The sequence below is a fragment of the Streptomyces sp. NPDC005266 genome (assembly GCF_040607655.1).
Taxonomy (GTDB): domain Bacteria; phylum Actinomycetota; class Actinomycetes; order Streptomycetales; family Streptomycetaceae; genus Streptomyces.
Genome location: NZ_JBEXHC010000008.1, coordinates 69375 through 180959, shown reverse-complemented (window position 1 = coordinate 180959; position 111585 = coordinate 69375). Strand labels below are relative to the sequence as shown.

General features: G+C 72.4%; 93 protein-coding genes and 5 pseudogenes. 50 read left to right on the top strand and 48 right to left on the bottom strand.

Features of this window, described 5'->3' with window-relative positions; all coding sequences use genetic code 11:
* Positions 1-47 precede the first annotated feature (47 nt).
* Positions 48-491: a hydrolase gene (locus ABZU99_RS18025; protein WP_356044787.1), complete on the top strand. Its 444-nt coding sequence runs from the start codon at positions 48-50 to the stop codon at positions 489-491.
* Here ABZU99_RS18025 and ABZU99_RS18020 read toward each other — a convergent pair.
* Both ABZU99_RS18020 and ABZU99_RS18015 read right to left on the bottom strand, forming a co-directional pair.
* Positions 466-837, bottom strand: coding sequence for a helix-turn-helix domain-containing protein (locus ABZU99_RS18020; protein ID WP_355953126.1), 372 nt, complete (start codon positions 835-837; stop codon positions 466-468). The two genes, ABZU99_RS18025 and ABZU99_RS18020, sit on opposite strands and share 26 nt — an antisense overlap.
* Complete coding sequence (locus ABZU99_RS18015; protein WP_355953124.1) at positions 834-1085, bottom strand: hypothetical protein; 252 nt, start codon at positions 1083-1085, stop codon at positions 834-836. Before ABZU99_RS18015 ends, ABZU99_RS18020 begins: the two co-directional genes overlap by 4 nt.
* 233 nt (positions 1086-1318) lie before the next feature.
* Between ABZU99_RS18015 and ABZU99_RS18010 the strand changes: the two genes are divergently transcribed.
* Both ABZU99_RS18010 and ABZU99_RS18005 read left to right on the top strand, forming a co-directional pair.
* Positions 1319-2023: a hypothetical protein gene (locus ABZU99_RS18010; protein ID WP_355953122.1), complete on the top strand. Its 705-nt coding sequence runs from the start codon at positions 1319-1321 to the stop codon at positions 2021-2023.
* Between the two features lie 143 nt (positions 2024-2166).
* Entirely contained in the window at positions 2167-2961 is a 795-nt protein-coding gene (locus tag ABZU99_RS18005; RefSeq protein WP_356044791.1) for a hypothetical protein, read from the top strand.
* 93 nt (positions 2962-3054) lie between these two features.
* Here the strand turns inward: ABZU99_RS18005 and ABZU99_RS18000 are convergent, their stop codons facing one another.
* Positions 3055-4791, bottom strand: coding sequence for an AMP-binding protein (locus ABZU99_RS18000; RefSeq protein WP_356044794.1), 1737 nt, complete (start codon positions 4789-4791; stop codon positions 3055-3057).
* A 205-nt stretch (positions 4792-4996) separates the two neighbouring features.
* Positions 4997-6694, bottom strand: a complete 1698-nt coding sequence (locus ABZU99_RS17995) for an AMP-binding protein (protein WP_356044796.1) — start codon at positions 6692-6694, stop codon at positions 4997-4999.
* Between the two features lie 109 nt (positions 6695-6803).
* On the opposite strand from ABZU99_RS17995, the gene ABZU99_RS17990 reads away from it, so the two are divergent.
* The 4 genes from ABZU99_RS17990 to ABZU99_RS17975 all read left to right on the top strand — a co-directional run bounded on the left by ABZU99_RS17990 (position 6804) and on the right by ABZU99_RS17975 (position 11244).
* The gene (locus ABZU99_RS17990; RefSeq protein WP_356044798.1) at positions 6804-7658 is read left to right on the top strand and encodes a LuxR C-terminal-related transcriptional regulator; all 855 of its coding nucleotides are present in this window, start codon (positions 6804-6806) and stop codon (positions 7656-7658) included.
* Positions 7659-8709: 1051 nt separating this feature from the next.
* Positions 8710-8994 carry a hypothetical protein gene (locus tag ABZU99_RS17985; protein WP_356044801.1) on the top strand — a complete coding sequence of 95 codons (285 nt, stop codon included), beginning with the start codon at positions 8710-8712 and terminating at the stop codon, positions 8992-8994.
* A 10-nt stretch (positions 8995-9004) separates the two neighbouring features.
* Positions 9005-10198, top strand: coding sequence for a magnesium and cobalt transport protein CorA (locus tag ABZU99_RS17980; protein WP_356044804.1), 1194 nt, complete (start codon positions 9005-9007; stop codon positions 10196-10198).
* 155 nt (positions 10199-10353) lie between these two features.
* Entirely contained in the window at positions 10354-11244 is an 891-nt protein-coding gene (locus tag ABZU99_RS17975) for a phosphatidylinositol-specific phospholipase C (RefSeq protein ID WP_355953107.1), read from the top strand.
* Positions 11245-11275: 31 nt separating this feature from the next.
* Here ABZU99_RS17975 and ABZU99_RS17970 read toward each other — a convergent pair.
* The 6 genes and pseudogenes from ABZU99_RS17970 to ABZU99_RS17945 form a co-directional block, all read right to left on the bottom strand.
* Positions 11276-11944: pseudogene (locus tag ABZU99_RS17970) on the bottom strand (glycoside hydrolase family 6 protein); the annotation flags it as partial.
* Positions 11945-12379: 435 nt separating this feature from the next.
* A pseudogene (locus ABZU99_RS17965) lies at positions 12380-12721 on the bottom strand (glycoside hydrolase family 6 protein); the annotation flags it as partial.
* Positions 12722-13026: 305 nt separating this feature from the next.
* Positions 13027-14178: an XdhC/CoxI family protein gene (locus ABZU99_RS17960; protein ID WP_355953105.1), complete on the bottom strand. Its 1152-nt coding sequence runs from the start codon at positions 14176-14178 to the stop codon at positions 13027-13029.
* Between the two features lie 450 nt (positions 14179-14628).
* The gene (pucD, locus tag ABZU99_RS17955; RefSeq protein WP_356044894.1) at positions 14629-17010 is read right to left on the bottom strand and encodes a xanthine dehydrogenase subunit D; all 2382 of its coding nucleotides are present in this window, start codon (positions 17008-17010) and stop codon (positions 14629-14631) included.
* A gap of 2 nt (positions 17011-17012) precedes the next feature.
* On the bottom strand, positions 17013-17534 hold the full coding sequence (locus ABZU99_RS17950; protein ID WP_355953102.1) for a (2Fe-2S)-binding protein: 522 nt from the start codon (positions 17532-17534) through the stop codon (positions 17013-17015).
* On the bottom strand, positions 17525-18433 hold the full coding sequence (locus tag ABZU99_RS17945; RefSeq protein WP_356044809.1) for a xanthine dehydrogenase family protein subunit M: 909 nt from the start codon (positions 18431-18433) through the stop codon (positions 17525-17527). The genes ABZU99_RS17950 and ABZU99_RS17945 overlap by 10 nt, the downstream gene beginning before the upstream one ends.
* A gap of 238 nt (positions 18434-18671) precedes the next feature.
* On the opposite strand from ABZU99_RS17945, the gene ABZU99_RS17940 reads away from it, so the two are divergent.
* Entirely contained in the window at positions 18672-20402 is a 1731-nt protein-coding gene (locus ABZU99_RS17940; RefSeq protein WP_356044811.1) for a PucR family transcriptional regulator ligand-binding domain-containing protein, read from the top strand.
* Positions 20403-20721: 319 nt separating this feature from the next.
* Positions 20722-21558, top strand: a complete 837-nt coding sequence (locus ABZU99_RS17935; RefSeq protein ID WP_355953203.1) for a hypothetical protein — start codon at positions 20722-20724, stop codon at positions 21556-21558.
* 239 nt (positions 21559-21797) lie between these two features.
* Here ABZU99_RS17935 and ABZU99_RS17930 read toward each other — a convergent pair whose 3' ends face one another.
* Positions 21798-22427: a GntR family transcriptional regulator gene (locus ABZU99_RS17930; RefSeq protein ID WP_355953201.1), complete on the bottom strand. Its 630-nt coding sequence runs from the start codon at positions 22425-22427 to the stop codon at positions 21798-21800.
* Between the two features lie 387 nt (positions 22428-22814).
* On the opposite strand from ABZU99_RS17930, the gene ABZU99_RS17925 reads away from it, so the two are divergent.
* Positions 22815-23975 (top strand): DUF2637 domain-containing protein, encoded by a 1161-nt coding sequence (locus tag ABZU99_RS17925; RefSeq protein WP_355953094.1) that lies wholly within the window; start codon positions 22815-22817, stop codon positions 23973-23975.
* 113 nt (positions 23976-24088) lie between these two features.
* Here ABZU99_RS17925 and ABZU99_RS17920 read toward each other — a convergent pair whose 3' ends face one another.
* Positions 24089-24505 carry an ATP-binding protein gene (locus ABZU99_RS17920; protein WP_356044814.1) on the bottom strand — a complete coding sequence of 139 codons (417 nt, stop codon included), beginning with the start codon at positions 24503-24505 and terminating at the stop codon, positions 24089-24091.
* A gap of 244 nt (positions 24506-24749) precedes the next feature.
* On the opposite strand from ABZU99_RS17920, the gene ABZU99_RS17915 reads away from it, so the two are divergent.
* Positions 24750-27896 (top strand): glycoside hydrolase family 38 C-terminal domain-containing protein, encoded by a 3147-nt coding sequence (locus ABZU99_RS17915; RefSeq protein WP_356044817.1) that lies wholly within the window; start codon positions 24750-24752, stop codon positions 27894-27896.
* Between the two features lie 61 nt (positions 27897-27957).
* Here ABZU99_RS17915 and ABZU99_RS17910 read toward each other — a convergent pair whose 3' ends face one another.
* The 4 genes from ABZU99_RS17910 to ABZU99_RS17895 all read right to left on the bottom strand — a co-directional run bounded on the left by ABZU99_RS17910 (position 27958) and on the right by ABZU99_RS17895 (position 33070).
* Positions 27958-28161 (bottom strand): hypothetical protein, encoded by a 204-nt coding sequence (locus tag ABZU99_RS17910; RefSeq protein ID WP_356044820.1) that lies wholly within the window; start codon positions 28159-28161, stop codon positions 27958-27960.
* A gap of 164 nt (positions 28162-28325) precedes the next feature.
* Positions 28326-30068, bottom strand: a complete 1743-nt coding sequence (locus tag ABZU99_RS17905; protein WP_355953079.1) for a pyruvate dehydrogenase — start codon at positions 30066-30068, stop codon at positions 28326-28328.
* Between the two features lie 73 nt (positions 30069-30141).
* Positions 30142-31542, bottom strand: a complete 1401-nt coding sequence (locus ABZU99_RS17900; protein ID WP_356227878.1) for a protein phosphatase 2C domain-containing protein — start codon at positions 31540-31542, stop codon at positions 30142-30144.
* Between the two features lie 76 nt (positions 31543-31618).
* On the bottom strand, positions 31619-33070 hold the full coding sequence (locus tag ABZU99_RS17895; protein WP_356044826.1) for an NAD(P)/FAD-dependent oxidoreductase: 1452 nt from the start codon (positions 33068-33070) through the stop codon (positions 31619-31621).
* A gap of 170 nt (positions 33071-33240) precedes the next feature.
* Here ABZU99_RS17895 and ABZU99_RS17890 point away from each other — a divergent pair, with 170 nt between their 5' ends.
* Positions 33241-33639 carry a PPOX class F420-dependent oxidoreductase gene (locus ABZU99_RS17890; protein ID WP_355953069.1) on the top strand — a complete coding sequence of 133 codons (399 nt, stop codon included), beginning with the start codon at positions 33241-33243 and terminating at the stop codon, positions 33637-33639.
* Positions 33640-33703: 64 nt separating this feature from the next.
* On the opposite strand, the gene rsgA is transcribed toward ABZU99_RS17890, so the two are convergent.
* A complete protein-coding gene (gene rsgA, locus ABZU99_RS17885) occupies positions 33704-34873 on the bottom strand; it encodes a ribosome small subunit-dependent GTPase A (protein ID WP_356044829.1) in 1170 nt (389 codons plus the stop codon).
* Positions 34874-35121: 248 nt separating this feature from the next.
* Positions 35122-35549: pseudogene (locus tag ABZU99_RS17880) on the bottom strand (hypothetical protein); the annotation flags it as partial.
* A 232-nt stretch (positions 35550-35781) separates the two neighbouring features.
* Here ABZU99_RS17880 and ABZU99_RS17875 point away from each other — a divergent pair.
* On the top strand, positions 35782-36060 hold the full coding sequence (locus ABZU99_RS17875; RefSeq protein ID WP_356044832.1) for a hypothetical protein: 279 nt from the start codon (positions 35782-35784) through the stop codon (positions 36058-36060).
* Positions 36057-36449, top strand: coding sequence for a PIN domain-containing protein (locus ABZU99_RS17870; protein WP_356044835.1), 393 nt, complete (start codon positions 36057-36059; stop codon positions 36447-36449). The genes ABZU99_RS17875 and ABZU99_RS17870 overlap by 4 nt, the downstream gene beginning before the upstream one ends.
* Before the next feature lie 231 nt (positions 36450-36680).
* Here ABZU99_RS17870 and ABZU99_RS17865 read toward each other — a convergent pair whose 3' ends face one another.
* The 4 genes from ABZU99_RS17865 to ABZU99_RS17850 form a co-directional block, all read right to left on the bottom strand.
* A complete protein-coding gene (locus ABZU99_RS17865) occupies positions 36681-37004 on the bottom strand; it encodes a hypothetical protein (protein WP_356044838.1) in 324 nt (107 codons plus the stop codon).
* Positions 37005-37035: 31 nt separating this feature from the next.
* Entirely contained in the window at positions 37036-38355 is a 1320-nt protein-coding gene (locus ABZU99_RS17860; RefSeq protein WP_356044841.1) for a YihY/virulence factor BrkB family protein, read from the bottom strand.
* 214 nt (positions 38356-38569) lie between these two features.
* Positions 38570-39166, bottom strand: coding sequence for a hypothetical protein (locus tag ABZU99_RS17855; RefSeq protein WP_356044843.1), 597 nt, complete (start codon positions 39164-39166; stop codon positions 38570-38572).
* A 972-nt stretch (positions 39167-40138) separates the two neighbouring features.
* A complete protein-coding gene (locus ABZU99_RS17850; RefSeq protein ID WP_355953053.1) occupies positions 40139-40300 on the bottom strand; it encodes a helix-turn-helix transcriptional regulator in 162 nt (53 codons plus the stop codon).
* 74 nt (positions 40301-40374) lie between these two features.
* On the opposite strand from ABZU99_RS17850, the gene ABZU99_RS17845 reads away from it, so the two are divergent.
* From ABZU99_RS17845 to ABZU99_RS17790, 12 genes are all read left to right on the top strand, one after another.
* Positions 40375-40908: a GNAT family N-acetyltransferase gene (locus tag ABZU99_RS17845; protein ID WP_356044846.1), complete on the top strand. Its 534-nt coding sequence runs from the start codon at positions 40375-40377 to the stop codon at positions 40906-40908.
* 92 nt (positions 40909-41000) lie between these two features.
* Positions 41001-41084, top strand: coding sequence for a putative leader peptide (locus tag ABZU99_RS17840; protein WP_355954497.1), 84 nt, complete (start codon positions 41001-41003; stop codon positions 41082-41084).
* A gap of 221 nt (positions 41085-41305) precedes the next feature.
* The gene (locus ABZU99_RS17835; protein ID WP_355954480.1) at positions 41306-43000 is read left to right on the top strand and encodes a nitrite/sulfite reductase; all 1695 of its coding nucleotides are present in this window, start codon (positions 41306-41308) and stop codon (positions 42998-43000) included.
* 112 nt (positions 43001-43112) lie between these two features.
* Positions 43113-43313: a hypothetical protein gene (locus tag ABZU99_RS17830; protein ID WP_355954477.1), complete on the top strand. Its 201-nt coding sequence runs from the start codon at positions 43113-43115 to the stop codon at positions 43311-43313.
* The gene (locus tag ABZU99_RS17825) at positions 43310-44020 is read left to right on the top strand and encodes a phosphoadenylyl-sulfate reductase (RefSeq protein WP_355954474.1); all 711 of its coding nucleotides are present in this window, start codon (positions 43310-43312) and stop codon (positions 44018-44020) included. Before ABZU99_RS17830 ends, ABZU99_RS17825 begins: the two co-directional genes overlap by 4 nt.
* Positions 44020-44592: an adenylyl-sulfate kinase gene (cysC, locus tag ABZU99_RS17820; protein WP_356044898.1), complete on the top strand. Its 573-nt coding sequence runs from the start codon at positions 44020-44022 to the stop codon at positions 44590-44592. The genes ABZU99_RS17825 and cysC overlap by 1 nt, the downstream gene beginning before the upstream one ends.
* On the top strand, positions 44589-45548 hold the full coding sequence (gene cysD, locus ABZU99_RS17815; protein WP_355954471.1) for a sulfate adenylyltransferase subunit CysD: 960 nt from the start codon (positions 44589-44591) through the stop codon (positions 45546-45548). The genes cysC and cysD overlap by 4 nt, the downstream gene beginning before the upstream one ends.
* A gap of 2 nt (positions 45549-45550) precedes the next feature.
* Complete coding sequence (locus ABZU99_RS17810; RefSeq protein ID WP_356044851.1) at positions 45551-46918, top strand: GTP-binding protein; 1368 nt, start codon at positions 45551-45553, stop codon at positions 46916-46918.
* A 285-nt stretch (positions 46919-47203) separates the two neighbouring features.
* Complete coding sequence (locus tag ABZU99_RS17805; RefSeq protein WP_355954492.1) at positions 47204-48298, top strand: aliphatic sulfonate ABC transporter substrate-binding protein; 1095 nt, start codon at positions 47204-47206, stop codon at positions 48296-48298.
* Between the two features lie 81 nt (positions 48299-48379).
* The gene (locus tag ABZU99_RS17800) at positions 48380-49198 is read left to right on the top strand and encodes an ABC transporter ATP-binding protein (protein WP_355954465.1); all 819 of its coding nucleotides are present in this window, start codon (positions 48380-48382) and stop codon (positions 49196-49198) included.
* Positions 49185-50114, top strand: a complete 930-nt coding sequence (locus ABZU99_RS17795) for an ABC transporter permease (RefSeq protein WP_356044854.1) — start codon at positions 49185-49187, stop codon at positions 50112-50114. Before ABZU99_RS17800 ends, ABZU99_RS17795 begins: the two co-directional genes overlap by 14 nt.
* A gap of 12 nt (positions 50115-50126) precedes the next feature.
* Positions 50127-50888, top strand: coding sequence for a sirohydrochlorin chelatase (locus ABZU99_RS17790; protein WP_356044856.1), 762 nt, complete (start codon positions 50127-50129; stop codon positions 50886-50888).
* A 71-nt stretch (positions 50889-50959) separates the two neighbouring features.
* Here the strand turns inward: ABZU99_RS17790 and ABZU99_RS17785 are convergent, their stop codons facing one another.
* Positions 50960-51685 carry a hypothetical protein gene (locus ABZU99_RS17785; RefSeq protein ID WP_355954456.1) on the bottom strand — a complete coding sequence of 242 codons (726 nt, stop codon included), beginning with the start codon at positions 51683-51685 and terminating at the stop codon, positions 50960-50962.
* Between the two features lie 115 nt (positions 51686-51800).
* Between ABZU99_RS17785 and ABZU99_RS17780 the strand changes: the two genes are divergently transcribed.
* Positions 51801-53369 carry a phosphodiester glycosidase family protein gene (locus tag ABZU99_RS17780; protein WP_356044858.1) on the top strand — a complete coding sequence of 523 codons (1569 nt, stop codon included), beginning with the start codon at positions 51801-51803 and terminating at the stop codon, positions 53367-53369.
* Between the two features lie 42 nt (positions 53370-53411).
* On the opposite strand, the gene ABZU99_RS17775 is transcribed toward ABZU99_RS17780, so the two are convergent.
* Positions 53412-54038, bottom strand: coding sequence for a disulfide bond formation protein DsbA (locus tag ABZU99_RS17775; RefSeq protein WP_355954450.1), 627 nt, complete (start codon positions 54036-54038; stop codon positions 53412-53414).
* A gap of 619 nt (positions 54039-54657) precedes the next feature.
* Here ABZU99_RS17775 and ABZU99_RS17770 point away from each other — a divergent pair.
* The 3 genes from ABZU99_RS17770 to erm all read left to right on the top strand — a co-directional run bounded on the left by ABZU99_RS17770 (position 54658) and on the right by erm (position 58573).
* On the top strand, positions 54658-56937 hold the full coding sequence (locus tag ABZU99_RS17770) for an MMPL family transporter (protein ID WP_356044860.1): 2280 nt from the start codon (positions 54658-54660) through the stop codon (positions 56935-56937).
* Between the two features lie 415 nt (positions 56938-57352).
* Positions 57353-57514: a hypothetical protein gene (locus ABZU99_RS17765; RefSeq protein WP_355954448.1), complete on the top strand. Its 162-nt coding sequence runs from the start codon at positions 57353-57355 to the stop codon at positions 57512-57514.
* A 228-nt stretch (positions 57515-57742) separates the two neighbouring features.
* Positions 57743-58573, top strand: coding sequence for an ErmE/ErmH/ErmO/ErmR family 23S rRNA (adenine(2058)-N(6))-methyltransferase (gene erm / locus ABZU99_RS17760; RefSeq protein ID WP_356044900.1), 831 nt, complete (start codon positions 57743-57745; stop codon positions 58571-58573).
* Here the strand turns inward: erm and ABZU99_RS17755 are convergent.
* The 5 genes from ABZU99_RS17755 to ABZU99_RS17735 all read right to left on the bottom strand — a co-directional run bounded on the left by ABZU99_RS17755 (position 58486) and on the right by ABZU99_RS17735 (position 64134).
* On the bottom strand, positions 58486-59574 hold the full coding sequence (locus ABZU99_RS17755) for a CDP-alcohol phosphatidyltransferase family protein (protein ID WP_356044863.1): 1089 nt from the start codon (positions 59572-59574) through the stop codon (positions 58486-58488). The genes erm and ABZU99_RS17755 overlap by 88 nt on opposite strands.
* Positions 59575-59706: 132 nt before the next feature.
* A complete protein-coding gene (gene mgt, locus ABZU99_RS17750; protein WP_356044866.1) occupies positions 59707-60933 on the bottom strand; it encodes a macrolide-inactivating glycosyltransferase in 1227 nt (408 codons plus the stop codon).
* A 128-nt stretch (positions 60934-61061) separates the two neighbouring features.
* Positions 61062-62345, bottom strand: a complete 1284-nt coding sequence (locus tag ABZU99_RS17745) for an extracellular solute-binding protein (RefSeq protein WP_356044868.1) — start codon at positions 62343-62345, stop codon at positions 61062-61064.
* Entirely contained in the window at positions 62345-63202 is an 858-nt protein-coding gene (locus tag ABZU99_RS17740; RefSeq protein ID WP_356044871.1) for a carbohydrate ABC transporter permease, read from the bottom strand. Before ABZU99_RS17740 ends, ABZU99_RS17745 begins: the two co-directional genes overlap by 1 nt.
* Positions 63199-64134 carry a sugar ABC transporter permease gene (locus ABZU99_RS17735; RefSeq protein WP_356044874.1) on the bottom strand — a complete coding sequence of 312 codons (936 nt, stop codon included), beginning with the start codon at positions 64132-64134 and terminating at the stop codon, positions 63199-63201. Before ABZU99_RS17735 ends, ABZU99_RS17740 begins: the two co-directional genes overlap by 4 nt.
* A gap of 172 nt (positions 64135-64306) precedes the next feature.
* On the opposite strand from ABZU99_RS17735, the gene ABZU99_RS17730 reads away from it, so the two are divergent.
* Positions 64307-65221 carry an aminoglycoside phosphotransferase family protein gene (locus tag ABZU99_RS17730; RefSeq protein WP_355954431.1) on the top strand — a complete coding sequence of 305 codons (915 nt, stop codon included), beginning with the start codon at positions 64307-64309 and terminating at the stop codon, positions 65219-65221.
* Between the two features lie 383 nt (positions 65222-65604).
* Here the strand turns inward: ABZU99_RS17730 and ABZU99_RS17725 are convergent, their stop codons facing one another.
* On the bottom strand, positions 65605-66327 hold the full coding sequence (locus ABZU99_RS17725) for a 3'-5' exonuclease (RefSeq protein WP_355954425.1): 723 nt from the start codon (positions 66325-66327) through the stop codon (positions 65605-65607).
* A gap of 446 nt (positions 66328-66773) precedes the next feature.
* On the opposite strand from ABZU99_RS17725, the gene ABZU99_RS17720 reads away from it, so the two are divergent.
* A complete protein-coding gene (locus tag ABZU99_RS17720) occupies positions 66774-67484 on the top strand; it encodes an FCD domain-containing protein (RefSeq protein WP_356044877.1) in 711 nt (236 codons plus the stop codon).
* On the top strand, positions 67481-68323 hold the full coding sequence (locus ABZU99_RS17715; RefSeq protein WP_356044880.1) for an ATP-binding cassette domain-containing protein: 843 nt from the start codon (positions 67481-67483) through the stop codon (positions 68321-68323). The genes ABZU99_RS17720 and ABZU99_RS17715 overlap by 4 nt, the downstream gene beginning before the upstream one ends.
* 329 nt (positions 68324-68652) lie before the next feature.
* Here ABZU99_RS17715 and ABZU99_RS17710 read toward each other — a convergent pair whose 3' ends face one another.
* The 3 genes from ABZU99_RS17710 to ABZU99_RS17700 all read right to left on the bottom strand — a co-directional run bounded on the left by ABZU99_RS17710 (position 68653) and on the right by ABZU99_RS17700 (position 72180).
* Entirely contained in the window at positions 68653-69900 is a 1248-nt protein-coding gene (locus ABZU99_RS17710) for an SAV2148 family HEPN domain-containing protein (protein ID WP_356044882.1), read from the bottom strand.
* Positions 69901-69989: 89 nt separating this feature from the next.
* Positions 69990-71315, bottom strand: coding sequence for a copper amine oxidase (locus tag ABZU99_RS17705; RefSeq protein WP_355954410.1), 1326 nt, complete (start codon positions 71313-71315; stop codon positions 69990-69992).
* 70 nt (positions 71316-71385) lie between these two features.
* Positions 71386-72180, bottom strand: a complete 795-nt coding sequence (locus tag ABZU99_RS17700) for a Tat pathway signal sequence domain protein (RefSeq protein ID WP_355954407.1) — start codon at positions 72178-72180, stop codon at positions 71386-71388.
* 242 nt (positions 72181-72422) lie between these two features.
* On the opposite strand from ABZU99_RS17700, the gene glgX reads away from it, so the two are divergent.
* Positions 72423-74561: a glycogen debranching protein GlgX gene (gene glgX / locus ABZU99_RS17695; RefSeq protein WP_355954404.1), complete on the top strand. Its 2139-nt coding sequence runs from the start codon at positions 72423-72425 to the stop codon at positions 74559-74561.
* Between the two features lie 87 nt (positions 74562-74648).
* On the opposite strand, the gene ABZU99_RS17690 is transcribed toward glgX, so the two are convergent.
* On the bottom strand, positions 74649-75869 hold the full coding sequence (locus ABZU99_RS17690; protein WP_356227876.1) for an RNA-guided endonuclease TnpB family protein: 1221 nt from the start codon (positions 75867-75869) through the stop codon (positions 74649-74651).
* 161 nt (positions 75870-76030) lie between these two features.
* Between ABZU99_RS17690 and treY the strand changes: the two genes are divergently transcribed.
* On the top strand, positions 76031-78508 hold the full coding sequence (gene treY / locus ABZU99_RS17685; protein WP_355952044.1) for a malto-oligosyltrehalose synthase: 2478 nt from the start codon (positions 76031-76033) through the stop codon (positions 78506-78508).
* A gap of 135 nt (positions 78509-78643) precedes the next feature.
* On the opposite strand, the gene ABZU99_RS17680 is transcribed toward treY, so the two are convergent.
* On the bottom strand, positions 78644-79552 hold the full coding sequence (locus ABZU99_RS17680; protein WP_355952041.1) for a LysR family transcriptional regulator: 909 nt from the start codon (positions 79550-79552) through the stop codon (positions 78644-78646).
* A gap of 101 nt (positions 79553-79653) precedes the next feature.
* Between ABZU99_RS17680 and lpdA the strand changes: the two genes are divergently transcribed.
* The 3 genes from lpdA to treZ all read left to right on the top strand — a co-directional run bounded on the left by lpdA (position 79654) and on the right by treZ (position 84007).
* The gene (gene lpdA / locus ABZU99_RS17675) at positions 79654-81066 is read left to right on the top strand and encodes a dihydrolipoyl dehydrogenase (RefSeq protein ID WP_355952038.1); all 1413 of its coding nucleotides are present in this window, start codon (positions 79654-79656) and stop codon (positions 81064-81066) included.
* 183 nt (positions 81067-81249) lie between these two features.
* Positions 81250-82158, top strand: coding sequence for a GNAT family N-acetyltransferase (locus ABZU99_RS17670; protein ID WP_355952036.1), 909 nt, complete (start codon positions 81250-81252; stop codon positions 82156-82158).
* Positions 82159-82243: 85 nt separating this feature from the next.
* The gene (treZ, locus tag ABZU99_RS17665; protein WP_355952033.1) at positions 82244-84007 is read left to right on the top strand and encodes a malto-oligosyltrehalose trehalohydrolase; all 1764 of its coding nucleotides are present in this window, start codon (positions 82244-82246) and stop codon (positions 84005-84007) included.
* A gap of 19 nt (positions 84008-84026) precedes the next feature.
* On the opposite strand, the gene msrB is transcribed toward treZ, so the two are convergent.
* The 4 genes from msrB to ABZU99_RS17645 all read right to left on the bottom strand — a co-directional run bounded on the left by msrB (position 84027) and on the right by ABZU99_RS17645 (position 87348).
* Entirely contained in the window at positions 84027-84434 is a 408-nt protein-coding gene (gene msrB, locus ABZU99_RS17660; protein WP_355952030.1) for a peptide-methionine (R)-S-oxide reductase MsrB, read from the bottom strand.
* Between the two features lie 15 nt (positions 84435-84449).
* Entirely contained in the window at positions 84450-85871 is a 1422-nt protein-coding gene (gene murC, locus ABZU99_RS17655) for a UDP-N-acetylmuramate--L-alanine ligase (protein WP_355952027.1), read from the bottom strand.
* 151 nt (positions 85872-86022) lie between these two features.
* A complete protein-coding gene (locus ABZU99_RS17650; protein WP_355952024.1) occupies positions 86023-86517 on the bottom strand; it encodes an indole-3-glycerol phosphate synthase in 495 nt (164 codons plus the stop codon).
* A gap of 45 nt (positions 86518-86562) precedes the next feature.
* On the bottom strand, positions 86563-87348 hold the full coding sequence (locus ABZU99_RS17645) for a pyrimidine reductase family protein (RefSeq protein WP_355952022.1): 786 nt from the start codon (positions 87346-87348) through the stop codon (positions 86563-86565).
* Between the two features lie 40 nt (positions 87349-87388).
* Between ABZU99_RS17645 and zapE the strand changes: the two genes are divergently transcribed.
* Both zapE and ABZU99_RS17635 read left to right on the top strand, forming a co-directional pair.
* Positions 87389-88519, top strand: coding sequence for a cell division protein ZapE (zapE, locus tag ABZU99_RS17640; protein ID WP_355952019.1), 1131 nt, complete (start codon positions 87389-87391; stop codon positions 88517-88519).
* A 408-nt stretch (positions 88520-88927) separates the two neighbouring features.
* Positions 88928-90334 (top strand): PhoX family protein, encoded by a 1407-nt coding sequence (locus ABZU99_RS17635; RefSeq protein ID WP_355952017.1) that lies wholly within the window; start codon positions 88928-88930, stop codon positions 90332-90334.
* A 132-nt stretch (positions 90335-90466) separates the two neighbouring features.
* Here the strand turns inward: ABZU99_RS17635 and ABZU99_RS17630 are convergent, their stop codons facing one another.
* Both ABZU99_RS17630 and ABZU99_RS17625 read right to left on the bottom strand, forming a co-directional pair.
* On the bottom strand, positions 90467-90673 hold the full coding sequence (locus ABZU99_RS17630) for a hypothetical protein (protein WP_356048590.1): 207 nt from the start codon (positions 90671-90673) through the stop codon (positions 90467-90469).
* Between the two features lie 138 nt (positions 90674-90811).
* Positions 90812-91168 (bottom strand): annotated as a pseudogene (locus tag ABZU99_RS17625) (ATP-binding cassette domain-containing protein); the annotation flags it as partial.
* Positions 91169-91233: 65 nt separating this feature from the next.
* Here ABZU99_RS17625 and ABZU99_RS17620 point away from each other — a divergent pair.
* Positions 91234-92058 (top strand): peptidyl-tRNA hydrolase, encoded by an 825-nt coding sequence (locus ABZU99_RS17620; RefSeq protein ID WP_356048588.1) that lies wholly within the window; start codon positions 91234-91236, stop codon positions 92056-92058.
* Here the strand turns inward: ABZU99_RS17620 and ABZU99_RS17615 are convergent.
* Positions 92027-92941 carry a class I SAM-dependent methyltransferase gene (locus ABZU99_RS17615; RefSeq protein WP_356048586.1) on the bottom strand — a complete coding sequence of 305 codons (915 nt, stop codon included), beginning with the start codon at positions 92939-92941 and terminating at the stop codon, positions 92027-92029. The two genes, ABZU99_RS17620 and ABZU99_RS17615, sit on opposite strands and share 32 nt — an antisense overlap.
* A 289-nt stretch (positions 92942-93230) precedes the next feature.
* Here ABZU99_RS17615 and ABZU99_RS17610 point away from each other — a divergent pair, with 289 nt between their 5' ends.
* Positions 93231-94289 (top strand): NAD-dependent epimerase/dehydratase family protein, encoded by a 1059-nt coding sequence (locus tag ABZU99_RS17610; RefSeq protein WP_355952005.1) that lies wholly within the window; start codon positions 93231-93233, stop codon positions 94287-94289.
* 355 nt (positions 94290-94644) lie between these two features.
* Here the strand turns inward: ABZU99_RS17610 and ABZU99_RS17605 are convergent, their stop codons facing one another.
* Positions 94645-95769 (bottom strand): HAMP domain-containing sensor histidine kinase, encoded by a 1125-nt coding sequence (locus ABZU99_RS17605; RefSeq protein WP_355952002.1) that lies wholly within the window; start codon positions 95767-95769, stop codon positions 94645-94647.
* Entirely contained in the window at positions 95762-96532 is a 771-nt protein-coding gene (locus ABZU99_RS17600) for a response regulator transcription factor (RefSeq protein ID WP_356048583.1), read from the bottom strand. Before ABZU99_RS17600 ends, ABZU99_RS17605 begins: the two co-directional genes overlap by 8 nt.
* Before the next feature lie 115 nt (positions 96533-96647).
* On the opposite strand from ABZU99_RS17600, the gene ABZU99_RS17595 reads away from it, so the two are divergent.
* From ABZU99_RS17595 to ABZU99_RS17585, 3 genes are all read left to right on the top strand, one after another.
* Entirely contained in the window at positions 96648-97370 is a 723-nt protein-coding gene (locus ABZU99_RS17595; protein WP_356048581.1) for a glycosyltransferase family 2 protein, read from the top strand.
* A 230-nt stretch (positions 97371-97600) separates the two neighbouring features.
* Positions 97601-98215, top strand: a complete 615-nt coding sequence (locus ABZU99_RS17590; RefSeq protein WP_356048605.1) for a DUF2064 domain-containing protein — start codon at positions 97601-97603, stop codon at positions 98213-98215.
* Positions 98212-98928: a methyltransferase domain-containing protein gene (locus tag ABZU99_RS17585; RefSeq protein WP_356048579.1), complete on the top strand. Its 717-nt coding sequence runs from the start codon at positions 98212-98214 to the stop codon at positions 98926-98928. The genes ABZU99_RS17590 and ABZU99_RS17585 overlap by 4 nt, the downstream gene beginning before the upstream one ends.
* Positions 98929-99056: 128 nt before the next feature.
* Here ABZU99_RS17585 and ABZU99_RS17580 read toward each other — a convergent pair whose 3' ends face one another.
* Positions 99057-99662 carry a hypothetical protein gene (locus ABZU99_RS17580; protein WP_356048577.1) on the bottom strand — a complete coding sequence of 202 codons (606 nt, stop codon included), beginning with the start codon at positions 99660-99662 and terminating at the stop codon, positions 99057-99059.
* A gap of 41 nt (positions 99663-99703) precedes the next feature.
* Positions 99704-101011 (bottom strand): molybdopterin-dependent oxidoreductase, encoded by a 1308-nt coding sequence (locus ABZU99_RS17575; protein ID WP_356048575.1) that lies wholly within the window; start codon positions 101009-101011, stop codon positions 99704-99706.
* A 202-nt stretch (positions 101012-101213) separates the two neighbouring features.
* Here ABZU99_RS17575 and ABZU99_RS17570 point away from each other — a divergent pair, with 202 nt between their 5' ends.
* Positions 101214-102581 carry a hypothetical protein gene (locus ABZU99_RS17570; RefSeq protein ID WP_356048603.1) on the top strand — a complete coding sequence of 456 codons (1368 nt, stop codon included), beginning with the start codon at positions 101214-101216 and terminating at the stop codon, positions 102579-102581.
* A gap of 110 nt (positions 102582-102691) precedes the next feature.
* On the top strand, positions 102692-103975 hold the full coding sequence (locus ABZU99_RS17565) for a hypothetical protein (protein ID WP_356048573.1): 1284 nt from the start codon (positions 102692-102694) through the stop codon (positions 103973-103975).
* A gap of 48 nt (positions 103976-104023) precedes the next feature.
* On the opposite strand, the gene ABZU99_RS17560 is transcribed toward ABZU99_RS17565, so the two are convergent.
* A complete protein-coding gene (locus ABZU99_RS17560) occupies positions 104024-106006 on the bottom strand; it encodes a transglycosylase domain-containing protein (RefSeq protein ID WP_355952058.1) in 1983 nt (660 codons plus the stop codon).
* Between the two features lie 424 nt (positions 106007-106430).
* On the opposite strand from ABZU99_RS17560, the gene ABZU99_RS17555 reads away from it, so the two are divergent.
* The 3 genes from ABZU99_RS17555 (at position 106431) to ABZU99_RS17545 (ending at position 111313) form a co-directional block, all read left to right on the top strand.
* Positions 106431-107825 (top strand): DUF692 domain-containing protein, encoded by a 1395-nt coding sequence (locus ABZU99_RS17555; RefSeq protein WP_356048571.1) that lies wholly within the window; start codon positions 106431-106433, stop codon positions 107823-107825.
* A gap of 832 nt (positions 107826-108657) precedes the next feature.
* Positions 108658-109464: a TIGR04222 domain-containing membrane protein gene (locus tag ABZU99_RS17550; RefSeq protein WP_356048569.1), complete on the top strand. Its 807-nt coding sequence runs from the start codon at positions 108658-108660 to the stop codon at positions 109462-109464.
* Positions 109465-109549: 85 nt separating this feature from the next.
* Positions 109550-111313, top strand: a complete 1764-nt coding sequence (locus ABZU99_RS17545) for an alpha/beta hydrolase (RefSeq protein ID WP_356048567.1) — start codon at positions 109550-109552, stop codon at positions 111311-111313.
* A gap of 7 nt (positions 111314-111320) precedes the next feature.
* Here ABZU99_RS17545 and ABZU99_RS17540 read toward each other — a convergent pair.
* Positions 111321-111585, bottom strand: a pseudogene (locus tag ABZU99_RS17540) (hypothetical protein); the annotation flags it as partial.

Genomic DNA, 111585 nt, shown 5'->3' with positions numbered 1-111585 from the left:
AGCACCGCGGGCCACCACCCGGCCGGACGCCCCGGCACGCTGTACCCATGAACGACCCGAGCCCGCTGCTCACCCGGCTGCCTGGCCACTTCTGGTCCGTCCCCTACGCCGGTGCCCGCTTCCCCGGCTCGGCCGCCGTGGCGCACCGCCCGGGCCTCGCCGAGGGCGCCAACTGCCAGCTGTTCGCCTACGCGGTGCTGCGCCACTTCGGGCTCGAGCCGCCCGCACTGCGGTCGAGCGAGCTGTGGGACGACCGGGAGTCCACGGCACGCGTCAGCGCAGCCCGCCCGCTGGATCTGCTGCTCTTCAACGCAGACGACGCCGCCTTCGGCGCCCATGTCGGCGTCTGGGCGGGTCCCGATCAGGTGCTCCACCTCTGCGCCGAGGTGGGGCGCCCGGCCGTGTGGCCCATGGCGGCCTTCGCGGACCGGCCGCGCTATCGGAGGCTGGTCGGCGTCAAGCGGGTCACTGCCCGCCCTTCTCGCGGTTGAGGTAGTTGTAGACGGTGAAGCGGCTGACGCCGAGCGCGCTCGCGACCGTTTCCACGCCGTGGCGTACCGAGAAGGCGCCGCGCTGCTCCAGCTTGCGGACGATCGACTGCTTGGTCTTGCGGTCGAGGTCCGGGAGCGGGGCGCCATGGCGGCGCTGGAGGTCGGCGAGGATGCGGTCGAGCGAGTCGGAGAGATGGGGCAGCCGCACGGCGACCAGCGCGCGGCCCTCCCAGGAGAGCACCACATCGTCGCCCTGGGCCCGGTCGGGGGCGATCAGCTCGCCGCCCATGGCGTCGACGAGCGGCTTGACCGCCTCGACGAAGGGGTGGTCCCCCGGACCGCTCACGCCTCGGCCTCCCCGATGACGTTGACCTGGAGCGAGACCCGGGTGGCGCCCGCCTCCAGGGAGGTGCGCAGCAGCTGGTCCACGGCGGCGAGCACCGCGTCCGCCCGGCCCTCGGCGGTGTTGCCGAAAGGGCCGACGTCAACGGAGTCCAGCGGGGCGGCCTGAACGGTCTCCCGGGCCACCACGGCGTGGCGCGGCACCTCGTCAAGGTCGAACGGCTCGGTGGTGAACTCAACCCTCAATCTCACGCCGCCAACCTACTGCCCCCGCGGGCGCCCCGGGCAGCCCCTCTCGGCGCCGCCCCACGGCACCGAACGCTGTTGGGTGCGAGCGTGAGCGGAGACCGGGTCGTCAGGCCCTAACACGCCGCCCCCACTACGGGGGACGGAACCTCCAAGTCTCTCCCCCCGGTGGCCCGTTTCGGGGAGCATGGGCGGATACCGCGTCCGTCTCACCCACAGACCCGTTTCGGAGCGCCCCGATGACAGACAGCGTGCCGGTGCGCTGCCCCGCGTGCCGTCGCGAGCAGTCGTTCACGCCGCCCACCTTCCCGTGCTCGTGCGGCGCGCCGCTCACCCTCCCCGTCCTGCGCGACGGCTCCCCCGAGGAACTCGAGCACCGCACCTGGCAGGAGCTCTGGGTGGCGGTGAACTGCCCGTCCTGCGGCCGCCAGGACCACTGGCCACAGCCGGAGTTCGGCTGTGGATGCGGCGCCGTGGTGCGCGTCCCCGTCGCGCCTGTACCGGGCCCCCCGGACCGTGATGCGGCGGCCACGGGCGGTGGTCCGGCCGTGCTGCGCCCCGCCTTCCGGCCGGTGACGATCCGCACTGCCCGGGACGCGGTCACCGCCGCCGCCCAGTATCTGAAGTGGCTCGGCTTCCGCAGCCTGCGGCAGCGGGAGGACCGGGCGGCGTCCGGGGTGGACCTCTACGGATCGGGTGTCGTCGCCCAGGTCGATCCGACCACCCGCCCCACCGGGCCGCGGGACATCGAATGCCTGTGGCTGAACGGGCTCCATGAATCGGCCATGAGCGTCTTCTTCTCGCTCGCGGGCTATGCCCGGGAGGCGCGGGCGCGCGCCGACGCGCTGCACATTCCGCTCTTCATCATGGACCTGACGGGCACACCGCAGCCGGTCAACGATCCGGCCGATGTGCTGATCCGGAGGGGGCCGCCGGACGGCTGACCCCGTCCGCCCCCGTCCATCGTCCCCATCACGGTCCGCACGGTCACTTGCGCTCATGACGCGCGACCGTTTCCGTTGAGTCACCACCCCCACCGTTCAGCGGCTCACCCGACCCATCCGCTCAACCGGCCGGAGGCCGAACGATGGCTGTTCCGTGGTACCTGAGGTTGTCGGCGCCGCTCCTCACCACCCTGCTCCTGGTCGCCGGCTGCGGCGGCAGCGACCCACTGCCGCCACGCACAGCCGAGACATCCGCGACCGGTGCGACGCCCCCGCCCGGCACGCCGACCGGCGCCCCGCCCGGCACCCCGTCCGGGGCCGGCGGCACCACCGGCGGAGGGGGCAGCGCCGGCGGAGGGGGCAGCGCCGGCGACAGCGTGGAAGGGGACATCGACGCGGCGGTGTCCGTGACCAACGCCTACTGGCAGACCCACTGGTCGGAGCTCTTCACCGGCACCTACAACCCGCCGCAGGTCCTGGGCGCGTACGACGGCGCCGCCGCCGGCGCCCCCACGTGCGGCGGCACGCCGATACCCAACGACAACGCGGTCTACTGCCCCGACGGCGACTTCGTGGCCTGGGACATGGACCTGATGAGATGGGGCCATCAGCGGGGCGACGCGTGGGTCTATCTGGTGATCGCCCATGAATGGGGCCACGCCGTCCAGAGCCGTCTGGACGCGGGCCTGGTCGACCTCGCCCGGGAGCTGCAGGCCGACTGCCTCGCCGGGGCGGTCCTCTTCGGCGCCGCGAAGGACAACACCCTCACCTTCGAGGACGGCGACACCAACGAACTGGCCGACGCCCTGACCGCCCTCGCCGATCAGACGCCCTGGACCAACACCTCCGACCACGGCGACGCGTCCCAGCGCGTCTCGTCCTTCAGCAAGGGAGCGCAGAGCGGAGTGAAGGGCTGCCTTCCGAACGCGGGGCAGTGAGGCGTGGCTCGGCCATCAGGCCGAGCCGCGGCGGTACACGGCCCCGCTCGGGTCGGGCTCACCCCGAAGGGGTCAGGGGGCGTCAGGGGCGCGTCAGCTCGGCGCCGTCTCGGGCTCGGGTTGCCGTTCGGCGGGCTCGGTTCGCCGTTCGGCGGTGGGGGGCGACTCCGGGAGGGGCGTCAGGTCGCGGGCGCCCGCCTCACGCAGCTCGACCTTCCGGACCTTGCCGCTGACCGTCATCGGGAAGGCGTCCATGACGCGCAGATAGCGGGGCACCTTGTAGTGGGCGAGGCGGCCGCGGCAGAAGCGGGCGAGCTCGTCGCGGGTGAGGGTCCTGGCGCCCTCGCGCAGGATGACGCAGGCCAGGATCTCCTCCCCGTACTTCTCGTCCGGTACGCCGACGACCTGCACATCCGCGACCTTGGGGTGGGTGTGCAGAAACTCCTCGATCTCCCGCGGATAGACGTTCTCGCCACCGCGGACGATCATGTCCTTGATCCGGCCGACGATCTTGACATAGCCGTCCTCGCCCATCACCGCGAGATCGCCGGTGTGCATCCAGCGCGCCGGGTCGATCGCCTCGGCCGTCCGCTCCGGCTCCTCCCAGTAGCCGAGCATCACCGAATAGCCGCGGGTGCACAGCTCGCCGCGGGTGCCGCGGGGGACGGTCACACCGGTGACCGGGTCCACGACCTTGATCTCGACATGGGGCATCACCCGGCCGACCGTGGCGGTCCGGCGGGTGAGATCGTCATCGCGCCGGGTCTGGGTGGAGACCGGTGAGGTCTCGGTCATGCCGTAGCAGATGGACACCTCGGCCATGTGCATCTCGGCGACCACCCGCCGCATCACCTCCACCGGGCAGGGCGAACCGGCCATGATCCCGGTGCGCAGGGAGGAGAGCTCGAAGGTCGCGAAGTCGGGCAGCGCCAGCTCCGCGATGAACATGGTCGGGACGCCGTAGAGCGAGGTGCAGCGCTCCCGTTCGACGGCGGCGAGGGTGGCGGCCGGATCGAAGGTGGGGGCGGGGATGACGATGCAGGCGCCGTGGGTGGTGGCGCCCAGGTTGCCCATCACCATGCCGAAGCAGTGGTAGAAGGGCACCGGGAGACAGACCCGGTCCCGCTCGGTGTAGCCGACCATCTCGCCCACGAAGAAGCCGTTGTTGAGGACGTTGTGGTGGGAGAGCGTGGCGCCCTTGGGGAAGCCCGTGGTCCCCGAGGTGTACTGGATATTGACCGGGTCGTCGCAGGAGAGCCGGGCCTCGCGCTCGGCCAGCCGCTCGGGTGCCACCTCGGCGCCCGCGCGCACCAGTCCGTCCCAGGTGCGGTCGCCGATGTAGATGACATCGCGCAGGGCGGGGCAGTCGGAGCGCACCTGCTCGACCATCCGGCGGTAGTCGCTGGTCTTGTGCTCGATGGAGGAGACCAGGACGGAGATGCCGGCCTGCCGCAGCACATACCGCAGCTCATGTACGCGGTAGGCGGGGTTGATATTGACCATGATGGCGCCGATGCGGGCGGTCGCGTACTGCATCAGCACCCATTCGGGGCAGTTGACGGCCCAGATGCCGACCCGGTCGCCCTTGCCGACCCCCTTGGCCAGCAACCCGAGCGCGACCTCATCGACCGAACGGCCGAATTGGGTGTACGTCCAGCGGCGGCCTGAGGCGATGTCGACCAGCGCCTCGCGCTCGCCGAACCGCTCGACCACACGGGCCAGATTGGCGCCGATGGTGTCACCGAGCAGCGGCACATCACTGGCTCCGCTGGCGTAGGAAGGGACCGTTGGGGCCGCGGGGGCCGGTGGGTCGGACGGCAGGTCGGTCATGGCGTCTCCTGGTGATCACATGCGGAGTGAGAGTCGGTCATGAGGGTCGTGCGGTCATGAGGCCATACGGCTCATGGGGGCCATACGGCTCATGCGTTCCACGCGGTTCCTACGTCTCAAGCGGCTCTTGCACTTCATGCGCCCAATGCGCGTCATGTGCCCCCCTGCGGTATGCGGTTCACGGGATCACGGGCTCGGAGGCTCATCAGCTCTCCTCATGAAACTCGACACCGTCGCCGCGCGCGGTGCGTTCCCGAAGTTCGATCCGGCGGATCTTGCCGGAGACGGTCTTGGGCAGCTCCGCGAACTCCAGACGGCGGAGCCGCTTGTAGGGAGCCAGCACCGCACGTGAGTGGGCGAAGATCGCCTTCGCCGTGTCGGGGCCGGGCTCCCACCCCTCCGCCAGCACGATGTACGCCTTCGGCACGGACAGCCGCAGCGGGTCGGGCGCCGGGACGACGGCGGCCTCGGCGACGGCCTCGTGCTCCAGCAGGGCGCTCTCCAGCTCGAAGGGCGAGACCTTGTAATCGGAGCTCTTGAAGACGTCGTCACTGCGGCCGATGTACGTGATGTAGCCGTCGGCGTCGCGCGAACCGATGTCGCCGGTGCGGTAGTAGCCGTCGGCGGTGACCTCGGCGGTGCGCTCCTCGTCGCCCTCGTAGCCGGTCATCAGGCCGACGGGGCGGCCATCGGGGCCCGTCAGATCGAGGCAGATCTCGCCCTCCTCGCCGGGCCGGCCGGTGACCGGATCGAGCAGGGCGACCCTGAACCCGGGGGTCGGCCGGCCCATCGAACCGGTCTTGAGCGGCTGACCGGGGGTGTTGGCCACCTGGACGGCGGTCTCGGTCTGGCCGAAACCGTCCCGGATGGTCACGCCCCAGGCGCGCCGCACATGCTCGATGACCTCGGGGTTGAGCGGCTCGCCCGCGGCGACCGCCTCGCGGGGCGGGGTACGCAACTGGGTGAGATCGGCCTGGATCAGCATGCGCCACACGGTGGGCGGGGCGCAGAAGGTGGTGATCCCGCAGCGGTCCATCTCGGCCATCAGCCGGGCGGGGTCGAAGCGCGTGTAGTTGTGGACGAAGACGGTCGCCTCGGCGTTCCAGGGGGCGAAGAGGTTGGACCAGGCGTGCTTGGCCCAGCCGGGCGAGGAGATATTGAGATGCACATCGCCCGGTTTCAGCCCGACCCAGTACATCGTCGCCAGGTGGCCGATGGGGTACGAGATATGGGTGTGCCCGACCAGCTTGGGGCGGGCCGTCGTACCGGAGGTGAAGTACAGCATCAGGGGGTCGTCGGCGAGGGTGGGCCCATCGGCGACGAAGGGCTCGTCGCCCTCGGTGCCGCCCGGCGTGACCTCGGCCGTACGGGCGTCCTCGTAGGCCAGCCAGCCGGCCGGTGCGCCGCCGACGGCGATCCGCGTGTACGCTCCCGCCACCTCGGCGAACTTCCCGGTGTCCGCGGCCCGCGCGATCACATGCTTCGCCTTGCCGCGGTCGATGCGATCCGCGAGGTCGAGCGGGCCGAGCAGAGGGGTCGCGGGGATGACGACGGCACGCAGCTTCATCGCCGCCAGCGCCGTCTCCCACAGCTCGGTCTGGTTGCCCAGCATGACCACGATGCGATCCCCTGCCCGCACGCCCTGGGCGCGCAGCCAGTGGGCGGCCCGGTCGGAGCGGCGGCGCATCTCGTCGAAGCTCACTCGAATCTCGGTGCCGTCTTCCTCGACGATGTGCAGCGCGGTACGGTCCCCGCTCCTGCCGGCGATCGGGTCGAACCAGTCCAGGGCCCAGTTGAAGTGGGTGGGGCGTGGCCAGCGGAAACCCTCGTACGCCGCGGTGTAGTCGTCCCGGTGGCCGAGAAGGAAGTCGCGTGCCACGCGGAAATCGTGAGACGGACTCATTGCTGTCACTTGTCCTCCTGATTGCCGTACCGCTCGCTAGCATCGTGCGACGGGTGATCTGAGTCTCACCACCCCCGGACGGGGGTGGTGGCATTTCCGGGAGGTGACCGTGGTGGGAACGGACCGGGCCGTCGACGTACGGACCACGCTGCAGCGGATGCGCCGGCGCGGCGGACTGCCCGTCGCATTCGGCGGGCTATGTACCGGTTCGCGACAGTTCCGTATCTCCGAATTCGCCGGGACCACCACCAACTCCCTGCACGGCCTCGCCATCACGCCCGGCAATGGGCTGGGCGGCAAGGTGCTCACCATGTCCCGCCCCATCTCCGTGGCGGACTACCCCACCTCGCGGGCGATCAGCCATGAGTACGACGCGGCGGTGAGCGCCGAAGGACTGCGCTCGATGCTGGCCGTGCCGGTCGTCGTACGGGGTCGGGTGCGCGGCGTGCTGTACGGCGCGCTCCGGCAGCCGCTGCTGCTCGGCGACCGTGCCCTGAGCGCGGCGGTGGAGGCGGTGCGCGAACTGGAGCAGTCGCTGGCGGTGCAGGAGGAGGCACAGCGGCTGATGGCCGCGACACAGCAGCCGCCGCCTTCCGCCGCGCAGGCCGACCCGGCGGCCTGGGAGGAGGTACGCGAGGCCCATGGCGACCTCCGCGCGCTCGCCCACCGGGTCGCGGACCCGCAGCTACGAGCGGAGATCCTCACCGCCTGCGGCCGCCTGGCCCGGGCCTCATCGGGCACCGGCCGCGAGCCGTCCGCCCGGCAGGTGGTGGAGCTGTCACCGCGCGAGGTCGACGTCCTGGCCTGCGTGGCCTCGGGCGCCACGAACTCGGCGGCGGCGGACCGGCTGGGGCTGCGGCCGGAGACCGTGAAGAGCTATCTGCGCTCCTGCATGCGCAAGTTGGGGGCGCATACCCGCCTGCACGCGGTGGTGGAGGCCCGCCGGGCGGGGCTGCTGCCGTAGGCGGCGCCCCGCCCGGCGGGGCCCCGGGCGGACCCGGAGGCGCCGCCCCGCATGACGCCCCGGGCCCGAGCCCGGGGCACCGCGGGACGCCCCGGGCCCGGGACACCGCGCCCGCCCTCGTACGGGCCGCCACAGGGTGCCGCGCGTTACGGCGGTACGGACCCCGACACGCAGGGCCCCGCGCGCCAGAAACCGGGCCGCGCGGAGGCCGCGCCGGACCAGGACGCAAGGGGCCCGTTCACCCTCGACCCCCGGCGCTCGGAGTGCCGCAGGCCGGGGCACGGGGCGGACCCCCGAAGCGCCGCCCCGCATGACGCCCCGAGCCCGGGGCACCGCGGGACGCCCCGGGCCCGGGACACCGCGCCCGCGTTCGTACAGGCCGCCACGGGACGCCGCGCGTTACGGCGGCGCGGACCCCGACACGCACAGCCCCGCGCGCCAGAAACCGGCCCGCGCGCAGGCCGCGCCGCTCCACGACGCAAGGGGCCCGTCACCCCCGACCCCCGGCGCTCGGAGTGCCGCAGGCCGGGGTACGGGGCGGACCCGGAGGCGCCGCCCCGCATGACGCCCCGGGCCCGGGGCACCGCACCCGCGCCCGCCCTCGTACGGCGCGCCACGGGGTGCCGCGCGGTACAGCGGCACGGACCCCGACACGCACGGCCCCGCGCCCCGGCCCGTTACGGCAGCACGGACCCCGACACGCAAGGCCCCGCGCCCCGGCGCGCTACGGCGGCGCGGACCCCGACACGCAAGGCCCCGCGCCCCGGCGCGCTACGGCGGCGCGGACCCCGACACGCAAGGCCCCGCGCCGCGGGAACCGGGCCGCTCCACGCCGTGGCGGGCCCGGTCGCCGTCGTGCCGTCCCGCTACCACGACCATCGCAGCGGCCATCCGGGGCGTCGTGGTGTTGGCCGACTGGACGCATCCGGGGCCCGCCGGGGCCCCGAGCCGTCACGTGGTCATTTGCGGGGATATCCTGCATTGAGGCCAGTGCTCAGCACCCGCTGCGCCCACCGCGCCCGCGACAAGGAGGTGAGGTCCGCGATGAACAGTGAACCTCCCAGTCGCATGCCGCGAGGCGCCACCCCGGCCCGAGGAGTCCGAGTCTGAGCGCGGCGCTCAGCGCGAGGCCCAGCCCGGCCCCGGCCCCGCTCAGCGCGAGGCCCAGCTCGGCCCCGGCCCCGCTCAGCGCGAGGACCGGCTCGGCCCCGGCCCCGCTCAGCGCGAGGCCCAGCTCGGCCCCGGCCCCGCTCAGCGCGAGGCCCAGCTCGGCCCCGGCCCGGTGGCGGCTTTGTGGTGTGCCCCGATGCCCCGCCCCAGCGTCCGCGACCCGTAAAGGACCCCTCATGCCCGAGCGCCGCTCCCGCACCCCGCGCCCCACCAAGCGGTACCCCTGGCTGCGCGCCGCCGGGGCGGGCCGGGCCAATTCCACGCCGCGGCCCTCCCCCGCGCCCCCGGGGCCGCAGCGCGGCGAGTCCGGGCCCGATGCCTCCGCCGACTCCGCCACCGCGGCCGAGGAGCGCAGCGTGGTGGACGCGGCGGTGTACCGCGACGGCCGCAGAGTCGGCACGCCCGACACCCTCGCCGCGACGTACCGGCGGCTGCGGGAGGAGACCGGCGCCATGGCGTGGATCGGGCTCTACCGGCCGAGCGAGGCGGAGCTGCTTTCGCTCGCCGAGGAGTTCGATCTGCACAAGCTGGCCATCGAGGACGCGCTGGAGGCCCATCAGCGGCCCAAGCTGGAGCGTTACGGCGAGACGCTGTTCGTGGTGTTGCGCGCCGCCCGTTATCTCGACGCGCCCGAGGAGGTCGACTTCGGCGAGATGCATGTCTTCGTGGGCCCCGACTTCGTCATCACCGTCCGGCATGGTGCCGCCCCGGATCTGTCGGCGGTGCGCGGCCGGATGGAGTCGACGCCCGAGCTGCTGGCGCTGGGCCCCGAGGCCGTGCTGTACGCGATCCTGGACGCGGTGGTGGACGGCTATGCCCCTGTGGTCGCCGGGGTGCAGAACGACATCGACGAGATCGAGACCGAGGTCTTCCGCGGCGACCCCGAGGTGTCGCGCCGCATCTATGAACTCTCCCGGGAGATGGTCGAGTTCCAGCGGGCGACCCGGCCGCTCGTCGGAATGCTGCACGGCCTGATGGCGGGCTTCGACAAGTACGGCACCGACGAGGAGCTGCAGCGCTATCTGCGCGATGTCGCCGACCACGTCACCCACACCAGCGAGCGCGTGGACGGCTTCCGCTCGGCCCTCACCGACATTCTCGCGGTGAACGCCACCCTGGTGACCCAGCAGCAGAACGCGGAGATGAGGGCGCTGGCGGAGGCCGGGTTCGAGCAGAACGAAGAGGTCAAGAAGATCTCCGCCTGGGCGGCGATCCTCTTCGCCCCGACCCTCGTCGGCACCATCTACGGCATGAACTTCACCCATATGCCGGAGCTGGACTGGGTGTTGGGCTATCCCTTCGCGATTCTGCTGATGGCGGTGGTGTGCGTAAGCCTCTACCTCGTCTTCAAGCGCCGCGGCTGGCTCTGACAAGCCCCTTCCGCCTGCCTGAGAAGACCGACCGCTGACGATTCCGTCAGCGGTCGGATTCTGCCCCTCGCCACACAACTCACCACTCTGCGCCGCCTGTTGTGGTTCGATGCCCTGCGGCACGGTACGAACAGGCGAGCGACAGGAGTATGCGTATGGACCGGCGAGGGTTTCTCAGGGGCGCGGCCGCCCTCTCCACCGCGGGGCTGATCTCCGCCGCGGGCGGTGCGGCCACGGCCATCGCCGCGCCGCCCCGGACGCTGGGCGTCCAGGACTGGCTGTCCGCCATCGCCGACGCCACGCCGGTCCAGCGGCTGACGCTGCCGGGGACCCATGACTCGGGCGCGCGCCACGGCGGTCCGTGGACGGAGTGTCAGAACACCACCGTGGCCGACCAGCTGAACAGCGGCATCCGGTTCCTGGACATCCGCTGCCGTGCCTTCGACAACGCCTTCCCCATCCATCACGGCCCGTTCTACCAGCATCTGAACTTCGACGATGTGCTGAGCGCCTGCCGGTCGTTCCTCTCCGCGCATCCGTCGGAGACGGTGCTGATGCGGGTCAAGCAGGAGTACTCGGAGGAGAGCGCCGCCGAGTTCCGCCGGATCTTCGACACCTACCTCGACGGCAAGGGCTGGCGCTCGCTTTTCCGCCTCGACTCCACCCTGCCCACCCTGGGCCAGGCCCGCGGCAGGGTCGTGCTGCTCGCCGACTCCGACAACATGCCGGGAGTGCGGTACGCCGACGGGCAGCTCTTCGACATCCAGGACGACTACATGGCGGAGCCGTTCGCCAAGTACCCCAAGATCGAGGCCCAGTTCCGCAAGGCGGCGGCCCAGCCCGGCAAGCTCTTCATGAACTACGTCAGCACCGCCGCCCTCCTCCCGCCCCGCTCCAACGCGGACCGTCTCAACCCCCGGGTCAAGTCCTTCCTGGAGGGCTCCGAGGCCCAGGGCTGGACGGGGCTCGGCATCGTCCCGATGGACTTCCCGAACGCCACATCCGGCCTGGTCGACGCCCTGATCCGGCACAACCCGACGGCCTGACGAGGAGCGGGGAGGGAGAGGGGACGGAGGGTCAGCGGCGGACCCTGACCGTCGGGTGTGCGTAGCGTACGAGCTCCAGGGCCTGTTCCGGGAACCACCGCCCCGCGTCGGGGCTCACCGTTCCCCGCGCCGGATCCTGGGGCCCGTCCGTGCCGCGCAGACACCGTCCGTCCGATTCCCCGGGGTTCTTCACCCACAGCGCGGCGTCCTGCAGCGGATCGCCCGTACGGGTGGTGGGCCGGGCGCCCAGGCCGCGGCCGGGCGGGTTGCACCACGACTGGGGGTCCAGGTGCTCACCGTGCCGCGGCGTCCACGGGCCGCGGCCGTTGCGGCTGGTGTCGGTGACGAAGTGCTTCATACGGGAGGGATCTGCCGGTGCGTGGGCGCGCAGCCAGGCGCGGGCGTGCCGCCGCGACCAGGTCTGCTCGGCGCAGTCCTCGGGGTCCCCGCCGTCGTCCACGTAGGCGAGGCAGGCGGAGATGAGGTGCCCGTACCAGGCGTTGGCCTCGTCCGTCTGGTAGTGGGAGACGTTGAGGGCGAAGCCGGTGGCCTCGTCGATTCCGGCCTGGACGAGGCGGGGCACGATGCTGCTGACGGCGTGCCAGCCGGCATGGCCCGCGTCCAGGTAGACCATGGTGTTGCCGAGCGCGGAGAGGACGTCGACGGCGTAGTTGATCGCGTCGTAGCGGGCATTGGTCTGCGCATCGTCCTCGGCGGTGGAGTCGCCGGGCTCCTCGATGCCTCCGGCGGCGGACTGGTCCTCGAGCGGGGGAATCGCGGGGTCGGGGTCGGGGCTGGGCAAGCGGATCGGGGTCGGGTCGGCCGCGGGGGCCTGGGGCTCGGCGGCTTGGGCCGCGGGAGTCAAGGAGGGCGGGGACTGGGGGGTGGGAGCTTGAGCCGTGGGGGCGGTCTGCGCCGAAGCCGACGGGCCGTTCGGGTCGGGCAGCGGGGGCAGCTCGGTGAGGGTGGGCTCGGGCGTGGGGGCGTCCGCGGCGGTGCCATCGGTTCCGGCGGGCGCCATGGTCTGCTGTGCACCCTCCGCGGGGGCGGCCGCATCGGCCACGGCACCGCCGGGCCCCGCGTCCGACTGCGCATCCGTGCCGCCCTGCTCCTCGGCGGCGTCCGTGTTCTCCTCCGCCAGGCAGTCGGACGGCAGCAGCGCCAGCGAGTCGGGTTCGAGGATGATGAGCGCTTCACGGTCGCCGATGCCCTGGGCGACGGCGTCGATCCACGCCTGGTACTCGGCGATGCTCTGGGCTCCGCCGCTGGAGTAGCTGCCGCAGTCACGGCCGGGGACGTCATAGAGGGCGAGGACCGGCAGCGTCCCCTGCCAGTGGGCGCGGCGGGCGGTCGTGCGGACCCTCCGCTCGACCTGCTTGGGGCTCTCGTCCCCGTACCAGACCGCCTGCGGCGTGCGCACCATGGAAAGGAGCCCGGCGGAGTCGCGGTAGGCGCCCCGCCAGGCGAGCCGGGTCACCTGGCGGTAGGAGTCCCGTTCGGACGGCGGCACATAGAGGCGGGCCCCGCGCAAGGGCTCGGCGCCGCCCTTGTCCGCGGCCGCGTTCACGGCTGGGGTCAACAGCAGAGGCAGGGCGGTCACGGCCAGAACGGCCAGCGGCACGATGAAGGTTTTCCGTCTCTTTCGCACAGGCGTACTCCAGGGGGCGGCGGTCCACAGTCGGTTTTCTGACTGTCACTCAGAAACCGGCCCCCGGCAACGCACCTTCCGCCGGGTGGCGGACCGGACTTCCCTCCCAGGAGTGGCGTTAGATCAGATGATCGTCAAGCGACGGACCCGATCCGGCCCGCGGGCGCCTGGACGTCGTGGTGGATCGGGGTGCGCGCCCCCGTCAGCGGCGTCCCGCTGCCGCCCCGCCGACTTGCGACGATCTCGCTCGCGATGGACAGCGCCGTCTCCTCCGGGGTGCGGGCGCCGAGGTCGAGACCGATCGGCGAGCGCAGCCGCGCCAGCGCCGGCTCGCCCACGCCGACATCGCGCAGCCGCCGCAGCCGGTCCAGATGGGTACGGCGCGAGCCCATCGCCCCGACGTACGCGACGGGCAACCGCAGCGCCCGTTCCAGCAGCGGGATGTCGAACTTCGGGTCGTGAGTGAGCACGCACAGCACCGTCCGGGCGTCCACCGCGATCGTGTCGAGATAGCGGTGCGGCCAGTCGACGACCACCTCGTCGGCGTCGGGGAAACGGCGTGCGGTCGCGAAGACCGGGCGGGCGTCGCAGACCGTCACGTGGTAATTGAGGAACTTCCCGATCCGCACCAGCGCGCTCGCGAAGTCGATCGCCCCGAAGACGATCATGCGCGGCGCCGGCACGCTGGACTCCACCAGCAACGTCACCGCCTGCCCGCACCGGCTCCCCTCGGCCCCGACGACGACGGTCCCGGTGTGCCCCGCGTCCAGCAGCGCCCGGGTCTCCCCCGCCGCCGTACCGTCCAGCGCGGGGTGGCCGCCGAGGGAGCCGTCGTACGTTCCGTCCGGACGGACCAGGAGAGCGCGGCCCAGCAGGCCGCGCGGGCCGTCCACGACGCGCACCAGCGCCGTCGTCCGGCCGGCGGCGGCGGCGGACAGCGCGGCGGCGAGGACAGGGCGCAGCGGACGGTCGGCGGCCGGGACCGGCGTGACCAGGACATCGATGATCCCGCCGCAGGTCAGGCCCACCGCGAAGGCGTCCTCGTCGGAGTAGCCGAAGGTCTCGCGCTGCGTCTCGCCGGTCCGCAGCGCGTCCTGGCACAGCTCGTACACCGCGCCCTCGACACAGCCGCCGGACACGCTGCCGACCGCCGTCCCGTCGGCGTCGACCGCGAGGGCCGCGCCCGCCTGGCGGGGCGCGCTGCCGCCCACGGACACCACCGAGGCGACGGCGAAGTCACGCCCCTCCTCGCACCAGCGGTGCAGCTCGGCAGCGATGTCCAGCATGATGATCAGCTCCTTGTGCCACCGCCGGTTGCCTGTCTCTGGGAACGCTCCGGGCTCCCGAAATCTGCCCCGCCCCGCGACTGGCCGCCGCCTCCCGAAACCGAGCCCCAGCCGGGGGACCTCCCCGGGCTCCCCCGCCGCAGGCACCTCCCCCGGGCTCCCCCGCCGCAGGCACCTCCCCCGGCACCCGAGAGCCGGGTGCCCCCACCAGACCGTCCCCACGCGCCTCCCAGGGCGGGGCCCAGGACACGCGCCTCCCAGGGCGGGGCCCAGAGGGCCCAAGGGGCGGATCCCCAGCAAGGGGGTAGGGGCCTCCCCGCCGCAGGCGCCTCCCCGGGCAGCCGAGAGCCGGGCCCGCCCCACCGGGTCGCCGCCGCCGGGGCGAAGCCCGGCCGGGGTCGAGAGGGCGGAGCCCCGCCGGGCCAGGGGCGGAGCCCCGGGGCCGGATCGTCACATGCCCGTCAGATGCTCGGGACGGACCGGGACCCGTTTCAGGGGGAGGCCCGTCGCCGCGCGGATGGCGGCGACCACGGCCGGGGTCGAGGACAGCGTGGGCGCCTCACCGACCCCGCGCAGCCCGTACGGCGCGTTGTCGTCGGCCAGTTCCAGCACGTCCACGGGCATTGTCGGGGTGTCCAGGATGGTGGGGATCAGATAGTCCGTGAAGGACGGGTTGCGGACCCGCGCCCCGTCCGCCGAGACGACGATCTCCTCCATCACCGCGAGCCCCAGCCCCTGCGTGGAACCGCCCTGGATCTGGCCCACCACCGACAGCGGATTGAGCGCCTTGCCGACGTCCTGGGCCGCCGCCAGCTCCACCACCTTGACCAGCCCCAGTTCCGTGTCGACCTCCACGACCGCGCGATGGGCGCAGAAGGAGTACTGGACATGGCCGAAGCCCTGCCCGGTGCGCAGATCGAACGGCTCGGTCGGGCGGTGCCGGAACTCCCTCTCGATGTCGATCGCCTCATCGCCGACGATCTCGGCGAGGTCGCCGATCACCTCGCCGTCGGCGGTGACCACCTTGCCGCCGTCCAGCAGGAGTTCGCCGGTCGCCCACGCGGGGTGGTGGGCGCCGAAGCGCTCCCGGCCGCGCCGCAGCACCTCCTCCCGTACGGCCTCGCAGGTGTGCTTGATCGCGCCGCCGGTCATGTACGTCTGGCGGGAGGCGGAAGTGGAGCCCGCCGAGCCGACCTGGGTGTCGGCGGGATGGATGGTGACCTGGCTGACGCCGAGCTCGGTACGGGCGATCTGGGCGTGGACGGTGACGCCGCCCTGGCCGACCTCGGCCATCGCGGTGTGCACCAGGGCGGCCGGCTCGCCGTTGATGACGTCGAGCCGGACGCGGGCCGTGGAGTAGTCGTCGAAGCCCTCGGAGAAGCCGACGTTCTTGATGCCGACCGCGTAGCCGATGCCGCGCACCACGCCCTCGCCGTGGGTGGTGTTGGACAGCCCGCCCGGCAGGGCACGTACGTCCGGCGAGCCGAGCGCCTCCCAGTTCCGCTCCGGCGGCATCGGCAGCGCCTTGACGCGGCGCAGCAGCTCGGCGACGGGGGCCGGGGAGTCGACGACCTGTCCCGTGGGCATGGTCGCGCCCTGCGCCATGGCGTTGCGCTGCCGGAACTCGACCGGGTCCAGGCCGAGTTCCGCTGCCACCGCGTCCATCTGCGCCTCGTACGCGAAGCACGCCTGGACCGCGCCGAAGCCGCGCATCGCGCCGCAGGGCGGGTTGTTGGAGTAGAGGGCGATGGCCTCGACGTCGACGTTCTCGACGACGTAGGGGCCGATGGCCAGGGAGGCGGCGTTGCCGACCACGGCCGGCGAGGAGGAGGCGTACGCACCGCCGTCCAGGACGATGCGGCACTGGACGTAGAGCAACTGTCCGTCGCGCGTGGCGCCGTGTTCATAGGTGAGCTTGGCGGGGTGCCGGTGGACATGGCCGAAGAACGACTCGTACCGGTTGTAGACGATCTTGACTGGCTTGCCGGTGCGCAGCGCCAGCAGACAGGCGTGCGCCTGCATGGACAGGTCCTCGCGCGCGCCGAACGCCCCGCCCACCCCCGACAGCGTCAACCGCACCTTGTCGGGCGGCAGCCCCAGCACCGGGGCGAGTTGATCGCGGTCGACGTGCAGCCACTGGGTGGCGATGTAGAGGTCGAGGCCACCGTCCTCGGTGGGCACCGCGAGCCCAGACTCGGGGCCGAGGAACGCCTGGTCCTGCATGCCGACCTCGTAGTCCCGGCGGACGACCACATCGGCGCGGGCCCTGGCGGCGGCGACATCGCCGCGCTTGACGGGCTGGCGGTGCACGATGTTGGGGTGCGGGACATGGGCGGCGTGGCGGTCGTCCCGGCCGGGGTGGAGCAGCGGCGCGTCCGGCGCGGTGGCCGTGGCCTCGTCGGTGACCAGCGGCAGCTCCGCGTACTCGACCTTGATCTTGGCGGCGGCGCGGCGGGCGGTCTCGGGGTGGTCGGCGGCGACGATCGCGACCGCCTCGCCGTGGTAGCGGACCCGGTCCCCGGCGAGCACGGGCTGGTCGCGGATCTCCAGGCCGTAGTGGGTCGCGGCCGGCAGATCGTCGTGGGTCATCACGGCGTACACCCCCGGCAGGGCAACGGCCTCGGCGATGTCGATGGACCTGATCTCGGCGTGCGCGTACGGGCTGCGGAGGGTGCAGCCCCACAGCATGTCCTCGTGCCACAGATCGGACGAGTACGCGAACTCGCCGGTCACCTTGAGCGTTCCGTCGGGGCGCGGCGTGGACTCGCCGATGGTGCCCTTGGTGGCGCTGCTGGACTGGGTGATCGTGGCGGGGGTGCGGCCGGCTGCCATGGTCACACCGCCTCCCCGGTGGTGCGGGCGGCCGCGAGCCGGACCGCGTCGAGGATCTTCTCGTAGCCGGTGCAGCGGCAGAGGTTGCCCGACAGTGCCTCGCGGATGTCGGCGTCGGAGGGGTCGGGGTCGCGCTCCAGCAGCTCATCGGCGGCGATGAGCAGCCCGGGGGTGCAGAAGCCGCACTGGACGGCGCCGGCGTCGATGAACGCCTGCTGGACGGGGGCGAGCGGGACGCCCCCGGTCTCCGTACCCGGGCGGCCCGCCGCGCGCTGCTCGGCGAAGTCCGCGAGCCCCTCGACGGTGACCACCTCGCGGCCCTCGGCCTGCCCCGCCGCCACCAGGCACGCGCACACCGGCACCCCGTCGAGCCGGACCGTGCACGACCCGCATTCGCCCTGTTCACAGGCGTTCTTCGAGCCCGGCAGCCCCAGCCGCTCACGCAGCACATAAAGCAGGGACTCGCCCTCCCAGACGTCGTCGGCCTGCCGCGGCCGGCCGTTGACCGTGAAGTTCACGCGCACTGTGCGGTCCTCTCGTTTCCCTCGGGTCCCTCGCGTCCCTCGCGGTACGCCTCCCAGGTCCAGCCGAGCGTCCGGCGGGCCATCACCGTCACCGCGTGGCGGCGGTACGCCGCGCTGCCGCGCACGTCGTCGATCGGATCGCAGGCGCCCGCGCACAGCTCGGCGAACCGCCGGCCCACGGACGGGGTGATGCGCTCGCCGCTCTCCCAGAAGCCGCCCTCCGCGAGCGCGGCGGTCAAAAACTCCTCGGCCTCGCGGGCCCGTACGGGCGTGGGCGCGGCCGAGCCGATGCCGGTGCGCACCGTGCGGGTCCGTGGATGGAGCGCCACGGCGAACGCGCACACCGCGATGACCATGGCGTTGCGGGTGCCGACCTTGGAGAACTGCTGCGGTCCGTCGGCCCTCTCGATGTGGACGGCCCTGATCAGCTCGTCGGGCTCCAGGGCGTTGCGCTTGACCCCCGTGAAGAACTCCTCGGCCGGGATGAGCCGGGTCCCGCGCACCGACGCCACCTCGACCTCGGCCCCGGCCGCCAGCAGCGCGGGGTGGGCGTCCCCCGCGGGCGAGGCGGCGCCGAGGTTGCCGCCCACGGTGCCGCGGTTGCGGATCTGCGGCGAGCCCACCGTGTGCGCGGCGAGCGCCAGCCCCGGCAGCTCGGCGCGCAACTCCTCGATGATCCGGGTGTACGGGACCCCCGCCCCCAGCCGGACCGTACGCTCCCCCACCTCCCACTCGGCCAGCTCGCCGACGCGGTTCAGATCCAGCAGGTACTCGGGCCGCCGATGGTCAAAGTTGATCTCGACCATCACATCGGTGCCGCCCGCGATGGGCACGGCGGTGGGGTGCTCGGCCTTGGCGGCGAGCGCATCCTCCCAGCCGGCGGGGCGCAGGAAGTCCATGGCTCTCTCTTCTCGAGTCGCGAGTCGGCGGGCGCGGTCCCCCAGGAACTGTGCACACGGCTTCCCGCCAGTAGACCAAGGTGTGGGCCACCCGGTGCAGTCACCGAAGCCATGAAGCAGTTGGCTGGCCAGCGGGCCGGTCTTGTAGATTCGAACGAACGACGAGACCCCAAAACCTCGCGCCCTTCCAGGACACCACAGACCACCGGCAACACAGAGAAGATCGGCTGGCATCACCATGCGGCTGCGCGCACTGTTGGACACCGACGCCCTGGGCCTGCGCCTGCTCAGCGGCGGGGACGAGCTGGACCGCACCGTGCGCGGCGTGATGACCACCGATCTGCGTGACCCCAGCCGCTATCTGTCGGGCGGTGAGCTCGTGCTGACGGGGCTCGCCTGGCGGCGTGAGCCGGAGGACTCCGAACGGTTCGTACGGATCCTCACGGCCGCCGGGGTGGCCGGGCTCGCGGCGGGCGAGGCGGAGCTCGGTGCCGTCCCCGAGGATCTGGTGCTGGCCTGCGGGCGGCACCGGCTGCCGCTGTTCTCCGTTGTCGAGGACGTCTCGTTCGCGTCGATCACCGAGCATGTGGTGCGCCAGGTCTCCGGGGAGCGGGCCGGCGATCTGGCGGCCGTGGTGGAGCGGCACCGGCGGCTGATGACCTCGGGGCCCGCGGGCGGCGGCCCGGAGGTGGTGCTGGATCTGCTCGGCTCTGACCTCGACCTGCCCGCCTGGGTGCTCTCCCCCACCGGCCGCAGGATCGCGGGCCCGACCGCCGAGGGGCCGGCCACGCAGCTGCCGCCCGCGGTCCGCGCGCAGCTCGCGGGCGAGCATCTGGCGGCGCGGCGCACCGGGCGCCGGGGCCCGCTCCGGCTCACCGCCGCGAACGGCGTGCCGTACTCCGTCTTCCCCATCCCCAGCGACGACTCCGCCGACGTACGCGAGACCGTGCTCTCCGACTGGCTGCTGGTCGTCGGGGCGGAAGCCGCCGACTGGCCGGAGGAACGGCTGGATCTGCTGCACGGCGTCACCCAGCTGATCGCGGTCGAGCGCGACCGGCGCGACGCGGCCCGCACCGTGCGGCGGCGGCTGGCCCAGGAGGTGCTGGAGCTGGTCCAGACGGGGGCGCCGCCCGCCGAGATCGCGGCCCGGCTGCGGGTGGCGGCCCCGGTGCTGCTGCCCGGGCTGGGCGCCGCGCCGCACTGGCAGGTGGTGGTGGCGCGCGTGGAGTGGGAGAACGGCGATGCTCAGGGTGGCGGTGCTCCCGGCGCCGGCATCCCCGGCGGCCCGGTCGCCCAGGCGCTGCTGGAGGAGGTCCTGGTCGACCCGGGGGCGTCCGGGCCCGAGCCCTCGGACCGGATCGCCGTCGCGCACACCGGCGAGGAGGCCGTTGCGCTCGTGCCGCTCCCGGCGCTCTCCGACGCCCCCGCGGGGGGCTCCCCCGACAGCGCGCCCGCCCATGACGAGGGGCTGCACGCGGACACGCTGCTCGCCGCCGTCCGCGAACCGCTCTCCCGCGGTCTGGAGGGCGACGGCCGGCTGACCCTCGGCGTCAGCGCCGCCGTGCACTCCGCCGACGGGCTGCGCGGCGCCCTGGAGGAGGCCCGGCACGCCCGCCGTGTCGCCGCCGCGCGGCCCGGCCTGGTCTGCGCGGCCGGCCACCAGGAGCTGGCCTCGCACGTCCTGCTGCTCCCCTTCGTCCCGGACGACGTACGGCGCGCCTTCACCGCCCGGCTGCTCGACCCGCTGCGCGCGTACGACCGCCGTCATCGCGCCGAACTGATCCCGACCCTGGAGGCATTCCTGGAGTGCGACGGCTCCTGGACGCGGTGTGCGGCGCGACTGCATCTGCACGTCAACACGTTGCGCTACCGGGTGGGCCGGATCGAGCAGCTGACCGGGCGTGAACTGTCCCGGCTGGAGGACAAGCTGGACTTCTTCCTCGCGCTGCGGATGAACCCGCAGAGCTGACGGGAGCCGACGCGGGAGCCGCCGGACGGGCCGACGCGGGATCCGACGCAGGAGCCGACGAGCGGGCCGACGCAGGATCCGACGCAGGAGCCGACGAGCGGGCCGACGCAGGATCCGACGCAGGAGCCAACGAGCTCCCACAAGCCCCGTACACGCCCCCGCGCCCCACGCGCGCCTCAAGGAGCCACCTCTTTCACGGCCGGTTTGTGAATTCATTCACACCAACCCCTTGGCCCCGCCCGCGCATTCATGCTGAGATTCGGCTCACGGCTTCCGGCTCGATGGTGCGCTTGGGGAGGGCAATGTGGCGGACACCGCCATGTCACCACCTGGATCGTCAAACTCCGGCTCCGAGGTACCAGAGGTACCAGCGGAGCGCGTGGACGACCCGCTCGACACGGCGGTCTGGCGGCTGCGCTCACGCGGCTGCTGGAAGGACGCCGCCGAGCTGCTCACCCCGTACGCCGCGGCCGACGCCACGGCGGCGCTCCGGCGCAGCGTCGTCCTGATCGAACGGTGCATGTACACCTCTCAGGGGTGGGACGCCGCCGAGGACGCGCTCCGGGCGGCCGAGGCGCTCGCGCTCACCGACTCCCAGCGGGGCGCCACGGCGTGCGAGCGGGGTTATCTGGCCTACGCGTCCACGCTGCTCGGCGTCCGCGACCGGGCCGACGAGGCACGGACCGCCCTCGGCCGCGCCGCCGCGCTGCTCTCGCCCGGCTCCCCGGTCCGCCCGGTGCTGGACTTCCGGCGCGGCCTGATCTCCCAGCATCTCGCCCACAACCCGACCGGAGCCCAGGCCGCCTTCCAGCGCGCCCACGCGGGCGCGGCCACCCACGGCGACGACCTTCTGCGCTCCTTCACCTGGCGGTATCTGGCCGCCATGGCGGAAGAGGAGGGCGACCTCGCCGCGGCCCGGCACGGCTTCGCCGAGTCGCTGCGCATCCGCGAAGAGCTGGGCTACCTGGTCGGCATCGCCCCGGCCCTGGCCGCCCTGGCCGATGTGGAACCGGAACCGGAGGAAGCCGGCCGCCTCCGTACGGAGGCACGCCGCCTGGTCCGCCTCCTGGGCGGCGTCCCGGTCTGGCTCGCGGACCAGTTAGGACACCGGGAACCCGCCGCCGCATCCGACACACCCGCTCCGGACGGCCCGTGACCGGCCCACACAGCGACGCCCGGACCCGATCGTGGCATGCGCGCGGCGACGCCGGGTGCGGGCTTGTTCCGGGCTGAGGTGCGGTGAGCAACGGGGCGGGCAGCGCCGTCGCCGATGCTCACCGCACACAAACCCGGACGAGGCCGCACCCGACAGACGCCCGAGGCGCCGCGGCGCGAACCGGTCATCCCGGCCTGAGGCCGGCCCTTCACCTGACGGGCCGACCTCAGGCCGGCCCGTCAGGTGAAGTGGTCGCGGACCAGTGACTCGACGGTGCCGAGGTCGCCGGCGGAGAGGGCGTCGAGCAGGGCCATGTGCTCGGCCGCGTCGGCGACGAGGTCGGCGGTGCGGACCGCGCGGCCGCAGGCCAGGGGCCACTGGGCCCGGCGGTGCAGCTCGTCGGCGACGATGACGAGCTGCTGGTTCCCGGCGATGCCGAGCACAGTCTGGTGGAACGTACGGTCCGCTTCCAGATACGCGGCACGGTCGCCCTTCGCGGCGGCCGCCGCCGTCGCCTCGGCGAAGGGACGCAGGGCCGCCCAGCGCTCGGGGGCGATCACCCGCGCCAGGCTGAGCATCACGGGGACCTCCAGCAGGGCACGCACCTCGGCGAGCTCGGCCAGCTCGCGCGCGCTGCGCCGGGCCACCCGGAAGCCCCGGTTCGGCACCACCTCGACGGCTCCCTCACCCGCGAGCTGCTGCATGGCCTCCCGTACCGGGGTGGGCGAGACGCCGAAGCGCTCGGCGAGGACCGGAGCGGAGTACACCTCGCCCGGGGCGAGCTCGCCACCGGCCAGGGCGTCCCGCAGGGCGTCCAGGATCTGCCCGCGCACGGAGTGGCGGCGGGGGGACCTGCGCGCGGCGGGCAGGCCGGACGGCTGCCACGGCTCCGCTGCCGCTCCGGCTTCGACCTGCTCCACTCGGGTCCTCCTGACGTCCGAGCGAAACGATATGCGGACGCCGCCCGAGGTCAAAGCCCATGTACACAATCAAGGCGGAGCCGACCCGGCACCGCGCCGGACACCGGGTCCCAGGCGATCACTCGGATTACCCGCGATGGCCTTCCGTGAATAGAATCAAGCCGCTTGCACAGAGCGAGCGTTCGAACCGTATCGCACCTATCCGCGTGTCCCCCCGCCCACTTGGCGGCCTCTTGGCCAGAAACCACTCGAGGCCCGGCAGGATTCCGCCAGGATGTCGCGCGAGTAGGGCCGTACCGCGGCCAGAACTTCACGGAAGCGAGACAAGGACACCGGATGAGACTTTCCGACATATCGCTGGGCTGGGCCCTGCCAGTCGTCGTGGCACTCGCCGGCGTCGTGGGGGCGGCGGTGGTCCTCGCGCGCGGCCGCAACGGCAAGAAGGACGACGCCATCACGGACTCCTGGGAGCGCAGCGAGGAGCGCCGCCGCCGTAAGGAGGCCATCTACGGTATGGCCTCCTATGTGCTGCTGTTCTGCTGCGCCGGAGTGGCCGCCGCCCTCTCCTTCCAGGGCCTGGTGGGCTTCGGCCGGGAGAACCTGGCGCTGACGAACGGCTGGGAGTACCTGGTGCCGTTCGGGCTCGACGGCGCGGCGATGTTCTGCTCGGTGCTGGCGGTGCGCGAGGCCAGCCACGGCGACGCGGCGCTCGGTTCACGGCTGCTGGTGTGGCTGTTCGCGGGCGCGGCGGCCTGGTTCAACTGGGTGCACGCGCCGCGCGGCTTCGGCCACGCGGGCGCCCCGCAGTTCTTCGCGGGCATGTCGCTGTCGGCCGCGGTCCTCTTCGACCGCGCGCTCAAGCAGACCCGCCGCTCGGCGCTGCGCGAGCAGGGCCTGGTGCCGCGGCCGCTGCCGCAGATCCGTATCGTCCGCTGGCTGCGCGCGCCCCGGGAGACCTTCGCCGCGTGGTCGCTGATGCTGCTGGAGGGTGTGCGGACGCTGGACGAGGCGGTCGAAGAGGTCCGGGAGGACCGGCGCCAGAACGAGCACAACCGCAACCGCCGGCGGGAGCAGGAGAAGCTGGACCGGGCCCGGATCCGGGCGCTGAACCGGCAGCACCGGGCGTGGGGGCGGCGAGGCGGCCGTCAGGTGGAGGTCTCCGGCCCCACCGGGCAGCCGGCGCAGCTCGGTTCGGAGCCCGCTCTGGAGGAGAAGGTGCTGGAGAGCGCCGGAGCCGCGGAGCCGGGGCGGTTGTCCGCGTCCTCCGCCCGGCCCGCCCTGCAGTCCGCGGGCATCGGTGAGTCCGACAGCCGGGACCGCGACAGCGACTGGGACCGCGATCGGGATTTCAGCTTCGGCTTCGGTGACAAGGGCAAGGACGCCGAGGCCGACAATCCCCGCACCATCGACCTCACCGCCGAGGACGACACCCTCACGATTCCGCGGCTGGACTCCCTGGAGGCGAAGCTCGCGCAGATCGAGCGCGCCTTCGGCTGAGCGGACGGGACGGGGCGAGGACATCGGTCCTGGACACCGGTCCTCGCCCGCCGCCCGCTCAGGGGGTGTCCGCCGCCCGCTCAGGGGGTGTCCGCGCCCACGCGCGGACGGCGCTACGGCTCCCCGTCCGCTCGCAGCTCGAACCACAGGACCTTGCCCACCCCGTGTGCCCGGACGCCCCATGCGTCGGCGAGCGTATGCACCAGCAGCAGTCCGCGCCCGGAGGTGTCGGCCTGCGACGGGTGGGCGCGCAGCGTCGGGTGCCGGGACACGAAGTCCCGCACCTCGACCCGTAATCGGCCGGCGACGCGCGCGCCCGGCCCGTCCCCGAGCGTGGCCGTGACATGGGCGCCGCGGCCGGTGTGCACCAGCGCGTTGGTCACCAGCTCGCTGGTGAGCAGCTCGGCTAGATCGGCCCGGCCCGGCCCGCCCCAGTGCCGCAGCAGCTCGCGCAGCTCCGCGCGGACCTCCGCGACCGCGGAGAGGTCGTCACGCGCCAATGGCTTGCTGAGGACCGGGCCCCGCTCCACCTGGACAGCCTCCGCAGCCTTCGCCCTCGGATCCGGACGACCGGGCGACCGGCCCCGCCGTACAGGTACAGGCTGACGCTTCATCCTCCCCCGCTCCGGCCGCTCTTGGCGCGGCCAGCGTCGAATGTCGTAGAACACGCTCACGGAATGCATGCCCGCGTGTTGCCATCCACACACCGCGGGAAATGCTGGGAGTGATCCGCTGAGCCGCTGAGCCGGAACGCGCCGAGCCCGAGGAGCCGTGATGCACGACGACCGACCGCTGGTGGAGGGGCGCCTGGACCGGGCGCTGAGCCAGTTCATCAGGCCCGCCCAGTACGCGGAGCACAGGCCGCTCGCGCTGTCCGCGTGGCGCACCCCCGGGGAGCCGGTGCCGGTCGCGGAGGCGCTCGCGGGGACGTACGAGGCGTTCGAGCCCGGCACGGACTGGGGCAGTCCCTGGTCGACGTGGTGGTTCCGGCTGGAGGGCGCGGTGCCCGCGGAGTGGGCGGGGCGGCGGGTCGAGGCCGTCATCGACCCGGGGTTCACCGGCGACGCGCCGGGCTTCCAGGCCGAGGGCCTGGTGTACGACGCGCACGGGGTGCCGCTCAAGGGCGTCCATCCGCGCAACCGCCATGTGCCGATCGCGTCCCCGGCGGCCGGCGGTGAACCGGTGCGGCTGCTGCTGGAGGCGGCCGCCAACCCGGCCGTGCTGCGCGACGGTTTCACCCCGACCCCGCTGGGCGACGTGCTGACCGCCGGGGACCGGCCGCTGTACCGCTTCGCCTCGGCGGATCTCGCCGTCCTCGACGAGGACGTCTGGCATTTGGTCCTGGACATCGAGGTGCTGTCGGAGCTGATGCGCGAGCTGCCCGAGGACCGGCCGCGCCGCCATGAGATCCTGCGCGCCCTGGAGAACGCGCTGGACGCGCTCGACCTGCACGATGTGTCCGGCACCGCGGCCGCCGCCCGCGCCGAGCTGGCCGAGGCGCTCAGCCGCCCCGCGCACGCCAGCGCGCACCGGGTCTCGGCCGCCGGGCACGCCCATATCGACTCTGCCTGGCTGTGGCCGCTGCGCGAGACCGTGCGCAAGGCGTCCCGCACCTTCGCCAATGTCACCGCGCTCGCGGAGGACTACCCGGAGCTGGTCTTCGCGTGCTCACAGGCGCAGCAGTACGCCTGGGTCAAGGAGCATCAGCCGCACATCTGGGAGCGGATCAAGAAGGCGGTGGCGGAGGGCAACTGGGCGCCGGTGGGCTCGATGTGGGTCGAGTCGGACGCCAATATGCCCGGCGGCGAGGCGCTGGCCCGGCAGATCGTGCACGGCAAGCGGTTCTTCCTGGAGGAGCTGGGGGTGGACACCGAGGAGATCTGGCTGCCGGACTCCTTCGGCTACACGGCCGCCTTCCCGCAGCTGGCCAAACTGGCCGGGGTGAAGTGGTTCCTCACCCAGAAGCTGTCGTGGAACCAGTCCAACAAGATGCCGCACCACACCTTCTGGTGGGAGGGCATCGACGGCACCCGTGTCTTCACCCACTTCCCGCCCGTGGACACCTACAACGCCCAGTTTCATGCGAGTGAACTGGCCCATGCGGAGAGGAACTTCGCCGACAAGGGGCTCGCGACCCGCTCCCTGGTGCCGTTCGGCCATGGCGACGGCGGGGGCGGCCCGACCCGCGAGATGCTGGAGAAGGCGCGGCGGCTCACCGATCTGGAGGGCTCGCCGCGCGTCGAGATCCACAAGCCCTCCGTGTTCTTCACGGAGGCGGAGCGCGAGTACGGGGCCAAGGCGCCGGTGTGGTCGGGCGAGCTGTATCTGGAGCTGCACCGGGCCACGTACACCACGCAGGCCAAGACCAAGCAGGGCAACCGGCGCAGCGAACATCTGCTGCGGGAGGCGGAGTTGTGGGCCACGGCGGCCACGCTCCACGCCGACGGCTACGTCTATCCGTACGACGCCCTGGACCGGATCTGGAAGACCGTGCTGCTGCACCAGTTCCATGACATCCTGCCGGGCTCCTCGATCGCCTGGGTGCACCGCGAGGCGCGCGAGACCTATGAGCGGGTGCGCGCGGAGCTGGAGGAGATCATCGCGACGGCGGTGGCGGCGCTGGGCGGCACCGGGCCCGCCGTGCTCAACGCCTCGCCGTACGAGCGCGAGGAGGTCACCGTGGTCGACGCGGAGACCGCCGCCGCGCTGCCGCCAAAGGCCCCGGTCCAGCCGCTGGCCGACGGGCGCGCGGCGGTCGCGGTGCGGGTGGCCGGGCTGGGCGCGGCGCCGCTGGCCGCCGAGCGGGCCCTCGCCGCCGAGCCGTCCCGGGCCCCGGTGACCGCGCTGAGCGACGGCCACTCCATCGTCCTCGACAACGACCGGCTGCGGGTGGCCATCGACGCCGACGGGCTGCTCACCTCGGTGCTGGACCTGGACGCGGGCCGCGAGGCGCTGGCCCCCGGCGCGCGCGGCAATCTCCTCCAGCTCCACCCCGACCACCCCAACCACTGGGACGCCTGGGACATCGACCGGCACTATCTGCGCGCCCACACCGACCTCACCGCCGCCGAGTCCGTCGAGCTAACCGAGTCGGGGCCGCTGCGCGCCACGGTCCGGGTCGTACGGTCCTTCGGCGCCTCCCGCGTCGTCCAGGACATCACCCTGGCCGCGGGCAGCCGCCAGGTGGACATCGCCACGGAGGTGGACTGGCAGGAGTCGGAGAAGGTCCTCAAGGCAGCGTTCCCGCTGGACGTCCACGCCCGGGTGTCCACCGCGGAGATCCAGTTCGGCCATGTGGACCGTGCCACGCACACCAACACCAGCTGGGACGCGGCCCGGTTCGAGATCTGCGCCCACCGCTGGCTGCGCGTCGCCGAACCCGGGTACGGGGCCGCGCTGCTCAACGACTCGACGTACGGCCACGATGTGACCCGCACCGCGCACGGGACGGCCGAGGGCGAGGTGCTGGGCACCACCGTCCGGCTGACCCTGCTGCGCGCCCCGCACAGCCCCGACCCCGAGACCGACCTCGGCACCCACCGCTTCCGCTACGCGCTGCTGCCGGGCGCGAGCGTCGGCGACGCGGTCGAAGGCGGCCTCGCCCTGAACCTGCCGCTGCGCACCCTCCCCACAGGCCCTTCGGAGCCCGCGCCCCTGGTCTCCGTGGACAACCCCGCGATCACCATCGAGTCGGTCAAGCCGGCCGAGGACCGCAGCGGCGATGTGGTGGTGCGGCTGTACGAGTCCCACGGCGGCCGGGCGGCCGGCACCCTCGTCACCGGCTTCCCGGTTGTCCAAGCGGAGGTGACCGACCTTCTGGAACGCCCCCTCCACCCGGCGGCCACCGGCCCGGCCGGCCTGACCCTCACCCTGCGCCCGCACCAGATCCTCACCCTCCGGCTGCGGCCGGTGTCCGGGTAGGGGGAGCCGTCCGAGTCGGCGATCACCCCCAAATCGGCTGAATTACTGTCTTGCTGTCTCATCAACCGGTATGTTCCTCGTCGTCGACACTCCGCTGCGCGGCGCCGAGGACGGCGATGAGCCGCTCGATCTCGGCGGCGCTGGTGGCCGGCGCGACGCCTTTCTTGACCAGGCGTGTGTAGTGGGTCATCCAGTACAGCCGTGGCAGCTCCGGCGCGAGCCGGAGCACCAGCCCCACCACGACGGCGACCACCGCGCCGATCACGATCCGGCCGAGGCCGGTCGCGCCGGTGGCCGCGGTCGCGGTCGCGGTCGCGGTCGCGGCGCAGAACGCGGCGGCCGGGGCTATCGGGACCGGGCGAAGGGCAAGCCCATCACCAAGCCCACGACACAGCCGCCGATCCCGCAGTGGGGCTCCACCGAGGGCCCCTAAGGGCGCGGGATGTTACGGAGGTTGGAGCGGGCCATCTGGGCCATCCGGCCGACGCCGCCCTCCAGCACCATCTTGCTCGCCGACAGCGCGAATCCCGTCACCATCTCCGCCTTGATCTTCGGCGGGATGGACAGCGCGTTGGGGTCGGTGACGATGTCCAGGAGCGCGGGTCCCTTGTGGTGCAGGGCGGCCCGCAGCGCGGAGTGCAGATGCTTCGGCTTCTCCACGCGCTCGGCGTACACCCCGGCGGCGATGGCCATCTTGGCGAAGTCGGGGTTGTGGTTGGCCGTGCCGTGCGCGGGCAGGCCCGATACCAGCATCTCCAGCTCGACCATGCTCAGCGAGGAGTTGTTGAAGATGATCACCTTGACCGGCAGGTCGTACTGGACGAGGGTGAGGAAGTCGCCCATCAGCATGGTGAATCCGCCGTCGCCGCACATGGCGATGACCTGGCGGCGGCGGTCCAGGAACTGGGCGCCGATGGCCTGCGGCAGGGCGTTGGCCATGGAGCCGTGGGTGAAGGAGCCGATGACCCGGCGGCGGCCGTTGGGGGTGATGTAGCGGGAGGCCCAGACGTTGCACATGCCGGTGTCGACGGTGAAGACGGCGTTGGCCGCCGCCTCCTCGTCCAGCACCGAGGCGACGTACTCCGGGTGGATCGGGATGTGCTTCTCGACCTTGCGGGTGTACGCCTTGACCACGCCCTCCAGATGGTCCGCGTGCTTCTTCAGCATCCGGTCGAGGAAGCGGCGGTCGGTCTTGTCGCGCACCTTGGGCGTCAGACAGCGCAGCGTCTCGCGGACGTCACCCCAGACGGCGAGGTCGAGCTTGGAGCGGCGTCCCAGATGTTCGGGGCGGATGTCGACCTGGACGGTCCTCACGTCCTGGGGGAGGAAGGCGCCGTACGGGAAGTCGGTGCCCAGCAGGAGCAGCAGATCGCATTCGTGGGTGGCCTCGTAGGCCGCGCCGTAGCCGAGCAGTCCGCTCATGCCGACGTCGTACGGATTGTCGTACTGGATCCACTCCTTGCCGCGCAGCGCGTGCCCCACCGGCGCCTTCACCCGCTCGGCGAAGGCCATCACCTCGTCGTGCGCCCCGGCGCAGCCGCTGCCGCAGAAGAGGGTCACCCGTGCGGCCTCGTCGACCATGCGCGCGAGCGCGTCGACGTCGGCGTCGCTCGGGCGCACCGTGGGGCGCGAGGTCACCAGGGCGTGCTCCTCGGCGCGCTCGGGCGCCGGGCGGGCGGCGATGTCGCCGGGCATCGAGACGACGCTGACCCCGCCGCGGCCGATGGCGTGCTGGATGGCGGTCTGCAGGACCCGCGGCATCTGCTGGGGGCTGGAGATCAGTTCGCAGTAGTGGCTGCACTCCTGGAACAGCTGGTCGGGGTGGGTCTCCTGGAAGTAGCCGGTGCCGATCTCGCTGCTGGGGATCTGCGCGGCGATGGCGAGGACCGGGGCGAAGGAGCGATGGGCGTCGTAGAGGCCGTTGATCAGATGCAGATTTCCGGGGCCGCAGGAGCCCGCGCAGGCGGCGAGGGTGCCGGTCAGCTGGGCCTCGGCGCCGGCGGCGAAGGCGGCGACCTCCTCGTGCCGGACCTGGATCCACTCGATGGCGGCGCTACGGCGGACCGCGTCCACCACGGGGTTGAGGCTGTCGCCGACCACTCCGTACAGCCGCCGGACCCCGGTGCGCACCAGGATGTCCACGCATTGCTCCGCCACGGTCTGCTTGGCCATCTCGCGCCCTCGTTCCTTGTCGCCCGGGTCGTCAGGTCTGTCACCCCTGTCCATCAACCCATGGACGACGCGCTCACGCCTCCCAGACGGCCGCCGCTGTACGGTCGTCGGCGTATCCCTTCACCCGGGTCTGGGCATCCGCAAGGAAGGCGGCCAAGCCCGGCGGCTCCGCCGCGGCCCAGCGTCCGGCCAAGTGACCGGCCAGGCCCGTCGCCTCGCGCAGCGGCTCCGCGAACCCCGCGCCGCACAGCAGCAGGGTGTCGCCCGGTCGGGCGACGGAGGTCCGGAAGAGGAAGGGGCCGGGAGTGGCATTCGGCCGCGCGGGGGACGGCTCGGCGTCCGGGGCCGTGGACGGGGCCGTCGGCGACGGCTCGCGGCCGGGCGGCGACGGCTCGCGGCCGGGCGGCGACGGCTCGCGGCCGGCCGGCGGGGCGGGTGAGCCGCCACCGTAGCCGAGCACGGGCCCGCCCACGGTGTCCCCCTCCCGTTCGGCGGGCTCCAGGTCCTGCCAGGCGCCCTCGCGCAGCCGGAACAGACCGCCCCCGCCCACCCCGAAGAACACCCGGGTGCGGCAGGCGGGATGGGCCGGGAGCAGCAGACAGCGCACCGACGCGCTGTACTCGGCCGGGTCGAGGCCCCGTTCGGCCGCGCGGGCGCGCAGCCGGCCGTAGCCGCGGTCGGTGAGCCGGTGCAGCCCTGACTTGAGCGCGCCACGGTTGGCGGTGTGGATGTCCTCCGCCAGCCGGACCCGGCTGCGGCCGATCGCCTTGCCGATCCACTCGCACATCTCGCGCGCCGCCCGGTGCGCCCCCGGGACCGCCCGTACCCCGCTGGCCACCGCCACCAGGAGCAGCGCGCTGTCCCCGGTCCCGAACCGGGCCGTGAGCAGCGCGTCGCGTCGCGGCTCGCCACAGGAGCGGGCCGCGTCGCCCCGCAGGGAGGCGGCGCGGAGCGTGAGCGTGCCGTAGCGGGCGCCGTCGAGCACGGTGTCGGGGACCAGATCCGCGAGCCCCTCGGGGTCGGCGACGGGGAGGGTGGTCGGCTCGGCCTCGTACGCGGGCGGGCCCTCTCCGACGAATCCGGCCGTGGCGGCCCGCCAGGGACGGGCGGGGTCAGGGGGCGGGGGCGGGGTGCCCGCCGGGGAGGGGGAGGGCGGTGCGACACCGGGCCCCTCGCCGCCGTCGGGAGATCGCCACCCCTGCGGGCCACCTCCCGCGACGGCGTCCGAGCCCGGTGCGGCACCGCCCGGCTCACCACCGGGTCGCGGGCCCCAGGGGGCGCCCGCGGCGGGCCGCCGGCCGCCCGCGTCGCTGTCGGTGCCGTCTTCGGCGCCGGCGAGCGTGCGGGACGCCGAGTCGAAGCGGTCGTCGACGGAGTCCGCCACCGCGGCGGGCCCCGCATCGGCCCGCCGCGGATCGTACAACTCGCCCCACCAGTCGTCCTCGTGACCGCGTCGCTCCCCCTGCTGGCTCATCCCCACATTGTCCACATGGAGGCTTCGCGGCAACACCACGCGAGGGTTCGGGCATAGGTCCGGGCCCGGGGACGCCCTACCCCCGATACTCCTCCAGCAGCCGCAGCCACACCTCGCTCACCGTCGGGAACGACGGCACCGCATGCCACAGCCGCTCCACCGGCACCTCTCCCGCCACCGCCACCGTCGCCGAGTGCAGCAGCTCCCCGACCCCCGGGCCCACGAACGTCACCCCGATCAGATGGCCCCGGTCCAGGTCGACGACCATGCGGGCCCGGCCCCGGTAGCCGTCCCCGTAGAGCGCGGCGCCCGAGACCCGGCCGATGTCGTAGTCGACGACCCGGACGCTGCGGCCCGCGGCCTTGGCCTGGTCCGCGGTCAGGCCGACCGCCGCGACTTCCGGGTCGGTGAAGATGACCTGGGGCACGGCCACCTTGTCGGCGGTGGCCGCGTGGGCGCCCCAGCGGTCGGTGTCCAGCAGGGGGACGCCTCGCGCCCGCGCCCCGATCGCCGCGCCCGCGATCCGTGCCTGGTATTTGCCCTGGTGGGTGAGGAGCGCCCGGTGGTTGACATCGCCCGCCGCGTAGAGCCAGCCGTCCGGGACGCCCTCCACCCGGCAGGTGTCGTCGACGTTCAGCCAGCGCCCCGGTTTGAGCCCGACCGTCTCCAGGCCCACGTCGTCGGTGCGCGGGGCGCGCCCGGTGGCGAAGAGCACTTCGTCGGCCTCCAGTTCCTCCCCGGTGTCGAGGGTCACGGTGACCGTCCCCTTGTCCCCGTCCCGCCGGGCGATGGCGGTCACGGACGTACCGGTACGGAGGTCGACCCCGGCCTCGGTCAGCGTCTCGGCGACGAGTTCGCCCGCGAAGGGCTCGATGCGGTCCAGCAGCCCGGAGCCGCGCACCAGCATGGTGACGCGCGCCCCGAGGCCGTTGTAGGCAGTCGCCATCTCGGCGGCCACGACGCCACCGCCCACCACGATCAGCCGCCCCGGCACCGTCGAGGAGCTGGTGGCCTCGCGGCTGGTCCAGGGGCGGGCCTCGATGAGGCCGGGCAGATCGGGAAGCCGGGCCCGGCTGCCGGTGCAGATCGCCACGGCGTGCCGGGCGGTGAGGAAGCGCTCGTCGCCGTCGGAGCCGTTCGGCCCCGCCACGGCGACCCGGCGCGGCTCGACCAGCCGGCCGTGACCGCGGACGAAGTCGATACCGGCCGATTCCAGCCAGGCGATCTGGCCGTCGTCCTTCCAGTGCGAGACCAAGGCGTCACGGTGAGCGAAGACCTCGGCGGCGTCCAGGGCCCCGCCGACCGACGCCCGCAGCCCGGGGACGCGGCGCGCCTCGGCGCGTGCGAGGACCGGGCGCAGCAGCGCCTTACTGGGAACGCAGGCCCAGTACGAACACTCGCCGCCGACCAGCTCGCTCTCGACGATCACCGTGGAGAGCCCGGCCGCGCGGGTCCGGTCGGCCAGGTTCTCGCCGACCGGGCCGGCGCCCAGGACGATGACGTCGTACTCATCCTTGGCGTCGCTCATCGCAACCCGCTCTCTGCCGACTCCGGCGGTGTGATCGGTTCGGGGCGCCTTGGGCCATCCTCGCGCCGAGTCACCGCCAGGAGCCACCCGAATCGGCATTGCGGCCACCGGAGCGGCGTGCCGGTCCTGCGCCCGATGCGGGCGGCGGCCCCGCGCGCGACAGTGATGCCATGAGTGTTTTCACCGAACCCGAGCGCGGCTATCTCGCGACGCAGCGGATCGGCCGGCTGGCCACCGTGGACGCGCACGGCCAGCCGCAGGCGAACCCGGTGGGCTTCTCCCTCAACGAGGACGGCACCCTCGACATCGGCGGCCTCGCCATGGGCAAGACGAAGAAGTGGCGCAACGCGGGGCAGAACCCGAAGGTGGCGCTGGTGGTCGACAGCATCGTGAGCGAGCGGCCGTGGATGGTGTGCGGGATCGAGATCCGCGGTGAGGCGGAGCGGCGCACGGGCCCGCACGACCTCGGCGCCCATATGAGCGACGAGGTCATCCGCATTCATCCGCGCTGGGTGTACAGCTGGGGACTGGAGGACGCGCCCGAGCCCGCCAGCCGCACCGTGAGCTGACCGGCCGGCCGGACCAGGTCGGTCCGCCGCGACCGGCCAGCCGGTGACGGCCGTACTACGGCTGCTACGGCTTGCGCTGCGGCCCGCGCTTGCGCTCCATCAGGTGGCGCCCGAGCGCCTGGCGCTGCTTCCAGTCGCGCCGCATCTCGGACCGCAGCCGGGCGTCCGTACGGGCCGCGAGCCGTTCGTTCTCGCGCAGCAGCTTGCGGTAGCTCTCCAGCCGTCGCTGCGGCAGCGAGCCGTCGTCGATCGCGGCGAGCACCGCGCACCCCGGCTCCGCCTGGTGCGCGCAGTCGTGGAAGCGGCAGTGCTCGGCGAGCGCCTCCAGTTCGGCGAACGTCTGCGCGACGCCGTCCTCGGCGTCCCACAGCCCGACCCCCCGCAGCCCGGGGGTGTCGATGAGCATCCCGCCCGAGGGCAGGGTCAGCAGATCGCGGGTGGTCGTGGTGTGCCGCCCCTTGCCGTCGCTGTCGCGGATCCCGTGGACGTCCTGGACGGCCTCGCCCACCAGGACGTTGGCCAGCGTCGACTTGCCCGCGCCGGACTGGCCGAGGAGGACGGAGGTGCCCGAACCGAGCACGGCGGCGAGCACGTCCACCCCCTCCCCCGCCGCGGAGCTGACGGGCAGCACCCGCACTCCGGGCGCGGCCGTCTCGACGTCGGAGACGAGATGGCCCAGGGTGCCCGGATCTGGCACCAGGTCGGCCTTGGTGAGGACGACCACCGGCTGGGCACCGCTCTCCCAGGAGAGTGCTGACTTATGCAGCAGTGCCTCACCACTCGAGCAAGACATGGCGAGCGCCAGGAACCGCTCGATCCGCCCGAGGTCCAGTTCGGCCGCGAGCGACACACAGATGACGACGTAATCGATGTTAGTGGCCAGCACCTGGCCCTCGGAACGCTTCGACGACGTCGACCGCACGAAGGCGGTGCGGCGGGGCAGCAGCGTCCGCACATACTGCGGATCGCTCCCTTCAGGATCGACAGCGACCCAGTCCCCGGTGCACACGACCTTCATCGGGTCGCGGGGAACGACGAACTCGGTATCGGCACGGACAACACCGGTAGGCGTGACGACGTCGCACTGGCCACGGTCGACCCGTACCACACGACCGGGCAGGAAGCCCTGCTCGGCGTAGGGAGCGAACTCGGCTTCCCAGCCCTCGTCCCAGCCGTACGGGGCGAGAGGATGCGAGGAGGACGAGGACGAACCCGCGAGAGAAGAGAAAGACAAGGGGGGACCCTTCACAAGGGTGGCCCCGGCACCGCGCTCACGGGCGCGGGAGAAGAGTGAGGTCAGCCGGAGGCCACGGAGGTGGACTGAATGAACTTCCGGATGCGGGCAGCGCCCATCACAGAGACAACCATCGGTCACACCTCCCGTTCCTCACTCGACCGACAGCAGCGGCTAACAGCCACTGCACGAAGCGGGCACAACCCTAGATGCGCGCGCACTCGGGCGCCACCGATTTCCCGACAGGGTCACAGGCCGTGCTGGTCGAGGAGCCACATCAGGTTCCGCCTGCGCTTCTGGCCGACGCGCAGAGCGGCGATGTACGTGGTGAACTTGTCTTCGGTGCCTAGGCGGCCATGGCACTCGCGCATGCTCAGCAGCAGACCGTCAGCTGCACGTAGACGGCGTTGCCCGTCTGTTTCATGAGCGGTCCGGCCAGCCGCAGGTAGACCCCGAGCGCGTCGGCAGGACGGGCGGCGCGTGCCTGGTCCCGCGAGGGCGAGCCGCTGCCGGTCATGCGCACGCGTTTCGGCCGCGGCCCGCCAGGCGGCGTCGACCCGTCGTCGAGCAAGGCATCGACCAGGATCGGGCCGCCGTACCAGGACGGCTGCCGCTGCACGGTGTCAGCGCGCAGCAGCACAAGCGTCTGTTCCCGCTCGGCCTGCCAGCAGCCGGCCGGCGAGGTCGTACCCCGTAGTCCGGCTGAGGGACAGCGCGCGGTTCGCCGTCTCCAGGTCCGCGGCCGCAGGCAGCGCGAGCAGTTCCTCACGTGTCAGCCCACGGGACGCATCGTCGGGCTTGGTGATCACAGAGAATCTGTATCCCGCAAGGCGATACGCCGCATGCATCCCCGTCAAGCCACAACGAATCGCCCATTCGAATAACAAGAGATTTGTTAAAGTGGCTTCATGGCCACCACTCCCGACCCCGCTCCCGGCGAAGGCCCCGTCCGCCCGGTCTCCGTCTCCCTCCACGAAGGCACCATCGCCGCCCTCAAGGCACGCACCGGCAAGCGCGGCATTTCCGCCTACGTCGAAGCCCTCATTCAGCGCCAACTCGAACGCGACCGGCTGCGCGAACTCATCGAAGACGCGGAGACCGAGCACGGGCCACTGGACCAGGCAGCGGTCGAGGCCAAGCGGACCCTCCTGCGCGGTGACACGGCCGACTCGGCGGACGCCGCGTGAGCGGCACACTCGTACTGGACTGCGAAGGCCTGTCCAAGCTCGTGCACCGCACCCCCGAGCTCACCGAATGGCTGGCCGCCGCCGAGGCCGAGGACATCCGCGTCATCACCAGCTCTGTCACCCTCGTCGAAGCCCGCAACCCCAAAACCAACCAGGCCCGCTTCGACTACGCCGTCTCCCGCGTCAACATCGCCCCGCCCACCGAAGCTATCGCCCGCCACGCCAGCAAACTCCTCGCCGCAGCAGGCCTGCACGGCCACAAGTACGCCCTCGACGCCATCGTCGCCGCCACTGCACTCGCTTCACCCGCTCCCGTGACTATCCTGACGTCCGACCCCGAAGACCTCCACATGCTGTGCGGACCGAGAGTCCACGTCATCAAGATCTGACGCAGTACGGTGCCCGGCCAGCCTCGACCTCCGGCTCGCTGCCGCTCAGCGCAGCCCCAGACACTCGGCCCAGGCGTTCTTCCCGCAGCTTCACGATCGCGGGGTACTTGCTGCCCCACGCCTCGCAGAACTTCTGCGTACACCCTGTCTCACCCGGACTCGCTCATATCCCAGATTTGACCAGTGCGTATGGGCCATCTGTAGACCAGCGTCGTCCAGTGGTAGGAGGCTTCAGCGTCCCGTCACCACGAACTTGACGTATCTCCCGATGCCGAGCGTGCGCCGGGCCTCCGCCCGGGTGGTAGCGAGCTCACCGGCCACCCGGACCCGTTCCGCTTCGGCAGCGGTCAACTGCTTCTGGCGTTGTAGTAGCTCGGCCCGCTTGCGCTGGGACTCCACGCTGAGCTGCTGACGCTCGGCAGTGAGTCGCTGCCGTTCATCAGACGTCCGCTTCTGCAGGGCGTCCCGGTCCTGCTGCGCCTTGCCCTCCGCCTGCTTGACCTCGCCGACACGGAACGGGGTAGACCGTGGCCCGGGCCCGCGCCGTGGCGCCACCGATTTACGCGCGCCCGAAGGGAAGCGCGCGCTAGCGGACCGGGCGGTCGTCGCTCGCCGCGCTGTCCTCCGTCGCCCCGTCCTCGGCGGCCCTGACCTCGGGGCGCCGCGGCCCCTGCCGGGGCGCCCGGGGCTCGCCGGACGGCTTGCCCGAGGGCTTCTCGCCGGGCTGCGCGCCGGGCTTCGCGAGGGTCTTGTCCCCGGGTTTCGCGGGGGCGTCCGCCGCGGCCTTTTCGGCGGTCTTCTCGCCCGTGTCGCGCTTTCCGTGCAGCCGGGAGCGTATGTCCGCGTGCGGGAGGAACTGGGCCCAGCGCTCCGGGAACTCCGAGGGCGGGGTGATCTCCGCAGCGCCGTCGTCGGAGGTGCGCTGCTCCCTGGCCCGCGCCCGTGCCGACTCACCCCGGGCGCGGGCGGCGCGCTCCGCGCGGGCGGCGGCCGTGGCCACCGACGGCCAGACCCGGTCGATCGCGGCGTTGACCGCCGCTCCGACCAGCACCGCGAAGGCGGAGACCCCGATCCACAGCAGTACGGCGACGGGGGCGGCCAGCGATCCGTAGATGGTCGGTCCCTCCACCGTGTGGACCAGGTAGATGCGCAGCAGGAAGCTGCCGAGCACCCACATGGCGAGGGCCACCAGCGCCCCGGGGATGTCCTCCCGCCAGGGCGAGCGCACCGGCACCGACACGTGGTAGAGCGTGGTGAGGAAGGCGACGGACAGGATGAGCACCACGGGCCAGTACAGCACCGGGACCAGATCGCCACTGGCCGGCAGGATCTCCACGACCGCCTCGGGGCCGATGACCATCAGCGGCAGCGCCACCGCGCCGATGACGAGCGCGACCAGGTAGAGGAGGAAGGAGAGCAGCCGGGTCCGGACGATCCCGCGCCGCCCCTCCAGCCCGTACATGATGGTGATGGTGTCGACGAACACGTTCACCGCGCGCGATCCGGACCACAGGGCGATGGCGAAGCCGAGCGAGATGACATCGGGCCGGCCGCCCTCGATGACGTCGTCGAGCAGGGGCCGGGCGATCTCCTTGACACCCTGGTCGGACAGCACGGTCCCGGAGGCGTCGAGGATGTTCTGCCGGATGGTGGCGACGGTCTCGGTGCTGGTCCAGGCGTCGAAGTAGCCGAGCAGACCGATCAGGGCCAGCAGCAGCGGGGGCAGCGACAGCAGGGTGAAGAAGGCCGCCTCGGCGGCGAGACCGGTGACCCGGTACTCCATGCAGGAGTGAACGGTGTCCTTCAGTAGCAGCCAGACCATCCTGCGCTTGGACACATTGCGGTACAGGGCGCGGGCCTTGTGGAGCCGGCCGGACGGCTTCGACGGATCTTTTGCTGGCTGCACCTTCTCACCGTATCGGGCGGTTTCACCGTGGCACACCCGGTGACCAGCGATGACCGGCGAGGAACAGCCCGAATCACCGCAGAGGGCGTTGGCGGAGGGGATACCGCGCCGACTCGGCACCGCCCTCCGCCCACTGGGCCCACCGTCGATGCCGGATACAGCCATGCGCAAAGGTTGCGCCGCGTTGCAACCGGCCCCGGACGGGTGATGGGGGTCAGCAGCCTCCGCAGTTGTAGTAGAGCACGTCCCAGTGGTTGCTCTCGCGCGCGTAGATGTTGCCCGAGCCGGACTTGTACTGCTGCGCGCCGTCGCCGGGGCGGGGGCCGATGTTGGTGAAGGTGCGGGTGACGTAGTTGCTGAGGCAGCTGGTGGGACTGAAGTCGAGCTTGTAACCGTTCCAGTGGCTATACGTACCGGACGCGTGCCCGGTCTCCGTGCCGCCGGTGATGGTCAGGGCGCAGCCGCTGGCCTGCTTCAGGGTGATCGCGCCCTGCACGGTGGACAGATTGATCTGCTCGAACGAGGTGCAGGTGGGGTTGTTCCGGTCCGAACAGCCACCGCTGGAGGTCCAGCCGATCCCGGCGGAGCGGAACCGGTTCGCCGCGTCGGAGTGGCTGAGCTTGGTCACGGCGGCCACGGAGGGCGCCGTTGCGGCCGTCGGGGCGGCGGGGGCGGCCGTCGGGGCGGCGGGGGCGGCCGTCGGGGCGGCGGGGGCCGCCGTCGCCGTCTGGGCGGTCACGACACCGGTGGTCGCGAGCACCGCACTGCCGAGCAGGGCGCCGAGCGTGGTCCTGATGCTGGTCACAGCCATGGTCTCCTTCGTCTTCGCAGGTCTTCGAGCATCGGCATCGCGCATCTTCTTCGGGTGGTCCGCTTAGGTTGGTCGCTCGGCTGCCGGGTCGGGACCGGGCGCAGGGCCGGGCGCGGGGAGGGGCGAGGGGACGGGCCCAGGGCCCGACGCAGCACCGGGCGCAGGACCCGACGCAGGGCCAGGCGCAGGACCGGACGCAGGACCGGACGCAGGGACGGGCGCGGCACCGGACGCAGGACCGGACGAGGGGCCGGGCGCAGGGACGGGCGCACGACCGGGCGCACCGGGCGAGGACCAGGCGCAGGGACGGGCGCAGGGCCAGGCGCAGGGACGGGCGCGCGACCGGGCGCAGGGCCCGACGCGGGACCCGACGCAGGGCCAGGCGCAGGACCGGACGCAGGACCCGACGCAGGGCCAGGCGCAGGACCGGACGCAGGACCGGACGCAGGGACGGGCGCGGCACCGGACGCAGGACCGGACGAGGGGCCGGGCGCAGGGACGGGCGCACGACCGGGCGCAGCACCGGGCGAGGACCAGGCGCAGGGACGGGCGCAGGGCCAGGCGCAGGGACGGGCGCGCGACCGGGCGCAGGGCCCGACGCAGGGACGGGCGCGGCACCGGGCGCAGCACCGGGCGCAGGACCCGACGCAGCACCGGACGCAGCACCGGACGCAGCACCGGACGAGGGGCCGGGCGCAGGGACGGGCGCAGGGCCCGACGAGGGGCCGGGCGCGGGGACGGGCGCGGGCCGCGGCCCGGCCGACGGCTCCGGTTCCTGGCGGGGCGAAGACTCCGGTCCGGCTCCCGGACCGGAGGACGGCTCCGGCTCCGCGGGCGGCAGGGCGGGCACGGTCCCCGGCCCGCCCGGCGGACCCGGGCTCCGCTTGCGCTCCGCGTCGGCCAGGACCCACCGCCGGTGCGGCTCCAGCAGTTCCTCGCTGCCGGCCTCGCACACCTTCCCGAACCGCACGATCACCTCGTGCTCGCCGGGAACGCTCGCCCCGAGCAGTAGCGGTGCAGCGCCGAGCCGCTCACCCCGCTGCGGGCCGCCAGCGCCGCGCGGCTGCGGCCCGTCCTCCGTTCGAGCTCGCGCAGCAGTTCCGCGAACTCGTGCACATCCCCGGTCCCGGCCACCCCGACCCCGCTCTCCCCGCCGTGAGCGCTACCGACAGCAGCCAGTGAACGATGGCCCGTGGTTATCTGTCCACATGAGCATCACAGTGACCACCTGGTCCTTGGAGCAGACTTCGTCCTCGGACCTCGGGCCGGCCCGGGAGCCGGACGCCGCAGCAGGGGTGACGGTCGTACGGGCCGAGGTGCCGAGCCCCGAGTTCAGTCGCTTCCTCTACACGGCGGTGGGCTCCGACGTCTCGTGGACGGATCGGCTCGAGTGGTCACGTAAGCAGTGGGAGGGGTATCTGGCGCGGCCGGGCGTGGAGACCTGGGTCGCGTACGAGCGCGGTACCCCGGCCGGGTACATCGAGCTGGAGAGCCAGGCCGAGGGCGTGGTCGAGATCGTCTATTTCGGGCTGCTGCCGGCCTTCCGCGGCCGTCGCATCGGCGGGCACCTGCTGACCTGGGGTATCCGCCGGGCCTGGGATCTGGCCGAGCGCCGGCCCGCCCTGCCCCCGACCAAGCGGGTGTGGGTGCACACCTGCAGCAAGGACGGGCCGTATGCCCTGGACAACTACCGCCGCCGGGGATTTCGGGTCTTTGACGTCAAGACCGAGACGGAGGCGTGACCGACGCCACAGTGTCTCGTCATGCGAGACGAAGTCGTCCGGATAGTGGATAGTGGTGGACTCTCCGGAGACCACCATGCCACGCTTCCCTCATGTCTCGAGCTGGAATTGCCTTGGTGAGTCGACGCCACGTCGACCTCGGCCGCATGTCCAGCGCGATCTGTCCGGTGGGCTGACCCGCAACTCAAGGGCCCCGAGGGCCCCGGGCAGCAGCACCACCGCAATCTCCCGCCGCCCCCGACGACGTGGGCGAGCGCGCACGCCTTGACGCCTCCCCCGCCGCACCACCGCACCGGTATCCGCCGCAGCGCCGTGCCCGCCTGCATATACGCAGTTCAGAGGGGGCGCGCGAGCACCACCCGCCGCACCAGAGCCGCTCAGAAGGACACACACCGCCATGGCCGCCACCCCGGAACGCGCAGCAGCAACGCCCCGCCGTAAGGCCGGACGCCACCGCGGCGAAGGCCAGTGGGCCGCGGGGCACTTCACCCCCCTCAACGGCAACGAGCAGTTCAAGAAGGACGATGACGGTCTCAATGTGCGGACACGCATTGAGACGATCTACGCCCAGCGCGGATTCGACTCCATCGACGGCGCCGACCTGCGCGGCCGGATGCGCTGGTGGGGCCTCTACACCCAGCGCAAGGCCGGGATCGACGGCGGCAAGACCGCCATCCTGGAGCCGGAGGAGCTGGACGACGACCACTTCATGATGCGCGTGCGGGTGGACGGCGGACGGCTGACCACCGAGCAGCTGCGCGTCATCGGCGAGGTCTCCCAGGAGTTCGCGCGCGGTACGGCGGACATCACCGACCGGCAGAACATCCAGTACCACTGGATCCGGATCGAGGACGTGCCCGAGATCTGGAAGCGTCTGGAGGCCGTCGGGCTGTCCACCACCGAGGCGTGCGGTGACACCCCCCGGGTGATCCTCGGCTCCCCGGTCGCCGGGATCGCCGAGGACGAGATCATCGACGGCACGTCCGCCATTGAGGAGATCCATCGCCGCTTCATCGGCAGCAAGGAGTTCTCCAACCTGCCGCGCAAGTTCAAGACGGCGGTCTCCGGCTCCCCGCTGCTCGATGTCGCCCATGAGATCAACGACGTCGCGTTCGTCGGCGTCAACCACCCCGAGCACGGCCCCGGCTTCGACCTGTGGGTCGGCGGCGGGCTCGCCACCAACCCGAAGATCGGTGTCCGGCTCGGCGCCTGGGTCCCGCTGGACGAGGTCCCCGAGGTCTGGGCCGGGGTCATCGGCATCTTCCGCGACTACGGCTACCGGCGGCTGCGCAACCGCGCCCGGCTGAAGTTCCTGGTCGCCGACTGGGGCGCGGAGAAGTTCCGTCAGGTGCTGGAGGACGAGTACCTGAGGCGCGAGCTGACCGACGGCCCGGCGCCCGAGCAGCCCGTCGAGCAGTGGCGCGACCACATCGGCGTCCACCGCCAGCGCGACGGCCGCTTCTACATCGGCTTCGCCCCGCGCGTCGGCCGGGTGGACGGGGCGACCATCACCAAGATCGCCGAGCTGGCCGAGGCCCATGGCTCCGGGCGGCTGCGGACCACCGTCGAGCAGAAGATGATCGTGCTCGATGTCGAGCAGGACCGGGTGGACTCGCTGGTCGCGGGGCTTGAGGCGCTGGACCTCCAGGTCAAGCCGTCCCCGTTCCGGCGCGGCACGATGGCCTGCACGGGCATCGAGTTCTGCAAGCTCGCCATCGTCGAGACCAAGGCGCGCGGCTCCTCGCTCATCGATGAGCTGGAGCGCCGGCTGCCCGAGTTCGACCAGCCGATCACCATCAACATCAACGGCTGCCCGAACGCCTGCGCCCGTATCCAGGTGGCGGACATCGGTCTCAAGGGCCAGCTGGTCAGGGACGACGACGGCAACCAGGTCGAGGGCTACCAGGTGCACCTGGGCGGCACGCTGGGCCTGAAGCCCTCCTTCGGCCGCAAGGTGCGCGGCCTGAAGGTCACCGCCGCCGAGCTCCCCGACTACATCGAGCGAGTGCTGCGCCGCTTCCAGAAGGAGCGCGAGGACGGCGAGCAGTTCGCCACCTGGGCCGCACGGGCGGATGAGGGGGCTCTTCAGTGAGCGACGCACGCGCGGCCGCCGGGTCGCGGACGACCCCGACAGCCACACCTCTGCGCCGCGCGGGCGGAAGTGACATCAGCCGCTGCCGCGGCGGGGCGAACAAGGAGGCGCGATGAGCGAGCGAGCGGCGCCGTTCTACTGCCCCTACTGCGGGGACGAGGACCTGCGGCCCTCCGAGGAGGAGGGGCTCCGCGGGCACGGCGCAGCGTGGGAATGCGCGTCCTGCAATCGCGCGTTCCGCCTGTCGTTCCTCGGGCTGCTGGCCAACGGCCTGCGGCGCGACCAAGCCGGAGAAGGGGGCACAGAGATATGACCCAGCTTCAGCAGACAGACGGGCAAACGGCCCTGGAAGCGCTCGCCGAGCAGGCGGGCCGCGATCTGGAGGACGCCTCGGCGCTGGACATCCTGCGCTGGGCGGCCGACACCTTCGGGCCGCGGTTCTGCGTCACCTCCTCGATGGAGGACGCGGTGGTGGCCCATCTCGCCTCCCGCGCCTTCCCCGGCGTCGATGTGGTCTTCCTCGACACCGGCTACCACTTCCCCGAGACCATCGGCACCCGGGACGCGGTGGCGGCCGTGATGGACGTCAACGTCATCACCCTCACCCCCCGCCAGACCGTGGCCGAGCAGGACGCCGAGTACGGCCCCAGGCTGCACGACCGCGACCCCGATCTGTGCTGCGCGCTGCGCAAGGTCCAGCCCCTCGAGGAGGGGCTGCGGGCGTACGACGCCTGGGCGACCGGGCTGCGCCGCGACGAGTCCCCGACCCGGGCGAACACCCCGGTCGTCGGCTGGGACGCCAAGCGGCGGAAGGTGAAGGTCTCGCCGATCGCCCGCTGGACGCAGGCGGACGTGGACGCCTACATCAGCGAACACGGTGTGCTCACCAACCCCCTGCTGATGGACGGCTACCCGTCGGTCGGCTGTGCCCCCTGCACCCGCCGGGTGCTGGAGGGCGAGGACGTCCGGTCCGGACGCTGGGCGGGAAGCAACAAGACCGAATGCGGGCTGCACGGCTGATGGCTGTCGACCAGGAGAACGAGATGAGCGCGCCCACGACCACCGGTGCCACGGTGTGGCTGACCGGCCTTCCGAGCGCGGGGAAGACGACGATCGCCTACGCACTGGCCGAGCGGCTGCGCGGCGAGGGGCACCGGGTGGAGGTGCTCGACGGGGACGAGATCCGCGAGTTCCTCTCCTCGGGGCTCGGCTTCTCCCGCGAGGACCGGCACACCAACGTCCAGCGGATCGGCTTCGTCGCCGAGCTGCTCGCCTCCAACGGCGTCAAGGTCCTGGTGCCGGTCATCGCCCCGTACGCGGACAGCCGCGAGGCGGTGCGCAAGCGCCACCAGAAGGAGGGCACCCCGTATCTGGAGGTGCATGTCGCCACTCCGGTCGAGGTGTGCTCGCAGCGGGATGTGAAGGGGCTCTACGCCAAGCAGGCGGCCGGTAAAATCTCCGGGCTCACCGGGGTCGACGACCCGTACGAGGCGCCGGCCGATCCCGATCTGCGCATCGAGGCCCATGAGCAGGGCGTACAGGAATCGGCGGCCGCGTTGCGGGCGCTGCTGAGTGAGAGGGGACTGGCGTGACAACCGCGACCGCGATCAACGGCAACGGCCCCGGGTCCAACGCGGACGAGAGCGACAGCCTCTACGCACTCTCGCACCTGGACGCGCTGGAGTCCGAGGCGGTGCACATCTTCCGCGAGGTGGCGGGCGAGTTCGAGCGGCCGGTGATCCTGTTCTCCGGCGGCAAGGACTCCATCGTCATGCTGCATCTGGCGCTCAAGGCGTTCGCCCCGGCGGCGGTGCCCTTCTCCCTGCTGCACGTGGACACCGGGCACAACTTCCCCGAGGTCATCGAGTACCGGGACCGCACGGTCGCCGAGCACGGGCTGCGGCTGCATGTCGCCTCCGTCCAGGAGTTCATCGACAACGGCCGGCTGCGCGAGCGCCCGGACGGCACCCGCAATCCGCTGCAGACCGTTCCGCTGCTGGACGCCATCGAGAAGAACCGCTTCGACGCGGTCTTCGGCGGTGGCCGCCGGGATGAGGAGAAGGCCCGGGCCAAGGAGCGGGTGTTCTCCCTGCGCGACGAGTTCGGCGGCTGGGACCCGCGCCGGCAGCGCCCCGAGCTGTGGCAGCTCTACAACGGCCGCCACTCCCCCGGTGAGCACGTCCGCGTCTTCCCGCTCTCCAACTGGACCGAGCTGGACGTCTGGCAGTACATAGCCCGCGAGAAGATCGAGCTTCCGCAGATCTACTACGCGCATGAGCGCGAGGTCTTCCGGCGCGGCGGCATGTGGCTGGCGCCCGGTGAGTGGGGCGGCCCGAAGGACGGCGAGACCGTGGAGCGGCGCCTGGTGCGCTACCGCACGGTCGGCGACATGTCCTGCACCGGTGCCGTCGAGTCGGACGCGGTGACGATCGAGCAGGTCATCGATGAGATCGCCGCCTCCCGGCTGACCGAGCGGGGCGCGACGCGCGCCGACGACAAGCTGTCGGAGGCCGCGATGGAGGACCGTAAGCGCGAGGGGTACTTCTAGCCATGACAAGCAACATCAGTGCCGAGGTCCAGGCCGCCGCGGCCGCCGTCGAGCAGTCGGCTGCCACCTCGCAGCTGCGTTTCGCCACCGCGGGCTCGGTCGACGACGGCAAGTCCACCCTGGTGGGGCGGCTGCTGCATGACTCCAAGTCGGTCCTGGCCGATCAGCTGGAGGCGGTGGAGCACGCCTCGCGCAGCCGTGGCCAGGAGGCCCCGGATCTGGCGCTGCTGACGGACGGGCTGCGCGCGGAGCGCGAGCAGGGCATCACCATCGATGTCGCCTACCGCTACTTCGCCACCCCGCGGCGGCGGTTCATCCTCGCCGACACGCCCGGCCATGTGCAGTACACCCGCAACATGGTGACCGGCGCCTCCACCGCCGAGCTCGCGGTCGTCCTGGTGGACGCGCGCAACGGCGTGGTGGAGCAGACCCGGCGCCATGCGGCGGTCGCCGCGCTGCTGCGGGTCCCGCATGTCGTGCTCGCCGTCAACAAGATGGACCTGGTCGACTACGCGGAGCCCGTCTTCGCCGCGATCGCCGAGGAGTTCACGACCTACGCGGCCTCGCTGGGCGTTCCCGAGATCACCGCGATCCCGATCTCGGCACTCGCCGGGGACAACGTGGTGACCCCGTCGTCCAACATGGACTGGTACGGCGGCCCGACCGTCCTGGAGCACTTGGAGACCGTGCCGGTCGGCACCGATCCGTCCCAGGACCCGGCGCGCTTCCCGGTGCAGTACGTGATCCGTCCGCAGACCGCCGAGCACCCCGACTACCGTGGCTACGCCGGCCAGATCGCCTCCGGTGTGCTGCGCGTCGGGGACGCCGTCACGGTGCTGCCGTCCGGCCGTACGAGCACCATCGCCGGGATCGACGCGCTGGGCGCGCCGGTGGATGTGGCGTGGGCTCCGCAGTCGGTGACCGTCACGCTCGCCGACGACCTGGACATCTCGCGCGGCGATCTGATCGCCCCGAGCGCACATGCCCCGGCCACCACCCAGGACATCGAGGCGACCGTCTGCCATCTGCACGACCGTCCGCTTCGGGTCGGAGACCGGGTGCTGCTCAAGCACACCACCCGCACGGTGAAGGCCATCGTCAAGGACATCCCGTCCCGGCTGACGCTGGCCGATCTGTCGCACCACCCCACGCCGGGTGAGCTGGCCGCCAACGAGATCGGCCGGGTCGTCGTCCGGACGTCCGAGCCGCTGGCGCTGGACGCGTACGACGCGTCGCGCCGCACCGGGTCCTTCCTGCTGATCGACCCGACCGACGGCACCACGCTGACGGCGGGCATGGCGGGCGACTCCTTCGCGGCACCCGCCGCGGTCGAGGAGGCCGGGCAGGACGACGAGGGATGGGATTTCTGATCATGGCCGGTGAGGTGTTCTCGACCTTCGCGAAGGAGGGCGGCCGCGTGGGCAGCGGCGCCCGGGGCAGCGGCCAGGGAGGGGTCGGGCGATGTGTGTGCTGATGCCGCGGTCCGTCCCTGCTCCTGCCGCTTGCCGTAGCCGAAGATCCGACTGAACCGCCGGGCGCCCCAAGGCTGTCCCGGCCCTCCGAGAGGAACACCTCCCGTGTCGTCTGCCGACCGCCTCACCGCCGCTCCCGCGGCCGCCGCCCGACCAGCCGCCCACCCGCGCCGCCGTACCCGTCTGATAGCGGCCGCCGCCGTCCTCCCGCTGCTCATCGGCGCGCTGGGCGCCTGCGGTTACGGCTCGCACAAGAAGAATGACGACCAGGGCGCGTCCGCCCTTCCCGCCGCCGGCGGCAAGAAGATCGACGGCCTCGACAAGGTGAAGATCGGCTACTTCGCCAACCTCACGCACGCCACCGCCCTGGTGGGGCTGCGCAAAGGCGGTCAGGTCCAGCAGGCGCTGGGCGGGACGAAGGTCCAGCCGTTCGTCTTCAACGCCGGCCCCTCGGAGATCGAGGCGCTCAACGCGGGCTCCATCGACATCGGCTGGATCGGCCCGTCGCCGTCGATCAACGGCTATGTGAAGTCGCACGGCGAGAACCTCAAGATCATTTCCGGGTCGGTCTCCGGCGGTGTCAAGCTCGTCGTCAACCCGAAGAAGATCAAGACGCTGGACGACGTCAAGGGCAAGAAGATCGCCACCCCGCAGCTGGGCAACACCCAGGACGTGGCGTTCCTCAACTGGATCGCGAGCAAGGGCTGGAAGGTCGACGCCCAGAGCGGCAAGGGCGATGTCTCGGTGGTCCGCAGCGACAACAAGGTGACGCCCGACGCCTACAAGTCCGGCGCCATCGACGGTGCGTGGGTGCCCGAGCCCACCGCGTCCAAGCTGGTCGCCGAGGGCGGCAAGACGCTGCTGGACGAGTCCTCCCTGTGGCCGGACAAGAAGTTCGTGATCACCAACCTGATCGTCAAGCAGTCGTTCCTGAAGGAGCACCCGAAGGTCGTCGAGGCCGTGCTGCGCGGCTCAGTGAAGACCAATGCCTGGATCAAGGCCCACCCCGACCAGGCGAAGGAATCGGCCAACGCCGCGCTCAAGGCGGAGACCGGCAAGGCGCTCCCGCCCGAGGTGATCGACCCGGCATGGAAGTCCATCCAGGTCACCGACGACCCGCTGGCCTCGACGCTGAACACCGAGGCGGACCACGCGGTCAAGGCGGGGCTGCTGGAGAAGCCCGACCTCAAGGGCATCTACGACCTGAGCCTGCTCAACAAGGTCCTCAAGGCCGAGGGCAAGCCGCCCGTCCCGGCCGCCGGCCTCGGCAAGCAGTAGCCGCCCGCCCGCTTCCGCACGCTCTTCCGTACGCAACGGCATGCATGGTTCGCACGTACGCACCCATCAGGAGGTGACCGGATGTCCCCGGCACTGACCACCGAGAAAGCCGACAGGGCGGGCACCGTCGCGGCAGACGCGGCAGACCCGTCATCCGGAGCGGTCCGGATCGACCACGTCCACAAGGCGTTCGGCCGGCCCGGAGCCGCCCAGCCCGTCCTCGACGACATCAATCTCGACGTGCGGCCCGGGGAGTTCGTCTGCCTGCTCGGGGCCTCCGGCTGCGGCAAGTCGACGCTGCTCAATCTGATCGCCGGACTGGACAAACCGTCCGCCGGGGCCATCGAGGTCCCCGGCAGCCGACCGGCCCTGATGTTCCAGGAGCACGCGCTGTTCCCGTGGCTGACCGCGGGCAAGAACATCGAGCTGGCGCTGCGGCTGCGGGGCGTACCGCGCGCCGAGCGCCGCCCCGAGGCGGAGCGGCTGCTGGAGCTGGTGCGGCTCGGTGGCTCCCACGGCAAGCGGGTGCACGAGCTCTCCGGCGGTATGCGGCAGCGCGTGGCGCTCGCCCGCGCGCTCGCGCAGGACTCCAGTGTGCTGCTGATGGACGAGCCGTTCGCCGCGCTCGACGCCATCACCCGCGATGTGCTGCACGGCGAGCTGACCCGGATCTGGAGCGAGACGGGTGTCTCCGTCCTGTTCGTGACGCACAACGTGCGCGAGGCCGTCCGGCTGGCCCAGCGCGTGGTGCTGCTCTCCTCCCGCCCGGGGCGGGTCGTCCGCGAGTGGGTGGTGGACATCCCGCAGCCGCGCCGGATCGAGGACGCGGCCGTCGCCGACCTGTCCATAGAGATCACCGAAGAACTGCGTGGGGAGATCCGCCGTCATGGCCAGCAGTAAGACCACCGGCGCCACGGCCGACAGGGATACCGACGGCGGGAGGAGGACCACCGCCGCACAGGACCTCGAGGGCCTGGAGGCGGGCCTCGACGCCCTGGAGACGGTGCAGATCAAGCGCACCTCCCCGGCCGAGGTGCTGATTCACAAGGTGCTGCCGCCCATCGTGGCCGTCGCGGTGGTGGTGGTTGTCTGGAAGGTGCTGGTCTGGGCGCAGGTCACCGACGACTACAAGCTCCCCGACCCGAGCCTGGTCTGGGACTCGCTGCGTCAGCTGTGGCTCCAGGGCGAACTGCTCGACATCATCTGGACGAGCGTCTCGCGCGGGCTGCTCGGCTTCCTCATCGCGCTGGCGATCGCGACCCCGCTGGGTCTGATCGTGGCGCGGGTGCAGTTCATCCGCGCCGCCCTCGGCCCGATCCTCTCCGGCCTCCAGTCGCTGCCCTCGGTCGCCTGGGTCCCGCCCGCGGTCATCTGGCTGGGTCTCAACGACCAGATGATGTACACCGTCATCCTGCTCGGCGCGGTCCCCTCCATCGCCAACGGGCTGGTCGCCGGCATCGACCAGGTCCCCCCGCTCTTCCTGCGGGCCGGCCGCACCCTCGGCGCCCGGGGCCTCGTCAGCGCACGGCACATCCTGCTGCCCGCCGCGCTGCCCGGCTACGTCGCCGGGCTCAAGCAGGGCTGGGCGTTCTCCTGGCGCTCGCTGATGGCCGCCGAGATCATCGCCAAGTCCCCCGACCTCGGGCTCGGACTCGGCCAGTACCTGGAGAACCAGCGCAACAACTCCGACATGGCCGGCGTGCTGCTCGGCATCGTCCTCATCCTCGTCGTCGGCATCGCCATCGAGCTGCTGATCTTCGCCCCCATCGAGCGGCGGGTGCTGCGCAGCCGCGGCCTGCTGGCAAGCGCCCGCTGAACGGATAGACCCATGTCTGACCCGACTGCCCCGACCCTGCTGATCATCGCTCACGGCAGCCGCGACCCCCGCCACGCGGCGACCGTCGACGCGCTCTGTGCGCGGGTGCGGTCGCTGCGGCCGGAGCTGCGGGTCGAGCCGTCCTTCCTGGACTTCAACGCGCCGCGCGTGGGCCGGATCCTCAACCGTCTCGCAGACGAGGGCGCGACCGACGTCATCGCCCTCCCCCTCCTGCTGACCCGCGCCTTCCACGCGAAGGCCGACATCCCGGCGGTCCTCGGCGAGGCGAGGGCCCGCCACCCCCGACTGGCCCTCCGCCAGGCGGAGGTCCTGGGCCCGTCCCCACTGCTGACCCAGGCCCTCGAACGCCGCCTGTACGAGGCCGGGCTGCGCCCCGCCGACCGACGCTCGACCGGGGTGGTCCTGGCCTCGGCGGGCTCCACCGACCCGGAGGCGATCGCGGTGATCGCTGAAATCGCGCGGGAGTGGCGGCACACCGGATGGTGCGCCGTGCGACCCGCGTTCGCCTCCGCCTCCCTCCCCCGCACCGAGGACGCCGTCCGCGCCCTGCGCGCGGAAGGCGTCGCCCACGTGGCCGTGGCCCCGTACGTCCTCGCCCCCGGCCGCCTCCCCGACCGCATCGCGGCCGGGGCCCGGGCGGGCGGCGCGCACATACTGGCCGACGTCCTGGGCCCGGCCCCGGAACTGGCCCGGCTGCTACTGGACCGCTACGACGAGGCGCGGGTGGCGGAGCCGGTGCCGCTGAGCGCCTGAGCGCACCGCCGTTCTCCCCGCCGTTCGCCCCGCTCCGGCCCGCGGTGGACGTACCGCCTCACGGAGAAGGGCTACACCAGGGTGTCCAGGCCCTTGTGGCCGATGCCCGGCGCGTTGAGCGCCAGCCAGCCGTAGCCGCGCATCCGCGTACCGGAACCGAGCTCCGTGGGATCGACGGACAGCCGGCCGCACGCGTAGGCCGCACGCGCCGTGCCCTCGTTCGGCTCGGCCTCGTCGTACCCCGGGTCGAAGTCCTCGTCGTCGACGCGCAGGTCCTCCCACGGCAGCGGCTCGCCGACCCACTCGGGTGAGCCCTCCGCCGCGTAACGCCGCCGGATGCGCCCCTTCTCGGCCACGACCCATATGTCCGCCCCGGCCGCCGGGTCCTGGAAAAACATCTGCGCCTCGCCGCAGTGCTCGCTCAGCCGCTCGACCGCTCCCATCCACTCGTCCCAGTCCTCACCGACCACATCGACGAGGTTGCCGAAGACCAGCCGCCAGCCGTCCAGCTCGGGCGTGATGAAGACGGGCAACGCGTCCCGGCGCCACGGAAGGTCCTCCACATCGGCGCCCTCCTCCAACGTGGCCGGAAACCGGTCGTGCAACCCGAGCGCCTCGAAGACCCCCTCGTACCCCGCGCCGGGCACCGCGTACCACCAGCCGCGGCAATCGAGCGGAAAGGGCTCCTCGCCAATGGCCTTGATCCGCGCGCGGCGCTCCAGCACCTTCCGGTCGCGGGCGTCGAGGCGGTCGATCAGTCCGGCGCCGAGGAGTTCGCGGAGCCTGTCGTATGTCATGACCGATGACCCTAGTCGGCTCGCACAGGTATCCCCCCGGCAGTTCACCGCACCTTCCGCCGGGCGTCCCGCATCTGTGCCGGTGCGGACGCGCGGGGGCGCTGAACTGCGTCTCATGCGCAACGAACGGAGCCGCAATGAACGGAGCACCGCCCGCCGGGGCGTCCGCGTCCGGAGGGGGATCATCCCGGTGGCCGCCGCCGTCCTGACGGTCGTCAATCCGCTGGCGCAGGCGGCGCCGGATGGCCGCTCCTGGACGACGGAGACGGTGGCGCCCGGGGTGCAGGTGCGGACCGGCGTGCTGGGGGACGCGGACGCCAGGCCGAGCTGGACGGTCACGGCGCAGGGCCCCGGCTCGGCGCCCCTGGGCGACCGGCCGTGGGCGGACACCATGGCGGGGCGGTTGCGCGACGCGGGGTTCACGCCCCGGGTCGAGCGCGTGGTGTGGCCGGATTACGCGGATACGCCGCGCGGCACGATGGGGTGGCGGGTGCGGGTGGGCTCCTACGGCTCCTCGGAGGAGGCGCAGAGCGCGCGTCAGAAGATCAGCGCCAAGGGGTTCAAGGCCGCGGCGGAGTGGACCGGTTACGACGCCCAGCAGCCGGCCGACCGCGAGAGCGTCCATGTGGCCGTGATCGACCCGGCCCGGTTCACCGGCACGGTCGAGGGCACCCATGACGCGAGCGTCGCGGACCGCGAGAAGACCTCCTCGGTCGCCGCGAAGCTCCGCGCCCTGGTGGCGGTCAACGGCGGCTTCTTCGTCACCTCGGACGCGGACGGCGTCCAGGGCACGATGGCCGGAATCGCCGCGTACAAGGGCGAGTTGGAGTCGATGGCCGCCGGTTCGCGCGCCGCGCTGATCCTCGCGGACGGCGGCCGGCACGCCCGGATCGCCGATCTGACCAGCGCGGTCACCGCGCGGGCCGGATCGTCCACGTACGCGGTGCAGGGGGTCAACCGGGTGCCCGGCAAGGTGCGCAACTGCGGCCGCCCCGGCGGGACTCCGACCGAGCGGCCCCGTCAGGATGTGACCTGCGCCGAGACCGACGACCTGGTGAAGTTCACCCCGAGGTTCCGTGCGGAGCTGCCCACCGGGCCCGGCACCCAGGTCGTGCTCGACGCGGCCGGACGAGTGGTCGCCACCGGCCCGCGCGGCGGCACGGTCCCGGCCGGCGGTTCGGTGCTCCAGGGCATCGGCACGGCATCCGACTGGCTGACGGCCCACGGCCGGAAGGGCGAGCGCATCACGCTGAAGGAGACCGTCCGCGACACCGCAGGCCGCCAGGTCCGGCTCGACTCCGACGACGGCATCGTCAGCGCCGCCCCGACCCTGGTGAAGGACGGCCGTATCGCTATCGACGCCGCCACCGAGGGCACCCTCGACCCCCGGGACCTCTCCTTCGGCTACGCCTGGTCGAACGTACGCCAGCCCCGCACCATGGCCGGCCTCGACAAGCAGGGCCGACTGATCCTGGCCACCGTGGACGGCCGCCGCCCGGGCGTCAGCGAGGGCTTCACCCTGGAGGAAGCCGCCCGCTTCATACGCTCCCTGGGCGCGGTCCAGGCCCTCAACCTGGACGGCGGCGGCTCCAGCGCCATGGCCGTACGGGGCAGGCTCGCCACCACCCCCTCGGACGCGACGGGCGAACGCGCGGTGGGCGACACGGTGCAGGTGCTGCCGTAGCCGCGCGATCGCCCGGGCCGCGCCACCGGCCGTACGACGGGGTCAGCTGAAGTCGAGGTCGCCGGTGCGAGTGCGCTTCAGCTCGAAGAAGTCCGGATATCCGGCAAGCAGCCGGGCGCCGTCGAAGATGCGGACGGCGTCCTCGCCGCGGGGGATCGAGGAGAGCACCGGGCCGAAGAAGGCGACACCGTCGACATGGAGGGTGGGAGTGCCCACGTCCTCACCGACCGGGTCCATGCCCTCGTGGTGGCTCTTGCGCAGGGCGTCGTCGTACTCGGTGGAGGTCGCCGCCGAGGCGAGCTCGGCGGGGAGGCCGACCTCGGCCAGCGCCTCAGCGATGACGGCCTCGCGGTCCTTGTTGCCCTCGTTGTGGAGGCGCGTTCCCATGGCCGTGTACAGATCGCGCAGCACTTCCTCGCCGTGGTGCTGGGCGGCGGCGATGCAGACGCGGACCGGGCCCCAGCCCTTGGAGATCAGGTCCCGGTACCGCTCGGGCAGGTCCTCTCGGTTCTCGTTGAGGACCGACAGGCTCATCACCCGGAAGCGCAGATCGATGTCCCGGTGGCGCTCGACCTCCAGGATCCAGCGCGAGGAGATCCAGGCGAACGGACAGACGGGATCGAAGTAGAAGTCGACTTTGGTCGTGGCAGTGGTGTCATGCATCGTCATGACGATGAGCCTAATCACCCACTGGCCCGGAGCCGGGGGCCGCTTCGCCCTCTACAGCCTGGGCCACTTCCGGCTAGTGCTGTGACCGGGAGGTTCGCCGGCTTGGTGCTTGTGGTCCTCGTGCCGGTTGGCTGGTCCCACATCCGGAGGGAGACACCTACCGCGAGCTTGCCACGGTCACGGGCATGAAGTCCGTCCACGTGGCCGGGGAGTTCGCCGTCGACCTGGATGGTGGCGCGCTGCTCGGCGACCTGGCGTGCCATTACGAGAGATCCTCCTCGTGCGGTTGTGGGGGGTAATCGCACCAAGTGCGAAAGCACGGAGGATTATTGGGGGATCACTCGGGGCTGTGACGAAACCCCTGTCGGATGCGCAACGGTCAATTCAAGATCCTCGCCCATGTGTGACACAGGCAACGTTCTTCGCAACGGTGATCAAGCCAAGTCGCGTTACTTGTAAGGGGCCTGAATCGGCCGGGGTAGGGATGTCCCCCCTCCCTGGGTTGGAGAGACCCTCCGGCCTGTTCACCGGTCAGCAGGATGGGGCACCGCACCCCCGCGGCCTAGCGTCGTCCCGGGGGTGGTGGAGAGGGTCCGCCGCCACGGGAAAAGGGGATGTCGTGGCGGACACGGGCCACTTGGAGAGGCCGCGCGGGATAGCCGCCCGCGCGGGCAGTTGGAGCGCACGGCACCGGTGGACGGCGGTCGGGGGCTGGGTGCTGCTGGTCATCCTCGCGCTGGCCGTCGGGTCGATGGCGGGCCGGGTGGATGTGGCGGACAGCGAGCAGGTTCCCGGCGAGGCCGGGCGCGTCTCGAAGATTCTCGACGAGGCGGGCATCGACCAGCCGGCCGGGGAGACCGTGCTGGTTCAGGCAAAGGGCGCCGGGGCCACGGTGGATGACCCGGCCTTCCGCCAGGCGGTGGAGACGGTGATCGGCGCGGTGCGCGGCACCGGCCAGGTCACCAAGGTGACCTCCCCTTACGACACGAAGACGATCTCCGCCGACAAGCGGTCCGCGCTGGTGCAGTTCGAGATGCGCGGCGACGCCGAGAAGGCGTCGGACCATATCCAGCCGGTGCTGGACGCGGTCGGCAAGGCGCAGGACCGTCACACGGGTCTGCGGATCGAGGAGTTCGGCGACGCGAGCGGCCAGAAGGCGTTCGACGACGCGTTCGGTGACGACTTCGCGCAGGCCGAGTACTCGGCGCTGCCGGTCGCCCTCGGCATTCTGCTGATCGCCTTCGGCGCGCTGGTCGCCGCGCTGCTGCCGGTGGCGCTCGCGATGACCGCCTTCCTGGCCACCACCGGCCTGGTGGCGGTGGTCAGCCACTGGGTGCACATGAGCGACACCGCCAACTCCGTGATGCTGCTGGTGGGTCTGGCCGTCGGCGTCGACTACTGCCTGTTCTATCTGCGCCGGGAGCGCGAGGAGCGCGCCGCGGGGCGGGACGCGCAGACGGCGCTGCGGATCGCGGCGGCCACCTCCGGCCGGGCCATCCTGGTCTCGGGCGTCACGGTGATCGTGGCGATGGCGGGCATGCTCTTCACGGGGATCGCGGAGTTCAAGGCGATGGGGCTCGCCACCCTGATGGTGGTGGCCATCGCCATGGTCGGCTCGGTGACGGTACTGCCCGCGCTGCTCTCGCTGCTCGGCGAGCGGGTCGAGAAGGGGCGGGTGCCGTTCCTGGCACGGGCCAAGCGCGAGGGAGGTGGCGAGAGCCGGATCTGGCGCGCGGTGCTCGGCACGGTGCTGCGCCGGCCCAAGCTCTCGGTGGCGCTCGCGGGCGGTGCGCTGATCGCGATCGCTGTCCCCGCCGTGGGGATGAACACCGCGAACCTCACCCTGGACCAGGAGTTCGGCGACCGGCTGCCGATCGTGGCGGCGTACCAGCACATGGACGACGCGTTCCCCGGCGGGCCCGACCCGGCCAGGGTCGTGGTGAGGGCCGATGACATCGACGCCGCGCCGGTACGCGACGCCATCGCCCGCTTCCGTACCGAGGCCGTGGCGAAGGGCGCCTCCAAGGGCCCGGTGAAGGTGGCCTTCCACGAGAGGCAGAACCTGGCCGTCATCGAGGTCCCGCTGACCGGCGGCTCCGACGAGGCCAAGGCCGAGAAGAGCCTGAACGTCCTGCGGGACGAGGTGCGCCCGGCGACGCTCGGCACGGTGGACGGCGTGGACGCGCCCATCGGCGGCTCCACCGCCTCCTCCAAGGACTTCAACGACAAGCTCGGCTCGGCGGTCACACCGGTCTTCGCCTTCGTCGTCGTCTTCGCCTTCCTGCTGATGCTGATGTCCTTCCGGTCACTGACCATCGCCGTGACCTCGATCGTGCTCAACCTGCTGTCCGTGGGCGCCGCGTACGGCATCCTCACCGCGGTCTTCCAGCACGGCTGGGGCGCGGGACTGGTCGGCGCGGAGGGCGTGGGCGCGATCGTGTCCTGGCTGCCGCTGTTCCTCTTCGTGATCCTGTTCGGGCTGAGCATGGACTACCACGTCTTCGTGGTCTCCCGGATCCGGGAGGCGCGGCTGGCCGGGCGTACCACCAAGGACGCGGTGGTGCACGGCGTCGTCACCACGGCGGGCGTGGTGACCAGCGCCGCCGTCATCATGGTCGCGGTCTTCGCGATCTTCGGAACGCTGTCGATGCAGTCCATGAAGCAGATGGGGGTGGGGCTCGCGGCAGCGGTGCTCATCGACGCCACGATCATTCGCGGGGTACTGCTCCCGGCCGTGATGTCGCTGCTCGGGGAGCGCAACTGGTATCTGCCGGCGTGGCTGCGGTGGCTGCCCGATCTGACGCATGACGATGCGGACCCCGGACAGCCGACGGCCGTTCCGGCGGGGCCGGCCCGCCGGCCGGACGCGGACGACCGGCCCCGGCACGCCAGGGTCTGACCGCTCCCGCTCGTCACGTTCCGTCCGTTCCGTCCGTCAACCGGTCGCGTGGTCTTGGGGCCACGCGGCCGGTTCGTCGTGTGGCCGGTCTGTGGGGTGGCCGGTTCACGCTGTCGCCGAACGCGGCTCCAGGCGGTAGCCGTCGCCCCCGCGCCGGACCAGGCCGCCGGTCGGCGGCGGGAAGTGGGTGCCGGGCGGGGGCGGGGTGACGGACGAGATCATCAAGGGCTCCTTCGCACTCCGTCCAGGCGCCACCCTGCTCGCCCGGCCATACGCTCACCCTAAGGCGGAGTGCGGACGTCAGCGGCTCGGAAAAGCCATTGCGATACGTTCCGTCTCGTCAGTACGGTGTGAGCGAAACGGCGGAGATCCGCATACGCACGCTCGCGTAGGCGCGCACGGGAGGAGTACACCGATGGGCGGAAGTCCCGGCATCGGCGTGTTCACCCGCGTCATCACCCGCGGCTGTGCCGGGGTGGCGTGCGTGTGCGCCCTTGCCCCGCTCACCCGCCGCCCGCGGCGCGGCCCCGGTGCCCTGGCCGGCCCGGACGCGCCCAGCATCTCCCCGAGCGTCTGACCGAGCGTCCGACCGCTCTTCGCTGGTCCTCGCTCAGCTCGTTGTGAGCTGTGACCTCTCGCTTCCGCATGCCCTCGGCCAGGGCCCCCGCCAGTCCAGGAATCACTCCTTCCGGACGGGCGGCAGGGCCCGTTCCGCGCTGCTGCCGCCCGCCCGGCTCCGAAAGGACCGCCGGCTGTGGCCCGCAATCGACACCGTTCCCCCGCCCCGCGCCGCACCGAACGCGACGTGGCGCGGCGTACCTTCTCGCAGAACTTCCTGGCCGATCCGGGCGCCGTCGCCCGGGTCGTCCGTGCCGCCCGCCCCGGGCCCGGCGACCTCCTGGTGGAGGTCGGCGCGGGCAAGGGCGTACTCACGGAGGCACTGGCTCCGCGCTGCCGTGAGCTGATCGGTTATGAGATCGACCGGCATCTGATCCCGGGGCTACGCACCCGGCTCGCCCCGTATCCGGGGGTCCGCGTCGTGCACCAGGACTTTCTGACGGCCGTGCCGCCGGGTGAGCCGTTCGCCCTGGTCGGCAATGTGCCCTACGCCCGTACCGCCGAGATCGTCGCCTGGGCGCTGCGGGCGCCCCGGCTGACCTCGGCGACACTCCTCACCCAGCTGGAGTACGCCCGTAAGCGCACCGGGGACTACGGCCGCTGGAGCCTGCAGACCGTACGGACCTGGCCCGAGGTGGAGTGGCGGCTGTGCGGGCGGGTGGACCGCGCCGCCTTCCGGCCGGTGCCGAAGGTGGACGGCGGGATTCTGCGGCTGACCCGGCGGCCGCGCCCACTGCTGACGGACGCGGACCAACGAAGCTCCTACACGGATCTGGTCGAGCTCGGGTTCTCCGGTCTCGGCGGCTCGCTGTACGCGTCACTGCGCCGGGCCTGCCCCGCGCGGCGGCTGGCCGGGGCGTTCCGGCGGGCCGGGCTGGGGCAGGACGTCGTAGTGGCGTATGTGACGCCGTGGCAGTGGCTGACCCTGGCTCAGGAACTGAGGGGGGTGGCCGGTGCGGCTGTCTCGAAGGAGTTGATGGTGCGGGTGAAGTCCCGGGTGGACAGCAGCAGCTTGTAGATGATCGCCAGCTCGAAGACGAGCAGCAGCACACCCGAGACGACGGTCGTCGCCACCACCGCGTCGACGGCCGGCCCGATGATGAACACGCCCATCTGGAACTCGACGCCGCTGATCAGATGAGCCCGGATGCGGTGGCGCAGCAGGAAGTTCCGGCACCGGACCCACCACGGGAAGCGGCGCCGGAACTCCTGGTGCAGATCGACGACCGCGGGACGGCGCCGCACCGCCGCCGGCCGGTCGGACTCGAGGGCGGGCACGGCGTCCGCGGCGGACGCGGTGTCCAGAGCGGACGCGGGCTCCAGGGCGGGGGCGGTGCCCAGGGCGGACGCGGTGTCCATGGCGAGCGTGGCATCCGGGGCAGGCGTGCCATCGAGCGCCGCCACCGTGTTCGGGTCCTGCTCCAGGTCGGCCTCGGGGTTGTCGCGCAGCAGGTCTTCCATGAAGGCCAGCTCGACCTGGTTCTCGGCCTTGCGGGCCGCGCGCATCCGCGCCTTGATCTGCTTGCGCATGCCGTGGCGGATCTTGAAGATCTCCAGCGAGTCGATGTAGCGCAGCGCGTCCAGGGAGGCGACGGCCAGCGCCAGCCAGAGATACAGGACGTTGTCCGTCCGCGCGTACTGGCCGCCCATCAGCGCGACCGCGCAGACCAGCACCCGGATCCGGTCGAAGACGAAGTCCAGCCAGGCGCCGAAGACCGAGCCGGTGTCGGTCAGCCGGGCGAGCTTGCCGTCCATGCAGTCGAAGATGAAGCTCACGTGGTAGAGGACGGCACCGAGCAGCAGCCATGTCCAGTCGCCCTGCGCGAAACAGGCGGCGGAGCCGAGACCCACGAGAAACGCGCCCCAGGTGAGCTGGTTGGGGGTGAGGCGGGTGTATTTCGCGGTCCAGCGGACCAGCGGCGTGGCCACCGGGTCCACAAGCATGACGGTCCACCACGCGTCTCGCTTCTTCTCGGTGATCCTGCGGACCTCGGCGAGCGGCGGTATGTCTCGGGGCATGGGTAACTTCCTGGGCGTTTGAAAAGTGTTCACCCGAAGCTAAGAAGACGGTAAGAGAAGAGACAAGACCTGCTGAATGCAACCTTTGCCGGAGGTTAACCGTCTCTTAGTGTGACCGAGTCGATGGCACGATCAGGTGGACAGGGCCACCTCGATCAGATCGGCCGCCTGCTTTGTCCCACCTTCGTCCGCCATCCGTGCTGTGACCTCCGCATAGCGGGCGGTGACCTCGGGGTCGTCCGCGATCGCGAGCACCGCCGAGCGCAGCGCCTCCGCCGTCGCCTCCTCCTTGGGCAGATGGCGGGCGACGCCGAGCGCCTGGAGCATGTCGGCGTTCCCGAACTGGTCGACGGCCTGCGGCACGGCGACCATCGGCACCCCGCACGCCAGCCCCTCCTGGCTGCCGCCCGCGCCCGCGTGGGTGATGAAGGCGTCGGCCTGCCGCAGGATGCTGAGCTGCGGCACCCAGCGGTGCACCTCGATATTGGCGGGGACGGTACCGAGGTCGGCCGGATCGACCTGCCGGCCGATCTGCAGCACGACATGCCACCCCGGCAGACCGCCGAACGCCTCGACACAGGCGCGGTAGAAGGCGGGCTCCTTGGTCCAGGTCGAGCCGAGCGAGATCAGCAGCACCCGGTCCGTGGGGGCGAGTCCGTCGGGGCGCCGCCACTCCCCCTCGTCGCTGCGGTCGCCCTGACAGGCGCCGACGAAGGTGTACGCGGACGCGTTCACCCGGTCGGCGTGCGGCTGGAGGACCTTGGGGATCAGAACGAGACAGCGCTCGGGGCGGCCGATGAGCCGGTCGGGATCCATGTCCGCCATGCCGTTCTCATCCAGCCAGGCGCGGTAGCGCGCGTAGTACGCCTTGCCGCGCTCGGACTGGCGCAGCTCGGCCATCATCGGCTCGGCCACCTCCTCCTCGTACCCCTCCCAGGCCACGAGGTTGGGCGAGAGCTGGATGACGGGCACGCCCCAGCGGCGGGCGAGGGCGGGGGCCGGGTAGGCGGTGATGTCGTAGAGGACCAGGTCCGGCTGGTCCCCCTCGTACGCCTTGAGGTGCTGCGGCAGCGACTGGACGGCGTCCGCGAGGAAGGGCTCGATGTGGTCGATCAACTCGGTGCCCCACTTCTCCGGCTCGTCGTCGGTGGGGAGGGTCGAGGTGTAGACCTTCGGCTCGGCGCCGGTGGCGGCCACCTTGTCGGCGAAGGACTCCGGGATGGCGTAGGTGACGCGGTGGCCACGGGCCACCAGCTCGCGGATCACTTCCAGGCTCGGGTTGACGTGCCCGTGCGCGGCGATGCTGAACATGGCGATATGGGCGGGCCGGGGGGCCGGTGCGGGTGCGGGTGCGGTCATGGGACCCACCGTAGGCGAGACGATACGTATCGTTCAATCGAAATAACAGCGACAGGCCGCCGCCTTCCGCCCGGTCGGCGCCATCGCTGGGGCGCGCTGTCTCTGGTAGCGGGCTATCTCTGGTAGCGCTATCTCTGGTAGCGGGCCAGCACCAGATTCCCGTCCTCGACCAGCCGGTCGCGGAGCCGCTCCATCCCGATCGCCCCGCTGTAGTACTCCTGCAGCGCCGGGGTGGCCACCTTGTCCTTCCACTCCGGATAGCCGCGCACCGACTGGGCGGGCGCCGGTCGCAGCCACCCGGCCAGCGCGGCGCCGGTGGCCCAGCCGTGCTCCTCGGTACGCAGCGCCGGATCCCGCAGCGCGCGCGTACCGGTCGGCAGCATCCAGTCGCCGCGCGCGAGCCGCACCATATGGGGCGTGCGCAGCAGGAAGTCGATGAAGCGAGCCGCCTCCTTCTTGTACGGGCTGTCCTCGGCGATGGACAGCGTCTGCGGGCTCACCCCCTGGCGCTGGTCACCGCCCGGCCCGGCGGGAGCGGGAAGCACGGTCCACGCGAACCCCTTGGGTACCTGCTGCACGATCTGCTGCCGGTAGGAGAAGCCCAGCGGCACCATGGCGTACTTCCCGCCGAAGAAACCGGGGAGGGCATCGGAGCCGCCCATGCCGAGGGTGGTCCTGGAGGCCGTGCGGTCCCTCACCACCTGGTCGTGGACGACCCGCGGAACCCGCTGGTCGGCGGCGTCGAACCGGATGGTGACCTTGCCGTCCGCGCCCCGGTGGAACATCTCGCCGCCGGTGGACAGGGCGAGGTTGAGGGTCGCGGAGACGGGCTCCTTGAGCGGCCAGGCCAGGCCGTACGTCCCGTCCCTCGTCAGCTCCCTCGCCACGTCCTCGAACTCCGCCCAGCCCCAGGGGTTCCGCGCGGTCGGGATGCGGACCCGGGCCCTCTCCAGCAGGGTCCGGTTCGCGATGATCACGCGTGGCTCCTGGAGGAACGGCACACCGAAGACGCCGTCGCCGAAGGTCGCGGTCCGCCAGCTGTGCGGCGGGATGTCGTCCTTGAGGCGCCGCGGCAGCAGTCCGGTGAGATCGGCGAGACAGCCGCCGTACGCGAAGTCGGCGAGGTCGTCGGAGGCGTCATGGATGATGTCGGGCGCCTCGCCGCCCTCGAAGGAGGTCAGCAGCTGGTCGTGGACGCTGTCCCAACTGCCCTGGACGTACTCGACGTGGATGTCCGGGTGAGCCGCGTTCCACTCCTTCACCAGCGACTTGTTGGCCTCCACGGACTCCTTCTGCCAGGCCGGCGACTGGAAACGAAGGGTGATCCGACCGCCGGAGGCCCGACGGCGCGCGGGCACGCACGCGGTGGCGGACGCCGCCACCGCCCCGGCCAGCAGAACCCGGCGCCGCATCAGCTCTTCACCGCCCCGGCCAGCACCCCACTGGTGATCCGCCGTTGGATCACCGCGAACAGCGCCAGCGAGGGCAGCGTCGCCAGCAGCGACGCCGCCGCCAGCGGGCCGAGGTCCGCGACGCCCTCCGCCCCGATGAAGTGGGTGAGAATGACCGGCATCGTCTGTTTCTCCGGAGACTTCAGCAGCACCAGCGCGAAGAAGAACTCGTTCCACGCCGTGATGAAGGCGAACAGGGCGGTCGCCACGATGCCCGGCGTCAGCAGCGGCATCGTGATCGAGACAAGCGCCCGCAGCCTGCCCGCGCCGTCCACCGCCGCGGCCTCCTCCAGCTCGCGCGGGACGGCCCGTACGTACCCCGCGAGCATCCACAGCGCGAACGGCAGGGACCACACCACATACACCAGGATCAGCCCGGCGAGGGAGTTGATCAGATGGAGGTTCTTCAGCACGAGGAACAGCGGGATGATCACCAGGACGAAGGGAAACGCCTGGCTGACCACGACCCAGCCGGTGGCCGCCCGGGACAGCGGGGAGCGATGGTGCCGGGCCATGACATACGCCATCGGAGTCGCGATGGCGACCGTGAGGAGCGCGGTGGTGAGCGAGGCGGTAAGGCTGTTGCCGGCGGCCCGTAGCAGCGGCTGTTCATCGAACGCCTGACGGAAGTTGTCGAGCGTGGGACGGTCCGGGATCCAGCCGGGGTGAAGGCTCGCCAGCTCGCGCGGCGGCTTGAACGCGGTGGAGATCAGCCAGAGGAGAGGAAAGGCGAGGAAGACGAGATAGCCCAGGAGGGCGAGGTACTGACCGGTCCGGGCCGCCCGCCGCTTGGCCTGCCGGTGGCTGACCCGATTCACTCGTCGTCTCCCTTCAGCCGGCCGACGAGATGGACGGCGAGCAGGACGGAGACCACGGCGACCAGCACGCAGCCCATGGCCGCCGCGTAGCCGAACTGCCCGTACCGGAAGGCCTCTTCGTACGCGAACAGCATCGGCAGCCGGGTGCGGCCGCCGGGCCCCCCGCCCGTCAGCACATAGACCAGCGCGAAGGAATTGACGTTCCAGATGAAGCCGAGCGCGCTGATGGCGAGGGCGACCGGCCTGATGGCGGGCCAGGTGACGGTGCGGAAGCGGCGCCAGGCACCCGCTCCGTCCATGGCGGCCGCCTCGTGCAGCTCGCGCGGGACGTTGGCCAGCCCGGCCAGGAGGGTGACCGTGACCTGCGGAAGGCGTGCCCAGATGCCGACCACGACGACCGCGGGCAGGGCGGTGGAGAGGCTGCCGAGCCAGTCGCGGTGGGTGCCCAGCGCCTCGTTCAGGATGCCCGCGTCGGGGTGGTAGACGAGCCGCCACATGATGCCGGCCACGACTTCCGGCATGGCCCACGGAACGATCGCGAGGGCACGCGCCAGCCACCGGAACCGGAGATTCTGGTTGAGCAGCAGCGCCAGCCCGACAGCGAGCACGAACTGCGGAACCGATACGGCGACCGCCCACACCAGGCCGATCCGGAAGGACTCCCAGAAGAGGGTGTCGTGCGCCAGATCCCGGAAGTTGAGCAGCCCGACCCACTGGGTCGGCTCGGTGCGGCCCGACTGGGCGTCGGTGAAGGCGAGCGCGATGCCGTAGAGAAGCGGGCCGACGCTGAGGAGGAGGATCGGGATCAGCGCGGGCAGGACCAGAAACCAGGCGCCATGGCCGGATATGCCCTCGCCTCGTCCGCCCCGGCCGCCGGGCGGTCTCGCGGCCGGGGTCTTGTCCGACCGCGCCATCGCGGTCACGGGGGTCACTGCACGGGCTCCTTCGGGCGCGGCGGCACGGCGGAACGGGGCGGGCGCGGTTGAACGGGATGAGGCCCACGTCATCGTGCGGACGGCGGGCGGCGCAGTCAAGCGTTTCACCCGCGGCACCGGATGCGAGACTTGGGCGCTGGACCGGCGCACGAAACAGGAGAGGTACGGCGTGGGGGACGTGGCGTTCACGGAGGAGCGGGCGCGGGCGGTGCTCGCCGCCGCGGTGCCGCCCTACCGGGCCGGTGCCGCCGAGGCCCGGCTGCTGGCTTTCGGTGACAACGCCGTCTTCGCCCTCGACAGCCTGTCCCTGGTCGTCCGGGTCAGTCGCGACCTCGAGGTGTGGGACCGGGCGGCCCGGGAGCTGAGGGTCGCCGACTGGCTGGCCCGGGAGGGTCTGCCCGCGGTACGGCCCGATCGGCGCTTCGGCTCGGAGCAGCCGCTGCCCTTCGGCGGGCATCTCGTCACGTACTGGCAGCAGCTCCCTGAGCCCGTACGGCCCGCCGGCCCCCGCGATCTGGCCGAGCTGCTGCAGCTGGTGCACGCCCTGCCGGACCCGTCCCACGATCTGCCGCCGCTTACGCTGCCGCGCCGTGAGCTGCTGGGCGGGATCGAGCGCTGGCTGCGGCTGGCCGGGGACGCGATCGACCCGGCGGACGCTGCGTATCTGCGGTCCCGGCGGGACGACTTCGCGGCGGCGGTCGGCGAGCTGACGCCGCAACGTGCGCCCGGGCCGATTCATGGCGACGCGCTGCCGCGCAATGTGCACATCGGCCCGGACGGCCCGGTGCTGGTGGACCTGGAGACCTTCGCCGGCGATCTGCGCGAGCACGACCTGGTGGTGATGGCCCTGACCCGGGACCGCTACGGCATGGACCCGGCGGCGTACGACGACTTCGTCGCGGCGTACGGCTGGGATGTGCGCGAGTGGCCCGGCTGCGCGGTGCTGCGGGGCGCGCGGGAGACGGCAAGCTGCGCGTGGGTCGCCCAGCACGCCCCGGGCAACCCGGCGGCGCGGGCCGAGTTCGCCCGCCGGGTCGCCTCCCTGCGGGAGGAGGACCCGACGGTGCGCTGGTACGCCTTCTGAGCGCTGGGGTCGTCAACCAAGGTGCACAAGCGCGATGCCGGAGGCGCACATGGCGAACCCGGCCAGGGTCATCACCCCACCTGAGATCCGCATCCGTACCTCCGGAGCGATCAGGACGACGGGCTCCTGGAGGCTCCCCCTCCCAAGCCGTGCCTCCCGGACACGTGACCTCATCCGCCCGCCTTGACGCGTGGGCATGCCCCACGGATTGAGGCTGGTGCCCCCTAAGCGGATGCGGTGAAGTTCGCCGCTGATCCCTCGCCGTTCGGCCTGGCCGAGGGCTTGGACGCCGAGAAGGATCAGCACGTGACTTCGCCGTAACCGCTTAGGCCCGCCAGCCCGGCTCATCGGTCCCGGGGATACCCCCTTCCGGCCGAGGGAGATCAGCCGACCGCCGCCCCCACCTCGCGCAGCGGCCAGCTGCCGTCCACGGTCGCGTCCGGGGTGCCCTGGCGGCGCAGCCAGGACTGGAAGTCGGCCGCCCAGTGCGCATACCACCCCACCTGCTTGCGGTGCAGCTCCCACAGCTCAAGCCCGGCCACCTCCCGGTGCCGCTCCGCGACCGCGCACGCGACCCGCACCGCCGCCAGCGCGTCCGCCCCGGCCTCATGGGCCCGCTCGTGCACCACGCCGTACTCCCCGCAGACCGCCTCCAGCGTGCGCTTGCCCTTGCGGTAGCGGTCGACGGCCCGGTCTATCGTGTACGGATCCACCACCGGCCCGGTCTCGGCACCACCCAGCCGCTCACTCAGCGGGCGCAGCCCGTGCCGGTCCAACTCGGCGGCCAGCAGGCTCAGATCGAACGCCGCGTTGTACGCCACCACGGGAGCACCCGCTCGCCAGTGCACCACCAGCGCCTCCGCTATCTCCTCGACCACCTCCCGCGCGGGCCGGCCCTGCGCCGCCGCCCGCTCATTGGTGATCCCGTGCACGGCCACCGCGTCGTCCGGAATGGCCACTTCCGGGTTGGCCAGCCAGGTGCGCCGCCGGATCGGCTCCCCGCCCCTCACCTCGACCACGGCCGCCGTCACGATCCGCGCCGTCCGCGGATCCGTGCCCGTCGTCTCCAGATCGAATCCGATCAGCAGCTCCCGGTGCCAGCCCATGGCCGCCCTCCCTTTGTCGTACTTCCCCCTGGTGTGCACCACCCTCCCACGCGCCACTGACAACGGACTGCGAGGACCTCAACGCCCCGGCCTGACCCGGACCGACGGGCCCGCAGGACGAAATAGACATTCCACCGTTCGCGACGGCGGGGACTCACGGACCGTACGCTCCCGCCGACGCGCCGCACGGTCTGGTGACCCTCGAAATCCACGGCCCTCCGGGTCCCGTATGCAACGACCGGCGGCACTCCACCGCGCGGAGATGCTCGGCCTCATTCGATCCCTGGGCCGCCCCTCCGGAGGCGACGGCACCGTCACCATCTCCTCCGCCTGACCGACTCCTCCCGGACCCCGTCCGGGCCCGTTCACGGTGAGACAAGTCCTCAGACGTCTGAAGAGTTGTGCTACCTTCCACGTCGTCGCCGAGACAGACCGAGGGGGCGAGGGTGGGGGAGCCAACACGGCTGCGGCACGGGCGCGTGGTGCCGCAGGTGGAGAGCGCACTGCGCGGGATGCTCGCCGAGGGGCGGTGGCGGGCCGGCGAGCGGTTGCCCAATGAGGTAGCGGTCGCCGCCGAGTTGGGCGTGGGGCGTTCCTCGGTGCGGGAGGCCGTGCGGCTGCTGGCGCATGACGGGCTGCTGGACGTACGGCATGGCTCGGGCACCTACGTCGCGCAGGTCCCGGCGGGCCCCGCCGGGGCGGGGGGCGTGCGGCAGCTGCTGCGTCGTGCCCGGCTGCTGGAGGTCTACGAAGTGCGCCGGGCGCTCGAAGTGGAGGCCGCCCGGCTGGCGGCGCGGCGGGTACGGCCCGAGGATGTGGCCCGGCTCGGGGCCGAGCTGGGGCGGCGTCAGGAGGCGGCCGGGGGCGATCCGTCCACCTTCGTCGACGCCGATCTCGCCTTTCATCGGACGGTCGTGGAGCTGTCCGGCAACGCGGTGCTGCTCGGGCTGTTCACCTCCGTCCTGCCGGTGCTGCGCGAGGCGCTGGTCGAGATGGTCGTCCATGAGACCGCGCTGCCCGATCTCAGCTGTGCCCATACGGCGCTGCTGGACGCGCTGGCGTCCGGCGACCCCGGTGCCGCGATCGCCGCCACCGTGGAGAACCTGGAGTCCCTGATGGCCCTCGTCCGCGAGGAGTTCGAGGAAGAGGTGCGATGAGCGGCTTTCCCGTACTGCGGGCCATGGACGTCGATGTGGTCCGCGATGGCACGTATCTGCTGCGCTCGGTCTCGCTGACCGTCCGCCAGGGCGAGCACTGGGCGCTGCTCGGGGCGAACGGAGCGGGCAAGAGCACCCTGCTCGGCCTGCTGGGCGCCACGGCGCACCCCACCCGCGGCACGGTCGAGGTCCTGGGGCGCACCCTGGGCCAGGTCGATCTGCGGGAGTTGCGGTCGCTGGTGGGCCATGTCAATCCGCGTCATCCGCTGCGCTCACCGCTGCGGGTGCGCGATGTCGTCCTGACCGGGCTGACCAACAGCGTCGAGCCGGTTCCCCGCTGGCAGCCCACGGCAGACCAGCGGGAGCACGCCGACCGTCTGCTCGGCGCCCTGGGTGTCGCCGACAAGCGCGACGCGCGCTGGCCGACGCTGTCCCAGGGCCAGCGCGGCCGGGTGCTGATCGCCCGGGCGCTGATGCCCCGGCCCCGGCTGCTGCTGCTCGACGAGCCCGCCACCGGCCTCGATCTGGCGGCCCGCGAGCAGCTGCTGGACAGCCTTGACGGGCTGCGCCGGGAACACCCCGAGCTGGCCACGGTCCTGGTGACGCACCATCTGGAGGAGCTGCCCGCGTCCACCACCCATGCGATGCTGCTGCGCGAGGGGCAATGCCTGGCCTCGGGGGCGGCCGACGACGTTGTCACCACCGACGCGATCAGCAAGTGCTTCGACCACCCCGTCCGCATCACCCGCACCGAGGGCCGCTGGTCGGCCCGTACGGGACGGGCTCAGCCGGCCACCAGCCCGGCCATGGCCGCTGCCGACTCGGGGGCCGGCCGGTAGATGCCCTGCACACCGTGGGAGCGGGTCGGCTCGCCGCCCACCATGTGCTCGAGGCGGCGCTCGCCGCGCCCCGGAGCGGAAGGTCGGCTCGGTCAGCAGATCCGGCGGCACGGCGCGGTGCAAGCGCGGCGGCGAGCCGGGCGGGCCGAGCGGCACCTCGGTCACGCACCCAGCCTTGCTAAGCGGATGCGGTGAAGTTCGCCGCTGATCCCTCGCCGTTCGGCCTGGCCGAGGGCTTGGACGCCGAGAAGGATCAGCACTTGACTTCGCCGTAACCGCTTAGCGGCTGGGTACGACAATACGGGCGGCCCGGCGGGCCCGGAGAACGGCTAGGAAACCGGTCGCGAGTCCGCCCAGACGCTTTCGAACTCCTCCCGGTACGTGCCGAAGAGCCCGTTCTCGCCCTCCTCCGGAGGGTGTCCCTCGCGCACCACCCCGCGGCGGCGGCCGCCGCGCAGCACCAGGACCGGGGCCTCGATGCCGCGGGCCTTGCGCAGATACGACTGGACGACCGCGAGGCCGTCGGTGCCGTCGCCGTTGACCAGGTAGGCGGTGAAGCGGGGGGTCTCGTCGAAGACATGGATCTCGAAGGCGCCCGGGTCGCGCAGCGCGGCGCGCACCCGCCGCATATGGAGGATGTTCATCTCCACCGAGCGGCTCATCTCGCCCTTCTTCAGGCCGAGTTCGCGCTCGCGTCGCCGCACCGCGCTGCTTGCGGGGTTGAGGAAGAGCAGTCGGGCGCGGCAGCCGGATTCGGCCAGCCGGACGAGGCGGCGGCCGGAGTAGTTCTGGACGAGGAGGTTGAGTCCGATGCCGACGGCGTCGAGGCGGCGGGCGTTGCCGAAGAGGTCCTCGGCGGGCAGCTGCCGCTGGAGCCGGACCCGGTCGGGATGGACGCCCACGACGTCCGCGTACCGGTCGCCGACGAGGTCCTCGACCGCGTCGATGGGCAGCCGGTCGGCGGAGGGGGTGCCGGTGCCGCTGCCGAGGATCTCCAGCAGCCGGGCGGAGGCGCGCTCGGCCTGGGCGAGGACCGTCTCGGACAGGGCGCGGTTGCGGGAGACGACGTTACGGGCGACCTCCAGCTCGTCCAGGCCCAGTTCCACTTCGCGCCGGTCGTCGAGATAGGGCTCGAAGCAGGGCCAGTGCTGGACGAGGAGTTCGCGCAGCTGCGGCAGGGTCAGAAAGCTGAGCACATTGTCGTCGGCCGGGTCGAGGAGATAGCCCTTGCGGCGGCTCACCTCGCGTACGGCAACCGCGCGCTGCACCCACTCCTGCCCTGCGGGGCCGGCCGCGGCGATGACCCAGTCATCGCCGTGGACCGGTTCGTAGATGGGTCTGAGGACGGCGCCGACCACCGCCCGCAGCCGCTGTTCCACCAGGTTCAGCCAGATGTACGCCCGCCCGGCCCGGCGTGCGCGCGTGCGCACCTCGGTCCAGGCGTCGGCGCCCCAGTCCAGTTCCGCTCCGATCTCCATCGGCCGCACCAGGGACACCGCGCCGGGAGGTGCGTCGGTGGAGCCGTCACCCCCGGGACCTCCGTCACCGGGGGGCAGCTCCAGCCCACCCGAGCTCACCTGAGCACCGCCTTCCGCCCCTGTCCAACGATCAACGCAGACTACTGCCCGGGCGGGGGCGGTGCGACACTCGGGATGGATCTATAGCGTCAACGTGCTTCCTCCGTATGGCCGTTGTGACCGGACAGCGCGGGCGGCGTGAGCGGATTCATAGCGGTGACGTCGCGCGGCGACAGCTGGAAGCCCTGCCAGTGCAGAGGCATCGGCTCCTGGTCCTCATCGCGGGCGATGTGGTGGAACCCGATGTTGACCCATACGACCGGGTGTTTGAGCGTCTGGCCGCTCACCCACTTGTCGACGCTCTTGCCCGCTCCGGCACCGCAGTCGCGCAGGTTGTTGCTGGCGAACTGCTCACACTTGTTGTATTCGGTGAAGTAGACGTCGTGCTTGGTGTAGCTACGCCCCTGGTACTTGGTGGTGTGGCCGGGCACGATCTCGTAGCTGCGCGGGTGGCCGTCCTTGTTCTTGCCGGCCGCGCTCACCACGCGCCACCACCGCGCCGCCGCCGCGTCGCCCGCCAGCTCCTTGGTGACCGGGGTGCGGGTGGTCTTGGTGGTCGGGATCCGGCCGGCGGGGGTGGAGGTCTTGGAGTCGTACTGCTCGATCTTGCTCTTGGGCGAGCCGTCGAGGCCGAAGTTCAGCCGCCAGAAGACGTTGTGGGCGTGGCTGGTGGCGTAGTCCTTGGCGCCCTTGCCGATCGGCCAGCCGCGGCCGTCGCCCGCGTCGTAGTCCATCGGGGAGAGCGTGCCGGTGGCGCCGACCTGCATGGTCATGGTGCCGTCGCCGGCGAACCGCCACTCGGTGATGTACTCGTACCAGCCGACCTGGTTGACGGTGTAGATCAGCAGATCCTTGCCCTGCTGCTGGTAGACCTTGTTCCCCTCGCCCATCCGGTAGGCGTGGCCGCGGGCCCGGGTGGTGGCACACAGACCCTTCACGTTCTGCCGGCTGGGGTCCCAGGCCTCCGGCACATGGACGGTCTTGATGGTGCCGCCGGGGCATTCGGCCGGGTCCAGCTGCTGCAGCCCCTGGGCGAAGTCCTGTCCGGTGAGGTCGTCGTACTCATTGCTGCCGTCGTCGTACGGCACATGGATCTGGCCGAGCTTCGCCGAGGTCAGCACCTTGATCGGGGCGGATTCGCCCTTCGGCTGGTACGAGACGTTGTCGAGCACGAGCCCGGCCTTGCTCTCGTAGTGCCAGCACATCCGCCAGGTGGTGCCGCCGTCCAGCTTCTGCTCGACCTTGTAGGCGGCCGAGCAGTCCGCCGCGGCGGCCGGGGCCTTCGCCGGAGCCTTGGGGGCGGCCTGGGCGGTGCCGGCCGGCCCGGCGGCGATCGCCACGGTGCTGAGGAGCGCCGAGGCGCCGATGGCTGCCGCGAACCGGGCACGGGCGCGGCGGAGCCTTCTTTCAGGCATGGGTGGACTCCTGTGTGAACGTATGGGTGTGCGATGAGCGAGTGCCGGGCCCGGTGGGCGGCAGCTCAGCTCAGCTCAGCTTGGCGACGGAGCGGGCGCTCAGGTCGATCACCATCTGCCGGGTGTCGATCCAGGGCCCGTTGACCACCCTGGTGAACAGCCGCACACAGCGATGCTTGCCGCAGTCCTTGAGCGACGCCGGGCCGGGGTTGTCCACGCCGGCGCGGTAGACGAAGCCGGTGACGGTCAGCTGGTCGGGCTTGGTCAGCGCCTTGCCGGTGGCGTCCTTGAAGTCCCTCTTCAGCCCGTCGCCCAGCTTGTCGGCGAGCAGCAGCCGGGTGGCCTCCACGGCCTCGTCGTGACCGGGCGGCGGCTGGACACCGCGCTGGGTGTCGGTGTCCGTGACCTTGCCCGTGCCGAGATCGACCGTCTTGGTGACGTAGGTGTCGTCCTTGTAGTCGTAGTACGTCACCTCGGCGCGGCGCGGCGGATGGGCGGCGCCCACCTCGGCCGGCTCCAGCTCCGCGAGGTCGGTGGAGAGCCGCTCGGGCCCCTTGTCGCCGGTGACGTCCTCGCTGCTGTCGCGGAAGCCACGGGTGACCGCGAGGGTCTGGGCGCGCTTGATCTCGTCGTCGGTGAGCGGATCGCGGCCGGTGCCCTTCGTGGCCTGGGCAGGCGCGTCCTCGACCACCCCGGGCAGCTGCCTGGCCGCCTGGCCCTGCTCGGCGGCGGACCCCTGGGGTCCGCCGCCCGTGCTCTCCTTGCCGGAGGCGCTGTCCGGGAGCGTCACCCCGATCATCACCGCGGTGGCCGTCACCGCCACCGCCGCTCCGGCCACCACTTTGCCCAGGTGGCGGTGGTTCATCTTTCGCACATCCTCCCCCAATCCCCCCTGTCATCACATCGGCCCGCATAAGGTGATATCGCTTATGCGGAGGTCACCCGGTAGGACGAACCGATGTGGCCGTAGGTTGCCTGCGGATTGAGGAAGTTCCGCCGAAACGGCCGTTGATCGCCGCCAGTTGGGAAAGGATGCGTCGTCGGTCCGGTTCCGTCCGGTGCCTGGGGCGCTCGCGACCCCCGGAGAAGAAGTGGAAGAGTCGACGTATGCAGGTCTGGCCGGGACAGGCTTACCCCCTTGGCGCCACCTACGACGGCGCCGGAACCAACTTCGCGGTCTTCTCCGAGGCCGCCGCCCGTATCGAGCTGTGCCTTCTGCACGACGACGGCTCGGAGACGGCGGTGGAGCTGCGGGAGGACGACGCGTTCGTACGCCACGCCTATCTGCCGGGGATCATGCCGGGGCAGCGCTACGGCTTCCGGGTGCACGGCCCGTACGAACCGGAGGCCGGGCACCGCTGCAATTCCGCCAAGCTGCTGCTGGACCCGTACGCGAAGGCGGTCAGCGGGCGGATCAACTGGGGCGAGGAGGTCTACGGCTACCACTTCTACCGGCCCGACAAGCGCAATGACCTGGACTCGGCCCCGCACACGATGGCATCGGTCGTGGTCAATCCGTACTTCGACTGGGGCGACGACCGTCCCCCGCGCACCGACTACCACCGCACGGTCATCTACGAGGCCCATGTCAAGGGCCTCACGATGCGCCATCCCGGCCTTCCGGACGAGCTGCGCGGGACCTACGCGGCGCTCGCCCATCCGGCGATCATCGAACATCTGACGGAGCTGGGCGTGACGACGCTGGAGCTGATGCCCGTGCATCAGTTCGTCCACGACCACCGGCTGGTCGACGCGGGGCTCGCCAACTACTGGGGCTACAACACCATCGGCTTCTTCGCGCCGCACAACGCCTACGCCTCGTGGGGGGACCGGGGCCAGCAGGTCCTGGAGTTCAAATCGGCCGTCCGGGCGCTGCACCAGGCGGGCATCGAGGTCATCCTGGACGTGGTCTACAACCACACCGCCGAGGGCAACCATCTGGGCCCCACCCTCTCCTTCCGGGGGCTGGACAACGCCTCGTACTACCGGCTGAGCCAGGACCGCCGCTACTACACGGACACCACCGGCACCGGGAACTCGCTGCTGATGCGCTCGCCGCACGTCCTTCAGCTGATCATGGACTCGCTGCGCTACTGGGTGACCGAAATGCATGTGGACGGCTTCCGCTTCGATCTGGCGGCGACGCTGGCCCGCCAGTTCCACGAGGTGGACCGGCTGTCGTCGTTCTTCGATCTGGTGCAGCAGGATCCGGTGGTCAGCCAGGTGAAGCTGATCGCCGAGCCGTGGGACGTCGGCGAGGGCGGCTACCAGGTCGGCAACTTCCCTCCCCTGTGGACCGAGTGGAACGGAAAGTTCCGGGACACCGTGCGCGATCTGTGGCGCGGTGAGTCGCGCACGCTGGCCGAGTTCGCCTCCCGGCTGACCGGCTCCTCCGACCTCTACCAGGGCGACGGGCGCCGACCGCTGGCCTCCGTCAACTTCGTCACCTGCCACGACGGCTTCACCCTGCGCGACCTGGTGTCCTACGACGAGAAGCACAACGAGGCCAACGGCGAGGACAACCAGGACGGCGAGAGCTACAACCGCTCCTGGAACTGCGGGGTCGAGGGCGAGACCGACGATCCGGCGGTGCGGACGCTGCGCGAGCGCCAGATGCGCAACTTCATCGCGACGCTGATGCTCTCCCAGGGCGTGCCGATGCTCAGCCACGGCGATGAGTTCGCGCGCACCCAGGGCGGCAACAACAACGCCTACTGCCAGGACAGCGAGCTGTCCTGGGTGAGGTGGCCCCATCCCGGCAAGGACGGCGGCGAGGAGGAGAAGGCCGCCCTGGAGCTGCTGCGCTTCACCCGCTCACTGGTGTGGCTCCGCCGCGACCACCCGGTCTTCCGGCGCCGCCGCTTCTTCCACGGGCGGCCGGTGGAGGGCACCCATGACGAGCTGTCGGACATCGCCTGGTTCACCCACGAGGGCGAGGAGATGCACCCGCGTGACTGGCAGGCGGCGCACGCCAAGTCCCTGACCGTCTTCCTCAACGGAAACGCGATCTCCGAGCCCGGGGTGCGCGGCGAGCGCATCACCGACGACTCCTTTCTGCTGCTGTTCAACGCCCACCATGAGCCGCTCGACTTCGTCGTGCCCGTCGACCACGGCAAGCAGTGGCAGGTCATCGTGGACACGGCGGTCCCTGAGGGCGTGGAGCCGGGCAGCGGCGCGAAGGTGGCGGCGGGCGACCGGCTGACCCTGGTGGACCGCAGCCTGATGGTGCTCCAGCGACCGGCCTGATCCGGCCGGTCGCACCCGTATGGGTGCGCGCCCCTCGCATAAGGGGCGCCCTGTGGGTACGTACGTTCATTTGACTTCCTCCCCCGCCTAAAGGCGGGGGGTTCCAGCGGTCGCCCGCTGGGGTTCCTGCTTCACCGACGACCGCCCCGTCCGGGAGGACTCCCGTTGAGGTCTTACACCGTCTCCACAGGCAGACGCCGCCAGCCCGGCGGCGAGGATATTGCGGGCCGCGTTCACGTCGCGGTCATGCACCGTGCCGCAGTCGCACGTCCACTCCCGGACGTTCAGCGGCATCTTCGCCGCGACCGTGCCGCAGGCCCCGCACAGCTTGCTGGAGGGGAACCAGCGGTCGATCACGACGAGTTCGCGCCCGTACCAGGCGCACTTGTACTCCAGCATCATGCGCAGGTCCGTCCAGGCCGCGTCGCAGATGGCGCGCGCGAGCTTGCCGTTCTTCAGCAGGTTGCGGACGGTGAGGTCCTCGATCACGACCGTTTGGTTCTCACGGACGAGCCGAGTCGACAGCTTGTGCAGGAAGTCGCGGCGCCGGTCGGCGATCCGCGCGTGGACCCTGGCGACCCCGCGCCGGGCTTTCTCCCGGTTGGCCGAGCCCTTCGCCTTCCGCGACAGCTCCCGCTGAGCGCGGGCCAGACGGGCCCGGTCACCCCGCTCGTGCCGGGGGTTGGCGATCTTCTCCCCGGTGGACAGGGTCACCAGGGAGGTGATCCCGGCGTCCAGGCCGATCGCCGCGCCGGTGGCGGGGGCGGGGGCGGGGGCGGGGGCGATGGTGTCTTCGACGAGCATCGAGACGAACCAGCGTCCGGCGCTGTCGCGGGAGACGGTCGCAGTCGTCGGCTCCGCTCCTTCAGGGAGCGGACGCGACCAGCGGATGTCCAGCGGCTCCGCCATCTTGGCCAACGTCAGTCGCCCCTCGCGCCACGTGAAGGCACTGCGGGTGTACTCGGCCGACGCTCGGGACTTCTTCCGGCTCTTGTAGCGCGGGTACTGCGCGCGCTTGGCGAAGAAGTTCCCGAACGCCGTCTGAAGATGGCGGAGCGCCTGCTGGAGCGGGACGGAGGACACCTGCGTCAGAAAGGCCAGCTCATCGGTCTTCTTCCACTGCGTGAGCGCGGCCGAGGACTGCACGTAGGAGACCCGGCGCTGCTCGCCGTACCAGGCCCGGGTGCGGTCCTCCAGCGCCTTGTTGTACACCAGGCGGACGCAGCCGAACGTGCGAGACAGCTCGGCTGCCTGCTCGTCCGTGGGGTAAAAGCGGTACTTGAACGCCCGCTTGACCTGCTGCGTCACACCTCACACCGTATCAGATTCCGTGTGAGTACAGGGTGTCGGTCGGTGGACGGTGTACGCCGGTCCGCCCTGGCGGCGAACCGGCTTTCCCTGCCCTGCTCCGCAGGAGCTTCGTTTCCTCCCCGGCCTGAAGGCCGGGGTATCCACGAAGGAAGGCCCCGATGACGGCTGACCCCGGCGCGCCCCTCCCCATCGCCCCGACCGCCACCTACCGGCTCCAGTTACAGCCCGCCTTCCCCTTCGAGGCCGCGCGCCGGACCATCCCCTATCTGGCCTCGCTCGGCGTCTCCCATCTGCATCTGTCCCCCGTGCTGGAGGCGGTGCCCGGCTCCACCCACGGCTACGACGTGGTCGATCACTCGGCGGTCCGGGCGGAACTGGGCGGCGAGGAGGGGCTGCGGACACTCGCCCGTACGGCACACGAGCACGGCCTCGGGCTCATCGTCGACATCGTCCCGAACCATATGGCCGCGACCGCCCCCGCGCGGCTCAACAAGCCGCTGTGGGAGGTGCTGCGGGAGGGGCCCGGCTCGCCCTGGGCGCGGTGGTTCGACATCGACTGGTCGCAGCACGGCGGCAAGGTGCTGCTGCCGGTGCTCGGCGGGCCGCTCGGCGAGGAGTGGGAGCGGCTGCGGGTCGTCGACGGGACGCTGTCCTACTACGACCACACCTTCCCGCTGCGGCCCGGTACGGAGGCGCTGCCGCTGCCCGGGCTGCTGGACGCCCAGTGGTACCGGCTCGGCTGGTGGCGGCTGGCCCGCACCGAGCTCAACTACCGGCGCTTCTTCTCCATCTCCGAGCTGATCGCGGTGCGGGTCGAGGACCCCGAGGTCTTCGACGCCACCCACGCCACGCTGCTGAGGCTGGTGCGCGAGGGGCTGATCGACGGGCTGCGCGTGGACCACCCGGACGGCCTCGCCGACCCCGAGGCGTATCTGCGGCGGCTGGACGGCGCGGTGCGCGCGGCGGAAGAGGGCAGGCACGGCCGCTGGACCGTCGTCGAGAAGATCCTCGCCCGGGACGAACCGCTGCCCGCCTCCTGGCCGGTCGCCGGCACCACGGGCTACGACGCGCTGCACCATGTCGACGGCCTCTTCGTCGACCCGGACGGGCTGGAGAAACTGACCGCCCTCTACCGGGGCTTCGCCGCTCCCCCGGCCGACCTGGGCGGCGACTGGGCCGCCACGGTGCGCCGCGCCGCCCATGAGGTGGTCGCGCACGAGCTGGCCGCCGAGGTGGCGCGGCTGGAGCGCACCGCCTCCCGTATCTGCGCCGCCGACCACCGGCTGCGCGACCACGCGCCCTGGGCGCTGCGCGCGGCCATCCGCGAGCTGCTGGTGCGGCTGCCGGTCTACCGCCCGTACGTCTCCCCCGGCGCCCCGGCGAGCCCGGCGGACGCCGGGATGCCGGCCCTGGCCGCGGAGGACGCCCGGACGGCCTTCACGGTCCCCGAGGAGGCGCGGGTGGTGGACACCGTGCGGGACGCGGCGCTCGGCAGACTGGGCGACGGACCGGACCACCGCGACTTCTGCGCGCGCTTCGCGCAGACCGCCGCGGCGCTGCGCGCCAAGTCGGTCGAGGACACCGCCTTCTACCGTTACGCACCGCTGCTCTCGGCGGCGGAGGTCGGCGGCGACCCGGGGCGGCCGGCCGTCTCCCCCGACGGCTTCCACGACTTCGCCGCCCGGCTGCTGCGCGACTGGCCGGCCACCGGCACCGTGCTGTCCACGCACGACACCAAGCGCAGCGCGGACGTACGGGCGCGGATCGCGGCGCTCACCGAATGCCCGGGGTGGTGGGGGCTGCTGCTGGAGGAGCTGACGTCGGCGGGCCCGTCCGCCCCCGACCCGCACACGGCGTGGACGGCGTGGCAGACCGCGTTGGGGCTGGGCCTCGCACGCACCGGGCGGCTGGCGCCCGCGGTGCTGAAGGGCGTGCGGGAGGCGGGGCTGCGCACCACATGGACGGAGCAGAACGCGTCGTACGAGGAGACGGTGGCCGCCTTCCTGGAGGCGGACGGGGGGCCGGGCGAGGCCGGCGCGTCGGTGTGGGCGGCGATCGGCGCCGAACTCGACGCCCCGGCACGGGTCAACACCCTGGGCGCGGCCCTGGTGCAGCTGACCATGCCGGGCGTTCCCGACCTCTATATGGGCACCGAGCACGCCTATATGGCGCTCGTCGACCCGGACAATCGCCGTCCGCCCGAGCTGCGCCCGGAGCTGCTGGCGGAGCTGGACGCGGGGCGGGAGGCGGTGGGGCTCTCCGCCGAGAAGCTGCTGCTCACGGCTGCGGCGCTACGGCTGCGGCGGGAGCGTCCGGGGTGGTTCGGTGCAGGCAGCACGTATACGCCCCTGGCCGCCGAGGGGCCGACGGCGGCGCACTGCGTGGCCTTCGTACGGACGGCCGCACGGAGTGCCGGGGACCGTGAGGGCGGTGGGAGCGGCGAGGAAAGCGGGGCCGTCACCGTCGTCACCCGGCTGTCGCGGCGGCTGGCGGAGGCGGGCGGCTGGGGCGTCACCCGGCTGCCGTTGCCCCCGGGCCGCTGGCGGGATCTGCTGACCGGGCGGACGGCCGAGGGGGCGTACCCGCTCGGCGACCTCCTCGACCGGCTCCCCGTGGCGCTGCTGGTCAGCGTCTGACGGCCCACCAGAGCCGCCGCTGGGGGCGGCGAGCCGACGACGCGGCGGCAGCGCCGATCCGCAGGGTGCACTGGCCTGCGTCTCGCAGTGATCCACAGGGGTACACCGGCCGCCGACAGATATGTCAGGTGCACCTCATGTCTGCCGGTTTGCCGCCCCTTCCCGCCTCGCGGGCGGCAGACCGGCCCCGCCGAGCAGCTCGACAAGGGCGGCCGCCGCGCCGCAGAGCTCCACCCGGGAGAACGCGGTCAGCTCCCGGTGCCACGGCGGATCGAGACGGACGACCGCGCAGCCGTGCCCCGCCGCGACATGTGCGGGGGTGATGAGGACGCCCGCACCGGCCGACGCCATCCGTACGGCGGTCGAGGAGTGCTCGGTGTGCACCCCGTCGCGCGGCGCGAAGCCCTCCCGCTCGCAGGCGAGGTCCAGAAACCGGCGGCCCTCGACCACCGGCTCCAGCGCACAGCGCACCCAGTCCCGGCCGGCCAGCTCCGAAAGCCGCACGCAGGTCCGGCCGGCCAGCGGGTCCCGGGCCGATACGACAAGCACGATCTCCTCCTCCCCCAGGGACACCACCGGGCCCGTCCAGCCCTTCGGGCGGTGGCCGACGGCGATGTCCGCCACCCCACGCTCCATGCGCTCGCGCAACTCCTCGCCGGTGGCGTACTCGTGCAGCACCACTCGCACCCCCTCGTGCGCGCGGCGCCACCGCGCGAGGACATCCGGCAGCACGCCGACGGCGAGCGCGTGCAGGGTCGCGATATGCAGTTCGCCACCCGCCGCCCCGGCCGCCGCCCGCGCCGCGCGCCGCGCCTGCCCGGCGCTGCGCACCGCCAGTTCGGCGTGCGGGAGGAAGGCGCGGCCCATGGGGGTCAGCCGCACTCCGCGCGGCAGCCGCTCCAGCAGCGGACCGCCGACCTCCCGCTCGAGGGCCTTGACCTGGTGCGACAGGGCGGACTGGGTGACCCCCAGCAGCTCGGCGGCGCGGGTGAACGACGCCTCTTCGACCACGGTCACCAGATACTCCATCTGCCGCAGACTCATCGCCCTCCCGGTCCCCTCAGCCACAGGCATGACGCCCACTCATGGATCCCATGAAAACATTGCCTTGGACTCATACCGGACCGCGGGCGGAGGCTGAGTCCATGCATGAGACAGACGTCATCGTCATCGGGGGTGGCACCGGCGGCTACAGCACCGCGCTGCGCGCCGCCGCCCTGGGCCTGGAAGTCGTCCTCGCCGAGCGCGATCTGGTCGGCGGCACCTGCCTGCACCGCGGCTGTATCCCCAGCAAGGCGATGCTCCACGCCGCCGAGCTGGTCGACGGCATCGCGGAGGCACGGGAGCGCTGGGGGGTGAAGGCCACCCTGGACGCGGTGGACTGGGCCGCGCTGACCGCGACCCGCGACGACATCGTGGCCCGCAACCACCGCGGCGTGGAGGGCCATCTCTCCCGTTCCGGAGTCCAGGTCGTGCGTGGCACCGCCGCCCTGACCGGCCCCCGTACAGTGCGGATCGCCCCGGGCGGCGAGTGGACCGCCCGCCGGGGCATCGTCGTGGCCACCGGTTCCCGGCCGCGCACCCTCCCGAACCTGGCGCCGGACGGCCGACGCGTCGTCACCAGCGACGACGCCCTCTTCGCCCCGGGGCTTCCCGCCTCCGTCCTGGTACTGGGCGGCGGCGCCATCGGTGTCGAGTACGCCTCACTGCACCGCTCCATGGGGGCCCAGGTCGTGCTCGTGGAGGCGGCGGACCGGCTGCTGCCCCTGGAGGATGCCGACGTCAGCCGTCATCTGACACGGGGTCTGAAGAAGCGCGGGATCGAGGTGCTGACGGGCGCACGGCTGGAGGACGCCGCCCCGCACGAGGACGGGGTGCACGCCACCGTCCGTACCGAGCGGGGCGAGGTGCGGAGGCTGGACGTCGAGCGACTGCTCGTCGCGGTCGGCCGCGCGCCGGTCACCGACGGGCTGGACGTGGCCGCCGCCGGTCTCGCCACCGACGCGCGCGGCTTCCTCGCCCCCGCCGAGTGGTCACGGCTGGAGACGACGGTGCCGGGCATCCACGCGGTGGGCGATGTGCTGCCGCCGCCGTCGCTCGGGCTGGCCCACGCCTCGTTCGCGGAGGGGCTCCTGGTGGCCGAGATCCTGGCGGGCGGCTCGCCCCGGCCCGTGGACTACGACGCGGTGCCGCGGGTCACCTACTCCAGCCCGCAGACCGCCTCCGTCGGTCTCTCGGAGGAGGCGGCGCGGGCCCGTGGGGGCGGGGTCACCGTCAACACGATGCCGCTGACCGCCCTGGCCAAGGGCATGGTGCACGGGCAGGGCGGCATGGTGAAGGTCGTGGCCGAACAGGTGGCCGAACAGAGCGGGCGCGTCCTCGGCGTCCATCTGGTCGGCCCACATGTCTCGGAGATGATCGCCGAGAGCCAGCTGGTCGTCGGCTGGGACGCCGAGCCCGCCGATGTCGCCCAGCACATCCATCCGCACCCCACCCTGTCGGAGGCGGTCGGCGAGGCCTTTCTCTCGCTGGCCGGGCGCGGTCTGCACCAGCACTGACGGATAACGCGTGGACGCGGGCCCGTTCGCGCCTTAGAGTGCGGGCACGCCCTTGATCAAGGAAGGAGGCGAGAGCCATGGACACCATCGCGTACCCGCGCTCCCGCCCCCTGTCCGCCGGGCGTATCCGCGTCTGATCACGCATCCGACCCGGGAGCGCATCGTCTTCCCGGAAGGAACCCCATGACCGATCTGGTCATCCGTGCGCTCACCGAGAGCGACGCGCATCTGTTCCACACCCTGCACGACTCCGCGCTCGTGGGCCGGGGCCGCTTCGGCCACACCTACGCCACCGTCGGCCAGGGCGGCGACTACCGCCCCGAGTGGACCTGGGTGGCGCTGCGCGCCGGGCGGGTCGTGGCCCGCGCCGCCTGGTGGGGCGGGACCGATGACACCGCACCCAAGGCGCTGGACTGGTTCGACTTCGCCGAGGGCGAGGCCGACGCCGCCGCCGAGCTGCTGCGCATTGCGCCCGTGCGGGCCGAGTACAGCCTGCTGGCCCCACCCGGGTGGCGCGACCGGCCGGACGAGCGGGCCGCCGCACAGGCCCGTATCGACGCCGCCGTGGCGGGCGGCCTCACACCGCTGGTCGAGCGCTACCGCTATGAGTGGACGCCCTCCTGCGGGCTGCCGGAGCGGCCGGGGCGGCTGGAGTTCCGGCCGGAGCCCGATGACGCGGTGATCGCCGGCGTACTGCGCCGTGTCCATCAGGGCACCCTGGACGCCCACGACCGGAAGGCCATGGCCGAGGGAGGCGTCGAGGCGGCGGTGCGCGAGAACCTGGATTTCCTCCGCTGGTATCCGTCGCCGCGGGAGTGGTGGCGGCTGGCCTGGACGCCCGCCGGGGAGGTCGTCGGCATCCAGGTGCCCGCGCACAACCCGATGGGCCCGTGCGTCGGTTTCATCGGGGTCGTCGCCGAGCAGCGCGGCCACGGCTACGCGTACGACCTGCTCATCGAGTGCACCCACGATCTGGTGGCCCGGGGCGCCACGAAGATCGCCGCCGCGACCGACCAGGGGAACTTCCCCATGGCCGCGCACTTCGCCAGGGCGGGATACCCCCTCACCCAGGAGCGCATCGACCTCGTCTGACCCGTCTCGTCCCGCTGCGCGGACCGTACCGCGTCCCTCAGCATGGTCGGGAACCCGGAGGACCGGTCGAGGTGAGGAGACGCCAGTGCTGTTCGAGGTGTGGGCGCCGCACGCCGAGCGGGTCGGGCTCCATGTGGAGGGCCGTACGCGGTCCATGGAGCGCGATCCCGCCCGGCGGGGGTGGTGGCGGGCCGAGGCCGAGGCCGGGCACGGGACGCGCTACGGCTTCGCGCTCGACGAGGGCCCGCCGCTCCCCGATCCGCGCTCCCGCCGCCAGCCGGACGGCCCGGAGGGCCTGAGCGCGGTCGTCGACCACTCCCGCTTCCGCTGGGAGCGGGAGTGGTTCGGGCGGCCGCTGCCGGGGGCGGTGCTGTACGAGCTGCACATCGGCACCTTCACCCATGAAGGCACGTTCGACGCGGCCGCCGAACAACTGCCGCATCTGGCCGAGTTGGGCATCACGCACGTGGAGCTGATGCCGGTCTGCCCGTTCCCCGGGACGCATGGCTGGGGGTACGACGCCGTCGCGCCCTGGGCCGTGCACGAGCCGTACGGCGGGCCGGAGGGCCTGGCGCGCTTCGTGGACGCCGCGCACGGGCACGGTCTCGGCGTCGTCCTCGATGTGGTCCACAACCATCTGGGCCCCTCCGGCAACCATCTCCCGGCGTTCGGCCCGTACTTCACCGAGACCCATCACACCCCCTGGGGCGCCGCCGTCAATCTGGACGCCCCCGGCTCGGACGAGGTCCGCGCGTACTTCATCGGCAGCGCGCTCGCCTGGCTGCGCGACTACCGGCTCGACGGGCTGCGCCTGGACGCGGTGCACGCGCTGCGCGACACCCGGGCGCGCCATTTCCTCGCCGAGCTGTCCGCGGCCGTGGACGGACTGGCCGCCCGGACCGGGCGGCCGCTCTTCCTCATCGGCGAGTCGGATCTGAACGACCCGCGCACCACCGCGCCGCGCGAGGCGGGCGGCCATGGGCTGCACGGGCAGTGGAACGACGACTTCCATCACGCCCTGCACACCTTTCTCACCGGTGAGCGGCAGGGCTATTACGCCGACTTCGCCGCCGAGGGACCCGGGGCCCTCGTCAAGACGCTGATGAGCGGCTTCTTCCACGACGGCAGCCATTCGGGCTTCCGCGGCCGCCGGCACGGCAGTCCGCTGAACACCCACACCACCCCCGCGTACCGGCTGCTCGGCTATGCCCAGACGCACGATCAGATCGGCAATCGGGCGGTCGGCGACCGGCTCTCGGCCACCCTCTCCCCCGGGCTGCTGGCCTGCGCGGCGACGATCGTCCTGTGCTCGCCCTTCACCCCCATGCTCTTCATGGGCGAGGAGTGGGGCGCCCGTACACCCTGGCAGTACTTCACCGACCACCAGGATCCGGAGCTGGCCGAGGCGGTACGCAACGGCCGCCGGCGGGAGTTCGCCGCCCACGGCTGGGCGGCGGGCGACATCCCCGACCCCCAGGACCCGGCCACCCGGCTGCGCTCCTGCCTGGACTGGCGGGAGCCGGACCGGGAGCCGCACCGGGCGCTGCTCGACTGGCACCGCCGGCTGATCGCGCTGCGCCGCGCCGAACCGGCGCTCACCGACCCCGCCTGGTCCTATACGGGCCTGTCCTCCGGTTCGGACGGCTGCTTCAGCTTTCAGCGCGGTCCGCTACGGGTGATCGTCAACCCGGGCGACCGCCCGGCCGACGCCTGGCCGGGCCCCCGCGCCGGCGAGATCACCGAGGTGGTCGCCGCCTGGCGGCGGGTGGAGCTCCCGGGCGCGGACGGCAGGCTGCGGCTGCCGCCCGAGAGCGCCGCCGTGCTGCGCTGCGGCGGCGGTCCGGGCTGACCCGGGCCGCCGCGTACGCTCACCCCTCCTCGGGGGCCAGCCGCAGCGAGATGGAGTTGATGCAGTACCGCTGGTCGGTCGGGGTCGGATAGCCCTCGCCCGCGAAGACATGCCCCAGATGGGAGCCGCAGCGGGCGCACCGCACCTCGGTGCGGACCATGCCGTGCGAGCGGTCCTCGATCAGCTCGACGGCGGAGGAGTCCGCCGGGTCGTAGAAGGACGGCCAGCCACAGTGGCTCTCGAACTTCGTGTCGGAGCGGAAGAGCTCCGCACCGCACGCCCGGCACGAGTAGACGCCGGTCGTCTTGGTGTCGGTGTACTCACCGGTGAAGGCGCGCTCGGTGCCGGCCTCGCGCAGGACGTGGTACTCCTGCGGGCTCAGCTCCGCGCGCCACTGCTCCTCCGGCTTGTCGATCTCATACGCCATGGGGACGGACCCTCCTCAGCTCTCCGGGCTCTGCAGGCGGGCGAGGATCTCCGGACCGAGGTCGGTCACATCGCCGGCGCCCATGGTGAGAACAAGGTCACCGGGCTTGGCCATTCCGGCGATCCGTTCGGGGACCGCGGCCCGGTCGTGTCCGGCGGCCACATCGGCCCCGCTGCGCGCGGCGGCGTCGATGACCAGGGCGCTGGTGATCCCGGGGACCGGGTCCTCGCGGGCGGGGTAGATGTCGAGGACGACGGAGGCGTCGGCGAGCGCGAGCGCCTCGCCCATCTCGGTGCCCAGCTCCTGGGTCCGGCTGAAGAGGTGCGGCTGGAAGACCACCAGGACCCGGCCCTCCCCGGCGCCGCCGCGGATCGCCTCCAGGTCGGCGGAGATCTCGGTGGGGTGGTGCGCGTAGGAGTCGATGACCTGCACCCCGGCCGCGGTGCCCTTGAGCTGGAGGCGGCGCTTGACGCCGGTGTACGAGCCGAGGGCGGGGGCCAGCTCGCGGGCCGGGACGCCCAGGGCGGCGCCCGCGGTGAGGGCGGCGACGGCGTTGTGCGCGTAGTGGCGGCCGGGGACGGAGACGGTGAAGGTGATCTCCTCGCCGCCCAGGGACTCCGCCAGCCGCACGGTGACCTCGCTGGTCAGCCCGTGCGGGACGACGGCCGGCACGCGCACGTCCGCGCTCTCGTCCTCACCGTAGGTGAGCACGCGCAGCCCCTCGCGCCCCTTGACCCGCTCGGTCAGCTCACGGGCCCCGGGGTGGTCGGCGCAGATCACGAGCGCGCCGCCCGGCCGGATCCGGCCCACGAAGGTCTCGAACGACTCGTAGATCTCGTCCATCGACGCGTAGTTGGCGTGGTGGTCGAGCTCCACATTGAGGACGATGGCGACCTCGGGCGCGTACTTGTGGAAGCTGCGGTCGCTCTCGTCGGCCTCGGCGACGAAGATCTCGCCGGTGCCGTGGTGCGCGCTGGAGCCGGGTGCGTCCAGGTCGCCGCCGATGACATACGTCGGGTCGAGGCCCAGGGTGCGCAGGGAGACGGCGAGCATCGAGGTCGTGGTGGTCTTGCCGTGGGTGCCCGCGACGGCGATCGGGCGGGCGCCGTCCATCAGTGCGGCGAGCGCGTCGGAGCGGTGCACGACCGGGATGCCGCGCTCGATCGCCGTGACCAGTTCGAGGTTGTCGGCGCGGATGGCGCTGGAGACGACGACGCTGGTGGCGTCGGCGGCGAGGTGCTCGGCGGCGTGGCCGATGTGCACGGTCGCGCCGAGCGCGCGCAGCGCCTCGACGATCGGGGAGTCCTTGGTGTCACTGCCCGCGACCTGTGCGCCACGCATGGCGAGGACCTTCGCGACGCCCGACATCCCGGCGCCGCCGATGCCGATGAAATGCGGTCGATCCAGCGCGTCGGAGGCAGTGCCGGCCGGTGCCATGTACGGGTCTCCCCTGGTTCGCGTTCTCTCGGTGTCCGCCTGATTCTCGCACCCCGTGCGGGCGGTCTCGCACCCCGTGCGGGCGGTCTCGCAACCCCGTGCGGGCTGTCTCGCCCCCCGTACGGGCGGGCCGGGCCCCGTGCGGCCGGGTTCAGCCGACCGTGGGCGTCTGGTCCTCCTCGTCCGCGTGCGAGAAGAGTTTGAGCACCGGGACCCCCACCTTGTGGCGCGCCCGGGAGGCCCAGTCCCGGTGGAAGAACTCCTCCACGAAGTGCGGCGCGGTGAGCACGATCACCTCGTCCGCATGGGTCTCCTCGACGACCCCGCGCAGCACCTCCAGCGGCTGGCGCTGGACCACGTCCCCCCGGGCCTCGCTCCCGGCCGCCCGCAGCGCGTCCACCGAGTGGTTCAGGGCGCGCTCGGCGGGCTCCAGCGCCTCCTCGCCCTCGGGCTCCTCGCGCTCCTGCGCGGCCTGCTCCAGCTCGCCCAGCGCGATGTCGTCGATCGCGCGGAGCAGCCGGTCCTTGCTGCCCCGGGGCTGCATCAGCACGACGAAGGAGACCGGATCGTCGCCGTGCAGGGTGGTGACGAAGTCCACGTCGGCAGGGGTCAGGGGCTTCTCGATCATCAAAATGCTCGTGAACACGGCGGACGCCCTTCTCCTTTACAGTGACAATCGCTGCATGACAAATTATGGGTAAACCCGACGGTAGCGGGTGAAAAGGAAGCCGGCTTCCTCCAGAACGGAAGCGAGAGCGAACCGCTCCGGTTCCATCAGCGCGGGCCCGTTCACGATCCGCGCCGCATCCCCCGCGGCGATCAGCGGGGCCAGCGACAGACACAGCTCGTCCAGTACCCCGGCCGTCGCGAACTGCCCCAGCAGCTTGGGGCCGCCCTCCGTCAGCAACCGGGTGTAGCCGCGCTCGGCAAGGGCGGTCATGATGGGCGCCGCGTCGACCAGCCCCGAGTCCCGCACCCCGGTCAGCACCACCTCGGCGCCCGCCTTACGGGCCGCGGCGACACGGTCCGCCGGGGCCCGCCCGCCCGTGACCACCAGCGTCGGCACCGGCGGCTCGGTGAACAGCGGAAGCGAGAAGTCCAGGTCCAGGCTCGCGCTGATCACGGCGATCGCGGGCGCGGGCGGCTGGCCGAGCGCCGCCCGGCGCTCGGCGAACGCCTCACGCGCCCGGGCCGGGCGGTACCCCTCCCGGCGTACGGTCTCGGCGCCCACCACCACGGCGTCGGCGAGGCCCCGCAGCACCCCGAAGATCCGCATATCGGTGGCGGAGGACAGCGGCTGCGACCGGCCGTCGTGATGGGCGGCCCCGTCCAGCGAGGAGACCATGTTGGCCCGCAGAAAGGCGCCGTGCGGCCCCGGTGGCCGCTCGGGATAGGCATACGCGTCGGCCAGCTCGTCGAGCCCCCATTCGCGGTCTTCGGCGGTCGGTTCGGCGGAAAACGGGAACAGGCGTCGCATAGGCGGCAGTGTGACATGCCTCCCTCCCGGACGGTCCTCCATGGAAAAGCGACTACCCTCGACACCTGTGTCTGCACCAACTACCGCTTCCGGCTCGGCAGGCTCAATAGCCGCCGAAGCCCCAGTCGCCCTCACCGCCCGTGCGCCGCAGGTTCCCGCCGAGCGCCTGGTGGCCGAGATGGTGCCGCCGCCCCGCTTCGCCACCGTGAGCTTCGACAACTACATCCCGGACCGTAGCCAGCCCAGCCAGGCCGAGGCCGTCGAGGCGCTGGGCGGCTTCGCCGCCCGGCTCGGCAGCGGCGCGGGTGACAAGGGCGGCCGCCGCAGACAGTGGTTCCGCCGGGAGGCCAAGCCCGCGGTCCTGAGTGGCCCGCGCGGGATCTACCTCGACGGTGGCTACGGCGTCGGCAAGACCCACCTCCTGGCCTCCCTGTGGCATGCCACCCCGGCCGCCCCCGAGCAGAAGGCGTTCGGCACCTTCGTCGAGCTCACCAACCTCGTCGGCGCGCTCGGCTTCCAGCAGACCGTCCGGACCCTGAGCGGCCACCGGCTGCTGTGCATCGACGAGTTCGAGCTCGACGACCCGGGCGACACCGTGCTCGTCTCCTCGCTCCTCGGCAAGCTGGTCGAGGCGGGCGTGGCGCTCGCCGCGACGTCCAACACCCTCCCCGGCAAGCTCGGTGAGGGCCGCTTCGCCGCGGCCGACTTCCTGCGCGAGATCCAGGGCCTCTCGGCGCACTTCCGGACGCTGCGCATCGACGGCGAGGACTACCGCCACCGCGGTCTGCCCGAGGCCCCGGCCCCGCTCTCCGACGACGCGGTCACCCGCGCGGCGCACGGGACGCCCGGCGCCTCGCTGGATGACTTCCCCTCCCTGCTGGACCATCTCTCCCGGGTGCACCCGAGCCGCTACGGGGCGATGTGCGACGGCATCCAGGCGGTGTGTGTGACCGGCGTCGGTCCCGTGCCCGACCAGTCGACCGCGCTGCGTCTGGTGGTGCTGGCGGACCGGCTCTACGACCGTGAGGTGCCGGTGCTGGCCTCCGGGGTGCCATTCGACCAGCTGTTCAGCGAGGAGATGCTCAACGGGGGCTACCGGAAGAAGTACTTCCGAGCCATCTCCCGCCTCACGGCGCTCGCGCGGGACGCCAAGCGGCTGGCCGAGGCGTAGGCCCTCCGGGCGTTCTTCACGGCCGACTCTGCCGCTGTGCCCGCGGCGGGGCCGCCCGTGTCACGGGCAACGCAGCCGCGGGCACAGCGGCAACCCGCAGCCGCGGCTCGCCGCCTTGTCGCGGCCGTCCGAGTACGCCCGGCAGGAGGACCCTCTCCGCCATGCGAGTACGCCCGGCAGGAGGACCCTCTCCGCCATGCGAGTACGCCCGGCAGGAGGACCCTCTCCGCCATGCGATCCGCCCCGGCCCGCCGCTCCGAGGTGCCCCGCGCCGGACGCCACGGGCTGATCCGCGCAAGACCGGCCGGACATGACCTGGGCGGCGTCGATCGAAATGGTTCCCGCGCGCCCGCGCCCGTGATACACACGTGCGGTCATATTTCCTGTCCGCCAGCAGGGAGTTACCGCATGTCAGCGACACGACGTCAGGTCCTGGGCCGCAGCGGTGCGCTGGGCGCCTCGATCGCCTTCACCGGCAGCATCCCCGAGCTCTTCGCCGGTACGGCCTCGGCCGCCGAGCCGGGCCGGGACCAGGAGCGACGGACCGCCGGACGCGCCGGCTACGGCCCGCTCGTCCCCGACCCCGACGGGCTGCTCGACCTCCCCGAGGGGTTCCGCTACCGGGTTCTCTCCCGCGAGGGCGAGGACCTGCGCTCCGGCGAGGGCAAGGTCCCCAGCAACTGCGACGGCATGGCCGCCTTCCCGGGCCGGTCCAGCGGCAGCCACCGCCGTACGCATCTGGTCCGCAACCACGAGAACCGCGCCAACGCGGCGATCCGCGTGCCCGCCGTCAAGGGCCTCACCTACGACCCCATGGGCATGGGCGGCTGTACCGCCCTGGAGCTCGACTCCCGCAACTCCGTCCTGTCCGAGCGCGTCGCCATCGCGGGCACCGCCGTCAACTGCGCGGGCGGCCCCACCCCCTGGCATACGTGGCTGACCTGCGAGGAGACCGAGGACAGGGCCGGTACGAACGGCTACACCAAGGACCACGGCTTCATCTTCGAGGTCGATCCGTACGATCCCCGCCGCACCGGCGCCGTACCGCTCACCGCCATGGGCCGCTTCCAGCACGAGGCCATCGCGATCGACCCGCGCCGGGGGGTCGTCTACGAGACCGAGGACGCCTTCGAGAAGCCCTTCGGGCTCTTCTACCGCTTCCTGCCCGAGAAGCCGCTCGGCGGCATCGGCTCGCTGCGCGCGGGCGGGGAGCTCCAGGCGCTGCGGGTACCCGGGGTACCCGATCTGTCCACCGTCCAGGAGCCGGGCGTCTCCTTCGACCACGTCGAATGGGTGCCCGTCCCCGATCCCCTCGCCAGGCAGACGCCGGTCCGCTTCCAGGACTTCGGCCCCGGCGGCATCACCCACGCCCAGAAGCTGGAGGGCTGCTACTGGGGCGGTTCGTCCGTCTACTTCGTCTCCAGCTTCGCCAAGAGCGCGGACGGCTCGGCGGCCGACCACTTCGGCCAGATCTGGCGCTACGACCCCGACCGGCGCCGGCTCACCCTGGTGATCGTCTTCGGCCCGAGCACCGATGTGCAACTGCCCGGCGAGTCCCCGGACAACATCACGCTGGCCCCCAGTGGCGGGCTCATGGTGTGCGAGGACGGCAACGGCGCTCAGCATGTCTTCGGGCTGACCCGGCGCGGCGAGGTCTATCCGATGGCCCGCGGACGGCAGAACATCGGCACCCCGGAGAAGCCCGAGTGGGGCGAGTTCGCGGGCGTCACCTTCGCACCGGACCGCCGCACGATGTACGTGAACTGCTACACCCCGGGCACGACCTTCGCCGTGACCGGGCCCTGGCAGCACTAAGCGGTTACGGCGAAGTCAAGTGCTGATCCTTCTCGGCGTCCAAGCCCTCGGCCAGGCCGAACGGCGAGGGATCAGCGGCCAACTTCACCGCATCCGCTTGGGCGGTCGGCCGGTCGGTCGGTCTGTCGACGGCTAGCCGGAGCAGGCCGTGCGCTGTGCCTCCTGCCACTCGCAGACGGGGCACAGCGTCACGCCGGGGGCCGAGACCGGGTACTCGGTGGGCTCGCCGCACTGCACGCAGTCGGCGTATGGCGGGCCCGCCGAGGCGGCGGGGTCCGGCGCCTCGGGCCGCTGGTCCTCGCAGTAGCCGCTCGTGCGCTCCGTACTACGGTGGTCCATGTCCCCGACCCTACGCCGGGTCCGCGCCGGTCAAGACCGGCGTGAGCTGGCAGGCCAGCGCGGTCGCCCCGGCGGCGAGCGCGCCGGTCACGGCGAGGGGCAGCAGAGGCATGGTCACGGTGCCGCTGCGCGTTCGGCGAGCGGGGTGGCCGCGTGCCCGGCCGCGCCGAACCGCTCCAGCCCCTCCCCCGCCGCGCGCGCCGCCGCCGCGCGCCCCAGGCCATGGATCCGGCCGAGGTGGGTGAGGTAGCCGAGGGCGGAGAAGGGCAGCTCTCCCGGGAACCGCTCGGGGACGTACGCGGTACGCGGGCGTCCGGTGATCCGGCCGGCGCTGGGGGCGTCGATGCCGGCGAGCAGCCGCAGCAGGGTGGACTTTCCGCTGCCGTTCGTCCCCTCGACGCGGATCAGCGAGCGCGGTGCCACGTCGAGATCGACGCCGCGCAGCACCCAGCGCCCGCCGAGGCCGTAGCGGCGCCCGACTCCCCGTAGTCTCATGCCGGTTGAGCATAGGCAATCGGTGGGCGGGCCGGCGTAAGGAGCCGTCCTGGCACACTGGGCTGGTGACCAGCCCCGAAGCCGACAGCCGTACCAGTCCGTTCCGCCACTCGGAGATCGACCGGGACGCCGCGCCGCAGTTCGTTCTGCCCTTGGTGGTACGGATCGAGAAGGCCGCGCCCCCGGCTCGTACGGACGCCCTGGAGACGGCGGCGCGCGCGGTGCTCGTGCTGCTGTCGGACGAGCGGGCGACGGCGGAGGACGGCGCGTGGGCCCAGGCCGTACGGGACTGGCAGGACGCCCGGATCCGCAAGGTCGTCCGGCGGGCACGCGGCGCGGAGTGGCGGCGCGCGGAGGGGCTGCCGGGCATCACGCTCACGGGCGGCCGGGCGGCCTCCGGCGAGAGCGATCCCCCGGCGGCCGAGGTGCGCGTGTTTCCTCCGGTGCCGCTGGACGGCTGGCCCAAGGAGCTGGCCAAGCTCCAGGTCTCCGGGACCGATCTGGACGACCCCGAGCCGCCGCCCGCGCCCGATCCGGCCGGGCCGGTGCTGTGGCTGAATCCGCACATCGACATGTCGGCGGGCAAGGGGATGGCCCAGGTCGGACACGGCGCACAGCTGGCCTGGTGGGAGCTGGACGACGCCGCGCGGGCGGCCTGGCGCGCGGCCGGGTTCCCGCTGGCGGTCCGTACGGCGTCGGCCGAGCGGTGGCGCGAGGTCACGGCGGGCGGGCTGCCGGTGGTGCGGGACGCTGGCTTCACCGAGATCGCTCCGGGGTCCTACACGGTGGTGGCGGACCACCCGGCGCTGCGGCGGCCCTCGGCCCCGAGGCCGATGGAACCGCCGCAGGCCACGGGGCCTACCCGCGGCGGCGGCGGATGGCGCGGGTGACGACCGGCGGGAGGACGTCGGCGGCGATGCTGCGCACCGTGACCGGGCGCCGCGCCACGGGCACCTGCGTGGTGGGTAGGTGGCTCGTCCCGGAGGCCGGGGCGACGGACTCGCGTGACTCGTGGGCGTAGCGGGACCGCGGCGCGGCCGGGTTCGCGGGCTTCCCCGAGAAGCGGAGCACCCGCCGGCCCGCGATCTCCTGCACGCTGGTGTGCATCCCCTTGCGCCACTCCTCGTCCGCGAGCATCTCCTCCTGAAGCGGCTCGGGGTCGTCCCAGGTGCCGTAGAGCTTCTGCGTGGACAGACAGATGGGCCGCAGCCCGCGTGTGAAGACCGCCTCCCAGGCCGCGGCGGCCACGCCCGGGGTGTGCTCGGAGCGGAAGTCGTCGAGGACGACGAGACCGCCGGGCACCAGCGCGCTGCGCGCGGTGTCGATGTCTCCTGCCACGTGCTCGTACAGATGCGAGGCATCGACATGGATGAAGCGGCAGGTGTTCGGGCCGACGTGGTCGGGCACCACGGAGGTCGGCCCCTGGATGAGGTGGGGCAGTTCATTCCAGAACGCCAGATAGTTCTGCTCGAAGGCGGTACGGGTCAAGGTGGCGTACGACTTGCGCGCCTCCGCCGCGTTCTTCTCGTCCGGCGCGTCCGCGTCGAAGAGGTCGCAGACCGTGAACCGCTCGTCGGGTCGCAGGTAGGCGGCGGTGAAAATGGCGCTCTTGCCCATGTAGGCGCCCATCTCCATCAGGTCTCCGCGCTGCCCGAGGCGCTCCTGGCGCGTCAGGAATCGATCGAACAGCACTTGGTCGAGGCTGGGGAACCACCCCTTGACGTCGTTGAGGTTCCGGGGACGTTGCTCGGCTGGGGCGGTGGTGGCCGTCATGGTGCTCTCTGTTCCTCGGGGGCGGTCGGGGAAGACGTGTCCGGAGAGACGTGAACGCGCGCCACGCTGGCAGTGAAAGGCAACATCGGATGGTCCCCGTTGTGTCCTTTCTGTGACCGAAATGAATACGGTCAGGGGTCCCTATAGGGGCATGAAGCGGGTCACATCACCACTCCAGTTGGCCAGAAATCGACATCGGACCGAACCAGCCGCCGGGAAGGTCTTACGGACCGGTGACGGCGCGGCGCGCTCGCCTCCCCCGCCGCCCGCCGACGCCTACCGTCGCCTCATGCGCGTACTGGTCACCGGAGGCGCGGGCTTCATCGGCTCGCATGTCGTCACCGCTCTCACCGCCCGCGGCCATGAGCCGGTCGTCCTCGACGCCCTGCTCCCCGCCGCCCACCCGGCCCCACCGCCGCTGCCGCCGTCCGCCGAGTGGATCCACGCCGATGTGCGGAACCGCGCGGCGGTGGAGTCGGCACTGCGCGGCGTGGACGCGGTATGCCATCAGGCCGCGATGGTCGGCCTCGGCAAGGACTTCGCGGACGCACCCGACTACGTCGGCTGCAATGACCTGGGCACGGCCGTGCTGCTGGCGGCGATGGCGGAGCGCGGGGTGCGCGCGCTGGTGCTGGCCGGGTCCATGGTCGTCTACGGCGAGGGCCGCTACGACTGCCCCCGGCACGGCTGGGTGCGGCCCGGTCCACGTGCGGAGGCGGATCTCGCGGCGGGGCGCTTCGAGCCCGGCTGCCCGCGATGCGGCACCCCACTGCGGCCGGGTCTGGTCGACGAGGACGCCCCGGCCGATCCGCGCAATGTGTACGCCACCACCAAGCTCGCGCAGGAACACCTGGCGGCGGCCTGGGCACGGTCGGTGGACGGCCGGGCGGTCTCGCTGCGCTACCACAACGTCTACGGCCCGGGGATGCCACGCGACACCCCCTACGCGGGCGTCGCCTCCTTCTTCCGCTCGGCCCTCGCCCGCGGCGAGGCCCCCACCGTCTTCGAGGACGGCGGCCAGCGCCGGGACTTCATCCACGTACGGGATGTGGCCGAGGCCAATGTCACCGCGCTGGAGGCGGCGCCGGACGCGGTCGCCCCGGGCGCGCTGACCCCCTACAACACCGGCAGCGACGCCCCCCATACGGTGGGCGAGATGGCCGAAGCCCTGGCCACCGCCCATGGCGGCCCGGCCCCGGTGGTGACGGGCGCCTACCGGCTCGGCGACGTGCGCCACATCACCGCGTCATCGCGGCGGATCCATGAGCGGCTGGGCTGGCGGGCGGCGATCCCCTTCACGGAGGGCATGACGGAGTTCGCCCACGCCGCCCAGCGCGCGGCGTCCTGAGGCGGCGGGGCTGCCCGGCTCGGCAGGGTGCGGCCCTCTTCCCACGCCGCCACCGTCCGGCGACCCGGTGGAACGACCGGCCGGTGGCCGCCCAGCGACGCGCGAGGTCCCGAGGCGGCGAGGCTGCCCGGCTCGGCAGGGTGCGGCCCTCTTCCCACGCCGCCGCCGTCCGGCGACCCGGTGGAACGACCGGCCGGTGGCCGCCCAGCGATCTGGGCGCCGACACCGAGCCGGAGTACCGGCCCCCGCGCCGCCGGGCCGGCGGCGCGGGCCCATCCCCTCGCGGCCGTGCTCAACGGCTCCGAAGGCGCGAGACGAGACCCGCGCATGGCCAGCCGGAGACGACACCACGGCGTCACACCCCGCGGCCCACGGCAGGGAGCGGCAGGCGGACCTCGAAGCGGCAGCCGCCGTCCACGTTCCGTACCGCCGCCCGCCCCTCATGCGCCTCGACGATGCCACGGACGATGGCGAGGCCCAGGCCGGCGCCCGCCGGAGGTGTGCGGGCGTGGCTGCCGCGCCAGCCGGTCTCGAAGACGCGCGGGAGGTCCTCCTCCGGTATCCCGCCGCAGCCGTCGGTGACGGACAGCACGACGGTGTCGGCCTCCCGCTGAGCGGCGACGGCCACCGTGCCGTCCGCCGGGGTGCGGCGGATGGCGTTGACGAGGAGGTTGCCGAGGACACGGGTCATCTCCTTGCCGTCCACTTCGACGGGAACGGGGTCGACCCGGTCGCCGATCAGCTGGACGCCCAGCTCGCGGGCGAGCGGATCGGCGCCCGCGAGGGCGTCGCCGACGAGATCGTAGACGGAGATCCTGGTGGGGGCGAGGGACAGCGCCCCGGCATGGATGCGGGAGAGCTCGAAGAGGTCGCCGACCATCGTGTTGAGCCGGTCCACCTCGGTGCGGATCTGGCGGAAGTAGCGCTCCGGATCCGGGACCATGCCGTCCTCCAACGCCTCGGACATGGCCCGCAGCCCGGCCAGCGGGGTGCGCAGATCATGGGAGATCCAGGCGACCAGCTCGCGGCGAGAGGACTCCAGGGCGCGCTCACGCTCGCGTGAGGCGGCGAGCTTGGCGCTGGTGGCGGCCAGTTCGCGGCCGAGCGCGGCGAGTTCGGCGGTGGCCTCGCCGTCGGGGGCGGCGAAACTGCCGCCGTCGCCGAAGGAGCGGGCGGCGAGGGTCAGCGCCTTGCTGTGCGCCACCACCCAGCGGCCCAGCAGCAGCGCGGTGGCCAGTGACACCACGGCGGCCATGGCGCAGACGGTCGTGACGACCGTGAGGTCGTGCGGGGACAGGAACATCGCCCAGGCGACGGCCAGCGTCCCGGCGAGCATGGCCGTCACCGCGACGGCCGCGACGACGGTCAGGGACACGGCGACCGAACGGCCGCGCAGCAGCCGCAGCGCGAGCGCGCCGAGCAGACCGGCCGCCGCCGCGCCGAGGAAGGCGAACAGGGCCATCAGGAGGACGTCACGCATCGGCGGGCTCCCCGGTGCCGGGCGGGGCATCGAAGCGGTAGCCGACGCCCCAGACGGTCTGGATGAGACGGGGCGCGGCGGGGTCGTCCTCGATCTTTCCGCGCAGCCGCCGCACATGGACGGTGACGGTGGACAGATCACCGAAGTCCCAGCCCCACACCTCGCGCATCAGCTCCTCGCGGGTGCAGGCCACGCCGGGGTGGCGCAGCAGAAAAGCGAGCAGGTCGAACTCGCGCAGGGTCAGGGCGAGTTCCCGGCCGTCCCTGGCCGCGCGCCGGGCCAGCGGGTCGAGGGTGATCCCGGCGTGCTGGAGCACCGCGCCCGCGGAGGGTGCGGAACCGGGGACGGACGCGGCGACGGCGCGCGGTCCGGTACGGCTGCGGCGCAGCACCGACTCCACGCGCAGCACCAGCTCCCGGGGGCTGAACGGCTTGGTCACATAGTCGTCCGCGCCGATCTCCAGACCGAGGATCCGGTCGTCCTCGTCGCCCCGGGCGGTGAGCATGATGACCGGCACCGGCCCCTTGCCCCGGAGCGTGCGGCACACCTCCAGCCCGTCCATGCCGGGCAGCATGAGGTCGAGGACGACCAGGTCGGGCCAGCGGGCGGCGGCGCGGGCGAGCGCGCCGGGGCCGTCGGCGGCCCGGTCGACGTGGTAGCCGGCGCGGGCGAGATATCCGGCGACGACCTCGGCGACGGTCGGGTCGTCGTCCACGACCAGAACGCGGCCGGGATCGCGACCGGGAGATGGGTTCTGCTCCATGCCCTACAGCGTGGCACCGGGCCGGGCGGGCGACCGGGCCGGGTGCGTTCGCCCGGGGCGACGTCCGTGTTTCGTAAGAACCCGAAGCCCGAAATGTGGCTTTCTCCTTCGTAGGGTGTTCCAGGTGACAGACTCGATCACTCCTCGTGCGGATGTCGTCCTGCCGTGTCTGAACGAGGCCGCCGCCCTGCCCTGGGTGCTGGAACGCATCCCCGACGGCTGGCGCGCCATCGTCGTCGACAACGGCTCCACGGATGGCTCGGCCACCATCGCCCGCGCCCATGGCGCCACCGTGGTGCACGAGCCCCGCCGTGGCTTCGGTGCCGCCTGCCACACCGGACTGCTCGCCGCCGGCGCCGACTTCGTCTGCTTCTGCGACTGTGACGCCTCGCTCGACCCCGGGCTGCTGCCCGGCTTCGTCCGGAGCGTCGAGGAGGGCGGCACCGACCTCGTACTGGGGCGCCGGCGGCCCCAGGAGCGGGGCGCCTGGCCACCGCACGCCCGGCTCGGCAATATCGCCCTCGCCCGCATGCTGCGCCGTCGCACCGGCCTCACGCTGCACGACCTCGGTCCGCTGCGGGCCGCGCGACGCGCCCCGCTGCTCGGTCTGGACCTCACCGACCGCCGCAGCGGCTACCCGCTGGAGATGGTCGTGCGGGCCGCCGACGCGGGGTGGCGGATCGAGGAGCGGGATGTGCCGTACCGGCCGCGCACCGGCGCCTCGAAGGTCACCGGCACCTGGCGCGGCACCTGGCACGCGGTCCGCGACATGCGTGCGGTACTCCGCCAACCGCCCCTGGCCTCCGGCCCGGCCGACCGGGTGAGGGACGCCCGGTGAGGGTCGCACGACCCGCCGGAACGCCCCCGCCGTTCGGCCCGCACAAGGCCGGTGCGGGCCCAACAGCCGCCCCGGCCGGGCCAGGCGACGGCCTGCCGGTCGATGCGCACCGCTCGCCCCGCACCGGCGGCACCGCCTACCCGGGCCGGGCGGCCGCGAGCGCGGCGGGGCCCGGCGGGACGGACGGGCGCCTCGGGGGCCGCCGGGATGGTGGGACGACCCTCGTCGTCATCGCCAAGGAACCCGTGGCCGGGCGGGTGAAGACGCGGCTCACGCCCCCGTACACCCCGGCCCAGGCCGCCTCGCTCGCGGAGGCCGCGCTCGCCGACACGCTGCACGCCGTGCTCCGTATGCCCGCCCGCCGCAGGGTGCTGGCGCTCGACGGATCCACCGGGCCGTGGCTGCCGTCGGGCTTCGAGGTCGTGGCGCAGTGCGACGGCGGGCTCGACGAGCGCCTGGCCGCGGCCTTCGCCGGATGCCAGGGCCCCACGCTGCTGATCGGTATGGACACCCCCCAGATCACCCCCGGCCTGCTGGCTCCCGCGCTGGGGCCGGACGGCTGGCGCGCATGCGACGCCTGGTTCGGCCCGGCGGCCGACGGTGGATTCTGGGCGCTGGGGCTGGCCGAACCGGACCCACGGCTGCTGCGCGGAGTGCCGATGTCCACCGCCACCACCGGTGCCGCACAGCGGCGCCGGCTCACGGAGGCGGGGCTGCGGGTGCGCGAACTGCCCGTACTGCGCGATGTCGACACCGCGCACGACGCCGGCCTGGTGGCGGCCGCCGCCCCGGGCGGACGGTTCGCCCGTACCCTCGCCCGGCTCCCCCGGGGCATCGCCCGATGAGCGCCACCGAGTCGGTCCGGGAGCGGGCGACGGGCCGGGGCAAGGCCGCGCCCTGGCACGCCGACCCCTATACCCGGGCGCTGCGCGCCGGGCGCGGGCCGCTGTTTCTGCGGCGCGCCGACGGCTGGCTGCTGCCGTTGGAGGTCGAGCGCTGGTGCGCGGACGCCGACGCGGCCGACCGGACCGTGCTGCGCCGATGCCGGGGCCCGATACTCGACATCGGCTGTGGCCCCGGGCGGCTGGTGGCCGCACTGGCCCTGCTGGGCCGCCCCTGCCTCGGCATCGATGTGAGCCGGGCGGCGGTCGCCCGCACGGTGGGCGCGGGCGGACCGGCCCTGTGCCGCTCGGTCTTCGACCCGCTGCCGGGTGAGGGGCGCTGGGGCACGGCCCTGCTGATCGACGGCAACATCGGCATCGGCGGCGATCCGCAGGCCCTGCTGGCGCGGGTCGGACGGCTCGTCACCCCGGACGGGCTGCTGCTCGTGGAGGTGGCCCCGGCCGATGTCGACGAACGCGTCCAGGTCCGGGTGGACGACGGGCGCGGCGCTATGGGGACGGCCTTCCCCTGGGCACGGGTGGGCGCCCCGGCACTGGTGCGCCACGCGCGGGCGGCCGGCTGGGCCGCCGTCGAGCGCTGGACCGCGCTCGGCCGTGACTTCCTGGCCCTCCAGCGAAGCACGACGCCCGGGTCCCGGCCCGCCGTGGAGCGCTGAAACGGGCGCCCGGCTGTAGGGGTGCCCCCGATCATGCCGGGCCGCGGGGCCCGGCACGTTCCCCCAGCTACCGTTGGGAGGCGCCCCCTGACCCCGCTCCCTGATCCGGTTTGATCCGAAAACACCCCTCAGGGCGCGGGAGGCGCGGAAGGCGTCGGAGGGGTGGGCGCGGGAGGCACAGAAGGCGTCGGAGGGGTGGGCGCGGGAGGCGTCGGAGGGGCAGGAGACGCGGAGGGCGTGGGCGGCGCGGGAGGCCCGGATGGACGCTCCTTCGCCGGACGGCCGCCACGCCCCCGCCACAGCCGGATCGCCAGCCACAGCGCGGAGACCGCGAAGGCTCCGGCGGTGATCAGCAGCCAGCGTGGCCAGAAGACATCGGCGCTCAGCCCGGTGGACCGCTCATAGCGCCGCTCCTGCTGCCCCAGGATCAACGGAAACCACACCAGCATCAGCAGCCCCGAAACAAACGCGGGCACCCGCACATGGTTGATCCACAAGGCCGGTGCGGGAAGCGCCCGCTGGAGGGCCCGGTCGGCGAGCGTGTACAGCGGCACAAGCACCAGATCGTGGAGGACGGCCGCGCCGACGATCCAGATCAGGATCCCGAGCCAGTCGCCGCTGAGCAGTCTGATACCGGCGTAGGCAGTCAGCACGAAGGAGCACAGCAGCAACAGCAGCCTCAGCGGTGAGTCCCCGTCATGGCGTCGGAGCCCCTTCCCCCGGATACGCCTCACCCGGAGCCTCTTCCCCCGGATACGCCTCACCCGGGGCCTCTTCACACCGTCTCCCCGAAGCTCAGCCGCCCGACCCACTTGGTGTTGTGCACCCCCGGGGCGCCCGGCACGATGATCCGCGCCGGATAGCCGTGGTCCGGCGACAGATCCGCGCCGCCCACCTTGAGGGCGAGCAGGGAGCGCGGATCGCGGACCTGGGTGCCGCTCAGCACGACCGTCCGGAAGGACCCGTGCCGCTGGAGGGATTCCACGAACACCCCCGGCGGCCGGTCGGCGTATCCGACGAGCCGGGCGAGATCGGCCAGCCGCACCCCCTCCCACCACTGGTCGTTCGTGGACCACCCCTCCACGCAGGCGATCGGCAGCGCCGCGCCGTGCTGCGGCAGCCTCAGCACCCGTGCCCTCGTCAGGACGGCCTCGCGGCCCGCCGCGCCCTGTACCACCAGCCGCCAGCCGGGCCCGATGTCGCGGGCACGGATGCCGACGGCCGCCGCGGTCTTGTTGATCTGGAAGCCGTTCGGCCCGGGGCCCGGGTCGCGGCCGTGCGGGGCGAGCAGGGCGCTGCGCCGCAGCGGTCCGCCGATGCTCTGACCGGCCGTCACCACCAGCAGCGCCAAGGAGCCGAGACCGACCATCCCGAGCGCGCCCCGCCGCGACATGGTCGGCGCGGCCGGCCGAGGGCTGACGAGTCCCGTCTCGTCCGGTGGCTCCGGCCGGGTGCGGGACGCCGGGGTACGCAGCTCCGCCCGCAGATCGCGGCTGCGCAGCGCCCGCACCATACGGGGGAAGCGGAGCGCCGCATGGACGACGAAGGCGGCCATGAAGATCCATGCGCCGTAGAAGTGCAGCGGGTAGAAGGACCCGGGGAAGATGTAGTCCAGCTGGACGTTGAGCACTCCGGTGGCGAACTCGAACAGCCCGCCGCCCACCAGCGCCAGCAGCGAGAGCCGCTCCAGGCCGTGGGTCAGGGACCGCACCGGCGGCCGTTCGAAGAGCTTGGGGACGACGGACCACAGCTTCGCCAGGAGGACGGGGACGAGCACCACCCCGAGCGTGACGTGCACCCCTTGGGTGACGCGGTAGAGCCATGAGGGGCGGGTCGGCCAGGAGAAGAGGTAGAAGCCGAGCAGCCCTTTGCCCGGCGTCTCGTCGTTGACCGGGGACAGCTCGGGGTTGTAGGCGGCGTACGAGAGCAGTCCGGTCACGAACAGCACCGGGATGCCAAGGAGCAGGACCAGGCCGAAGACGGAGGTCAGCCAGGGGCCGCGCAGCGGGCTCCGCCAGCGGGTGCGGTACTCGCGGCCGTTGTCGTCACCGTCGTCACGGAGGGTGCGGGGGCTGTGGCTCATGACACGACGGTATGGCGGCCCCACCGGGATCCGGGGCCTTGGACCGATGACGAAACGCTGACGTCGGACGGCGATCGCCGCCGGGGAGGCGAGGATCTGACGGTTCGATGACAGGGCGCGGCGCGGCGGCCCGGCCGGCGAGTCCGCGACATAGCGTGACGCCGTGAAGCTCCCTCTGCGTATCGACAGCGACGACAGCGACATCCCCACCACCGAGGACGGCCGATGGACCGGCCGCCGCCGGGATGTGCTCGCCGCGGCCGCCGCCGCTCTGCTCTTCGCGGCCGCGGCCGTTGTCGGCACCCTGATCCAGCGGACCGATCACACGCTGTATGTCGACTGGGCACCGCTGCACGCTTCCTGGCGCCCCCATCTGGGCCCTGGTACGCCCGCCGCCCTGGTCCTCGCCTGGGCCGTCGCCGTCCACGGTCCGCGGCTCGCGTCGCGGCTGCCGTGGCGTGGGGTGCTGTGGGCGAGCTGGGCGGCGGCCCTGGTGTGGACATGGTCGCTGGCGCTGGTCGACGGCTGGCAGCGGGGCGTGGCGCAGCGGCTGACGGCCCGCCATGAGTATCTGCGCGGCGTCGACCGGTTCACGGACGTCGGCGCGGCACTGCGCGGCTTCACCGATCACATCCTGCTCACCCGGCCCGACCACTGGCCGGCGCATATCGCGGGCCATCCGCCAGGCGCGGTGCTCACCTTCGTGGGGCTGGACCGCCTGGGGCTCGGTGGCGGCGGATGGGCGGGGGCGTTCTGCATCACGGTCGGCAGTTCGGCGGCGGTCGCCGTCCTGGTCGCGCTGCGCGCGCTGGGCGAGGAGCGGGCCGCGCGCACCGCCGCCCCCTTCCTCGTCCTGGCGCCCGGCGCCGTATGGGTGGGGGCTTCGGCGGACGGCTTTTTCACGGCCGTCTCGGCCTGGGGGCTGGCGCTGCTCGCGCTGGCGGCGACGCGTACGGTCCGCGCGCCTGGCGCCGTCGCGCTCGCCTCCGGGCTGCTGCTGGGGTTGACCGCGTATCTGTCGTACGGGCTGACGCTGCTGGCGCTGCCCGCCGCGGCCCTGCTCCTGCTCGCCCGTACCGCGCGGCCGCTGCCCTTCGTGCTGGCCGGAGCGGCGGTGGTGGCGGGCGCGTTCACGCTGGCCGGCTTCCGCTGGTGGGAGGGGTACGGCCTGCTGGTGGAGCGGTACTACCAGGGCGTCGCCGCGGAGCGGCCGTACGGGTACTGGGTATGGGCCAATCTCGCCGTCATGGCGGTGACCGCCGGCCCGGCCGGTGTCGCGGGGGCGCGGCGCATGGTGTCGGCCGCCCCCGGGGCGCTCCGGCTGCTGCGCGGCGGGCGTACGGGCACTCCGAACGCGCTGGTGGTGATGGGCTTCGCCGCGCTGCTCGCCCTCGCCGTCGCCGATCTGTCCGGGATGAGCAAGGCCGAAACGGAGCGCATCTGGCTGCCCTTCGTGTTCTGGCTGCTGCCCGCCACGGCGCTGCTACCCCTTCCTGACCTGCGCCGCTGGCTGTTGGTCCAGGCCGCGGTGGCACTTTTGGTCAATCATGCGCTGTTGACCAGTTGGTGACGGGACCCATGTGAAGAGCACGTGATACTTCTGTGATACTGAGGGGGACGAACGTCAGCATTGTTGCCAGGGGGCGGGACCCGTTGAAGGCGCTCAAGATCATTCAGGCGTTGAAGGCTTTAAACGCACGCAACGCCTATGGCGTCGCTGCGCCCATAGGCGCGCTGACGGCCGTGGCGGTCGTCGTGGCATTGCTGATAGCCCTGACCTCCCGTGGGGACTCGGGCGGTTCCGCGGACGGGAAGTTCCCGGCCATGGCCGCCTCTCCCCGGTCGGACAGGGTGCCCAAGGATGCCAAGAAGAGGGACAAATACGCTGACTGGGACGGCAAGGTGAAGGTGCTCGGGGACGGCTCCACGTCCTACACCGGCCCGCAGCCGAAACAGCCCAGGGTCGAGAAGCTCAAGCCCGGCCAGAAGCCGCCGCAGTTCGTGGTCTTCTCCTGGGACGGCGCTCTGGAGAACGACGACCATCTCTTCTCGCGCTTCCGTCAGGCCGCCAAGGAGGCGAACGCCAAGATGACGTTCTTCCTGAGCGGCATGTATCTGCTGCCCAAGTCGAAGAGTGATCTCTACCAGCCGCCGCAGCACAAGCGGGGCTCCGCCGCCATCTCCTTCCCGACCGACGAACACATCAGGGAGACGCTGGAGCAGCTGCGCGGGGCATGGCTGGAGGGCAATGAGATCGGCTCCCACTTCAACGGCCATTTCTGCGGCGCCAAGGGCGGCCAGGACTGGTCCACCCAGGAGTGGAAGAGCGAGACCGAGCAGGCGTACGCGTTTGTGAAGCAGTGGAAGACCAACACCGGCTTCACCGACATCAAGCCGCTGCCCTTCGACTACGACGTGGAGCTGGTGGGCGGGCGCGCCCCCTGCCTGGAGGGGCAGAAGAACCTCATCCCGGCCATCAAGTCGCTCGGCTGGCGGTACGACGCCAGCTCGCCGGGCGACTTCCAGATCTGGCCGTCCAAGGTCAACGGAATCTGGAACTTCCCGCTGCAGCTGGTGCCGTACCCGGAGAGCGAGAAGCAAGTCCTGTCGATGGACTTCAACTTCCTCTACAACCAGTCCGGTGACAGCACCGAGGGCGATCCGGCGAAGTACGCCGAGTGGGAGCGGCTGACCCGCGAGGGCTATCTGAACGGCTTCGAGCGGGTCTACCACGGCAGCCGGGCGCCGCTGTTCATCGGCAATCACTTCGAGACCTGGAACGGCGGCATCTATATGCGAGCCATCGAAGATGTGATGAGGAGCGTCTGCCGCCGCGACGGTGTGCGGTGTGTGTCGTTCAAGCAGCTCGCCGACTGGCTGGACGCCCAGGACCCGAAGGTCCTGGCCAAGCTGCGGATGCTGGATCCCGCGGAATCGCCGGACTGGGCGACGTACACCAAGTAGTCACGTACACCGCGTGGTCCGGCGGCCTTCCGCCTCGCCTCCGCCGGCTCACCGCCCGGCGGAGGCCTTCATGTAGCGCGTCCAGATGTCCAGGGGGTAGTCGTCGCTCGCAGTGCCCGAGATGGCGGCGGCTGCCCCGCCCAGCCCCTTCAGCGGCAGCAGCTCCTGGGACTTGGGATCAACCCGCGACAGCGACACCGCCGTCGACAGCTCCTTGGTGTAGCCGACGAACCAGGCCGAGGTGCCGTCCTGCGCCGTGCCGGCCTTGCCGGCCACATCGGTGCCGACCACGGAGGCACCGCTCGCCGAGCCGCTCCGCACCGCGCCGTGCAGGGCGTCGTCCACGTCCGCCGCGACCTGGGCGCTGAACGCCCGCTTGGCCGGGTCCCTGCGCAGGTAGAGCTTCTCCCCGTTGCGGGTCAGCCCGCTCACCGAGTACGGCGGGGTATGCCGGCCGCCCGCGGCGAACGTGCCGTAGGCGCTGGCCATCCGGATGGAGCTGGGGGTGGCGGTGCCCAGCGAGAACGCGGGCACCCGCGCGCCGAAGCTGCTGGGCAGCAGCCCCGCGTCGATGGACGCCCGCCGGACCCGGTCGAGCCCGACGTCCATGCCCAGCTGCATGATCGGCGTGTTGATGGACTGCACGACCGCCTGGCGCAGACTGACCTGACCGTAGGACTTGTCGCCGTCGTTGCTCGCGCGCACGATCTGCCCGCCGCGGTCCCAGTACGGCCCCTCGGGCGTGCGCACGGCCACCTTGTTGTTGCCGTCGTAGAGGGTCGTGGGCGCTACGGGCGTACGCGCGCCGTTGCGCTCGCGCAGGACGCCGTCGCGCAGCCCCGCGGCGTAGACGAAGGGCGTGAAGGCGGTGCCGGCCGGCACATTGGAGGCGTTCGCGTCGTTGAAGCCCTGCTCCAGATAGCCCGGGCCACCGTAGAGCGCGGCGATTCCGCCCTTGTCGTCGACGGAGGCGGCGCCGATCCGCACATGGCGGTCGTCCGGGCGGTTCTTGGGATCGAACGAGTCCCGCGTCTTCTCCACCGCCTTGGCCAGCGCGTCCACCTTCGCCTTCTGGAAGGTGGTGTGGATCTGATATCCACCCAAGTCGAAATCGGCGTCGGAGATCCGGGTGTGGGAGCTCACGTACGCCTTGGCCGTCTCCACCAGATATCCGACCTGGCCGGTGAGCCCGGCCGGCCTGGGCGGCGCCTTGGGCTCGGGGAACTCCGTGTACTTCGCCCGCTCGGAGGCGGAGAGCTTTCCGATGTCGACCATCCGGTCCAGCACCCACTTCCAGCGCTCGACGGCCCGCTTGTGGTTCTTGGAGCCGAGCGTCGGGTCGAACGTCCCGGCGCCTTTGAGCAGCGACGCGAGCACCGCGCCCTCGCTGGGGTCGAGCTTCGAGACGTCCTTGCCGTAGTAGGCGTACGAGGCCCGCTGAATGCCGTAGGTGCCGCGCCCGAACCAGCTGGTGTTCAGATAGCGCTGGAGAATCTCCTCCTTGCTCATCCGGTCGTCCAGCTTGATGGCCATGAACATCTCGGTGAGCTTGCGGGAGAACGTCTGGCGCTGATTGAGATAGGCGTTCTTCACATACTGCTGGGTGATGGTCGAGCCGCCCTGGGTCTCACCGCCCGTCACCATCCTCGTCACGGCGCGCATCAGGCCGCTCGGGGAGACACCGCTGTCCGAGTAGAAACTGGAGTTCTCGGCGGCGAGCACCGCCCACTGGACCTTTTCCGGGACCTTGTCCAGCGGCACCTCCTGCCGGTTCACCGGACCAGTGCGGGCCATCTCGCTGCCGTCGGCCCAGTAGTAGACATTGTCCTGCTGGGTGGCGAAGTCGTTGAGGTTCTTGGGGATGTCGGTCTGGAGGTAGAGATAACTCAGCAGGCCGGTCAGGCTGCCCAGGCAGAACAGGAAGAACAGGGACACCTGACGCCATGACGGCAGCCAGCGCCATACGCCCCGCCGGCCCATACGGGGGTAGTCCAGGTGGATGTGACCGGCCGCCCACCGACGCAGCCGCATCCCCCGACCCCCCGACGGCGCCTGACGGCGGTGCTTGCGGTGCTTCCCCATGGCGTTGTCGCTGCTGCCCAGCACGTGTTTCCCCCACGCTCGCTCCGCGCGCGGGCGCGGCACAAAGGTGTGTGATCTTCCATCCCCCCAAGACCACACGATCCTATTTTCCCCTCCGAACATCTGTCGCCACAGGGCCCCAAAATTTTGTAACAGTGACGATATGCGGCGACTCCGCCCTGCCGGTGACCATTCGGGCCCGACGCCCGGCCGCCCCGTGCCCGCTGGCGGGCGGAAGCACGGCGGGCGTCCCGCAAGCTCAAATCAACCTCTGAACCGCGCGCCGGGGGGATTCGTCCTCTCCCCGTGGGGTCATTACCCCACGGGGAGAGGACACCGCACGGAACGCGGTACGGAACGAGGAGGGGGAGCCATGGTGCGCCTCGGTACCGGCATCGGCTGGCGACCGGAGATCGCCGATGACATCGCGCGGCTGCCCGGCATCGACTGGGTGGAAGTGGTGGCCGAGAACATCTGCCCCGGCCATGTGCCGGACGCGCTCCAGCGGCTGCGCGAGCGCGGGACCACCGTGGTCCCGCACGGGGTCTCGCTCGGCCTCGGCGGCGCCGAACGGCCGGACCCCGGCCGCCTCACGGCGCTCGCCGAGCGGGCGGAGGCGCTGGGCGCGCCGCTGGTCACCGAGCACATCGCCTTCGTACGGGCCGGGGGGCCGCTGACCGCGTCACCCACCCTCGAGGCGGGGCATCTGCTGCCGGTGCCGCGCACCCGCGACGCGCTCGACGTGTTGTGCGAGAACGTGCGCATCGCGCAGGAGGCGCTGCCGGTGCCGCTCGCGCTGGAGAACATCGCGGCGCTGATCTCCTGGCCCGGCGAGGAGATGACCGAGGGCCAATTCCTGGCCGAACTCGTGGAGCGCACCGGGGTCCGGCTGCTCCTCGACGTCGCCAATCTGCATACCAATCACGTCAACCGGGGCGAGGACCCGGCCAAGGCGCTGGACGAGCTGCCGACCTCGGCGATCGCGTACGTCCATGTGGCGGGCGGCGTCGAAAAGGACGGGGTGTGGCACGACAGTCACGCCCATCCGGTGACCCAGCCGGTCCTCGACGTCCTCGCCGAGCTGTGCGCCCGCACGACACCGCCCGGTGTGCTGCTGGAGCGTGACGAGGACTTCCCGGCGGCCGAGGAGCTCGCGGATGAGCTGGACGCGATCCGCGCGGTGACGGCTACCGGGGCTCGGGACCTGTCCGCAGCCCCGGACGTGTCCACCACGCCGGACGAGTCCACGGCCCCGGACGAGTCCACCACCCCGGACCAGTCCACCACCCCGGACCAGTCCACCACCCCGGACCAGTCCACCACCCCGGACGGGCCCGACGCGTCCGCCCTCGACGCCGCCCGCCGGCGACTCGCGCTCGCCCAGACCACGCTGCTGTCCGCGCTCGTCGCGGGCACCCCGGCGCCGGAGGGCTTCGACCGGCAGCGGCTGCGCGTGCAGAGCAGGGCGCTGACGGCCAAACGGGCCGGGGTGGTCGCGAAGGTGGCCCCCGAACTGCCGGAGATCCTGGGCGACGGCTACCGCCCGGCGTTCGTGCGGTACGCCGACAGCCGCCCGATGACCGGCGGTTACCGCCGCGACGCGCTGTCGTTCGCCGAGCATCTGCTGGCGGACGACGAGCCCGGCGACCCGGCGGCGCGGCGGCGGCTGGCGCTGTGGTGGCAGGAGCGGTCCGGGCCCGCCCCGCTGCCGGCGGGCCGGACGGCACGGCTCGCGCGCCGGGTCCGGCTCGCGCTGAGCGGGCGGTGAGGGGCCGCCGGCCGCCGTGGCAGTCGCCGTCGCGCTGAGCGGGGCGGCCGCGCCGGCCGACGATCCGCTGCTGCGGAACCACCTCCTGGAGGCGCGGAAGGTGCCGGGCTCGGCGGCCTCGTCCGGCGCGGGGTCCTCGGACTCCCCGGGCTCCTCGGACTCCCCGGACTTCTCCGGCGGCTCGTGGTGCGGCGGAGGCAGCTCCGGCTGCGGCGGCTCCTCGTGCGGGGACGGAGGCGGGGACGGCGGCGGCGGAGGCGGCTCGGGCCGTGGCGGGGACGAGGGCAACGGAGGCAGCTCCGGCCCCGGCAGGCACCAGGGCAACAGAGACAGCTCCGGCCCCGGCAGACACCAGGGCAACAGAGACAGCTCCGGCCCCGGCAGACACCACGGCAGCAGAGGCAGCTCCGGCCCCGGCAGACACCACGGCAGCAGAGGCAGCTCCGGCCCCGGCAGACACCACGGCAGCAGAGGCGGGGACGTGGGCAGCGGAGGCGGCTCCGGCTACGGCGGGGACAAGGGCAGCAGAGGCAGCTCCGGCCGCGGCAGGCACCAGGGCAACAGAGACAGCTCCGGCCCCGGCAGACACCAGGGCAACAGAGACAGCTCCGGCCCCGGCAGACACCACGGCAGCAGAGGCGGGGACGTGGGCAGCGGAGGCGGCTGCGGCGGGGACGGGGCGGCGGAGGCGACTCGGGCTGTGGCAGGGGCGGCTCCGGCGGCGGGGGGTGAGCCGCCGTCGTGCGGCCTCCGTACCACCGCCCATCCCACCCGAGGCGTCCGCAATGCGAAAACCCTGGCGCGTGGCCGTCCGGTCCAGTACAACTCGGCCATGTTGTGGCTCTTGTTCCTGTCCGTCGCGTGGGGCGCGGCGATCGTCAGCTGCGCGCGCCTGTGCCTGGCCGCGGTCGCCGCCGCCCAGCCGATGGAGCCCGATCCGGCGAGGACGCGGCAGGACCTGAGCCTGTACGAGGCGGCGTTCCTGGCCGGGGGTCCGGGCCGGGTCGGCGATCTGGCCCTGATCAGGATGTACCGCGAGCACCGGCTGCTGCTCGCGCACACCGGCTGGGTCACGGTCGTGGACCCGGAGGGCCGGGACGCGCTGGAGGGGTCCGTGATCACAGCGATAGGCCCGGAGGGCCAGTCCCCCCTTCCGCCGGTACGGGCCGCACTGGCCGCCGCCGACCCGGTACGGGCGCTGGCCGGCCGACTGGAGGCGGCGGGGCTCGCGGTGTCCGCGTCGGCTCGTACGAACGTGGCGGCCGCGGTGCGGCAGGTACGGGCCGCGTGTGCGCTGGTGCTGTTGACGGGGGTGGCGGCGCTGCTGCTGGTGCCGCCCGCGTCGGGCCTGGAGCCGGTCGCGGCGTGGTTCGCGCTGCCGCTGATCCTGACCGCGAGCTGTCTGGTGATCGCCCGGGTGGAGGCGCATCCGTACTCGCGCTGGGCGTCGCCCGCCGGGCAGCAGTTGCTGGGCCGGATCGATGTGCCACCCCGGCGGGCCGTCGTCCAGCGCGCGGGCGGCGGCGCCGACGACGGGCGCGAGGACGGCGAGCTGCTCACCGCGGTCGCGGTCCATGGCACCGCGGCCCTCCCCGACCCGGCGCTGCGCGCCGCGCTCAAGGCGCATTGGGGTCATTGACCCCGACACCGCCGTGCGGTGCTTTACATGGCCAACCCCCGCACCAACTATGCCTTTTATTGCGCAATGCACGAAGGGATGGCCAGTGAGAGCAGCAGTGCTGTACGGCGTCCTCGGACCGCTGGCCCTGTCCGTGGCCATGACCACGCTGCTCGCGACCCCGGCCACCGGCAGACCGCTCGGCGCACCCGCCCCGGGCCCCGTCGCGGCCACGGCAGGCGCCGCCCACGCCCCGGGAAACACGCCCACGGCCACCACCGCCTGGTCCGGCTCACCCGCGTCCACCGCGCTGGCCGCCACGCCCCCCGGCGGCGGGGTCGCCGAGGCCCGCGGGGTGACGCTCGCCGCCCGGCGCGCGGCCGCGCGCGGCATCGCCTTCGGCCGCTGCCCCCACTCCGAGCACCTGTCCGCCCCCATCACCTGCGGGAAGGTCTCCCTACCGCTCGACTACGCCCACCCCGACGGCAAGCGTATCTCCCTCACCGTCAGCCGGATCCGGGCGAGCGGCCCCAAGGCCCGGCGCCAGGGCGCGCTGGTCTACAACCCCGGCGGACCGGGCGCCTCCGGTATGGCGTTCCCGGAGTACGCGGCGGAGACCGCCTTCCACCGCTCGGCCGCGGTGTACGACTTCGTGGGCTACGCGCCCCGCGGAGTGGGCCGCTCCGCACCGCTGTCCTGTCAGAAGCCGACGGCCTTCGCCAAGGCACCGACCAATTTCCCGGCCTCCCCCACCGCCGTCTTCAAGCGGAAGCTGGTCGAGCGGGCACGCGCCTACGTACGGGGCTGCGTACGCCGCGCGGGGGCGCGCCTCGCGCACTTCACCACCCTCAACAACGCCCGCGACCTGGAGGTGCTGCGCGCCGCGCTCGGCGAGAAGCGGCTCACCTTCGTGGGCGCCTCGTACGGCACGTACTACGGTGCCGTCTACGCCACGCTCTTCCCCCGGCATGTGCGCCGGATGGTCTTCGACAGCGTGGTCAACCCCGACCCCTGGCAGATCTGGTACCGCGACAACCTCGACCAGTCGGTCGCCTTCGAGCTGCGCTGGCGGGACTGGCGCGCCTGGGTGGCCCGGCAGGACGCCGTCTACCACCTCGGCGACACCGCCGACCGGGTGCTCGCCTCGTACGAGAAGGCCCGGCTGCGGCTGGAGCGCACCCCCGCGGGCGGTGTCGTCGGCACCGCCCAGTTCCAGAACGCGTTCCTGAGGACCGGCTACAACGACGCCTACTGGGACCCGAGCGCCCGCGCCCTCGCCGCCTATCTGCGCGGCGACCCCGACCGCCTGATCGAGCTGGCCGCGCCCGACCCGGCGGACGCCAAGTCCGACGAGAACGGGAACGCCGTCTACACCGCCGTGGAGTGCAATGACGCGCCCTGGCCGCGCACCTGGGCCACCTGGGACCGCGACAACACCGCCCTCGCCCGCCGCGCCCCGTTCGAGACCTGGGACAACGTGGCGATGAATCTGCCGTGCGCCTTCTGGCCGCTGCGCCACGACTACCCGGTGGAGGTCGGCATCGGCCCCGGGCCGCGGCGCGGAACGCTGCCGCCCGTCCTCCTGCTGGCGGCCGAACGGGACGCGGCCACGCCGTACGCGGGGGCCAAGGAGCTGTGGCGCAGACTCCCCGGCTCCTCGCTGGTGACCGAACGGAAGGCGGGCACACACGGGCTGTGGGGCGGCTCAAACGCCTGCGTGAACCGCTATGTCGACACCTATCTGCTGACCGGGAAGACCCCCGGCCGGGCCGCGTACTGCGCCCCGCGCGCGGAGCCGGAACCGCTACCGGAACCGGCACCGCTGCCCGAGTCCGGCAAGCAGCCGGCCTCGGTCCCCGGGACGCCGTAGGGCCCTGTCAGGCCGTGAGGCCGTGAGGCGTCAGGCCGTGAGGCGTCAGGCCGCAGCCCGTCAGGCCGCAGCCCGTCAGGCCCTCAGGCGTCAGGCCGCAGCCCGTCAGGCCCTCAGGCGTCAGGCCGTGAGGCGTCAGGCCCTCAGGCGTCAGGCCGTGAGGCGTCAGGCCGTGAGGCGTCAGGCCGTGAGGCGTCAGGCCCTCAGGCGTCAGGCCGTGAGGCGTCAGGCCGTGAGGCGTCAGGCCGTGAGGCGTCAGGCCCTCAGGCGAC

Coding starts and splice junctions, on each gene's coding strand:
- ABZU99_RS17725 (WP_355954425.1), bottom strand. CDS start 66,327: ATGGGCTGGCACCGGGAGCTGCTGATCGGATTCGATCTGGAGACGACG.
- ABZU99_RS17765 (WP_355954448.1), top strand. CDS start 57,353: ATGGGCGGAAGTCCCGGCATCGGCGTGTTCACCCGCGTCATCACCCGC.
- ABZU99_RS17855 (WP_356044843.1), bottom strand. CDS start 39,166: ATGGCTGTGACCAGCATCAGGACCACGCTCGGCGCCCTGCTCGGCAGT.
- ABZU99_RS17890 (WP_355953069.1), top strand. CDS start 33,241: ATGAGTGTTTTCACCGAACCCGAGCGCGGCTATCTCGCGACGCAGCGG.
- ABZU99_RS17845 (WP_356044846.1), top strand. CDS start 40,375: ATGAGCATCACAGTGACCACCTGGTCCTTGGAGCAGACTTCGTCCTCG.
- ABZU99_RS17935 (WP_355953203.1), top strand. CDS start 20,722: ATGTCACCACCTGGATCGTCAAACTCCGGCTCCGAGGTACCAGAGGTA.
- ABZU99_RS17790 (WP_356044856.1), top strand. CDS start 50,127: ATGTCTGACCCGACTGCCCCGACCCTGCTGATCATCGCTCACGGCAGC.
- ABZU99_RS17755 (WP_356044863.1), bottom strand. CDS start 59,574: ATGCCCCGAGACATACCGCCGCTCGCCGAGGTCCGCAGGATCACCGAG.
- msrB (WP_355952030.1), bottom strand. CDS start 84,434: ATGGCGTATGAGATCGACAAGCCGGAGGAGCAGTGGCGCGCGGAGCTG.
- lpdA (WP_355952038.1), top strand. CDS start 79,654: ATGCATGAGACAGACGTCATCGTCATCGGGGGTGGCACCGGCGGCTAC.
- ABZU99_RS17585 (WP_356048579.1), top strand. CDS start 98,212: ATGAGCGCCACCGAGTCGGTCCGGGAGCGGGCGACGGGCCGGGGCAAG.
- ABZU99_RS17960 (WP_355953105.1), bottom strand. CDS start 14,178: ATGCTGGACATCGCTGCCGAGCTGCACCGCTGGTGCGAGGAGGGGCGT.
- ABZU99_RS17705 (WP_355954410.1), bottom strand. CDS start 71,315: ATGCCTGAAAGAAGGCTCCGCCGCGCCCGTGCCCGGTTCGCGGCAGCC.
- ABZU99_RS17560 (WP_355952058.1), bottom strand. CDS start 106,006: ATGCGGCTGCGTCGGTGGGCGGCCGGTCACATCCACCTGGACTACCCC.
- ABZU99_RS17775 (WP_355954450.1), bottom strand. CDS start 54,038: ATGACGATGCATGACACCACTGCCACGACCAAAGTCGACTTCTACTTC.
- ABZU99_RS17995 (WP_356044796.1), bottom strand. CDS start 6,694: ATGAGTCCGTCTCACGATTTCCGCGTGGCACGCGACTTCCTTCTCGGC.
- ABZU99_RS17670 (WP_355952036.1), top strand. CDS start 81,250: ATGACCGATCTGGTCATCCGTGCGCTCACCGAGAGCGACGCGCATCTG.
- ABZU99_RS17610 (WP_355952005.1), top strand. CDS start 93,231: ATGCGCGTACTGGTCACCGGAGGCGCGGGCTTCATCGGCTCGCATGTC.
- ABZU99_RS17840 (WP_355954497.1), top strand. CDS start 41,001: ATGTCTCGAGCTGGAATTGCCTTGGTGAGTCGACGCCACGTCGACCTC.
- ABZU99_RS17905 (WP_355953079.1), bottom strand. CDS start 30,068: ATGGCCAAGCAGACCGTGGCGGAGCAATGCGTGGACATCCTGGTGCGC.
- ABZU99_RS17700 (WP_355954407.1), bottom strand. CDS start 72,180: ATGAACCACCGCCACCTGGGCAAAGTGGTGGCCGGAGCGGCGGTGGCG.
- ABZU99_RS17800 (WP_355954465.1), top strand. CDS start 48,380: ATGTCCCCGGCACTGACCACCGAGAAAGCCGACAGGGCGGGCACCGTC.
- ABZU99_RS17925 (WP_355953094.1), top strand. CDS start 22,815: ATGAGACTTTCCGACATATCGCTGGGCTGGGCCCTGCCAGTCGTCGTG.
- ABZU99_RS17680 (WP_355952041.1), bottom strand. CDS start 79,552: ATGAGTCTGCGGCAGATGGAGTATCTGGTGACCGTGGTCGAAGAGGCG.
- ABZU99_RS17975 (WP_355953107.1), top strand. CDS start 10,354: ATGGACCGGCGAGGGTTTCTCAGGGGCGCGGCCGCCCTCTCCACCGCG.
- murC (WP_355952027.1), bottom strand. CDS start 85,871: ATGGCACCGGCCGGCACTGCCTCCGACGCGCTGGATCGACCGCATTTC.
- mgt (WP_356044866.1), bottom strand. CDS start 60,933: ATGACCGCACCCGCACCCGCACCGGCCCCCCGGCCCGCCCATATCGCC.
- ABZU99_RS17785 (WP_355954456.1), bottom strand. CDS start 51,685: ATGACATACGACAGGCTCCGCGAACTCCTCGGCGCCGGACTGATCGAC.
- ABZU99_RS17895 (WP_356044826.1), bottom strand. CDS start 33,070: ATGAGCGACGCCAAGGATGAGTACGACGTCATCGTCCTGGGCGCCGGC.
- ABZU99_RS17605 (WP_355952002.1), bottom strand. CDS start 95,769: ATGCGTGACGTCCTCCTGATGGCCCTGTTCGCCTTCCTCGGCGCGGCG.
- ABZU99_RS17875 (WP_356044832.1), top strand. CDS start 35,782: ATGGCCACCACTCCCGACCCCGCTCCCGGCGAAGGCCCCGTCCGCCCG.
- ABZU99_RS17915 (WP_356044817.1), top strand. CDS start 24,750: ATGCACGACGACCGACCGCTGGTGGAGGGGCGCCTGGACCGGGCGCTG.
- ABZU99_RS17795 (WP_356044854.1), top strand. CDS start 49,185: ATGGCCAGCAGTAAGACCACCGGCGCCACGGCCGACAGGGATACCGAC.
- ABZU99_RS18000 (WP_356044794.1), bottom strand. CDS start 4,791: ATGACCGACCTGCCGTCCGACCCACCGGCCCCCGCGGCCCCAACGGTC.
- pucD (WP_356044894.1), bottom strand. CDS start 17,010: ATGGCAGCCGGCCGCACCCCCGCCACGATCACCCAGTCCAGCAGCGCC.
- ABZU99_RS18010 (WP_355953122.1), top strand. CDS start 1,319: ATGACAGACAGCGTGCCGGTGCGCTGCCCCGCGTGCCGTCGCGAGCAG.
- ABZU99_RS17555 (WP_356048571.1), top strand. CDS start 106,431: ATGGTGCGCCTCGGTACCGGCATCGGCTGGCGACCGGAGATCGCCGAT.
- ABZU99_RS17645 (WP_355952022.1), bottom strand. CDS start 87,348: ATGCGACGCCTGTTCCCGTTTTCCGCCGAACCGACCGCCGAAGACCGC.
- ABZU99_RS17825 (WP_355954474.1), top strand. CDS start 43,310: ATGACCCAGCTTCAGCAGACAGACGGGCAAACGGCCCTGGAAGCGCTC.
- ABZU99_RS17715 (WP_356044880.1), top strand. CDS start 67,481: ATGAGCGGCTTTCCCGTACTGCGGGCCATGGACGTCGATGTGGTCCGC.
- ABZU99_RS17980 (WP_356044804.1), top strand. CDS start 9,005: ATGCCCGAGCGCCGCTCCCGCACCCCGCGCCCCACCAAGCGGTACCCC.
- ABZU99_RS17615 (WP_356048586.1), bottom strand. CDS start 92,941: ATGACGGCCACCACCGCCCCAGCCGAGCAACGTCCCCGGAACCTCAAC.
- ABZU99_RS17810 (WP_356044851.1), top strand. CDS start 45,551: ATGACAAGCAACATCAGTGCCGAGGTCCAGGCCGCCGCGGCCGCCGTC.
- ABZU99_RS17745 (WP_356044868.1), bottom strand. CDS start 62,345: ATGCGGCGCCGGGTTCTGCTGGCCGGGGCGGTGGCGGCGTCCGCCACC.
- ABZU99_RS18025 (WP_356044787.1), top strand. CDS start 48: ATGAACGACCCGAGCCCGCTGCTCACCCGGCTGCCTGGCCACTTCTGG.
- ABZU99_RS17945 (WP_356044809.1), bottom strand. CDS start 18,433: ATGGACTTCCTGCGCCCCGCCGGCTGGGAGGATGCGCTCGCCGCCAAG.
- glgX (WP_355954404.1), top strand. CDS start 72,423: ATGCAGGTCTGGCCGGGACAGGCTTACCCCCTTGGCGCCACCTACGAC.
- ABZU99_RS18005 (WP_356044791.1), top strand. CDS start 2,167: ATGGCTGTTCCGTGGTACCTGAGGTTGTCGGCGCCGCTCCTCACCACC.
- cysC (WP_356044898.1), top strand. CDS start 44,020: ATGGCTGTCGACCAGGAGAACGAGATGAGCGCGCCCACGACCACCGGT.
- ABZU99_RS17780 (WP_356044858.1), top strand. CDS start 51,801: ATGCGCAACGAACGGAGCCGCAATGAACGGAGCACCGCCCGCCGGGGC.
- ABZU99_RS17900 (WP_356227878.1), bottom strand. CDS start 31,542: ATGAGCCAGCAGGGGGAGCGACGCGGTCACGAGGACGACTGGTGGGGC.
- treY (WP_355952044.1), top strand. CDS start 76,031: ATGACGGCTGACCCCGGCGCGCCCCTCCCCATCGCCCCGACCGCCACC.
- ABZU99_RS17630 (WP_356048590.1), bottom strand. CDS start 90,673: ATGGACCACCGTAGTACGGAGCGCACGAGCGGCTACTGCGAGGACCAG.
- ABZU99_RS17940 (WP_356044811.1), top strand. CDS start 18,672: ATGCGGCTGCGCGCACTGTTGGACACCGACGCCCTGGGCCTGCGCCTG.
- ABZU99_RS17635 (WP_355952017.1), top strand. CDS start 88,928: ATGTCAGCGACACGACGTCAGGTCCTGGGCCGCAGCGGTGCGCTGGGC.
- ABZU99_RS17835 (WP_355954480.1), top strand. CDS start 41,306: ATGGCCGCCACCCCGGAACGCGCAGCAGCAACGCCCCGCCGTAAGGCC.
- ABZU99_RS17550 (WP_356048569.1), top strand. CDS start 108,658: ATGTTGTGGCTCTTGTTCCTGTCCGTCGCGTGGGGCGCGGCGATCGTC.
- ABZU99_RS17600 (WP_356048583.1), bottom strand. CDS start 96,532: ATGGAGCAGAACCCATCTCCCGGTCGCGATCCCGGCCGCGTTCTGGTC.
- ABZU99_RS17830 (WP_355954477.1), top strand. CDS start 43,113: ATGAGCGAGCGAGCGGCGCCGTTCTACTGCCCCTACTGCGGGGACGAG.
- zapE (WP_355952019.1), top strand. CDS start 87,389: ATGGAAAAGCGACTACCCTCGACACCTGTGTCTGCACCAACTACCGCT.
- ABZU99_RS17575 (WP_356048575.1), bottom strand. CDS start 101,011: ATGAGCCACAGCCCCCGCACCCTCCGTGACGACGGTGACGACAACGGC.